Source organism: Rhodopseudomonas sp. G2_2311 (assembly GCF_047501505.1).
GTDB lineage: Bacteria > Pseudomonadota > Alphaproteobacteria > Rhizobiales > Xanthobacteraceae > Rhodopseudomonas > Rhodopseudomonas palustris_H.
The window spans coordinates 395,486-502,989 of record NZ_JAZDRK010000003.1; the positions used below are offsets into that span (position 1 = coordinate 395,486).

A 107,504-nucleotide genomic window follows, 5' to 3' on the forward strand; every position below is an offset into this window, starting at 1 on the left:
AGAACGTTCTGCTGATGCGCTTCCAAGGCGACGCCGAGCTCGTCATAGAGCCTGACGAGCGGGTCCAGCGCGCAATCGAGATAGGCCGAGAACCATTGCCGGGCAGCGCTCGCCACTGGCACGCCTTGCTGCGCGGCATGTTCACGCACCAACAGGTCGAGCCGTGAGCGCGCGCAAGGCGGAGGATCGGCCGTCAGGGCCGCGATCGTGATGCCCTTGCTCTCGTTGCCCGTAGTGAATGGGTTCTCGCGGAAGATGACTTCGAATCCGCTCTCGGTACGGCCGGGGAGGGCGAGCGTCAGGTAGGCTGGATCGCGGATCAGGCGGAAGCAAGGATGGCGCGCCAGGAAGTCGGTGCGCGTGAACAACCGCGACATTGCGACCCCCGCCTTGAGCTCGGGCATCCGATTGATCCGCAAGGAGTTGGTGATCCGCACCGGCAGGGAGAATTTCAGCATCCACGGAATATCCGGGCTGTACAACGTGCGGACCGAAGACGTCGATGAGAACTCCGCCCCGAACGAACCGAGGCAGCGAAGCCGGCCTTGCCTGGCGAGTCCCGCGATGTCGGGATCGAGCATCACGGCTTCTGCCTGCAGCGGATGGAGGGGAAGAAGGGCTTCGCCCGGACGCAACGTCGGGCGGTCGGCCACCGGGAGGAGTGCCTCGAGAATGTCAGGGACGGAAATTTCTTCGGTGCCACGGTGATGTAACAACGCTGCGTCGACGGCGAAGTATGTGAGTGGAAATCGGCCGCGATGCTCCGGTGCATAAGCAGGCTGCTGCCAATCGGTCATGCCTTGCCGACTCTTCGGCGTCGGGTGCAGCCAATGCCCGAATATCAGGCTTTGTTCGCCGTCGAGGAAGGTTCGGCCGGCCTCCTCGGATGACCGCTGCAGGCTTTCGGCAATGCACTGATAGCTCGCGAGTACGCGGCCGAGCAGCTCTACCTCCTCATTGCGCAGCGTTTCCGCCCGCGCGGCGCCGATTCCGGAATAGCATTCCTGCACCATCAGATAGAGCGCGCGCAGCGGTGCGATCTCATGCCAGGCGTTCTCCGGTGCTCGGCAAATGAAGACGCGCCCGAAGCGGAGCGGACCGCACAGCGACTCCCGTTCGATTTCGGCGCGTAATGTCGCAGCCGACATCGGGCAGGACCACTCGACGTAGTTCTGACGATCCCCGCACTCCGGTCGTTTCTGTGAGGGCATTCCAGGGTCGATTTCGCGCCGGTAGCAATTGGCAAAGCTCTGGAACGTTGCGCGTTCTGCGAGCTCGCGCATGGATTCGGGCATCGGTATGTCTTCCGCAAAGCGGCCCGAAATGCGAGGCCGTATGGTATCAACGGTCGACAGCGGCCAGACCCGTAATCGTGGCGGCATCCATAGTTTAGAATTCAACCAATCATCGATTGCAAAGACCGTGCGGCGTTGACAGATCCGCGAGGAATGCGATTAGAAGAATGATCGGAGGTAATGTTCACGAGCATCGCTCTCGCACCGACTTTTTGTTGGCGATAGCGTCGGCGATTACTTCGAACGCTTCCCGTTCAGTCGGGGCTGATGCGCTACGATGGGGATCTCATGTCGTCTGCGACAGAACTGCTCAGTATACTTGGAGCGGAGCAGGGCCAGCTCAAACGGATGGTGCGTCGCATCACCGGCAATGCGCATACCGCCGAAGACGTCGTCCACGAGACGTTCATCAAGCTGATGAACCGCAAACTGACCGAACGCGACGTCGGTCTCGTTGTCACGACCGCGCGCAACCTTGCTTGCGACACGATCCGGGCAGAACGCGTCCGTGCCGCTTATGCCAGCAATGTATCGTCGGAGCAGTTGCAGACCGGTGTGGCAGACCCCGAACACGCGGTGGCTAGCCGGCTGGATCTCGACGCTCTGCTGCGCGCGCTGCAGACGCTGCCCGTGCGCACCCAACGCATCTTTCTGCTGAGCAAGGTCGACGGCATGACCTATCCGCAGATCGCGCGTAGCCTGAACATTTCGGTCTCGACCGTCGAGAAGGAGATGATCTGTGCACTCGAATTCTGCCGGACTTGGCGTCAGCGTCGCGAGACCATCTAATTATCGTCTCGAGCGGGTTCGGCTCGCGAGCGATCGCGAGTTCGCTCGGGAGGCGCGGGTCCTTTGCGATCTTGGACGGAAGTCACCACGACGTAAATCCGCGTCCGAGAACAAGGCGCATGAAGAGCTGAGGTGATACGCTAACGAAGGCGCAGCCACGGCGGGCTCATTTCCGGCAAGCATGGGCCAGCGCATTTTCTGGCCCCGTGAACGGCCCGCCTTTAATTCCATGGCGGTCCCGCTCGACGAGGCCGGTCGCCCCCCCCTGGCCGAGGCGGCCGCCGCTTCCGCGAAGTCCTCAATGGGAGGAAGGCGGCAAGGTCGGGATGGCCGGCGTGCGCCGTTTCTCATCCTTAATTCGCAGCTCTGCGAGTCCATGACGGTGATTTGGTGCGACCTTGGATTTTCATCACTGTCGTTTTTGGAGCCGGCGGCCTGCGATTCCGAAGCTACCAGTCGGTTCCAACGATCTCGGCGTCGAGAGGCCGCCTGCAACAGAAAATTGTTGCTGATTCGAACCCATTTTCGCCGTGGTTGTAAAATCTGTTCGCGCCCGTCAACAGATTTTACAAAATAAAATCAACGGTTATGGCGGAAGGGGTGGGATTCGAACCCACGGTACCCTTGCGGGCACGCCGGTTTTCAAGACCGGTGCCTTAAACCACTCGGCCACCCTTCCGGACCGGGAGCCGTCGTCATGGCAAGGCGGGACAGAGGTCGCCGGCCAGCGGTTGCGACGGCGTCCGCTGCGCTTGTTTAGGGTGGATTGCCTGGCGGGGTCAACGGCTTGCCTGAACGCCTTTTGAAAGCCGACGGCAACGATCAGCCCGGCGCGATGTCCGACTTTGGTTAAAGCGGTGCGCTCTTCGAGCAGTTCCGTACCGGTCCTGAGCGGTGCCGCGGGTAAGGGCGGATTAGGGTTAATCAACTGGTCTCTTGCCGCGGGGCCGAGGTTTCCCCGGGAAGTGAGTTCGTTGGAATGCGTAAGCCCGACTTTGACGTTCGTCCGAACGCCGAGCCGATCGATCATCCGCTCAATCGTGCCCCCGTCGTTCACACCCGCGACCCTGAAGCGATGCGCGAGGCGATGCTGTCGGTCTATGGGGCGCGGGATTTTGTGGCGGAGGCGGAGGGTTTCGAGGGATTCGGCAGCTATGTTGGGCTAGAGGGCGTAGGGCTCGGCTTCTGCGCCTATGCGGCGCCGGCGGTGGCCGAGTTCGACGAGACGGACTTCGCCCGGGTGCAGATCGCGCTACGCGGCAGCAGCCGGACCTCGTCCGGCTCGTCCAGCGTCGATGTCGATCCCGAGCATTGGTGCGTATCGTCGGCCGGTACGCCGTCACGGCTCGAATTCGGCCCCGACTACCAGCAGATGATCCTTCGGATCACCACTTCGACGCTGACAGCCGCGCTGGAGGCGCTGCTCGGCGTCAAGCCACGCGGCAAGCTCACCTTCGCACCGCATCTGTCCTGCGACGAGCGTGGCGCGTCGGCGCTCCGCGATCTCGCTCTGTATGTCGCCCGCCACGTCGATCCGGCTGCTCCGGCCATGCCGCCGTTCATGCTGCGGGAGATGCAGCAGGCGCTGGTGGTGTCGTTTCTGAGCGTGACCCGGCACAATTACAGCAGCCAACTCGACCGCGACGCCCGGGATACTGCTCCCGATTACGTCCGCGTCGCTGAAGATTTCATCGAGGCGTCCTGGAATCGGGCGATCACCATCGTCGATCTGGCGGCGGTGACCAATGTCGGCGTCCGCAGCCTGTTCAAGGCCTTTCAGAAGCACCGCGGCTATTCGCCGATGGCGTTCGCCAAGGCGGTGCGGCTGAACAAGGCGCGCGAGATGCTGCTGTCGGGGGATCCGTCCCGCTCGGTCACCTCGGTGGCATTCGCCTGCGGCTTCACCAATCTCGGCCATTTCGCCAACGACTATCGCCGCCGCCACGGCGAGCTGCCCTCGGAAACGCTGACACGTCGGCGCTGACCGGCGCCCCGGCCGCCGCTTGGGCTGCTCCGTCGAGTTGCGCATAGGCAGGTGGCGTCGTCTTCGCTAACCATGTGGCGTCAGGATGATCGGGGCGCGCCGCGGGCGGGCGCGGGAGCGGCAGAGCCGGCCAAGGTGAGCGAAGACGGCAGCATCGGGCATTCCAGCAACCTCGTCGGGGTGCCGATGCGGTTTCTCACCGGCGTCGGCTTCAACGACGCGCCGGTGCCGCTCCATATCGCCGGCGTGCGCGAGATGAATCCCAGTCTGTTCGAGATGCTGGGGCAAGCGCGCGACCTCGCTGAAGCCGGCGAGGCGTTCGCCTGCTACATGACGGCGCTGTTCGGGATCGACGCCGAACAGCGTGTCCGCGGCCGCGATGGCCGCCGCCGCTTCCGCTCGTCCTACCTCGATCTGATCAAGGGCTGGGGTTTCGACAGCAACGGCGCCGAGGGCGCGGTGCTGAAGGGCTGGGTCGAAAGCCGGTTCGGGCTGTTTCCGACCTTTCACAAGGAGCCGATCCGGCGGATCGCCAGTCCGGTGTGGACCGTCTATGTCGAACAGAAGATGTCGAGCCGGTTCCACAACAACGCGATCTTCGTCCAGCTCGATCTTCTCTATGAATTCTGCCAGTGGGCTTTGACGCATTTCTCCGCCACCGGCAGCACCCATGTGACGCTGTATCGAGGCGTCAATGGCTTCGATGAGCATCAGATCGTCGAGCGGCTCGACAAGCGCCACTGCATCATCCGCCTCAACAACCTGACCTCGTTTACCTCCGACCGGGGTATAGCCGATTGCTTCGGTGATACCATTCTGACGGTGCGGGTGCCGGTGGCAAAAATCCTGTTCTTCAATCGGCTGCTGGCCGCCCATCCGCTGAAGGGCGAGGGCGAGTATCTGGTGATCGGCGGCGACTATCGCGTCACCGCGAGCTACTTCTGAAAGGGCGCGCCATGACCTCGCCGAGCCTGCAAGACCGCGCGCTCGCCGCCTATCTGGGCTTTGCGATCGGCGACGCGCTCGGCGCCACCGTCGAGTTCATGACCAAGTCGGAGATCGCGGCACGCTACGGCGTGCACAAGGACATCATCGGCGGCGGCTGGCTGCGGCTGAAGCCGGGGCAGGTCACCGACGACACCGAGATGGCCCTCGCGCTCGGCCGCTCGCTGATCCGCTGCGGCGGCCTCGAACTTTCTGATCTCTGCGACGAATTCGCCGCCTGGCTGAAGACCGGCCCCGTCGATGTCGGCAGCACCTGCCGCCGTGGCATCCGCCGTTACATCACCACAGGGGAGATGCAGGGGGCGTATTTCGAAGGCGACGCCGGCAACGGCGCCGCGATGCGGATCCTGCCGCTGGCGCTCGCCACCTCCGGTCGTCCGGAGCAGGCCGAAGCGTGGACTATCGCGCAAGCGCATATTACGCATCATCATCCGCTATCGGATGCCGCAGCGCTCGCGCTGGTGAAGATGTTGCAGACACTGCTGGCGGGGCAGGGGCAAACCGCCGCCCGCGTCATCGCCGACGATCTGGTGCACGCTCACCGTATCTTCGGCTTCACGCCGTATCGCGGTCCAGCCACGGCTTACGTGGTCGATACCCTTCGCACCGTGCTGCACTACTATTTCGCGACTGGCAGCTTAGCCGATTGCCTGATCGCCACCGTCAATCAGGGCGACGATGCCGACACCACCGGCGCGCTCGCCGGAATGCTCGCCGGCGCCACCTACGGCCTCGCCGCAATCCCGAAGCGTTGGCTCGATCGGCTCGACCGCGAGACGGTCACGGCGATCCGCGGTCAGGTGCCGAAGCTGTTGGAACTGGCGGCGGCCGCGCCTGGGTAGCGGTTCGCCTGGATGGTGCCGCACATGGGAAAGGCTCCGCGCTCTGCGGAGCCTCTCTCGCGACCGTTCAGATCTGGACGAGTGACGTCCCGAGATCATCCCGTTTGCAGGATCGACCCCAGCTACGATCAGTGCTGTTCGATCTCCAACAGCGCGACGAACTGGTGGATGAAATCGTAGATGCTCCAGTACAGCGCGCCGTGTGTATCGATGTCGTCGGTGCGAAACGCCTGTGCGAATGATGCCATGACTGCCACCCTTGTTTTTGTTGTGCCGCGGACGCCGCTGGCGTCGTCGCGGGAGCAGCCTCGGCCGGCACCACTTAACAACTGGTTGGATGGGCAGGCGCTCGTACTTTGGAGCGTTAGCGGACGTTGAACAAACGCCGCTGAGCGACAGAAATAACTACACCGATACCAAGCGGAACGGTATGTCGGGATTCTGGTCGTCAATAATTACCAGCGATGCGCGTGCTAAATGTCTCGGTTCAAATAAGCTCAATCGTCGACGCGGGTCAAAATGGCCTTCATCGGAAGGCCGGGTGTCTCGTGGGCGTAGCCTTCGATCGTGACGTAGCCATCCTTGGCGACTCCATCGAAGACGATTTCGAACGGCTCGATCCCGAACACCGACAGCCGCGAATGATCTGACGAGTAGCGTACCCCGCGCAGATTCCCGCTCACTGTCAGTCCCTTCTCCGAATAGGCGCCGGAATACAGGAACGTGGAGTCGCCGCCCTGGATCTTGCCGTCGTGAAGAAAGATCACGCCGTGCGACTTCTTTCGCGCCGTCTCGAACTCGGCCTTGTAGAATCCTCGAAGATGATCGGTCATGTCCGCCCTTGCGATCGCTGAGGGTGCTCTACCACTCCAGGTTTAGTAAGAGAAGCGGTGGATGCATCTGGAGTTGAAAAATGCTGCGGGAGCTTAGGCGAGGCGGTGCGGCGAGGGCGTTCTGATCGCACGCGAAGTTGCCGGCGAGCGGTCGATCGCGGTGCATCAAATTGCTGCACAAAGGCGGTAAAAGCGGCAGCTTTCGCATCAACAATGCGCTTGACTTGAACTACGAACTCGACGACCGTAATGGTCAAGCGTTGGGCAACTAAGCCCTGAGACGCAAAGAGTTTTGAACCATTTCCGACACCGCGCTGATCGATGCGCGTTTGGTTGGTGGCGAAAGCGCCCTCGGCTCGACAGCCGGTGGGCGCTTTTTGTTTTTGGACACAGGCATGACGAAGCGGCTGCGCATCGGTGTGATGTTCTCCACGACCGGCTCCTACGGGGCGGTCGGGCGCACCATGCTGAACGGCGCGATGCTCGGTCTCGGCGAAGTGGCGACCAGCGGAAACGGGCTGGAGATTGAGCCGGTCATCGTCAATCCCGGCGGGGACCTGTCGCAGTATCGCGCGTTGGCTCACGAGCTGCTGGCCTCCGGTGTGCGGCAAGTGATCGGCTGTTACACGTCGTCGAGCCGCAAAGAGGTGATTCCGTGCTTCGAGAAGCACGATGGCCTGTTGTGGTACCCGTCGCACTATGAAGGCTTCGAGAGCTCTGACAACGTCATCTATACCGGCGCCTCGCCGAACCAGCACGTGCTGCCGCTGGTCGATTATCTTGCCGCCAAGCATGGCAAGCGCGCCTTCTGCATCGGATCGAATTACATCTGGGCGTGGGAGAACAACCGGATCTTCCGCGAAGCGCTGATCGCGCGAGGCGGCGCGGTGCTGGCGGAGCGCTATCTCCCGGTCGGGGACACCGACGTCGATCGCGCCATCGCGGCGATCCTGGAGCAGCGCCCGGATTTCGTGTTCAACAATCTGATCGGTACCAGCGCCTACGCGTTCTTCCGTGCGTTTCGTGCGGCCTGCCGGGCGCGTGGCGTCGACCAGGCCGCCGAGATCCCGGTGGCGAGCTGCACGCTGGCCGAGCCGGAGCTTTCCGAAATCGGAGCGGAAGCGGTCGACGGGCATCTGTCGTCCAGCGTGTATTTCGCTTCGCTGGCAGGCGCCGCCAACGATGCCTTCACCCAGGCTTACGCGACGAAGTTTCCGGAGGCGCCTCCGACGTCGGCGGATGCGGAAGCTTGCTACATCGCGGTCAAGTTGCTCGCCGCCGCTTTGCAGCAGGCCGGCACCGATGAAGCGAGCGCGGTGCGCGCGGCGGTCGCCGATCAGCGTCTGATCGCTCCCCAGGGGGAGGTGCGGATCGATCCGCAGACCTATCACGCCTGGCTGACACCGCGGATCGGACGGTCGACGGCGGCGGGTCAATTCGAAGTGCTGCTCGAAGCGCCTGAGCCGATCGCGCCCGATCCGTATCTGGTGCAAACCTCGCCGCGGTTCGCCGCCGCTATGCGTTCTCCATTGTTGAGGCTGGTGAAGTCATGACCTTCCGACCGGTTCAGAACTTCAAGGGCGGCCGCGCGCTCGTGGTGATGGAGCGCACGGGCAGGGAAGGCGCGCTGGAGCCGACGCTGGCCAAGCTCGGCGTCAGCTGCGAGATCGCCCCGATCGTCGACGGACGGGCGCAGATTGAGCTCGCTTCGCTGGTGCCTGATCGCGACATGCTGTTCGTCGACGGCGATCTCGACGATGTCCTGGCGATCGAGCTCAATCCGCTGTCGCAGTTGCCGCCGGTGCCGGTGATCGGGCTTGTCGGCGTCGAAGCGCCAAGCCGGCTGAAGGCACTGGTCAATCTCGGTGCCACCGCGTTCCTGCGCAAGCCGGTGCACGGCGGCGCGGTGTACTCGGCGCTGTTCATGGGCATCAACCAATTTCTCCTGCGTGGCGGGATGCAGGAGCGCCTGCAGACGCTCGAGGAGCGCCGTCGCGGCCGTAGGGCCGTGCTGCGCGCCGTGGTCCAGCGGATGCGGGACAGCGGCCTCGACGAGGACGGCGCTTACGACCAAATCCGCCGGGAGAGCATGCGCGTGAGGCAGAGCCTGGAGAGTTACTGCGAGGATCTGCTGAGCCGACGGGCGAGGCCGCCCGATTCGACTGGCCACACCGGCACTCCGCCGCTGCACCGTGGCGACAAACGAGCGATGTAGGAGACAGCAACATGACCGGAACTGTACTACGGGGACTGCATGCCGCAGTCCTCACGGGGACGCTTGTCCTCGCGTCAGGCGCGGCGTTCGCCGCGGAGAAGCCGATCAAGCTCGGTGTGCTCGAGGATCAATCGGGCGATTTCGCGGTGGCGACGATCGGCAAGGTCCACGCCATCCAGCTCGCCGCCGACGAGATCAACAAGGCCGGCGGCATCATGGGCCGGCCGCTCGAACTGGTGGTGTACGACACCCAGTCCGACAACACACGCTATCAGGAGTTCATGCGCCGGGTGCTGCAGCGGGACAAAGCGGACGCGGTGTTCGCTGGCTTCTCTTCGGCCTCACGCGAAGCCTATCGGCCGATCGTCGATCAGCTCAACGGTCTTGCCTTCTACAACAACCAGTATGAAGGCGGCGTCTGCGACGGCCACATGATCGTCACCGGTGCGGTGCCCGAGCAGCAATTCTCGACGCTGATCCCCTGGATGATGGAGAAATACGGCAAGAAGGTCTACACGCTCGCCGCCGATTACAATTTCGGCCAGATCTCGGCCGAGTGGGTGCGCAACATCGTCAAGCAGCACGGCGGCGAAATGGCCGGCGAGGAGTTCATCCCGCTCGGGGTGTCGCAGTTCTCGCAAAGCATCCAGAACATCCAGAAGGCCAAGCCGGACTTCGTGGTGACGCTGCTGGTCGGCACCGCGCAGGCTTCGTATTACGAACAGGCGGCCTCCGCCAACGTCAACCTGCCGATGGCGTCCTCTGTCAACGTCGGGCAGGGCTACGAGCACAAGCGCTTCAAGCCGCCGAGCCTGAAGGACATGTACGTCACCACCAACTACATCGAGGAAATCGACTCTCCCCAGAGCAAGGCGTTCCTGGCCAAGTTCAAGGCCAAGTTCCCGAACGAGCCGTACGTCAATCAGGAGGCCGAGAATTCCTATCTCGCGGTCTATCTCTACAAGCAGATGGTGGAGCGGGCGAAGTCGACCAATCGCGACGAGATCCGCAAGGTGATCGCGCAGGGTGACGTCTGCATGGATGCGCCGGAAGGTAAGGTCTGCATCGACCCGAAGAGCCAGCACATGTCGCACACCATCTATCTGGCGCACGTCAATGCCGATCACTCGATCGACTTCCCGAAAGTCTGGCCGGACATCAAGCCGTATTGGCTCGGCGAGGCCGGCTGTGACCTGACCAAGAAGGATCCGATGGCGCAATACACGCCGTCGAACCCGCCGCCCAAGTAAGTGCGGCGGCCCGCTCCGGCGCACCCTGACGCGCCGGAGCGGCTGCTCTGCCTCCAACGGACTTTCGTCGGGCCGCCGGAGCCGCGGCCTTCCACGCCCACCTTGCTGGACGTCAGATGGACATCGCTACCTTCGCCTTCGCGGCGCTGTATCAATTCGCCGACGCCTTCGCCTTCCTGGTGCTGTCGGCCTGCGGGCTCGCCGTCATCTTCGGCATGATGGGCGTCATCAATCTCGCCCACGGCGAGTTCATCATGTGCGGCGCCTATGTCACCGCCACCGCTGTGCACGCCGGATTGCCGTTGCCGCTCGCCATTCTGGCCGGGGCGCTGGTGTCTGCGGTGGTGGGCATGCTGGTCGAGTTCGTGGTGGTGCGGCATCTGTATGAACGTCCGCTCGACACCATCGTGGCGACCTGGGGCCTCAGCCTGATTGCGACCCAAGGGACGCTGATCGTGATCGGGTCGACGATGGCCGGTGTCGGCACGCCGTTCGGCAGCTTTCAGGTCGGCGCCTATTCGTACTCGATCTACCGGATCGTGTTGTTCCTGGCTGCGCTCGGCGTGCTCGGATCACTGTACGCGCTGTTCAATTGGACCTCGTTCGGCGTGAAGGCGCGCGCCACGATCCAGGTGCCGCATATGGCGGACGCGCTCGGCGTCGACACCCGCTGGATCTACAGCCTGACATTTGCCTGCGGTGCCGGCCTCGCCGGGCTTGCCGGCGGGCTCTACGCGCCGACCATGACGCTGGTGCCGACGATGGGCGCGACCTTCTTGATGGAGGCGTTCGTCACGGTGGTGATTGGTGGCGCCGATGTGTTTCTCGGCACCGCGCCGGCTGCTGCGGTCCTCGCGGTGGTGAAGTCGGCGATGACCTCCTGGCAGGGCCAGTTGTTCGGCCAGATCGGCCTGTTGGTCGCGGTGATCATTGTGGTCCGGGTGCTGCCGAAAGGCATCTCCGGCTTCCTGCTGCGCGAACGGACCTGAGGGAGGCGAGGGTGAACGGTTTGATCTCTCTATTCCGCCGGCTCGAAGGCCCGCAAACCAAAGGTCGCGGCAAGCTGTTCTGGTCGGTGTTCGTGCTGGCGCTGCTCGGCGCGCTCGCCTATCCGATGTTCAGCGACGGCTACACCGTCGGCAACACTGCGTACTTCTTCGTCTGGGTGTTCATTGCGCTCAGTCTGTGCCTGATCTGGGGCTACGGCGGTGCGCTGTCGTTCGGCCAGACCGCATTCTTCGGCATCGCCGGCTACAGCTACGGCATCCTGACGCTGAACTTCGGCGCGGCGTACGGTTTCACGCTGGTCGCGGTGCTGGCAGCGATCGCGATCGCCGCGGTGGTGGCGCTGCTGCTCGGCTACTTCATGTTCTTCGGTCGGATCGAGGGCGTTTTCCTCGGCATCGTCACGCTCGCCGTGACCTTGATGCTGGAGCGCTTCATGGCCCAGACCGCCGGACCGGAATGGCGGATCGGCGCGGCGCGGCTGAACGGCTTCAACGGCATGAGCGGAATGCCGCCGATCACCATTCCCTGGTTCGACGGGCCGATCGTGCTGTTTGCCGATGTCGGGCTGTATTACCTGATCCTGGCGCTGGTGGTCGTGGTCTATCTCGGCCTGCGCATCCTCGTGAACTCGTCGTTCGGCAACGTCATCGTGGCGATCCGGGAGAATCCGGAGCGCGCCGAGATGCTGGGCTACGACATCCGCAAGTATCAGCTCATCAACTTCGTGATCGGCGCCGGGCTCGCCGGACTGTCGGGCGTCCTCTACACCGCCTGGGGCCAATACATCACGCCTTCGAGCATGGGCATGACATCGGCGGCGCTGCCGCTGATCTGGGTCGCGGTCGGGGGGCGCAGTGATCTGACCTCGACGCTGGTCGGCACGCTGGTGGTGCTCGCCGGTTTCCAGGCTCTGACGATCTACGGCAGCCAATATGCACTGGTGGTGATGGGGCTTCTGCTGGTGCTCACCGTGTTGATTGCGCCGAATGGCCTGGTGCTGGGAGCAATGAACGTGATCGGCCGGCTCGTCGCCCGCGCCAAGGGAGGACGGAACTGATGGCGCTGCTGCAACTCCGCGGCCTGAACAAGCATTTCGGCGGCCTGCACGTTACCAATCAGGTGAACCTGTCGTTCGAGACTGGCGAGATCCACTGCCTGATCGGCCCCAACGGCGCCGGCAAGAGCACGCTGTTCCGGCTGATCCTCGGCGAATACGCGCCCGGCTCCGGTGAGATCTTCTTCGCGGGCGAGAACATCACGGCGCTCAAGTCGTTCGCGCGGATCGCGCGCGGGCTCTCGGTGAAGTTTCAGGTGCCCGGCGTGTTCAAGGGCTTGTCGGTGCGGCAGAACCTCGAGATTGCGCTGCAACGGACGCGGCACGGCGCCGAGCTCGATCAGGAGATCGATCGGCTGCTGGCGTTTCTCGGCCTGGAAGCCGAGCAGAAGCAGACCGCGGGCAATCTCAGCCACGGTCAGAAGCAGTGGCTGGAGATCGGCATGGCGACCAGCCTGAAGCCGCGGATGCTGCTGCTCGACGAGCCGACGGCAGGGATGTCTCCTGAAGAGACGTTCCAGACCGGTGAGATGGTCAAGCGGCTCAATGCCGGAGGCATGACGGTGCTGGCGATCGAGCACGACATGGCGTTCGTCCGCCAGGTCGCGCAGCGCGTCACTGTGCTGCATCTCGGTCAGGTGTTCGCACAGGGCTCGATCGACGACATCGTCGCCGACGAGCGGGTCGCGGCGATCTATCTCGGGCAGGCTCATCACCATGCGTAAGGAAGTCATCCTCAACACCGTGGGACTGCGGGCCGGCTATGGTGGCAAGCCGGTGCTGCAAGGCCTCGAGATCGAGGTCCGGGAAGGCGAGATCATCGCGGTGATCGGCCGCAACGGCGTCGGCAAGTCGACGCTGATGAAGAGCCTGATCGGGCTGATCCCGGCGATGGACGGCTCGATCGTGTTCCGCGGCGATGCCATCGAGCATCTGCCGGCGTTCAAGCGGGCGCGGCTCGGCATCGGCTACGTGCCGCAGGGCCGCGACGTATTTCCGCGGCTCAGCGTTGCCGAAAACATCGCGGTCGGAGCCTCGATCAAGGGCCGGCTCACCGAGCAGCAGCGCCGCGAGGTGATCGAGACGTTTCCGATCCTCGGTGAGCGTTGGAGCCAGCGGGCTGGCACGATGTCCGGCGGCCAGCAGCAGCAGCTTGCGATCGGCCGGGTGCTGGTGGCGGATCCCGAGCTGATCCTGCTCGACGAACCGTCCGAGGGTATTCAGCCGAACATCGTCCAGGACATCGCCCGCGACATGGTCGCGCTGAACGCCAAGACCGGCGTCACCATCATCTTAGTCGAGCAGAACCTCGACATGATCCGGGCGATGGCCCAGCGCTGCTACGTCATGGACAAGGGCCGGATCGTTGCCGACCTCGACCGCGCCGCGCTCGACGACGAGGCCGAAATGCGCCGTCACCTCGCGGTGTGAGCTGATTTCAACCAAGGAGACCAACATGGCCTGGCAGACTGAATCGATCATGGCGCGCAAGGGCGTCGCCAAGGGCGTTCGCGGCGCGACCCACACGCTCACCGAAGCGCAGCAGGGCAAGTATCACTACGTCTATGGGCCTTATTTCGACAAGGTCCTGACCGTCGATCCCGGCGCGGTGGTGGCGGCCGAAACGCATGATGCGTTCGAAGGCGCGATCAAGAGCGAGACCGACGTTCCTTCCAAGATCCTGAACTTCCCGTTCCTCAATCCGCAGAACGGCCCGATCTGGGTCAATGGCGCCGAGAAGGGCGACACGCTGGCGGTCTACATCGAGAGCATCGTCCCGCGCGGCCCGCAGCCGCGGGGCACCACGGTGGTGATGCCCGAGTTCGGCGGCCTGGTCGGCACCGGCAACACCGCGCTGCTCAATCCGCCGCTGCCGGAGCGGGTCAAGAAGCTCGAAATCACCGCCGAGCACGGCACCAAGTGGAACGACAAAATCACGCTACCGTATGAGCCGTTCATCGGCACGATCGGGACCTCTCCGGAGATCGAAGCGATCTCGTCGCTGGTTCCGGACTATTACGGCGGCAACATGGATCTGCCCGACGTCGGCGTCGGCGCCATCATCTATCTGCCGATCAACACCGCGGGCGCGCTTTTGTATCTCGGCGACTGCCATGCCGCGCAGGGCGACGGCGAACTGTGCGGCGTTGCGATCGAGCATCCGACTGTCACCACGGTGCAGATCGATCTGATCAAGGGCTGGCCGATCCACTGGCCGCGGCTCGAGACCAAGGATTTCATCATGACGATCGGCTCGGCGCGGCCGATGGAGGATGCCGCCCGCATCGCCTATCGCGAGCTGTGCCGATGGATGGCGGCCGACTACGGCTTCGACGAGATCGACGCTTATATGCTGCTGACGCAGGCCGGCCGCGTCCGGCTCGGCAACATGGTCGATCCGAAGTACACGCTCGGCGCGTCGATCAAGAAGTCGTTCCTGGTGTGAGGGGAGCGACGGCGATGTCGCAGCTGCTGAAGGTCGCTACCGTCCAGTTCGAGCCGATCATGGCCGAGAAGGAGCGCAACATCACGCGCCTGCTCGAGCTGTGCGAGGAGGCGGCGGCGGGAGGCGCCAAATTGATCGTCACCCCGGAGATGGGCACCACCGGCTATTGCTGGTACGACCGCGCCGAGGTGGCGCCGTTCGTCGAGCTTATCCCGGGGGCGACCACGGCGCGGTTCGCCGAACTGGCGCGCAAGCACGATTGCTACATCGTCGTCGGCCTTCCGGAAGTCGATGAGGACGGCATCTACTACAATTCCGCCGTCCTGATCGGCCCGGAGGGATTGATCGGGCGTCACCGCAAGACGCATCCTTACATCTCCGAGCCGAAATGGTCGGCGGCGGGCGATCTGCACAATCAGGTGTTCGATACCCCGATCGGGCGGATCGCGCTCTTGATCTGCATGGACATCCATTTCGTCGAGACCGCGCGGCTGATGGCGCTGGGCGGCGCCGACATCATCTGCCACATCTCCAATTGGCTGGCGGAGCGTACCCCGGCGCCATATTGGATCAGCCGGGCGTTCGAGAATTCGTGCTACGTGATCGAGAGCAACCGCTGGGGGCTGGAACGCACCGTGCAGTTCTCCGGCGGAAGCTGCGTGATCGCGCCGGATGGCGGCATCGCTGCGGTGATTGATGGCGGCGACGGCGTCGCTTTCGCCCACATCGACCTCGAAGCGGCCCGTGCGCGGCGGATCGGCGGTGAGGCGGTGTTCCGGCAGCGGCGACCGGAGCTGTATCCCGAACTGCTGACCGGCACCTTCAGCTGGAATCCGTACGACTTCTTCGGCCTGTACGGACACGAGGCGTGGCCGAAGGGCAAGCGCTCCAAGCTCAGTGCCGCGCAGTTCGCCCCGAGTGGCGACGTGGACGCCAATCTCGATCGGATCGAGGCGCTGGCGCGCCAGGCGGGAGCGGACGGCGCCGAGATGGTGGTGTTTCCCGAGCTGAGCCTGACCGGGTTTGATGATCCGAAGGGGCTTGCGATCTCTGTGCCGAGTGCCGCTACCGACCGGCTTGCGGCGCTCGCGGGCGAGCTGTCGCTGTATCTCGTCTGCGGTCTCGCCGAGCGCGACGGTGAAATTCTGTATAACAGCGCGGTGCTGGTGGCACCGGACGGCAGCCTCACGACCTATCGCAAGACCCATCTGACCGAAGACGAACGGAGCTGGGCGCAGCCCGGCGATAGCTTCGTCGTGACCGATACGCCGCTCGGCCGCGTCGGTCTGCTGATCGGCCACGATGCGATGTTTCCCGAAGCCGGCCGCGTGCTGGCGCTACGCGGCTGCGACATCATCGCGTGCCCGGCCGCGATCGCGACCCGCTTCAGCACGCCGCATGCGGGCACAAGCGTCAAGCAGCCGGAGCCGATCCCGACCGGCGCCGACCCGCACCACTGGCATCATTTCAGGGTTCGCGCTGGCGAAAACAACGTGTTCTTCGCTTTTGCCAATGTGGCGGATGCTGCAAGAGGCTATCCCGGACTGAGCGGCGTGTTCGGGCCGGACACGTTCGAATTTCCGCGCCGCGAGGCGCTGATCGGGAGCGAGGAGGGTGTCGCCACCGCGACCATCGACACCTCCAATCTCGACAGCGTGTATCCGACCAACGTGGTGCGGCGGAAGGATCTGGTGGCGATGCGGATGCCGCACAGCTATCGGCCGCTGGTGCAGGCTGTGGCCGGCAACTACTAACCAAGGGGAGCGAGCATGGATCTGGGATTGAAAGGCGCCAAGGTACTCGTCACCGGTGGCACTAAGGGCATCGGCCGTGCGATCGCCGAGATCTTCGCGGCGGAAGGTGCGCATGTCGGCCTCTGTGCGCGCAATGCCGCCGAGGTCGAGAGCGCGGTCGCTGCGCTGCGGGCGAACGGCGTATCGGCGTTCGGCGGTGCCGTCGACGTATCCGATGGACCGGGCTTGAAGGCGTGGGTGGCCGACATGGCGGCCAAACTCGGTGGCATCGATGTCGTGGTCGCCAATGTCAGCGCGCTGGCGATCGGCTCCGACGAAGAGAGCTGGGCGAAGGGCTTTGCCACCGACATGATGGGCACCGTGCGGCTGATCGACGCCGCGATGCCGTATCTTGAACAGAGCGCGCAGCCAGCGATCGTCACCGTCTCCAGCGTCTCGGGGCGAGAGATCGATTTTGCCGCGGGGCCCTACGGGACCTTCAAGGCGGCGATCATCCACTACACCCAGGGGCTGGCGTATCAGCTCGCCGCCAAGGGCATCCGTGCCAACACCGTTTCGCCCGGCAACACGTATTTCGAGGGCGGGGTATGGGAGCAGATCAAGAACGGCAACCCTGATCTCTACAACACCGCGCTCGCGCTCAACCCGACGGGGCGGATGGGTACGCCGCAGGAGATGGCGAATGCCGTGGTGTTTCTCGCCAGCCGTGCCGCCAGCTTCATCACCGGCACCAATGTGGTGGTCGACGGCGCGCTCACCCGTGGCGTGCAGTTCTGAGGCGCTATACGTTAAGTTGTGTCGCCTTCATTCTGTACGATGGAATGATGATGTTACCAAATACCTCTGGGAGGTGAGCAAGCCGAAATAACTACGTGCCGCGTGCTGATCAGTTGCGACGCGGCGTGTCGATCAGGCTATACAGCCGCGTTCTGGGTGGTGGGGGCCGCGGTGTCGAGTAGCAGCAGTAACTGCGCGGTCTGTCGATCGGCGACGGAATTGCTGCGCGCGCGCCCGCTGGTCGAGGGCTACGCGCTTCGTGACTACGCGTGCCCGCAATGCGGCGGCGTGTTCAAGATCGTCGTCAAGTGCGAGGAGGCTCAGCCTCGGCAGCCGCCGAAGCCGGACAAATCGTGAGCGCTTCATCGGATGTCGGCGCCAGGCGCTGTACGACCGCGTTGTCGATTCGCAGCGTCACCGCGTCGCCAATGTCGAGCCCGCTCGATTCAGATAAACGCAGCCGCAGCTTGCGGCCGTCGACCAGCACCGCGCAGACGCCGCTTGCGTCGCGCTCGCCGAGATAGATGCCGCTGACGACAAACGGATCGCGGCCCGACGAAGCGACCAGTGACTCTGCCGGTGTGCCGTCGAACACCACGCGGCCGTGCTCGATCCGGACGACGCGGTCCGCGAGGCGAAGGATCTCGGATGCGTCGTGGCTGACCAGCAGCGTGGTGGTGGCGAAACGGCGATGCAGCCGGAGCAGATCGTCCTGCAGCTTGCGTCGCATCGCCGGATCGAGTGCCGACAGCGGCTCATCGAGCATCAGCAGCGACGGCCGCCGCGCCAGCGCGCGGATCAGCGCCAGCCTCTGCTTCTGTCCGCCCGACAGCCGGTCCGGCATGGCGTCGGCCAGCCCCTTGAGCTCGACCAGTTGCAGCAGTTCGTCGACCTCATCGCGATGGGCGCGTGATCCGATCGCATAGTCGACATTGCCGCGCACCGTCATGTTCGGAAACAGCGCGTAGTCCTGAAACACCAGTCCGATCGAGCGCCTTCGCGTCGGCAGGTTCACCCGCGCCGCGCTGTCGCTCCACAGCGTTCGGCCGACGCGGATGCGGGCCTCTGCCGGTCGCGTCAGCCCCGCCGCGGCGCGGAGCAGGGTCGTCTTGCCGGCGCCCGAAGGACCGGTGATCGCCACCAGTGATCCCGGCGCGATCCTCAAGTCGACGTCGAGCCAGAATGGTCCCGCCGGCCCGCTCAGCGGTGTGCGGACGCGTAGCGCGATATCGTCCGTCCCATTCTCCATTGCCTGTCTGCCTAGTGAGATCGTTGTATAGTGAAATATGCAACGATCGCTGTCTCTGCTAGCCAGAGGTCGGCGAGCGGATGCAAGGGCGAGGGTTTGGAATGGTGTGGTCGATCAGATCGGCGGTGATGGGTGTGGCTCTGGTGTCGTCCGCGGCGCCGACCTTTGCGGACGAAACGACCCTGGCTGCTGGTGCAGGCTATCGGCGGCCGATCGCCGAACTGGCTGCAGCCTATGAAAAGCAGTCGGGTGACAAGCTTTTGCAGGTGTACGGCCACATGGGGCAGGTGCTGGCGCAGGCGCGTGAAAGCACCCAGATTGCCCTGGTGTGCGGCGACAAGGCTGTTCTGGAAAAGGCCAAGGATGTCGGCTTTGCGCAGATCGCGCCGCTCGGCCTCGGCCGGCTGGTGATCGCCTACCGCAAGGGCCTGACGCTTGCGAAGCCGGAAGAGATCGCGGCGCCCGAGTTCAAGCGGATCGGCATCCCGGATCAGGCCAGCGCCGTCTATGGCAAGGCCGGCCGACAGTTTCTTGAGCGCAGCGGGCTGGCCGCAACGATCGATGCCCGTCTCGTGCCGGTCGCCACCGTGCCGCAGGTAACGAGCTACGTCGCTAGCGGCGAGGTGGATGCCGGCTTCATCAACGCGACCGATGCGATCGGCGCGGCTGGTAACATCGGCGGCTATGTCGCGGTCGACCGCAAGCTGTACGATCCGGCCGAGATCGTCTGCGGCGTGCGGGCCCCGGCGGCGAAGGCGGCCGAGGCTTTCGTGCAATTCCTCGGCACCGAGCAGGCCCGCGCCATCCTGCAGCGCTACGGGCTGTAGGCTGCGATGCTGGCTGCCGCGATCGAGGCGCTGCGCGATCCGGCGCTGATCGCGCCCGCGCTGTTGTCGCTAAAAATCGCCGCGGCGACGCTGGTGCTGCACATCGTGCTCGGCACGCTGCTCGGCTGGGCGCTGGCGCAGCGATCGTGGCCGGGCCGCACCGTCCTCGACGCGGTGGTGACGATCCCGCTGGTGTTCCCGCCGATCGCGCTCGGCTTCTTCCTACTTCTGCTGCTCGGACGCCGCAGCCCGGTCGGGCAATGGCTCGACACCAGCTTCGGCTTCAGCTTCGTGTTCTCGGTGGAGGGCGTCCTGCTGGCCTCGGTGATCGCCGGCCTGCCGCTGGTGGTGAAGCCGATCGAGGCGGCGATCGCCAGCGTCTCCCGCAGCCTCGGCGAGGCATCGCGGACGCTAGGCCGCAACGAACTGGAGACGTTCCTGTTCGTGATCCTGCCGAACATCCGCGGTGCGATCGTCGCCGGCTTGGTGCTCGGGACCGCGCGGTCGCTCGGCGAGGTCGGCATCACTTTGATGCTCGGCGGCAACATCGTCGGCAAGACCAACACGATCTCGCTCGAGGTCTACAACGCGGTGTTCAATGGTGAGTACGGCCGCGCGGCGGTGCTGTCGGCGCTGCTCGGCTTGGTATCGCTGATCGTGTTTGCGGTGCTGCGGCGGGCATCGCGACCTATCCCGCATTGAGCGGCGTTGGGGGAAGGACTAATCCTCGCGCGACAGCTTGGCTTCCAGCTTCTTCAGCGAGTCGGCCGATGGCGGTGCTTTCTTGAACTCGCGGATCGCCTCTGCCAGTTCCTGATCGGTCATCGGCGTCGCAGGCTGACGCAACCGGCCGCCGGCGAGACCGTCGGCGATCAGATCGAGGTGCTCATCCGGGCCGTCGAAGAACTGCCGGATGCGGGCGAGAAAGGCTCGGTAGGGCAATGGACCTCCTGACGGACGGAGCTGCGCCCTGGCGGCTGCGACGTCCCATGTTCTCTACTGTTCCCGACACGGAACGACTCGGGACTGTAGGCGGAACCGACCAGCCGAATACTATCATTTGATCCAACTACGGGCGAGCGGGGCAGCGATGTTCAGCCCGCATGTGCCGGCACGTTACGCTGGCGCGGCGCGGGCTCCTGGCGTGCCGCGGAAAACCGTTGCCGATACTGTCCCGGTGACAGCCCGGCGATCTTGGCGAACACCTTGCGAAACGATTTCGGATCCTTGTAGCCGCATTGCCAGGCGATCTGGTCGATCGGCAGCGTCGTGCTTTCCAGCATCACGCGGGCGCGGCCGATCCGCAGGTTCTGGCAGTAGGCCAGCGGCGCAAACCCGGTGGCGCGCTGAAACCGCCGCTGAAAGGTGCGGGGTTCGAGTCGCGCCTGCTGGGCCATCGCGGCGACCGTCACGTCCGGAAGATCGATCCGCTGCAGCCAGTGCTGCACTTTCAGGATCGCGGCGTCGCCGTGCCTGAGCCGCGGCGAGAACACGCTGTAGGCGCGCTGGTCGCGGCCGGGCGGGTCGATAATGAAGCTACGCGCCGTCTCGATCATCGTCGCCGGACCGAGCAGCCGCTCGATCAAAGTGAGGCCCATATCGGTCCACGCCATCATGCCGCCGGCGGTGATGATGTCGCCGTCGTCGATGATCAGCTTGTCGGTGTCGACGCGAATGTCCGCGAACCGCTCGGCGAGTGCTTCGGCATAGGACCAGTGGGTGGTGGCGACGCGGCCTGCCAGTACGCCGGTCGCGGCGAGCAGGAACGTGCCGGCGCACACCGAGGCGAGCACAGTGCCGTCCTGATGGCGGGATTTCAGATAGTCAACCAGGCCGCCGGCCTGAGGCGTTTCTGCCGGCTTCTCCAGGCTCGGCAACAGCACCAGGATCGTCGGATCACCGTCCTCAGCCGGCAGACTGTCGAACACGCGGACGATGCGATCCTGCGCGTTGTCATAGGCGAGGTGGCTGATGCGGAGGAGCGGCGTCGTCTGGCCAAGACGCTGCCGTGCATTGCGATCGGCGATGGTGAGCAGATCGGTCAGTCCGTCGACGCTGGCGCGCTGCACCCCGGGGTACAGCACCAGGCCGATTTCCGGCGGCGACGATGCGCGGGCCATTGTCGGATTCGCCCCTCGATTTGTCGGGTCCGCCCATCCTGAGCGGCGTGTCTTTCACCTAGCGTGCAGCCATCGGCGCCGCAACGGCGCTCAAGGGAGGTTCTCATGACCAAGCGCGCACTGGTGATCGTCGATCTGCAGAACGACTACTTTCCGAACGGCAAGTTCGAGCTGACCAATATCGTCCCAGCGGCCGAGAATGCGGCCCGGCTGCTGCGGACCGCACGGGCCAAAGAAGAGTTCGTCGTCCACGTCCAGCACGTGTTCGCCTCGGCCGAGGCGCCGTTCTTCGTCAAAGGCACCCCAGGGGTCGAGATCAATCCCGCAGTCCAGAACCTCGAGGGCGAACCCGTGGTGGTGAAGCATCGGCCGAACTCGTTTCTGGAGACCGATCTCAATGCGCAGCTGATCGCCAAAGGCATCACCGACGTGGTGATCTGTGGCGCAATGAGCCACATGTGCATCGACGCCACGGCGCGCGCCGCGGCAGATCTCGGTTACACGGTGACGGTGGTGCATGATGCGATCGCGACCCGCGATCTGGAGTTCGGGGGCGTTCATGTGCCCGCCGCGCAGGTGCAGGCGGCCTTTCTCGCCGCGCTCGATTCCAGCTACGCGGCAATCGTTGCCACCGATGAGCAATTGCAGCTCTGATGCGGATGTGGTCGGCTTGACGGAATGACGACCGAATAAACGCCGTGCTTACGCCGAGGGTGCTTTAGCGTCCCCGGCAGCATCGCGTGATGAGACGACTCGCCGTCCGTCGATGGGCTGTCCGTGTACTGATACCAATTAGTTCGCGACCGAGAATGAAACCGTTGTCTGCTGCACGGTCAGCAGCAACGGACGTTCCCGCTGTCATTTATCTTTGGAATGGGCGGGCGAGGGAGATCGACTAATCTCACAATCAATCGTTGGCGGCGTCATGGGGCATTCATGTGAGCCGCCAGCGGATGATTGGGGGCATCATGTCGAACGTCGAATTGATTTTCAAACCTGTTCGTTTTCTCGCGCGATTGGCGGCCGTCGCGGTGGCAGCAGCGGTCGCACTTCCCGGTGGCGCGTCGGCCGATCCGGTGAGCCCGGCGGGGTGGACCGCCGGTATCGCGCTCGGCGCGCCGCTGCCGGAGGGCGTGTACTTCATCAATACCGCGACTTATTTCGAACGTTCGTCGCGGTTTGCTGCGCCGACGATCGATGCCGGCGTCAACATTCCGGTGGTGGCGTGGTCGACGCCGGTGACGATCCTCGGCGGGCGGCTCGAAATCCTCGGAATCTTTCCGGAGCTGACGGTCAGCGTCAATCCGAACAGCCCGACGAGTGCCGCTTGGCGGGACTTCTATAATCCGGCGGGTCTGGTTGGTCTGGCGTGGGATCTCGGCGGCGGCTGGGGCTTTGCCAACTATGTCGGCGCATTCGCACCGGTCAACACCACCCTCGGCAACACGCTCAATCTCGGCGGCAACTACTGGACCTTCCTGGAGTTGGCGACTGTCGCCTACAACCGCGACACCTGGAGCGCGACCGCCAACTTCACCTATTCGAGCAGCGGCAGCGATCGCGCCACCGGCGTGAGCATCCAGCCGGATACGGCGCAGATTGATTTCTCGGTCTCCAAGCACTTCAACAAGTGGGAGGTCGGCCTGGTCGGCTACGGCTCGACCGATCTCGGTTCGCCGTCGCCGTTCCGCACCGCAGGCGGGCTGTACGGTAACAAGCAGAGCCAGTTCGCGCTGGGCGGCCTGGTGGGCTACAATTTCGGCCCCGTGATCACTCAGTTCTATCTGACCCGCGATGTCGCCGAGCACAACTACTCCGGATACGACACGCGGTTCTGGACGCGCCTGATCATCCCGGTGTGGAGCCCGGAGGCACCGGCGCCACGTCGGCCGCTGATCACCAAGTGATCCGTATTTTGCAAGGTCGATGAACACAACGCCTTGGCTGCCGGGCGGTCTTGATCAACGGATGGCGTAGGCCCTGGCCACGGGGGACTAGGCCGAGGAGCGAGAGCAGGGTGATCCTGGCTCGCTCCTCACGCGTTCAGGGGGACGACTGACTGTGGCGGGCCGAGCGGAAGCCAACCCGCGGGTCGTCTTACAACTCCTGCATCCGCTTCTTGTCGAGCATCCGGCTGGTGTAGGTCTTCACGGTGTGGAACGCCGCAACGGGATTGTGGCTCAGGACCCGATCCTTCACCACCAGCGTCGTCACCGGCGCCTCGGCGTGGCGGATGAACAGCGAGTCGTGGCCGACGCACAGGCCCATGATGACGTTGAGGTGGGTCTCTTCACGGTTGAGTAGCCGCGCCTGCAGCACCGGGTTGCAGCATGCTTCGTGGCCGCATTTGATCTTCATCTCTTCCGGCACGCCGATCTCGGTCTTGTCGATCGAGCCGACTTTGCACAGGGCGGTGCGGGTCTCGAAGCCGGCGAGCCGCAGGATGTCGACCAGCACCTTGGTCTCTTCGATCAGGCCGATGCAGGTGGCGATACCGATCCGCTTGGCGCCGATCCGGCGCGCGAACGCCACCGTCTCTTCAACGCGGTTGAGCTTGCAGTAATACAGACCCTCGACCTCGGCCGCCGCTCGCGCCAGCGTCGCGTCGATCGCATCGCCGGAATACAGCTCGACCAGTTCCTGCCGCTCCTCGGGCGCCAGATCCGTCGTCGCGCAAATGCCGGGGTAGCGCTTGTCGTGACGATAGCAGTTGAATTGCCCGCATTCGGAGCAGGTGACGACGTCGGGCTTCGGTTTGGCCATGAGGGTATTTCCAGGTGTGATGGTTCAGAGGTCCGCGTAGCCGGCCGGCGCCGGCCACGCAATCGCGCTCGGCGTCGGTCGGCCTGCGTATTTGGTTATTTGCGCTTGTTGAGCGCGAATGCGAGGCGGTCGCCGCCAAACTGGATGGTGGTCACCAGGATCACCAGCAGAACGATCACGGTGACCATCACCTGGGTGTCGAAGCGCTGATAGCCGTAGCGATAGGCGAGGTCGCCGAGACCGCCGGCGCCGATCGCGCCGGCCACCGCCGAGGCGTTGATCATGCTGACCAGGGTGATGGTGAAGCCCGCGACGATGCCGGGCCGCGCTTCCGGCAGCAGCACGTGCCAGACGATGTGCCAACGGCCACAGCCCATCGACTCCGCCGCTTCGATCAGGCCGCGGTCGACTTCGCGCAAGCTGACTTCGGCGATGCGGGCGAAGAATGGCACGCTGGCGACGGTCAGCGGCACCACGGCGCCGAGCACGCCGTAGCTGGTGCCGACGATCAGGCGCGTGAACGGGATCAGCGCCACCATCAAGATTAGAAACGGCACCGAGCGCACGACATTGACGACGCTGCCGACGCTCGAATTGACCCAAGACTGCTCGAGGATGCCGCCCTTGCTGGTGGCGACCAGCAGCAGCGCCAAGGGTAGGCCGATGCCGAGCGTGATCAGCGATGACGCCCCGATCATCAGCAGCGTATCGATGATGCCTTCGATCAGGCGATCAATGACCAGCGGAGACAAAACCCAGATCCTTCACTCTGTCCGCCAAGAGGTGCGCGCGCTGCAGAACGGCGTCGCGGTCGTCAGCGGCATCCACCGAGACGATCAAATGGCCCTGGGCGCGGCCCTGAATGCGATCGACGCCGCCATAGACCAATCGTGTCCGTGCGCCGAGCGCTTGCGCGATCGCGCCGATATCGGGATCACGGTCGCCGGTGCCGGTGAAATGCAGATCGAGCAGCAGCGCATCGGAGGGCTCACGCGGCACTGGCACCAGCTGCGCCAGAATTTCCGGCGGAAGCGACCTGTGCACTGTGCCCAGTAAGGTCTGCGTGACGTCGTGCTTGGGATCGCCAAACACCTTCCATACTTCCCCCTGTTCGACGACCCTGCCGCGTTCGAGAACCACCACGCGGTCGCAGATCTCGCGGATCACCGCCATCTCGTGGGTGATCAGCACGATCGTCAGTTCGAAACGGCGATTGATGTCCTGCAGCAGTGCCAGGATCGCCTGGGTGCTCTCGGTATCGAGCGCGGAGGTCGCCTCGTCGCACAGCAGCACCTCGGGCCGGTGCACCAGAGCACGTGCAATGCCGACGCGCTGCTTCTGTCCGCCCGACAGCCGCGCCGGATAGACATCGCGCTTCTCGGACAACCCCACCATGTCGAGCAGCTCGTCGACGCGGCGCTCGATCTCGCGTTTGCCGACCCCTGCGACCTTCAGAGGCAGCGCAACGTTCTGCCAAACCGTCTTCGCCGACAGCAGGTTGAAGTGCTGGAAGATCATGCCGACCCGGCGGCGCAGCCCGATCAACGTCGCGTGGTCGAAGGTGGCGATGTCTTCGTCGTCGACCAGGACGCGGCCGGCGGTCGGACGTTCGAGCCGGTTGAGCGTGCGGATCAACGTCGACTTGCCGGCGCCGCTGCGGCCGATGATGCCGAAGACTTCGCCGCGCTTGACGGCGAGGTCGACCTCGATCAACGCCGGTGTCGTCGAGCCTGGATATTGCTTCGACAGACGCTCGACGATGATGTGCGGGCTATCCGCGCCAGTCTGGACACGGCTCCGAGGGGCGATGCCGACGCCGGGGCCGGCGCCAGCGTCGGTGAGGGCGTCCATCACTCACGTTCCCAAAGCCGGACGTAGAGGTCGCCATACTGCTTGTCGAGCACTGCGCGCACTTCGGGAGCGGTCTGGTAGATTTTGATGAACTGCGCGATCCGCGGATCGTCCTTGTTCTTCGGCTGCGCCACGAAGACGATGCCGTACCGCGGATTGATCGGCTCCCAAAACAGCGCGGCGTGCGGATCGATCACGCCGGACGCCTTCAGGAAGTGGGTATAGCCGTGCGCCAAGTCGACCTCGTTGAGCGACTGCGGCAGCTGGTGGAAGTCGATCTCCAGGAATTTCAGCTTCTTCGGATTGTCGATCACCGCGTCGACATTGACCTGAGGGCCATGGTCCGGCTTCAGCTTGATCAGCCCGGCCGCCTCCAGCAATTCGAGGCCGCGGCCGAAATTGAACGGATCGCCGGCGAGCGCGACACGGGCGCGGACCGGCAGCTCGTCCAGACTCTTGTACTTCTTGGAGAACAGCCCGGTCTTATTGGCGATGCCGATGCCGACCGGCTCGAGGTCGAAGCCGCGTGCGGCCTTGACGACATCCAAGAACGGCTTGTGCTGGAAATAGTTGAGGTCGATTTCGCCGTTCGCCAGAGAGGTGTTCGGCGTCACCGGATCGGTGAACTCGATCAGCTTGACGTCCAGACCTTGCGCCTTGGCGACCGCCACGGCGGCTTCGATCGGTGGGGCGAAGCCGGCATTGGTGCCGACCCGCAGCGGGCCCTTGGCTGCATCGGCGATGGCGATGGAGGTCAGCGCGCCCAACGCCGCGATCAGGCCGAGCGTGCGCGCGGCGGTCTTCAGAACAGTCATGATGTGGTCCCAGGAGAGAGGTGAAGGCAGCGCGTGGCGAGATGTCTCGCGCCCGCAGCATTGCCGCTGACGATCAGCCTAGCGTGGTGGGGTGCGATGCAACAAGGCGAAGCAAGTTCTTATTTATCGGCGCAGCAGAGAACAGCGAGGCTGCGTTGTGCCGCGGATGTGAAACAGGACCATTACGTCGCGTGACGTTGCTTGGACTGAATCACATGGCTGAGGGTGACCTATTACCTCGGTGTTCGCAGAGCCCACGTGCGCGGCCGATGCGAGAGTCGATCGTGACGAGAACGGCAGGCGAGCGGAGGCGGAGTTATCATCTTCATTCGATCGCGATCGCAGTTCAAAGTTGCCGCGATCGTCGCGGCTCGAAAGATGATTTTCTAAAGATCGCCGCGCGTATTGACCCTCGTTGATGGGCGGCGCCAGTGTGGGGCCTGACGCGCTGTTTGCATGACTGTGAGCGGCGCACGCGTATTGAGAGCCTCACCTGTGTCCCATTCTCTTTCTTCACCGCGACCGAACCTCGTTCGTGCCGCGGCCGTCTCGCTGTTGCTCGGTTCGCGCCAATGAGCAACGAGTTCGACTACGTCATCGTCGGCGGCGGCAGCGCGGGCTGCGTGCTCGCCAACCGGCTGAGTGCCGATGGCCGCAATCGCGTCGTGCTTTTGGAAGCCGGCGGGCAGGGACGGCACCCGTCATTTCATCTGCCGGTCGGGTATGTTTGGAATCGCGCGCATCCACGCGGCAACTGGCTGTACCGGATCGAGCCGGAGGCTTCGAGCGGCAACCGGCCGATGCTATGGCCGCGCGGCAAGGTGCTGGGCGGCAGTTCGGCGATCAACGGGCTGCTCTACATCCGCGGGCAGGCGCGCGACTATGACGAGTGGCGCGACCTCGGCAATCCCGGCTGGGGCTGGGATGATGTGTTGCCTTGCTTCCGCAAGGCCGAGGATCAGGTACGCGGCGCCGATGAGTTTCACGGCGTCGGCGGGCCGCTCGGCGTATCCGATCCGACCATTCGGCATCCGCTGTCGGATGCTTATGTCACCGCAGCCGAGCAGGCGGGCCTCGCCGCGCGGGACGATTTCAATCGCGACGTTCAGGCGGGCGCAGGTTATTTCCAGCTCACGGTGCGCAACGGGCTGCGCGCCAGCACCGCCAATGCTTATCTGAAGCCGGCGCGTTCGCGTGGCAATCTTGAGGTCGTCACTGGAGCGCATGCCACCAGCCTAATCTTCAAGGGGCGCCGCGCGACCGGCGTTGCCGTGGTGCGCGGCGGCCGGGTCGAGACCTATACGGCGCGCCGCGAGGTGATCGTCGCGGCCGGTGCTGTCGCCAGCCCGGCGTTGCTGCAGCATTCGGGACTCGGCGATGCCGATCATCTGCGCGGGCTGGGGATCGAGGTCGTCGGCCATCTGCCGGGGGTCGGGCGCAATCTGCAGGACCATTATATGGTCAGCCTGATCTACGACGTCAGGCGGCTCGGCAGTTTCAATGAGACGGCGCGCGGCTGGCGGCTGGTGCGCGAAGTGTTGCGCTACGCGGCTTCGCGTCAGGGACTGCTGACGCTGAGCGCGTCGCAGATCAACGTGTTCCTGCCGACCACAACTGATCCGGACCATCCCGACATCCAATTCCACGTGATGCCGGCAACCTTCAATTTCGAAACCGGAGAGGTGGAGCGAGAGCCGGGCCTGACCTGCGGCGTGTGCCAGCTTCGCCCGCACAGCCGCGGCACCATTCAAATCAGCCAGCGCGATCCGCTGGCGGCGCCGGCCATTCGGCCGCGCTATCTGACCGACGACCACGACAAGCGGGTCCTGCTCGAAGGGCTGCGGTTCGCCCGCAAGATCGCGGCGCAGCCAGCGCTCGCCGATGTCGTCCGCGAGCGTCTGCCAGGCGTCAGTGGCGGTAGCGATGCAGAGCTGCTGGAGTTCGCGCGGCAGACCGGCAAGACGCTGTATCACCCGGTCGGCACCTGCAAGATGGGCACGGACGCTTCAGCCGTGGTGGACAGCGAGCTGCGGGTGCGCGGCGTGTCATGCCTGCGCGTGGTCGATGCCTCGGTGATGCCGACGCTGGTATCCGGCAACACCAATGCGCCGACGATCATGATCGCCGAACGCGCCTCCGATCTCATCCTCGCCGACGCTCGTACTCCGGAACTGCAAGCATGACCGATCCCAACAATCCGCTCGCCATCGACAGCCGCGATCCGGCCGAATACCAGGCCGCGCTTGGCCGTCACCGCTTTGAAAAACTGAAGCAGCAGATCCGGCACGTCTGGAGCAATGTCGATTATTTCCGGCCGAAGCTGATCGCGGCGGGCGTGTCGTCGCCGGATGACATCCGCTCGCTCGACGATTTCCGCCGCCTGCCGGCGATGCTGGACAAGGTCAGCCACCGCCAGTCGCAGGAGGAGTCGCTGGCGCGCTACGGCCATCCGTTCGGCCTGCATCTGACCGTGCCGCTCGACCAGGCGGTGCATCTGGCCGCAACTTCGGGCACGACCGGCCAGCCGACGTTCTATGTGTTCAGCCCGCGCGATCTCGAAATCTCGCATCGCGTGCTCGGCCGGCTGTTCGCGCAAGCCGGCATCCGCCCGGGCGACACCACATTCCACGCATTCGGCTTGTCGCTGTGGCTCGCCGGGGTGACCTATGTGCAGGCGCTGGAGGCCTACGGTGCGCGTCCGGTCGCGCTCGGCGCCGAGGCCGGTGTGCCGAAGATTCTGCGCTACATCGAGTTCACCCGGCCGACCGCGCTGTTTGCAACGCCGTCGATGGTCAATCAGCTGATCGAGCGCGCGCCGAAGGAAATCGGCAAGCCGGTCGCGGCGCTTGGGATCAAGCGGGTGCTGTGCGCCGGCGAGCCAGGGGCGGGGCTTCCGGCGTTCCGCCAGCGGGTGCGCGAGGAGTTCGGTGCCGAGGTGTTCGATTTCATGGGCGGCGCCTGGCACAACGCCGCCCTGTCCTGTGCAAGCCCTGACTATCACGGCATGCACTATCTCAGCGACGACACCTGCTTCCGCTACGATCTGATCGATCCGGCCACCAAGCAGCCGATCCCGCTGACAGATGGCGCGGTCGGCGAGGCGATCCATACCGGGCTCGACTATCAGGCCGCGCCGGCGTTTCGCTACGCCACCGGTGACATCCTCAAGATCCATGTCGGCACCTGCCCCGGTTGCGGGGCGTTCGGCACGCGGATGGAGGTGGTCGGTCGTGTCGACGACATGCTGGCGATCAAGGGCGTCAAAGTGTACCCGGCGGCGATCCAGAACGTCGTGCTGCAGTTCCAGCCGCGGGTCTCGGGTGAGCTGCGCATCAGGCTCGACCGGCCGCCGCCGAAGGTCGAGCCGCCGCTTCGGCTCGCGATCGAAGCCGCGCCCGATCTGCCGGAGGCGGCGTGGGCGGATCTCGCCGGCGACATCGAGCACCGCGTTCGCGAACTGCTGACGTTCCGTCCCGTGGTCGACATCCTGCCGCACGGCAGTCTGCCGCGCTCGGGCCAGAAGACCAAGCTGATCGAGATCGCCAGCCAGGCGGCGAACTGAGCAAGACAAGAGGAAACGCCGATGTCGAGCGTACTGTACGAGTCCCGCAATGGGATCGCCGAGATCACCATCAACCGGGCGGACAAACACAACGTCATCGACCATTCGGTGGTGGAGGGCCTGAATGCCGCGTGGAAGCGGTTCAATGCTGGCAGCGACCACGTCGCGATCCTGACGGCGAGCGGCGACCGAGCCTTCAGCGCCGGAGCCAATCTGAAAGACATCCCGCATGATTTCTGGCGGGCGGTGCCGGGCGTCGGCGTTCCAGTCGACAAGCCGATCGTCGCGGCGATCGGCGGCCTTGTGGTCGGCGGCGGTCTCGTGCTGGTGCAGTTTGCCGATCTGGCGATCGCCGCCGACAACACCGTGCTGTCCTATCCGGAAGCCAAGGTCGGCTATAGCGGCGGCCTGATCAGTTCGCTGGCGGCGCGCATCCCGCACAAGATCGCGATGGAGCTGCTGCTGGTCGGCGGTTCGATCGACGCGCATCGGGCCTACGAGATCGGGCTGGTCAATCGCGTGGTGCCGAATGGCGACCAGCTCACAGTCGCGCGTCAGTTCGCGGCCGAGATTGCCGCCAATGCGCCGTTGGTGGTGAAGCTGCTCAAAGGGTTCGTCGGCGCGACCCTGCCGAAGGGGCCGTCCGAGGCTGCCGCAATCACCCGCGCCACCGTCGAGGCGGTCAACACCGCGGACGACTACCGCGAAGGCATCGCCGCGTTCTTCGAAAAGCGGGCGCCGGCGTTCAAGGGCGTGTAGTTCGCGTCCACTTGATCCGGCATACCGTGACAACACTCCGTGCGACTCTGTTCATCAAAGCGGGTGTTCGGCCAGAGATGATCCTGCTGTGCAGGCGGCGTCATTGAGAACATCATTCTCCGTGAGGGTCGCTTCGCTGTCCCTGCCTGCACGACGCCCGTGATGTTCTCTGTTAGGCGGGTCATTTGAAATCGTGTTTCATTGACCGGATACCGGCGCACCTCGATCATGTGAGCTCTGAATCTCATCAGCGAGAGTGGCCGAAATTGGCCGAACCAGCTTGCTGATAGTTGCCGCAACGGATGCGGCCCGAGCCCTGAAAGCGAAGAGGACATTCATGAGCAACCAAGAAAAAGGCCGGTGGATCAGCCGGCGTTCCGTGCTGCTGGGCGCGGCGTCGGGCGTTATTGCGGCGCCGGCGGGCGCCTTCGGCCTTCAGGCATTTCCCGCCCGTCCGATCGGCTACGATCTGTCGGATACGCCGATCTGCCGGACCTCCGGTGAAGCAACGCCGCTGACCGGCGCGCCGCGCAAGGTGAAGCTGTCGTGGAACGCCACTTCGGTGTGCTCGGTGCAGGTGCCGGTCGCGGTCGACTACGACTTCTTCAAGAAGCAGAATCTCGACGTCGAACTGGTGAACTTCTCTGGTTCAACCGATCAGTTGCTCGAAGCGATCGCCACCGGCAAGAGCGACGCCGGCGTCGGCATGGCGCTGCGCTGGCTGAAGCCGCTGGAGCAGGGGTTCGACGTCAAGATCGTCGCTGGCACCCATGGCGGCTGCCTGCGTGCGATCGCGCCGACCAAATCGGAGATCAGCAAGGTCACCGATCTCAAGGGCAAGGTCGTGGCGATCGACGATCAGGCCGGCCCGGGCAAGAACTTCTTCTCGATCCAGCTCGCCAAGGCCGGCATCGATCCGACCAAGGATCTCGAGTGGAAGCAGTATCCGGCCAACCTGGTTCGGCTCGCAGTGGAGAAGGGCGAGGCACAGGCGGCCCTGGCATCCGACCCGCTGGCGCACGCGTTCCTCAAGGACGGCGAGTTCAAGGAGATCGGCTCCAATCTCGACGGCATCTATCGCAATGTGAGCTGCTGCATCGTCGGCGTTCGCGGCAGCTTGATCCGCGAAGAGCCGCAGGTGGCGCGCGCGCTGACGCAGGCGCTGCTCGACGCGGCCGAGTTCTCGTCGAAGAATCCGGAGAAGGCGGCGAAGTCGTTCCTGCCTTACGCGCCGAAGATCGTCACCGAAGAGGATATCCAGGCGCTGATCAAGTATCACACTCATGATCACCACCCGATCGGCGCTCAGCTCAAGAACGAGCTGAAGCTCTACGCCGACGACCTCAAGGCCGTCTCGGTGATCAAGCCCTCGACCGATACCAGCAAATTTGCGGAAAAGATCTATGCCGACGTATTCCGCGTCTGAGACGCTCGATATCGACGTCGGGACGCGACTTGCGTCCCGCACGCCGTCGCTGCTTCGCGCGTTGCGCGGGCATTTCGTCGGCTTCGCCGCCAGCCTCGGCTGGATCGCGTTCGGTCTGTCCTGCCTGTGGCGGGAAGATATCGGCGATTGGACGCGCACCAAGGAGGTGGCGATCGCCGCCTTCGTGTTCGGCGGCGTGATCGCGATCGCGGCAGTGGCCGGGTTTTGGTCGCAGCGGGTCGGCGAGTCCTTGCAGCGGCGGTCGCCGTGGCTGCTGCTGCTCGGCGTGGTGCTCGCGCTGTGGGAGGTTCTGACCGCCAAGCTCGGCGTGCTGCCGCTGCCGTTCTTCCCGCCGCCGCAGGCGATCGTCGAGGTCTATACCGACGACTTCGTCAAGCTGTTCGACAGCGTGTTCGCATCGATCAAGCTGCAGCTCGGCGGCTATCTGATCGGCGCCGCGGTCGGCTTCGTCACCGGCGTGTCGATCGGTTGGTCGCGTGCGGTCGGCTATTGGGTGCATCCGGTGCTGCGGTTCATCGGCCCGCTGCCGGCGACCGCCTGGCTGCCGATCGCGTTCTTCGCCTTCCCGTCGAGCTGGAGTGCTTCGACCTTCCTGATCGCGCTCGCCACCGGTTTCCCGGTGACGGTGCTGACTTGGTCGGGCGTTGCCAGCGTGTCGAACGCCTACTACGACGTCGCACGCACGCTCGGCGCTAAGCCGGCATTCCTGGTGTTCAAGGTCGCGATCCCGGCTGCGCTGCCGCACGTCTTCGTCGGCCTGTTCATGGGCCTCGGCGCCTCGTTCGCGGTGCTGGTGGTGGCGGAGATGATGGGCGTGAAGTCCGGCCTCGGCTGGTACCTGCAATGGGCGCAGGGCTGGGCGGCGTACGCCAACATGTATGCGGCGCTGCTGGTGATGTCGCTGCTGTGCTCGGGCGCCATCACGGCGTTGTTCAAGGTCCGTGACCGCTTGCTGGTCTGGCAGAAGGGTGTGGTGAAATGGTGAGCGCCGTCGCATTGAAGCAGCCGCCTCAGGCCGCCGGCGCCGCGCTCGACGTCGTCGACGTCAGCCACCACTTCGACATCGACGGCAACGAACTGCCGGTGCTCGATCACGTCACGCTGAGCGCCAAGCCCGGCGAGTTCGTCGCGCTGCTCGGGCCGTCGGGCTGCGGCAAGTCCACGCTGCTGCGGCTGGTGGCGGGGCTCGAGCCGCCGCGCGCCGGAAGGCTGCTCGAAGATGGCCGGGTCATCACTGGGCCGCATCCGTCGCGGGTAGTGGTGTTCCAGGATCCGACGCTATTTCCGTGGCGGACGGTGTGGAAGAACGTGGCGCTCGGGCTGGAGGCGCAGGGCATCCTCAAGAGCGAGCGTCACCGCGTCGATGCGGCGCTGGCGCTGGTCGGGCTCAGCGGCTTTGCCAACGCCTATCCGCACCAGCTTTCCGGCGGCATGGCGCAGCGTGTGTCGCTGGCCCGAGCGCTGGTCAACGATCCGGACATCCTGGTGCTCGACGAGCCGCTCGGCAAACTCGACTCGCTGACCCGGCTCAGCATGCAGACCGAAATCGTGTCGCTGTGGCAGCGGCAGGGCTTCACGACGCTGCTGGTGACCCACGACGTTGAAGAGGCGCTGTTCCTGGCGCAGCGGGTGGTGGTGTTCAGCGAGCGTCCCGCCAAGCTGAAGGCCGACATCGCCGTCGAGGCACCGTATCCGCGCCACCGCGGCGATCCATATCTGGCCGACCTGCGCCGCCAGATCCTCGGTCTGCTCGGCCTCGACGCCACCTGGTGATCAGCGCCGCGCCACAATAGCCAACGGCGCGCCGTAACCAGCGCGCCGCGATCTCTCTCCCTCCTGACGCCGTTCCGGCTCTGCCGGAGCGGCGTCTTTTTTACGGAGCTGCGTCCGGACGACGGCGGCGGTCGTCATCGCGAACGCGTTGCAGGCTCAGAGCACTCGCGACAGCAGCACGTACAGCGTCGCCGACAGCAGGATGGCGGCCGGCAGCGTCAGCACCCAGGCCATCAGCAGGTTGCGGATCGTGGCCATCTGCAGGCCCGAGCCGTTGGCCGCCATCGTGCCGGCGACACCCGACGACAGCACGTGGGTGGTCGAAACCGGCAGGCCGAACATGTCGGCCGCGCCGATGGTCGAGGCAGCCACCAGCTCGGCGGAGGCACCCTGCGCGTAGGTCAGATGTGACTTGCCGATCTTCTCGCCGACGGTGATGACGATGCGCTTCCAGCCGATCATCGTGCCAAGGCCGAGCGCGATCGCAACCGCGACCTTGACCCAGTTCGGAATGAACTTGGTCGCGCTATCGAGCGAGCCTTTGTAGGCGTTGAGCTTGGCAACATCGTCCTTGCTGAGGTCGCTTTCCTTATCCTTCATCAGGAAGCGGATCGCCTCGGACGCCAGATACATGTCGTTGCGGGTATTGCCGACGGACTCGGCCGGCACTTTGCTGAGCGAGCCGTAGCGCTGCACCTGCTCGCCGATATCCCTCACCAGCACCGCCAGCGACGGGTAGGTGCCTTCGCTGATCTTGTGCTGCGACACGTATTGCGTCACCGCGGGGCGGGGATCGCCGATGATGCTGTAGCCGGCGCCTTTCGCCGCGATCACGGCCGAGGCGGCCGCCGAGGTCTGCTCGAAATGCGCGACCTGGGAATCCGGCAGCGCACGGTTGAGCGCGTAGGCGGTCGGCACCGTGCCGATCAGGATCAGCATGATCAGGCCCATGCCTTTCTGCCCGTCGTTGGAGCCGTGGGCGAAGCTGACGCCGGTGCACGTGAGGATCAGCAGGCCGCGGATCCACCACGGCGGCGGCGCGTTGCCTTCCGGCGCGGAGTACAGCTTCGGATTGCGCACCACCAGCTTGAGCAGCAACAGCAGGATCGCGGCGCAGACGAAGCCGACCAGCGGCGACAGCAGCAGCGCGTAGCCGATTTCGGTAGCCTTGCCCCAGTCTACACCCGAAGTGCCGTCGCGGCCGCGCATCAGCGCATTGGCGACGCCGACGCCGATGATCGAGCCGATCAAGGTGTGCGAGCTCGAGGCGGGGAGGCCGAAGTACCAGGTGCCGAGATTCCATAGGATCGCGGCGATCAGCAGCGCGAACACCATCGCGAAGCCGGCGCTTGATCCGACTTGCAAGATCAGTTCGACCGGGAGCAGCGAGACGATGCCGAACGCCACCGCACCGGTGGAGGTCAGCACACCGAGGAAGTTGAACACGCCCGACCACACGACCGCAACTTCGGCGGGCAGCGAGTGGGTGTAGATCACGGTCGCGACCGCGTTGGCAGTGTCGTGGAAGCCGTTGACGAACTCGAAGCCCAGCGCGATCAGCAGCGCCACCAGCAGCAGCAGATATGGCAGATACGTCGTGACGCGGACGCCGGTCGCTTCGACGTCGACATAGATGCTGTAGGCCACGAACAGAATGCCGACACCGAGGACCCCGAAGAACAGGATCATCGTCAGTGGATTGAAGCCTTTGTCCAGGTTCGGCCGACCGGCCGGCTGAAGTGGCCCGTTGTCGTCGATTGCTTGATTGATGGTGAAATCGGTCACGCTACGCCCCATTTTATTTAATGGCGCGATACTCTCCCCGCGATCTGACACTCCGATGACACTTGTTAGTCACCCGGATGTCGGTAGGCACGCGAAGCGACAGCGACGAACGGTGCGCGTGGGTGGGTCAGAAGCGAATTGCAAGTGATGACGACCGCGCTGCTGCATTGAATGGCGGGCAAGCTGAAGCTGCCACCCTTGCCGAAGTGTGGGCGGTCGATCCTCTGATCCTGTGCCGATCCGTCCTTCCCGAAAGTCCCGATTGCGCCTCGGCGAACGTCGATGCGGTGACCGTCTCGGCATTTCGGCGCGCATGGCGGCTTTGGGCGATCTGCTGGTGGGGTGGCACGGACCGGCTGTGATCAAGAGAGCGCGCCATCATCTCAGCGACACTGTGCGCGGCTGGGGCTGCTTCATCATTGGAGCGCAGGATATGAGCCTGCGGGAGCGGCTGGCGGCCATTCGCCCTTCGCCGACGATCCGCATTTCGGCGTTCGCGAATGGGCATGGTTTGCGGTGCGTCCTGCGATCGCTGATCGTCTGGACGATGCTTTCGCGATCTTATCGGACTGGGCGGCCGATCCTTCCGACCGCATCCGCCGCTTCCCCAGTGAGGCGACACGGCGCCGCGTGTCTGGCGCAAACATATCGCGGCATTCAAGGCCAATCCTGAGCCTGGCCGCGTGCTGCTCGATCCGCTTCGAGCTGACCCGTTGGTCTATGTGCAGGATTCAGTCGGCAACAGGCTCAACGATGCCGCCGAGACGAGGCCCGGTTGGGTGCACCACGTTGTCGATGAATGGCTCGCGCATTGCCAGGCGAGCGCAACGCAGAGGATCGCGATCGGGTGCTGCGTTCGGCTGACCAGTCTTGATGTGCGGAAGGAGCAGCGACACCGCACAGTGCGCAGCAACGCTTGTTCGCCGTCTGGTGTGCGCCTGACCGCGAATCCCTCGATGCCCTGATGGCCAGCATCTCAGCGTCCGGATGGCACAGCTATTTCGAGACCGTGAATGCCGTTGTGGCAGTCTTGGAACTCACCGCGCATCTCGGGCAGCTCGACGCCTGAAACGGGTACAATAGGCAGAGGAGTTTGCGGGGCGGTGTGATCGAAAAACGTTGGTGCGATCGCCGCAAAACCCAAACAGGGCCTTTGTCTCGGTGGAGGCGCGACTCGGCAGGCGTCTGAGCGACCTGAGAGATAGGTGACAGTCCGTACCGGAGACATGGGTAACACTTTTCGCGTTTTGGCGGGAGGTGTGGATGCCGTGGAGAAGGTGTTCGGAGATGGAGGAACGGTTACGGTTCGTGGCTCGCCTGCTCGAGGGCGAGGGCATGAGCGAGGTGTGCCGGGAGTTCGGGATTTCCCGCAAGACTGGCTATAAGCTGTTCAATCGCTACAAGGACGAAGGGCTCGACGCGCTGACCGATCGCTCGCGGCGGCCGGTGCGCTACGCCAACCAGCTCCCCGATGCGGTGGAACGGCTGATCGTCGCCTGCAAGAAGGAGAAGCCGTACTGGGGTGCCCGCAAGATCAGGGAGCTGCTGATCAAAAGGCTCGCCGGCGAGGTCCGCGTGCCGGCCAGGAGCACCGTCCACGCGGTGCTCGATCGGCACGGGCTGGTGGCACACGCCCGCAGGCGCCGCAACCGGGCGGAGGGCACGCCGCTGTCCGAAGCCATCCGGCCGAACGATCTGTGGTGCGTCGACTTCAAGGGCGAGTTCAAGCTCGGCAACGGCCACTATTGCTCCCCCCTGACGGTCACCGATCAGGCCGCGCGCTATCTGTTGTGGTGCGAAGCGCTTGAATCGACCCGCGAGGCCGGCGTGGTTCAGGCTTTTCAAAACCTCTTCACCCAGAGCGGCCTACCGGTCGCGATCAGGAGCGACAACGGGCTCCCCTTCGCCAGTCCCAACGGCCTCTACAACCTGTCAAAACTGTCAGTCTGGTGGCTGCGGCTCGGCATCGCCATCGAGCGGATCAGGCCCGGGCACCCGCAGCAGAACGGCCGCCACGAGCGCATGCATCTGACCTTGAAGCAGCAAACGACCCGCCCGCCGGGCGCCAACTTCCTGCAACAACAGCAGCGATTCGACGCCTTCGTCAGCGAGTTCAACACCGAGCGCCCGCACGAAGCGCTCGCCATGCGGACCCCCGCAGACCTCTACGCACCATCACCCCGGCGCTATGCGGGATTGCCGGAGGTCGACTATCCTTTCCACGACAAAGATGTGCTCGTCACCGCCTGCGGCCGGATCTGCATGCATCGCAAGAAGATCAACATCTCAACCGTGATGGCCGGTCAGCGGCTCGGCATCAAGGAAGTCGACGACGGCATTTGGCTGGTCAGCTTCATGCAATACGATCTGGGATACATCGACCTGGAACAGAAAACCTTGCAGACCATCGACAACCCGTTCGGCACGAGGTTGTCACCCATGTCTTAAGAACGTTCTGTCACCGATGTCTCAGGTCTGGACAGTCGCAAAACTGGCGGAGACGGAGGGATTCGAACCCTCGATAGGGCTTTACAACCCTATAACGGTTTAGCAAACCGCCGCCTTCAGCCACTCGGCCACGTCTCCGGTGCGCTCGATATGCCCGACACGGTCGCGGCTCGCAAGCGGGATTGCGAAGATTGCACCGCGACCTTTGGGCCTGTGCACGAGAATGTCGGCGCGACGCGGGGCAGGGCGCTTGCATTTTGCCGGTTTGCAGCTCCGGCGGTGTCTCGGAGACGTTCGGATTCGTCCCAGCAGAGGAATCGATTCTCAGGGCTCCGCCCTTGCAGACCGCGTATTTGCCGCTTGGCGGGCGGCTCATCCACCGCGGCCCGACTGTTGCAGTGCGGCATTGCCCGCCGCACTCGATTTAAAAAATGCAATTAAAACAGATGGTTGTGTCAGCCGTCGGAAACGGGTGAGTGCTATTTGTGCAACACCCCTCCCGAAAACGGGGCCACAGCATGGCTCCCTTGTTGCTTGTGCATCACTGTTAGGTAATTGTCGTGGTGCGACGGAGGGGGGCATCCCGAGGTCGCCCCGTAATAGGTGGTTCGCTTAAGTCCCTCGCGTTCAGCGGGTGTGTCCAAAGGCGCGAAGCGGCTAGGCGGGTTTCTGGGATTAAGGGACCACAGCGGGTGCTTGCACTTTGCGGATCGGAACCTTCCCGACAGAGCAACTTGGAGGTTTACATGAACATCGTTAAGGGCCTGTTCCTCGGCTCAGCAGCGGCGCTTCTCGCCGTCGGCGGCGCGCAGGCGGCCGATCTCCCGTTGAAGGCCAAGGCGGTCGAATACGTGAAGGTCTGCTCGATCTACGGCGCGGGCTTCTACTACATCCCGGGTACCGATACCTGCATCAAGCTCGGCGGCTACCTGCGCGCCGACGTGACCATCGGTGGCGGTTCAGCCTTCAACATGCCGGCCTGGAACGGCAACGCTGGCCAGAAGAACCGCCTGTCGAACGACTACATCTTCCGGTCTCGCCAGGATCTGAACATCGACACCCGCACCGCGACCGAATACGGCGTGGTCCGCACCTACTTCGATGCGGTCTTCAACTGGACCACCGGCACCGACACGGTCGCCAACGGTCATCTCGGCGTGTACTACGCCTTTGTACAGTTCGCCGGCTTCACCTTCGGTAAGGCGGTGTCGCAGTTCGACACTCCCTGGACCGGCTATCCGGGCAACAACACTTCGTTCCTGATCGGCGGCTACGACGACGTCACCGGCATCAACCAGGTGTCGTACACCGCGGAATTCGGCAACGGCGTGTCGGCCTCGATCTCGCTCGAAGATCAGTCGTCCTACCTGCAGTCGGCTCTGTACAATACTTCTAGCCCGGGCCTGAGCGCGACAACGCAGTCCACGTTCAACGCCGGATGGGCTTCTGGTGTGTACGGCACCAACTCCTACGCCGGCACCTCGATTCCCGACATCGTCGGCAAGATCCGTGTCGATCAGGCTTGGGGTCTGTTCCAGGTTTCGGCCGCGGCGCATCAGGTTCGCGCCAGCTACTACAACCCGGCGCTTGAGACCTCCGGTCATCCGAGCGACACCTGGGGCTACGCGGTCCAGGGCGCTCTGTCGCTCAAGAACCTGCCGACCGGCCCCGGCGACAGCATCAACATTACCGCGACCTACGCGAACGGCGCGACCCGTTACGTGCTGGGCGGCGTGAGCCCGAACTCGTTCGCGATCTATGGCAACTCGGGCGTGGGCTATCAGAGCGTTGCCTTCGCGGGTGCGGCTGACGGTGTGTTCGATGGTCTGAACAACATTGTTGGCAGCAGCATTCAGAAGACCAATGCTTGGGGCGTGCGTGGTGCGTTCAACCACAACTGGAACCCCTACTGGTCGACCTCGCTGTTCGGATCGTACACCTCGATCGACTACAATGGGACTGCAACTGCTCTGATCTGTGCGGGTGGTGCGGCCGCCGGTTCGGTCACCTACACTCCCGGCTCGAACTGCAACCCGGACTTCCGGATTGCTCAGGTCGGTACTGTTACTCGCTGGACTCCGGTCAAGAACCTGACCTTCTCGGGCGAAGTGCTTTACACCTATCTGGATCAGGCTAGCTCGGGAACGGTTGTTCTGGCCGGCCCTGGTGGTACTAAGCCCACCAACCAGACTTACGAGCTTAAGGACCAGGGCGTCTGGAGCGGCAACCTCCGCGTTCAGCGCAACTTCTGATCCCCGCTTCTCGAAGCGCGAATCTGACGAACCCCGGCGGGCAACCGCCGGGGTTTTTCGTTATCGCCCAAATTCGGAGTCTCTCGTCGCGGGCAGATTGCGTGAATTCAGTCTCTGCCGCGGCGATTGGCGGGACACCGGGTATGCTTGCACCGGCGTCTCTCTCAAGGGAAGGCGGCGAGGTAATGCCGTCAGTACGACGGAGTTCGCGACAGAGCGATCACCGGGAGCAAACTCGAAACTCTGTGATGCGTTGGGGCCGCTGAGCAGGAAGCGCTGGAAGAAATGCCGACCGGCAACACGCCAGCGCCGCTATTCGGTCCCGACGCCGGCGCCGCGGCGGAGGTCGGCTTCGATCTGCAGACGGTGACCGCCGCCGAAACGGGCACGATAGACCTGCAAGTTTTCGATGATCCGCTGCACGTAGTTGCGCGTCTCCGCGAACGGAATCAGCTCGACCCAATCCACCGCGTCGACCTTCGGATCGCGCGGATCGCCATAGCGCTCGACCCATTTGCGGACGCTGCCGCGGCCGGCGTTGTAGCCCGCAAAGGTCATGATGTAGGAGCCGCGATAGTCTTCGATCAGGCCGCCGAGTTCGGCGGCGCCGAGCGCTGCGTTGTAAACCGAATCGGTTTTGAGGCGCTGTAGATCGAAGGTGCAGCCGTGGCGGCGGCAAACGTACTTGCCGGCGTCGGGCGTCACCTGCATCAGGCCGTACGCATTGGCGGGCGAGACGACGGCCGGATTGAAGGCGCTCTCCTGACGGGCGATCGCATAGACGATGGCGCGTTCGACGTCGGGGCCTACCGAGCGGAACTGCGGAATGCCGTTGACCGGGTAGGCGTAGTGATCGAACGGCAGACCGCGATTGAGTGCGGCTTTGCCGACCAGTAGCATCGCGCGCGCATCGTTGCGCCGTTCTGCGACTTCGCTCAGTCCAATCAGTGCGTCGACATCGCCGTTCTCGCCGACATCGGCGAAGATCGGAATCGCCATCTCGCCTTCATCGATCGCATAGAGCAGGCTCACCGCGCGGACGATCTCAAGCCGGTCGGCGTTGCGGCCACCGGATGGCGGACCGTTGAGATCGAGCTGCGCCAGACCGAGCTTCGCGCGCGACAACTGACCGTAATAGCTGGTGGAATGCGCCGCCGATGCCGAGTAAGCGGCGCGCGCCTCCTGGATGCGCCCGGCTGCTTCCGCGGCGCGGCCCTGCCAATAGCCGGCGCGTGCGAGGGCTGTGGGGTTGGTGGTGTCGCGGCCAAGGCGTGCGAAGTGCTGCGCGGCGGTGGCGGGATCATTCAGGAACCGCAGCGCGATCCAGCCCGCAGTGAACTCATGCTCGGTCTTGTAGATCGCCTTTGTCGGCGTCGCCGCATCGCGCGCCACCAGATAGGCGAGGCGATAATCGCCGATGTCGATCAGCTTGCGCGCGACCAACCGGCGCTCGATCCACCATTCGTCGAGATTGTGCAGCCGGGCCGGATCGCGTGGCACCGTCAGCATCAGCCGTCCGGCCTCCGCGATCATGTCGTCGCGGCGCAGAACTTGGATCTTGCTGAACAGAAAGCCTGGGTCGTGGTGTAGTTCGGACGGGACGGCGGCGAGCAGCGCCTTGCCGTTCGATGCTTTCTTGTCGACCGCGATCCGCGCCCGCGCGAGCGCCAACTGAGCGGCGCCGAGGCGTTTGGCGGCGCGCAGCGCCGGGCCGAGATCGTCGCCGTACAGGAACGAATCCATCCGCGCTTTGTGGTCGCTCGGCGTGATCAGCGGTCCGAACAACTCCATCGCGGTGGTTTCGGTCGCCTCCGACATGGTGTCGTTGCGCCAGGCGTCGCGCACCAGTTGCTCGGCGGTGCGGCGGTCGCCGCGCGCCAGCAGGGCGCGTGCCAGCGCCAGTTTGCCCTTGCCGGTCGAAGGGCGCTCGTCTTCGAAGTAAGCGAGCACGGCGGAATCATCGCGCCGATCGTCCCACAGCGCGGCCTCGGCGCGGCGGCGCAGGAAGCTCTGCGACGGCCAGCTCGGATTGGCGCGCACGAACGCCGCATAGCGTTCGACGCTGGCGCCGTTGTCTTCGCTGCGCAGGATCACCCATTCGGCAAGCTTGCGCGCGACGGGATCGGAGATGGTGTTGGCGACCTCGGTGGCTTCGCCAGCCCTTTTCTTGCGGGCGAGTTCGATGACGTTTTCGAGCGCGCCGGCATCGGCGGAGGAAGTCGATGCGGTCGCAGCGATCGCAGAGCGCGTCGCCGGCTTGTGCAGCGCTGCGGCGGGCGGCCTCTGACGCATCGGCTCGACCGCTGCAGCAGGGCTGGTGACGGGGAGCTTGGTCGAGGGGCGAGGATCGGGAGCCGGCAGCGACTTCGCAACGTTCTTGGGGGCGGCACTCCGCGCCAGCGGTCGCGGCTTCGGCAGCGGCACCTTGCTGGCGGCGTCGGCAGCCTCGATCAATCCCGCAAAGCCCAAGCTGAGCGCCAGGATCGCGGTCGACGCCTTCAGGGCGACCGTGAAGGGCAGGCGGCGTTGTGATGATGAAGATGGATGCAAAACGCTGCGGCCTCCCTGTGGGGGCGATTCGGTGATTCTGGCAGTATCGCCGGGGGAAGTGAAGGCGCCCCATGGGCGAGGGCACTTCGCTTGCAGCGATTTGGGGGCGAAAACACGGCAAAACGATCAACGCTCGGTGAGTCCGATCGCCGCAGGTTTGCAGCGTGCCAAACAAAAGCGGCGCCCGTGAAGGCGCCGCTCGTCGAGACGATAAGGGTTTTACTATGGGCAGGGATGCCGGCGGCCGTCGTAGCCGAGATATGTGCCGGAGGCCGGGTCGTACGATTTGTACCGACGCCGGCAGTAGGCGTCGCCGCCATCGTCGTCCGGCGCGACAGTTACGGTCGGCTCGTCGTAGTAGCCGTAGTCATACGGGTCGCCATAATAACCGTAAGAGTAAGGGGCTCCCCAGGCACCGCCAACGGCGACACCCGGCCAATACCCGCCGCGCCAGCCGCCACCGTGCCAACCGCCGCCGTGCCAATGCCGGCCGCCGCCACCGTGCCATCCGCCGCCGCCTTGCCAGCCACCACCGCCACCTCCGACTCGCGGGCCGACTGGGGCTCCACGGGCGATTGCCGCGCCGGCCAGGCCGCCGCGGCTGATTCCGCCGCCAGCGAACGCGGGACCGCCGCCGCCGCCGCGGCCCATCCCCATCGCAGGACCGCCGCCGCCGCCGCCAGCTACGGCGGGACCACCGCCGCCGCCACCGGCCGGCGCGCCACCACCGCCACCACCCGCCACTGCGGGACCCTGCGCGAAGCTCGGCGTCGCCGTCAGGGGAAGGGCGATGGCCAGCGCGGCCACGGCACTCAAGGTTCTCAAATTCAACATCATCGGCTCCATCGACGGGATTGGCTTGGAACGCCCGCGGTCTCAACCCGGCTGGATCGCCGTCGTTCCCATTCCGCCGCTTATCGGCGAAAGCTGATCCCATTCAGTTGTATAAGGGCTGAATGAATTGCGGTGATTTTGCGGAACCTGGCCGTGGCGCTTGTTCGCAGGCATTCGCAACGGCTGGACAAGCGGGCCCGCCGGTGGCATCAGGGACTCTGTTGTCGCCGCCAAGGATGCGCCGAGATGAAACTGTTTTTGCTGCGGATTTTTACCTGGTGGAACGGCTTCACGTTCGGCACCCAGCTGTGGACCTGGCGGTTCGGCGAGCTGGTCGGCACCGACGATCAGGGCAACCGTTACTTCCGCACCAAGGGCGGCAAGATCGACCCGACGCTGGGCTTCGAGCGGCGCTGGGTGCTGTACAACGGCTATGCCGAGCCGAGCCGCGTCCCGCCGGAATGGCACGGCTGGCTGCACAACGTTGTGGATGTGCCGCCGACCCAGGAGAGCTTCACGCCGCGCGAGTGGATGAAGCCGCATCAGCCGAACCGGACCGGCACGCCGTTGGCGCATCGCCCGACCGGCTCCACGCTGTCGACCGGCCGCCGGCCGAAGGCGACCGGCGACTATCAGCCCTGGACCCCGGGCGCCTGAGGCTTCTCGCTTCCGCGGCGGCCTGACAGGTCGCCGCCTTCAATCGCGTGACAGCCGATCGGCCGCACGCTTGACGGCGTCGATACGGCGCTGACGCGCCCCCTGCATCCGCTGTTTCAGCAGCGCCACCACCTCCTGCGGGGCGGTGTCCGGCGAACCGGCGTTGAACGGCGGCGCCGGATTGTACTCCAGCATCAACTGGATCGCCTGCGCGGTCGGGCGATCGGCCAGCAGCTCCGCCAGCGTCAGCGCAAAATCGATTCCGGCGGTCACTCCGCCACCGCTGACGCGATTGCGGTCGATGCAGACCCGCGACCGCTCCGGAATCGCCCCGAACGCCGCCAGATCCTCCAGCGCCGACCAATGCGTCGTCGCGCGGTAGCCGCGCAGCAGGCCCGCCGCGCCGAGCACCAGCGCGCCGGTGCAGACGGAGGTGAGATAGCGCGCCTGTTCCGCCTGCTGCCGCAGGAAGGCGAGGGTGTCCTCGTCATTGACCAGATCGTCGGTGCCGGCGCCGCCAGGCACGCAGATGACATCGAGCTGCGGGCAGCGGCCGAAGTCGATGGTCGGCGGCAGCATCAGCGCGGTGTCGCTGGTGACCGGGGCCATTGTCTTGGCCACCAGATACACTTTCGCGTTCGGCAACCTCGAGAACACCTGCAGCGGCCCGGTGAGGTCGAGCTGCGTCAGGTTCGGAAACAGCAGCAATCCGATGGTCGTGGTGGTCATGATGGTCTCCGTGAAACGGCCTGGCGCGCATCAGCGCTTGACGGAGCCAATCTGGCATGCTCGGCTGTTGGCCGAAATGGCATATTTCCCTCGTTTTCGGACAACCCCTCAGCGAGGCGCTTCATGATCGGCGTGCTGATCTATCCGGATTTCCAACTGCTCGATGCCGCAGGGCCGATCGCGGCGTTCGAGATCGCCGCACGCTACGCGAAGATGGCGCCTGCCATCAGAGTGATGGCGGCAGAGGCCGGAGCGGTGCGTAGTTCGTCGGGCGCCGAGCTGCTGGCGCGCGGCCTGCGCCATGATCGGGCGATGCGGACGCTGATCGTTGCGGGTGGTGAAGGGGTTCGCGCGGCGGCGCAATGTCCACGGCTGCAAGCGTTTCTGAAGGCCGCGGCGAAACGCGGCCGCCGCATCGCGAGTGTCTGCTCGGGCGCCTATGTGCTGGCCGAAGCCGGACTGCTCGATGGCCGGCGCGCCACCACGCATTGGGGGCGCAGTCGTGACTTCCGCACGCGCTATCCGCAGGTTCGGCTGGAGCCGGATCGGATCTTCGTGCGCGACGGCGAGGTGTGGACCTCGGCCGGCATCAGCGCCGGCATCGATCTGGCGCTGGCGATCATCGCCGAGGATTACTCCGATGCGATCGCCCGCGACGTCGCGCGGCAGTTGGTGGTGGCGCAGCGGCGCGCCGGCGGTCAGTCGCAGTTCTCGTCGTTGATCGAGCTGCAGGCGCCGTCCGGGCGGTTCGCCGGACTGCTGTCGTGGATGCGCGAACATCTGGACACGCCGCTCACCGTCGAGCAATTGGCCGAGCAGGCGGGGATGAGCACGCGGCATTTCGCCCGCGCGTTTCGGGATGAAACCGGCACCACGCCGTCGAAGGCGGTGGAGCGGCTGCGGCTCGAAGTGGCGCGCAGCCGGGTGCAGGCTTCAGGTGAAGCGATCGAGTTGGTCGCACAGGCCACCGGCTTCGGCGATCCGGAGCGGATGCGCCGCGCCTTCATCCGCGCCTTCGGTCACCCGCCGCAGGCGCTGCGCCGCGCCGCGAAGGCGGCGTGACGATCGCTGCGGCTCCAAGGGTCAGGCCAACACCTGCGCGGTCTCGGCGTGAATCCGTTCGGCTGCGGCGTTGAGCGCCGTCATCGCCTGGGTCAGCTCGGGATAGACCTCGTCTTCGATCGTCACGACGCCGTAGTTGGAGTCCTCGCCATCCCAGCGGCCTTGCGCCGGCTGGTCGGCGTGGACGAACCAGTGGTAGCCGATCAGCGCCGGATGGCGCAGCGCCGCGGTGGTGTAGCGCATGAAACCCGCAGCGCGCTCCCGCTGGGTCGGCATTCGCGGTCCGGCGCCGTGCGTATTGGGGAGTCCGGCGTCATCGCCGCGGAACGAGTATTCGCCGATCAGGCACGGCCGCCCGGTTTCGGCGTAGCCGTCGATTACTGCGTCCGGCAGCGGATCGTAGCAATTGACGCTGATTACGTCGCAATATCTGCCGGTCGCTTCGACGACGTCCTGCGGCGGCACGTAGGCGAACCTAGCGCCGAGCACGAGGTGATTGGGATCGGCCGCACGGATCGCAGCGGCGCTGACCGACAGATAGCGCTCGGCCAGCAGCCCGGCGAAGGCATCGCAATCCGCGAAGTAAGCGCGCGCGATCGGATCGTGCTCCTGCGCCCGATCGTTGGTGAAGAAGTTGCGGCTGAACGGCGGCGGCTGCAGCGGCGCGGCGGCGAGATCGTCCCACGATGAGAGAGCGCATTGCCACGCCGCATTGAACTGATCGATGCCGTCGTAGCGGTTTTTCAGCAGCGCCAGCGCGGCGCGCCGCGAGAATGGCGCGTCCATCGCGCGAAGGATAGTCGGCAGCAGTTCGTTTTCGCCGCGCCAGTCCGGTCCCCACGGCAACTCGTTATCGGTGAACCAGCCGAGCACGTGCGGATCGTCGCTCTGCGGCGTGCAGACCTTGCGCGCGTGCGCGCGGGCGAACTGCTCGAACTCCGGATCGAAGATGTCGCACAACGGCCAGCCGCCGCGCTGTTCGCCGAAGGCGGTCGCGACATAGACGACGCCGGCGGCGGAGGCGAGGGGCACGGCGCCGGCGCCTGCGACCTCCGGCTCAGACCAGGCGCCGAGTGTGTTGAAGCCCCAGGAGGCGAGGCGGTCCGCCGCGACGCGGCGCCACGCTTCGCGGCTGCCGTATTTGCGCGTGCAGGCTTCGCGATACGGCCGGCGATCCGTGCCCTGAACGTTGTCATGGTCGAACTGTACCGAGACCACGCCCTTGGACAGAAATCGTCCGCCGTCAGGATCGATGAACCACCACACGCCGTCGATCTGTTCGGTTCGGAAGAAACCGCTGGCCTCGACCTTGTGATCGGCAAGGCCGCCCCAGCGCGTGCGTGCAAGTTCAGTCATTCCGTCGTGACGACCGGCGCCCGCGCGCCGCTGCTCCCTGTTGACCCCGCAAATCCTCGGACGGCTGGAGCGCGGTCACGTTGACGCCGGTCAATGCCGGCCTGCGGCTAAAGCGCCTTCAGCCAGTCGCCGATCTCGCGCACCGCGACGTTGGCTTGCGGCAGCAGCTTGCCCATGGTGAAGAAGCCGTGGAATTGCCCCGGATAGGTCCGATGCACCAGCGGGACGCCGGCGTCGACGAGGCGGCGGGCGTATTCGTCGCCTTCGTCGCGCAGCGGATCGGCGCCGGCGGTGATGACCAAGGCCGGCGGCAGGCCCGCAAGGGTCTCGGCGCGCGCCGGCGAGGCGCGCCAGTCCTCGGCATCCTGCGCGCCGCCGAGATAGTGATCGCGAAACCAGCGGATCACCGAATGCGTCAACAGCACGCTGGTCTCCGGCTCGCTGTGCGACGGATGCCGCATCGAGAAATCGGTGGCGGGATAGATCAGCACCTGACCGGCGAGCAAGGGGCCGCCGTGATCGCGGGCATGCAGCGCGACCACCGCGGAGAGGTTGCCGCCGGCGCTGTCGCCACCGACGCTGAGCTGTTCTGGATCGATGCCGAGCTTTTTGGCGTTGTCCGCGATCCAGCGCGTCGCGGCGATCGCGTCGTCGACGGCCGCGGGGAATTTGTGCTCGGGCGCGAGCCGGTAGTCGACCGAGATCACCAGCAGTTCGCCATCCTGAGCGATGCCACGGCAGACGACGTCGTGGGTCTCGAGATCGCCGATCACCCAGCCGCCGCCATGAAAGAACACCAGCGCCGGCGCCAGACCCTCGTCCTGGCGGAGTTTGTTTGGGGTGTAGAGCCGGGCCGGGATATCGCCGGCCGGGCCGGGGATCGCGATCGAACGGACCGACGCCATTTCGGCCGGATCGGGATTGCTGACCAGCCGCGCCGCCGAGTAGTAGGCGCGGGCTTCGTCGGCGGTGAGTGTCTCGTAAGCCGGGCGTCCGGCGTCTTGGAAGGCCTTGTAAACGGCAGCGGCGTCGGGATCGAGCTTGGCGGGCATGGGGCTTCCTCGTGCTTCCCGGTTCGAGCCGGGGCCTGCTTATTCGCCGGCGGTAGGCCCGCCGGGATTTGAAACCAATATCTCAGGAGTTCCTCGCAATAGCCAGCCGCGTCGACCGGAGCGGCCACGCCCTTTCCCCGCCGTATTCCCCGTGTTAACCGGGAGGCCAATGCGAGCGGCCCGAAGCTGTAGAATGTCGCAAGCCTGATTCGTCGATTGAAGCCGCGCGGAATGTCCCGAAGCCTGAGCCTAGTCGGTCTTGCGGCGTTGATCGTCGCCCCGTTGATCGCGTTTGCGCCTCCCGCGCAGGCGCAGATCGGCAACATCTTCTCGGATCCGCCGCCGCGGCCGCCGGGAACGGTGCCGCGTGGCGCGCCGCCGCCTGCCGACGACGAAGAGGAAGAGGTGCCGGATCTGCCGCCGCAGGGGCGGGTGCTGCCGGCGCCGGGTCGCGCGATGCAGGGCTCGGCGATGCCGGGACCGGTGCAGTCGCAGCCGTTGCCGCCGCCGCCGGGCTCCACCGTGATTCCGCAGAACCCGCCGCCGGCCGCTCAGCAGCCGGCGGATCCGAACGCCGGTGTCGCCAACGCGCCGGCCGCGACCAATCCGCTGCCCGGTCTGCCGCCGGGCCAGCGCCAGCCGCGCGGCACGCCGCAGGCCAATCCGCCGCCGGCCCCGGCGACGCTGCAGCCGGGCGACGAGATCGTCACCGAGCCGCCGGCGCAGAAGATCGTGAACAAGAAGGCGAGCTTCGCCGGCCTCGACAAGATCACCGGCCGTACCATCAATTTCGACGCCGACATCGGCGAGACCGTGCAGTTCGGCGCGCTGCGGGTGAAGACCGACGCCTGCTACACGAGGCCGTCGACCGAAGCTGCCAACACCGACGCCTTCGTCGAGGTCGACGAGATCACGCTGCAGGGCGAAGTGAAGCGGATCTTCTCGGGCTGGATGTTCGCGGCCAGCCCCGGCCTGCACGCGGTCGAGCACCCGATCTACGATATCTGGCTGACCGACTGTAAGGACCCGGAGACCTCGAACGTCGCCAGTGCCCAGCCGGACGCGCCGAAGCCGGCCGCGCCGCCGCCACAACAGCGCCGTCGCCAGCAACAGCAGTCGCAGCAGACGCTGCCGCCGCCGCCATCGCTGCAGCAGCCAGCGCCGCAGCCCCAGCGCCCGCAACGCCCCTTGCCGCCGCCATTCCCGGGCTTCCAGCAGTAAGCGCGCTCGGGCCTCCGAAAGATCGGAGCCGGCGATTTCGCTGATGGCCGAGGGTTCAGCGTTGCCGCCAACGGCCGTGAACGGCGTAGTCCGCTTCAGGCAGGGAAGGCATGAGCGCGATTAGCAAAGTTGGCCGCGCGTGAGCCTGTGCTTGCTTTCGCACTGGCAGCCCTTGCGACGGCCGCCAGGCGATCACCGCTCAGTTGCAGAGCACCTGAACAGTGAAGATCTTCGCGAGGTCGGCGATCGCCTCGGGCGCAAGCTCGCGCGTGCTCACCTTGCCGGTCGGAACTACACCGCTGGAATCGAGGAAGTTGGTCGCGATGCCGGTCTTGATCGCAAAGTTGACGTTCTGTGGAATGTCCTTGGTCGCGGCGGCGATGTTCAAGGCATTGAGCTTCGAGACGATCACGCCGATGACATTGCCATACTTGTCCAGCAGCGGACCGCCGCTATTGCCCGGCTGAACCGGCGCCGAGATCTGAGCGAGCCGGGTGTCGTCTTCCATTCCGGTCGTGGCGGTGATTGCGCCGGCGGTGAAATTGCCGGAGGTCGACAGGATGCCGGTCAGCGGGAAACCGAAGACATAAACGGCTTCGCCGAGCCGCATCTGCGATCGCAGGCCCGGAATCGCAGCCGGTGACGACGCCGTCTTCAGGATCGCAAGATCGTTGGTCTTGTCCTTCGCGACGAGGGTAGCGCTCACGGCAGTTCCGCCTGGAGGCAGCACGTTGATGGTCGAACACTCGGCGATGACGTGGTGATTGGTCACGATATGGCCGCTGTCCGAAACGTAGAAGCCAGTGCCTGAGCTCTTGGTATGGCGTTTCGGCTTGGAGTCTGTTGAAGGCTCGTCGCGGGTATCGCTCTGCGCCGTCATGAACGCCTTCTGGCACGACAACACCGCTTCGAGCGCGCGTCGCGAGCCATCCAACGACAGCGCTGCGACGCGGCGCCGATTGAGGAAAACGCCGACGCCGCCGGATTCGGCCAGCTCCACCATGAACTCGGTCTTGAGATTGCCCGAGAACACACCCTTCTCATTGCTTCGCTCAAAGCCCATGAACTCGCCGTTCCACCGGGTGCGACCCATGACGAGTTGCATATCGTACTGGCCGTCGACCTCGACCGACGCCCAGCGCGGATTGGTGAAGGCGATGTAGGCGCTCGGCTTGTCGCCTGCGAAGCCGAACCAGACCGTCGTTCGATCCTGATAGGTCGCCGCGGCAAGGCAGCCGCCGACGCTCTTGCTGAATCCGACGTCCCAGCCCGAGACCTTTCCGAACGATTTATCGATGTTGAGGTCGCCGCAGCGGGCCTCCGATGCGCAGGCAATCGATCCGACCAGCATCAGTGCAGCAATCGTCCGCGCGAGGATGTCCTTCCGCGGACGAGGTTTGCGGGGCGGGTACACGAGCCGCGCTGCGAATGTTGTGTGCTTCATCGGCCTTCGCGCAGGAGAATGGCTGCGCCTCTGGTGGAGGTGCCTTTGTCCGGCGGCAGACGCTTAGTCCCTGGCCGGACGTGTTTTCGAAGCGGCGACGCCGGCGAACGGGTCCGCCATCGAGGCCTGTGACGGCGTCGGACGCGACCGGTGCGCAACGTGCCGGCGATGACGCGCAGACCGATAGACGCGCGGCTGTTGTTGCTGCGCGATGCCGTTGGCGATGATCGCTGCGGCGGCGACGCCAGCGAGCGCGCCGAACACGGCAACGCCATCGCGCGCGACGGAACGGGTTGGAAAAGAGATCACAGCGATCGCAACAGCTGCAGCCAGCAGAGCCGGCGAGATACGCAATGACGTTTGGTCCAATGTTCTTTTCAGCATGACAGTCCCCAGATGCCCTGCCTTCGATTAGTAGGAAACGGGGTTGCAGCGGTCAAGCAATGACCGTCATGCGAGAGACGTTGGTTCACGTCTTGAACAGTTCGCTGTGGGTACCAGAATGCGCTACGTCCGCGCGATGATCGCCAGCGCTTCGGCACCCGTGACGGGGCGGTCGAGCGGCAACGCCGCGAACGAAGCTTCGCCTTCGAGCGCGTCGTCGAGCAGCGAGCGATAGCGCAGCCGCGGCACTTCGATGGCGCCGAAGCTCTTCAGATGATCCGTGACGAACTGGGTGTCGAGTAGGGTGTAGCCGCCGGCGAGCAGACGCGCGACGAGGTGGACGAGTGCCACCTTCGAGGCATCGCGGGCGCGGTGAAACATGCTCTCGCCGAAGAACGCCCGGCCGAGGCTGACGCCGTAGAGGCCGCCGGCGAGATCGCCGTCCTGCCAGACCTCCACGCTGTGGCAATGGCCGATGTCGTGCAGGCCGATATAAAGCTCACGAATCCTGCGGTTGATCCAGGTGTCGTCGCGCCCCGGCTGCGGCGCGGCGCAGCCGTCGATCACCGCCTTGAAGTCGCGATTGACGGTGACGGTGAACGCGTCGGACCGCACCGTGCGGGCGAGGCGCGAGGACACCCGGAAGCCGCCGAGCGGAATGATGCCGCGCATGTCCGGTTCGACCCAGAACAGCGAAGGATCGTCGACGCTCTCGGCCATCGGGAAGATGCCGCACGCATAGGCGCGCAGCAGCACGTCGGGCGTGATCTCGGAAGCGGCGGAGGAGTCGCGTGAGGCCATGCGTAAAGCATAGCACGACGATGCCGGCGCGCGACCCCGTGGGAACAGCGGGCGATCAGTGGCTCAGTGCGGCAGGTCGGGATGCCAGCCGACCAGCAGCAGCATCGCGAAGAACGCGATGAAATAGGCGACGCCGACGTGCCAGCCGTGGCGCAGCCACATCACCACCGACTTTCCTTCCGGGAACATATTGGTGATCGCGACGCCGGCCGAGGAGCCGAACCACATCATCGAGCCGCCGAAGCCGACCGCATAGGCCAGAAAGCCCCAGTCGTAGCCACCCTGCTTCAGCGCCAGCGCGGTGAGCGGGATGTTGTCGAAGCCGGCCGAGACGAAGCCAAGGCCGAGCGCAGTCTGCCAGCTCGCGGTGGGCAGTTCTTCGACCGGCATCAGCGAGGCCGCGGTCACCAGCGCGAGCAGGAAGATCGTGCCCTTGAAGGTCGCGGGCATCAGCTCCCAATCCGGGCGGCGCAGCGGCGCGGTGATCAGGATCACCGCCCAGACCGTCAGGCCGAGCACCGGCGCGTGGTCGAGCAGGGCGGGGAATTTCATGTTGGCGGTGACGTTGGCCGCCAGCGCCGCGATCAGGATCGCGGCGACGATGCCGACCCGCACCCACTCGATCTGCAGGCCTTTCGGCGCGTTCTTCACGATTGGCGAAAACTTCTGCTGCTGGATCGAGGCCGGCACCGCGAACAGCGCCAGCGCGATCACCGCCGCCACATAGGCTTCCAGCACGCTGAGCGGCGAGACGCCGGCGATCCACATCATCGTCGTGGTGGTGTCGCCGACCACGCTGCCGGAGCCGCCGGCATTCGAGGCGGCGACGATCGCGGCGAGGTAACCGATGTGCACCCGGCCGCGGAACACGTGCCGCGCCACCATGCCGCCGATCAGCGCCGCGGCAATGTTGTCCAGGAAGCTCGACAGCACGAACACCAGGCCGAGCAGTACCACCGGGCCTTTCCAGTCGTCGGGGAGCAGCGCCGGCATCTCGTCGGGAATGCCGCTCTTCTCGAAATGCGCCGACAGCAGCGCAAAGCCCATCAGCAGCAGGAACAGGTTCGCCAGCGTGACCCATTCGTGCTGCATGTGCAGCGCCAGGCCGGACAGGCCGACGCCGGTCTTGAAGCCGGCGAACGCCAGCTTGTAGCCGACCACGGTGACCAGGCCAGCGAGCGCGATTAGCAACGTATGGCGGTGAAAAATCGCGACCCCGACCAGGGTGGCGGCGAACAGGATGAAATCGAGCGGGATGCCGAAGATCAGGATCGGTGTCACGGCTGCCTCGCGCCGGACTGGTCGGGCTGCGCCGCAGCGGCGCGCCAGCGAGATACGAACGGCAACCTATGGCCGCTGAGGGCGTGAGCGTTCAAAGGCGTATCTTCCCGAATTTGCTCGGCCGAGCCGGTTGGGCCGGCGGCGCGGCGGAAGCTGCCCGAGGTGCGACAGAATGGCAAGGCGGCAATGGTCTTAGGGCACCGGCCGGCAAAGCAATATGTTCGCCGGCAACGTTTGGCCGGTCAGGTTTTGACCGCGAGCCAGATCCAATGCCGCGAGCCGGTGCGTTTGCCGACCGCCCGAACCGGGACTTCGTTGACGACGAAATCGCCGCGCCGCAGCCGCTTGGTGAAGCTGTCGTCGGGGCCCGACGACCACACCGCCAGAACGCCGCCGCCGCGCAGCGCCGCGCGGGCGTCGGAGAGGCCGCGGCTGTCGTAGAGCTGGTCGTTGGCGGGCCGCGACAGTCCTTCGGGGCCGTTGTCGACGTCGAGCAGGATGGCGTCATAACGCCCGGCGCCGGCGCGGATCAGCTCGCCAACGTCGCGCTGCAGGATGCTGACGCGGGGATCGGTCAGGCTGTCGCCGTACAGCCCGGCCATCTCGCCGCGGGCCCAGTCGATCACTTCGGGGACCAGTTCGGCGACCTCGATGACGGCATCGGTCCCGAACACCTTCAGCGCGGCGCGCAGCGTGAAGCCCATGCCGAGGCCGCCGATCAGGACGCGCGGACGAGCCCGGCCGGCGAGCTTCTGACAGGCGAGGGTGGCGAGCGCCTCCTCGGAGCCGCCGAGCCGGCTATTCATCAGCTCGTTGGCGTCGAGCCGGATCGAGAACTCCTCGCCGCGCCGCATCAGGCGCAATTCGCCGCCGCCGGGGACTTTCGCGGTGGCCAATTGAATCCAGGGAAGCAAAGTCGTCGCCTTTGGTCGATCAGAGGTCGCCGGCAGACAGGTGAGGTCCGGCGGTTCGTCCGGCCGGAGAACCCGCGGCCTGTGTAGTGCGCAGGCGGGCTGGTGTCACCCTGGCGGGTGCACAAGGTCAGGAAGCTGCGGGCTCGGGGGCGGGGGTGGCAGGGGCGTTGACGCGGCGGAAGCGCAGCACCATCCGGGTGCCGGCGTGCTGCGGGTCGCGCTCGACGTCGGCTTCGAGCTTGGCGGCCATCGCGCTGACGATGCGCTGGCCCATGCCGGTCGATTGCGGGTTGGCTTTGACGTTGAGCCCGACGCCGTCGTCGGAGATCACCAGTTCGAGGTCGTCGCCACTCGCCTTCAGCTCGACATGGATCGGGCCCTTGCCCTCGGGGTAGGCGTATTTGACGGAGTTCATCACCAGCTCGTTGACGATGATGCCGATCGCCACGGCGCGGTCCGGATCGGTCTCTACCGGCTGTGCCGACAGCGTCAGCCGCGACATCCGGTTGCCTTCGGCCGAACGCCGCAAGTCTTCGAGCAGCGCCTCGAGATACTGGTTGAGCATCACGCTCTTGAGGTCGTGGGAGGTGTAGAGCCGGCGGTGCACCTGCGCGACCGCCGCGACCCGGCCCATCGCATTGGTCAGCGCAGCCTTGACCTCTTCCTCTTTGCTGGACGAGGCCTGCAGATGCAGCAGCGAGGCGATGATCTGCAGCGAATTGCCAACACGGTGGTTGACCTCGCGCAGCAGCATTTCGCGTTCGGCAGCGAGCGCAGCGTAGCGGTCGCGGGAGGCGCGCACTTCGGCTTCGGCGTCGTCGCGCGCCTTGCGCACCATCGCCTGCTTCAGTGCCTGATCGGCGGCGACCTGGAGCAGCGGCACGAACTCGCCCTGGGCGTCCTTGACCAGATAATCGTCGGCACCGGCTTTCAGCGCGGTGACGGCGATCTTGGAATCCTGCGAGGCGGTGACGAACACCACGGGCGGCGGATCCGGGATCGCCTGGATCTGCTCCAGCGTCTCCAGCCCGTCGAGGCCGGGCATGTACTGATCGAGCGCGATCACGTCGACGCCGCCCTGGCGCAACCGCTCCAGGCCGGCTTCACCGCTCAGCACGTGTTCGACGCTGAATCCCTGCCGCTGCAGGCCGCGCGACACGAGGCGTCCGAGCGCCTCGTCGTCGTCGATATAGAGCAGGGTCGGCTTGGCGTCTGTCATGGAGCGTCGGGCTGAGGGACCTGGATGACCGAGAAGAACAGGCCGAGTTGGCGGATCGCGTTGGCGAAGCTCTCGTAGTTCACCGGCTTGGTGATGTAGACGTTGCAGCCGAGCTCGTAGCAGCGCTTGATCTCGTGCGCATCGTCGGTCGTCGTCAGCACCACCACCGGGGTGGTCTTGAGATGATCGTTCTCCTTGATCCGCCGCAGGATGTCGATGCCGCTGGCATCGGGCAGATTGAGGTCGAGCAGCACCAACAGCGCGCGGTGCTTGTGTTCGATGCCGGTGCCGTCGCTGCCGAATAGATAATTCAGCGCGGCTGTCCCGGAGGTGAACGGGATGATCTCGTTGTTGACGCCGGAACGGCGGATGTTCCGCTCGATCAGACGGGCATGACCCTCGTCGTCCTCGATCATGATGATGGTGACTGGGTTACTCATGCGCGCTGTTCCTGGTTCTTATTCGCCGCCCATTTGGCCGGCAGGGTGATGGTGAAGGTCGAGCCTTCGCCGAGCGCTGATGACACCGACATGGTGCCGCCCAGGCGTCGGACCAGCGCTCGCACATGGGCGAGGCCGATCCCTTGGCCGGGCCGGTCCTGTGTACCGGCGCGGCGGAAAAGATCAAAGATTCTCTGGTGGTCCTTGGGATCGATCCCCCGGCCATTGTCGGTGATTTCGAAGATCACGAAGCCGAGCTTCTGGCGGCCCCGGATCACGATGTCGCCCGGCACGCCGTTCTTCAGATATTTCAGGGCGTTATCGATGAGATTTGAGAAGATCTGTTCGAGCGCCAGCCGATCGCTGACGATCTCCGGCAGCGGCTCGATGCGGATCTGCGCATCGGCCTCGGCGGCCTGATGCGCCACGGTCGAGGCGATGTTCTCGATCAACTCACGGGTGTCGATCCGCACCGGCTGGAACTGGCGGCGGCCTTCGCGGGTGAGATTGAGGATGGCGCTGATCAGCCGGTCCATCTTGCCGATCGAGGATTTGATGAAGCCGAGCGCTTCGGTGAAATCCTCGGAGAGCTGGCGGTCGGCGGGTTCGAGCTCCGGCTCGCCGTCGCTGTCGGCATTGGCCGCGCTCTGCTTGCCGGCGACTTCGCGGCTCAGCGTCGCGATCCGGCGGAAGATGTCGCTGCGCAGCTCCTCGAGCTCGCTGGTGAAGCCCATGATGTTGACCAGCGGCGAGCGCAGATCGTGGCTGACGATGTAGGCGAAGCGCTGGATCTCCTCGTTGGCCTCGCGCAGGTCGGTGGTGCGTTCCTGTACGGTGGATTCGAGGTTGAGGTTGTTCTCGCGCAGCTGATTTTCGGCCTCGTCGCGCGCCCGCGCCGAGCGGCGGACCAGAAAGATAGACATCCCGGCGAGCACCAGCACCAGCCCCGAGCCGGTGGTGGTGATGATGGTGGCGAGCGCCTGGCTGCGGTCGGCCTCGGTGGTGCGTTCCGAGAACAGCCGGTTTTCCTCCTGCCGCATCGCCGTCAGCGACGAGGTGAGGGTGTCCATGGCGCGGCGGCCATCGATGTCGCGCAGCAATTGCCGGGCTTCGTCGATCCGGTCCTGCTGCGCCAGCGCGATCACCTGGCGAAACCGTTCGATGCGCGCGGTTGCGGAGGCGATCGCCTGATCGATGTAGGGGACCTGAGCGGTATTGTCGGCGACGAAATCGCGCAGCCGCTTCAGCCGCGGGACCACGTCGGATGCAGCTTCCTCGAACTGGGCGATCAGGTCGTCCTGGCGGGTCAGGACATAGCCGCGCTCGGCGCTCTCGGCGCGGCGGAGCTGCAACTGAGCCAGAGCGATCTGGTTCTGGACTTCCAGGGTGTGGGCGACCCAGGCGTTGTCCTCGCGCGCCTTCTGCAGCCAGTACACCGAGGCGAGGCTGATCGCGACCAGCACGGCGAACGACAGCGACAGCAGGGTGATCTGGGCAAACGAGCGTTTGCGCGCGGATTCAGGCGTCACCGCGCGCCTCCAGCACGAACGAAATCAGGCAAGCCATCCCCCAGGCGTCGCAAGGCAGAACTCAGAACGCTTTCTAACGCAGCTGAGGCGGAAAGGTTCCCGAGGGACGCAGGAGAATTTGGGATGTGTTCGTTTCGGCTGGAACGAGCGGGCTCGCGAGGAAAGCGAACCCGCTGCAAGAGGTTAGGCCGCTAACCTGCAGGATCGCCCGAGGCGAGGTACTGCTCCAGCCAGTGGATGTGGTAGTCGCCATCGATGATCGACGGCTCACGCACCAGGGCGCGGAACAGCGGCAGGGTGGTCTCGATGCCGTCCACCACCATCTCGTCGAGCGCGCGGCGCAGCCGCATCAGGCACTCGCCCCGGGTCTTGCCGTGGACGATCAGCTTGCCGACCAGCGAGTCGTAATACGGTGGGATGGTGTAGCCCTGATACACCGCTGAATCGATCCGGATGCCGAGGCCGCCGGGCGGATGGTAGCGCGAGATCTTGCCGGGCGACGGCCGGAAGGTCACCGGGTTTTCGGCGTTGACCCGGCACTCGATCGCATGACCGTTGAGGGTGATCTCGTCCTGGGTCACCGGGAGATCACCGCCAGCGGCGATCCGGATCTGTTCCAGCACTAGATCGATACCGGTGATCATCTCGGTGACCGGATGCTCGACCTGGATGCGGGTGTTCATTTCGATGAAATAGAACTCGCCGTCCTCGTAGAGGAATTCGATGGTGCCGACGCCGAGATACTGCATCTCCTGCATCGCCTTGGCGCAGATGCCGCCGATCCGGGCGCGCGCTTCCGGGCTGATCACAGGCGAGGGGCTTTCCTCCCACACCTTCTGATGCCGGCGCTGCAGCGAGCAGTCGCGCTCACCGAGATGGATCGCGCCGCCACGGCCATCGCCGAGCACCTGGATCTCGATGTGGCGGGGCTTCTGCAGGTACTTTTCCAGATACACCGAGGCGTCGCCGAACGCGGCCTTGGCTTCGTTGCCAGCAGTGGAGATCGCCAGCGCCAGATCGTCGGCGGTGTGCGCGACCTTCATGCCGCGTCCGCCGCCGCCCGCCGCGGCCTTGACCAGCACCGGGAAGCCGATCTCCTTGGCGATCGACATCGCATCGTCGTCGGGGCCGACCGCGCCGTCGGAGCCCGGCACCACCGGGATGCCGAGCCGCTTGGCGGTCTTCTTGGCCTCGATCTTGTCACCCATCAGGCGGATGTGCTCGGCCTTGGGGCCGATGAAGTGCAGATTATGGTCGTCGAGGATTTCGGCGAAACGGGCGTTCTCGGACAGGAAGCCGTAGCCCGGATGCACCGCATCGGCGCCGGTGATCTCGCAGGCGGCGAGCAGCGCCGGAACATTGAGGTAGCTGTCCTTGGACTGCGGCGGGCCGATGCACACGCTTTCGTCGGCGAGGCGGACGTGCATCGCGTCGGCGTCGGCGGTGGAATGGACCGCGACCGTGGCGATGCCGAGCTCCTTGCACGCGCGCAGCACGCGCAGGGCGATCTCGCCGCGATTAGCTATCAGGATTTTATCGAACATCGGCTTAACCGCGCTGTGAGGCCAAAGAGGCGAGTGGCGAGTAGCGAAGGGAGTGTGGAAGAGATGCAGCTAAGCGGCGTGTTTCACTCGCTAATCGCTGCGTCCGATCCGCCTCTTACTCGATCACGACCAGCGGCTCGCCGAACTCGACCGGCTGGCCGTCTTCGACCAGGATCTGGGTGACGACGCCGGCCTTCGGCGAAGGAATCTGGTTCATGGTCTTCATCGCCTCGACGATGAACAGCGTCTCGCCGACCGACACCCGGCTGCCGACATCGATGAACGGCTTGGCGCCCGGCTCAGGTGCCCAGTACACGGTGCCGACCATCGGCGAGGTGACGACGCCCGGATGCTTGGCGAGATCGACCGACGAGGTGTCTTTCGCGGCGGCCGCGCCACCGGCGGCGGGGGCCGGCGCGTAGGCAGCCGGTACCGCTGCGGCGATGCTGACGTTGCGGGCGACGCGCACGCGCAGACCGGCCCGTTCGATCTCGATCTCGGTCAGGTTGGTCTCATCCAGCAGCACCGCGAGTTCGCGGATCAGGCTGCTGTCGTCGGTCGCCGGGGCGGTGGTCGGCTCGGCGGCGGTTTTCTCTGCAGGCTGGCGGGCCATGGTGTGTCGATCCAGATGTCTTGAGTGAACGGGCGGGCTCAGGCCGTGGTGCGGGCGCCGAGTCTGGCGGCGAGGCCGGTGATGGCCAGGCGATAGCCGTCGATGCCGAAGCCGCACAGGCTGGCGAAGGCGGCCTTCGCGATGAAGGAGTGGTGACGGAAGTCCTCACGCGCAAATACGTTGGAAACATGGACTTCCACCGTCGGGACCTGCACGCCGACAAGGGCGTCATGCAGAGCGATCGAGGTGTGGGTGTAGCCACCGGCATTGATCACGAGGCCAGCCACCTTTTCGCTGCGCGCCTGATGAATCCAGTCGATCAGCTGGCCTTCGTGGTTGGACTGACGGCAGACGGCGACCAGACCGAAACCGGCGGCGGTCTCGGCGCACAGCTTCTCGACATCGGCCAAGGTGGCGCGACCGTAGATTTCCGGCTCACGGGTCCCGAGCAGATTCAAGTTCGGGCCGTTCAGCACGTAAATCGTCTGAGCCATCGAAAATTCCGGCAATTTTTGCGAATCTGATCCAGCCGAGCGGGACAACCCGCCGCACAGCCTGTCGGAATCCGGCGAAATTCACCTGATCGCGGGCGTTATAGGTAACCTCGGGGCTGAGGGGAAGCCTGAACAGGCTCGAACAGGGGATGAATTCCCTGATGCTTTGGACGAGTTCGCCTGCGCAACCGACAGGAATTGTTCGCAATCGAGGCCGCGGCGTGGTGCCGGGACACCTAAGGGAATGCACAGGGGGCGGCCATGACCGCCCCCTGTGTTGGAGTGCGTGAATCAGATGTCGAGGACAGCGACGATTTCCAGCGTGCGCGGATTCACCACCACGATCTCGTCGCGCACCATGAAGAACTCGTAGCCTCGCCAATCCGGATAGACCGTCACGATCTCGGTTGGCAGCGGATGGAAGTGGACCTCGCGCGGCACGCGCGTGCCGACCGAGATCGAGAAGTTGACGTTGGTCTGCGGCTCGATGTGCTGGTTCTTGATCACCGTGGTGATCTTCGTGCGCTGCTCGGTCGAGAGCTGCGCCCGGGCGCCGGCTTGGCCGGTGGTGGTCGACGACCGGTCGCGGTCGTTATCCGCGCCGCGTTGCTTGCTGCGGTCATGGTCGCGGTCGTTGTCGGCACCGCGCTGCATTTTACTGTCGTGATCGCGATCATTGTCGGCATTGCGGTTGCCGCTTCGCTCGTTGCGATCTTCGGCCTTCATCTTGGAGCGGTCGCGATCATGATCGCTGACACCCTTGGTGGCATCGTTGGCGCTGCGATCCATCGCCGGGGCTTCGCGCGAAGTGCCGGAGCGGTCGGAGTCGGAGCGCTGCATCTGCGAAGCGCCGGCACCGCTTGGCGCGGGCGTGGACTGTCCGACCGATGGCGCGGAGGTGGCGGCGACGCCACTGCCGCTGGAACTACCGGAGGATGACGACTGCGCGTCGGCGGCGGCTCCGCCAGCGATCAGTGCGGCGGCGGCGACTGACAGCAACAAGCGATGGTTCATTGGGGCTCTCCCATGTGCCTGCCCGTGCCTCAACTTCATCCCTGCAGCACCGTTCCCGCGGTGATGAGGAGTTCCGTACGCTGACGTTCCCGGAGTTTTGTTTTGTCGAACCGTCATGTTCGGACTAGTCTGACGGTCCGTGAGGCTCCGTGCGACCCAATGATCCGGTCGCGATTGCCCGACCCAAACGCTCGCGGCCAGCAGCCTGAACCAGCCGATGCGAATTCAGGCGTGCACCTTCGCCGCGAGACTCCAACCGGAGGTGTCATGGCTCGCTACATCGTGCGATTTATGAAGGGCATCCTCGGCGAGAACGGCCGTCACGAGGAAATCTGCCAGGGCCTGCTGGAGGTCGACGCTGAAACCAGCGATGGCGCGATCGAACTCGCCAAGCAGCGGTTCTGCGAACAGGAGCGGCTGCCGGAATGGTCGCTGCACGCCGACCGTGTCGACGTCGCCGAAACCGAGTTTCCGTCCTAAACCCTTCTGCAATTCGCATCCGTACACGATGGACGCGGGCCGACTGCGGATGCCCGCGCATAAACTTGACGCGCCATCGGGTAGGTGGCGGGTGCCGTCATTCCTGCGTCAGGATGGCGCGGCATCGTACGGTTGCCTCGCTAATCTCTACAGTGTAGAAATTGGCTACCGTCAGCGGCTGACAGCGTTGCGAGAGCTTCTCACGGTGGTGTCGCGACAGGTTTCGCGACCCTCAATCAGGCTCTTGGCGGGACCGCCGGTCTTTCACCCGTCTGCATAGGATGCGGACGCGCGTGTCCGAGAGCTCACTCGCGACGTCAGGCTCGGACTGCGAGCGAACCATGAGCGGACTGCTCTCATTTTTTGATCTGTCAGACGAACGCGGCGTGTTGAGAACCTCGATCGCCGTGACATTCGTGATCTCTTTTCTCGGCATCGGCTTCGGCCTGTTCTCGGGATCGTTCTCGATCGTGTTCGATGGGGTGTATTCCCTGATCGATGCGGGGATGAGCCTGCTGTCGCTGATCGTGGTCAACCTGATCACGTCCTACGCGGTGGCGGATCATCTGTCGCGCAAGCTCAGAGAGCGCTTTTCGTTCGGCCTTTGGCACCTCGAACCGATGGTGCTCGGGCTGAACGCCACCTTGCTGATCAGTGCGGCGCTCTACGCGCTGGTCACGGCGATCGGCAGCCTGCTGAGTGGCGGGCGTGATCTGGAGTTCGGCTCGGCGGTGATTTACGCGGCCGTCACGGTGATCGCCTGCGCGGGCATCGCGGCTGTGGAATGGCGCGCCAATCGCAAGATCGGATCGGAGTTCGTTCGCCTCGACGTGCGCGGCTGGATCATGTCGGCCGGCATCAGCGCCGCACTGCTGATCGCCTTCATGATCGGCCTGACGGTGCAGGGGACATCATGGCAGTGGATTTCGCCCTACATCGATCCGGCGGTTCTGGCTGCGGTGTGCGTGCTCATCATTCCGCTGCCGGTTTCGACGGTGCGGCAGGCACTGGCCGACATCTTTCTGGTGACGCCGGTCGATCTGAAGAAGCACCTGGACACGGTGGCGGCGGCATTCGTCGCCAAGCACGGCTTCGTCTCCTACCGTGCGTACGTGGCGCGGGTCGGACGATCGAAGGAGATCGAATTGTACTTCATCGTTCCTGCCGATGCGCCGGCGCGCACGATCGGCGAATGGGACGTGTTGCGGGACGAGATCGGAGATCTGGTTGGCGACGACGGACCGAACCGTTGGCTGACCGTTGTGTTCACGGGTGATCCTGAATGGGCCGAATGACGTCGACCGTAGACACGAAATCGAACACCAAGACCCGCGCGAGCTCCGGCCCGCGCGGTCTTGCCAAGCAGGCGATCGTCGAGACCGCGGTGGGTCTGATGGAGGAGGTGGGAGAGGCCGCCTTCAGCGTGCGCAAACTCGGCGACAGAGTCGGCTGCGATCCGATGGCGATCCTCTATCACTTCAAGAACAAGGACGGCATGTATCGCGCGATGGCGGACGCACTGGTGGCGAAGCTCTCGCCGGTCGGCCACGACCTGCCTTGGCAGGATCGGCTTCGGATGCACGCGCGCGATCATCGTGCGCTGGCGCTCCGCTATCCGAACACGTTTCCGCTGCTGCAGAGATTTCTCAACACCGGGGTCGCCGACTTCCCGCATATCGAAATGGTTCATCGCGCGCTGGTCGACGCCGGTGTGTCCGACGCGGAGGCACCTGCCGTCTGTCTCGCCTGGTACGCAGGCGTGATCGGGTTGTGCACGGCAGAGATCTGCGGACTGGTCCGGCCGGCTCGCGAGTCCGATGTCGTGGAAATGGAAGAGCTGCCGTCTGCCGAGTTTCCGGTTCTCAGGAAACTGGCTCGCTCGTATCTGGCCGTCGAGACGGAAACCGTCTTCGAAATCGCCAACGAGCTGTTTATCGAGGGGCTCTGCAGCCGCGCGGGCTGCAGGTCGGACTGAAACGTCCGGCATGATCGTTTGGCAAGATCGCCAGCGCCGCAACAGACGGCGACTGGCGATGCTAACTCAGGCGACGATCGCGCTCAGCACTTGTCCTTGCCGCAGCGCGCGGTGTTGATCTTCTGGCGCAGCGTGTCGAGGCCGACCGCGCCGACCACCACCTGCTTGCCGATCACGTAGCTCGGCGTACCGTTCATGCCCATCGACTCCGCGAGCTTGAAGCTCTCTTCGATGGTGGCGCGCACTTCCGGGCTGTTCATGTCCTTCTCGATCTTGGCGGGGTCGAGACCGGCGTCCTTCGCGGCCGCGAGCGCGCGCGCCTTGTCGGCCTGACCGCGGCCGCCGAGCAGCTTCTGGTGGAAGTCGAGATACTTCTTGCCGGTCGGGTCCTGCATCCGCACGGCGATCGCGACCTGAGCGGCTTCGACCGAGGGCGGGCCGAGCACCGGGAATTCCTTCAGAACGACCTTCAGGTTCGGATCGTCCTTCATCAGCTCCATCATGTCGGTCATCGCGCGTTTGCAGTAACCGCAATTGTAGTCGAAGAACTCGACCATGGTGACGTCGCCGTTCTTGTTGCCGACCGTCACGCCGCGCGGCGAATTGTAGATGATGTCGGCATTGTCCTTGATCGCCTGCTGATGCTTTTCGGCCTGCGCCGCAGCCTGGCGCTTGCCGAGCTCTTCCGAGGCTTCTTCGAGCACCTCAGGATGCGACACCAGATATTCCTTGATGATGGATTCGATCTGGCTCCGCTGCTCGTCGGAGAACTTCTGCGCCGAGGCAACGGCCGGCGCGCCAACGATGGCGAGCGCGAGCAGGGCTGTGGCGAGCGGGCGGAACGACAGCATAGGCGGATCCCTTCGGCGGGTCAGGTCGTGGAAAAGACGCGTGGATTCGGACGTTTCATAGCGCTTTTCCCCGGCAAATACGCGGTTTTTGTGAACACGATCCGGTCAGGCAGGGCCTGAGGCCGGTGCGACGCGACGACGCCGGCGCCCGGGAGAACCGAACGCCGGCGTCGTCAGATCGCGTGCCGAGTTACTTGATGGTGGTCAGGCGCAGATAGGGGCGGGGTTCTTCCCAGCCCTGCGGGAACGCCTTGGTGGCGGCTTCGCCCTTGACCGACAGCGGGATGATGACCTTGTCGCCCGGGCGCCAGTCGGCCGGGGCCGCGACGGTGTGCTTATCGGCGAACTGCAACGCGTCGATCACGCGCAGGATCTCGTCGAAGTTCCGCCCGACATTCATCGGGTAGGTCATGGTGAGACGGATCTTCTTGTTCGGATCGATGATGAACACCGAACGCACCGCAGCGGTATCGCTCTGGTTCGGATGGATCATGTCGTAGAGCTTGGCGACCTTCAGCTCCGGATCGGCGATGATCGGGAATTGCAGGTCGGTCTGCTGGGTGTCGTTGACGTCCGCGATCCACTTCAGATGCTCGTCCACGGTGTCGGTCGACAGGCCGATCGGCTTGACGTTCCGCGACGCGAACGGCTGCGCCAGCTTGGCGGTCTTGCCCATCTCGGTGGTGCAGACCGGGGTGAAGTCGGCTGGATGGCTGAAGAAGAAGACCCAGGAGCTGCCGATGAAGTCGTGGAACGAAATCTTGCCCTTGGTGGTGTCGGCGGTGAAGTCGGGGGCAATGTCGCCGATATGAAGGGACATCGGTAGGGTCTCCTGTACGTTTGTAGAGTGCTGGATTACGCGCCGAACGAGGTCGTGCGCGTGGAAGGATGGAGACCTTCTAAATGGAGATTCCGCACCGCAGGATCAAGGAACTCGTCGCAAAAGCATCTGCAAAAAGCATCGGGCGATGCATGATGATCATGCGTCGCCCGATCAATGTCCTATCTCGGTACGGCTACGGGCAGGGCATCTCGCGGCCGCCCTTGGCGATGTAGGTGCCGGTCGCCGGATTGTACGATCGGAAGCGCCGCGCACAGTAGTCCTGCTGCCGTGCCGCTTCGGCCTGGCTGGCTGCAATGGCGCCGCCGACGATCGCCGCGCCGATGCCGATGCCGACCGCGGCGCCCGGGCCACCCCAGCCGCGCCCACGGCCGCGACCCCATCCACGTCCGCGCCCGCGGCCCCAGCCGCGCTGCGCATGCGCCGGCGTCGAGGCCAGCGTCATGGCCGCGCCGGTGGTGGCGATCATCCCCAAACCGTACATCGTCAGCAGCGCAACGCTCGCCAGCGCACGCGTGATGAACTTTCGGGGCTTGTTGCCCGAGGGCCGTGTCGAGTTGGTCATGGATGTTTTCTCCCGATGTTGGAGCAGCGATGCTGTTTGCTGGTGAGCGCCGAGCGCTCAACGCAACCGTCGCGAGTCTTGGACGATCGCGAGACACAAGCGGACAAGATCGCCGCGCCGGGAGTGTGACAGAGCCGTGCACACGGGACAATCCGCCGCGGCGCGACAATGACGCGCGCAACGCTATTTCTGGCCCGGCATCTTCGCCGCGACGATGTCGTCGGCCTTGACCCAGCCCGGCGAGCCGACCGGGAATCGGGTCTTGGCGCGTGCCGCAAGCTCGCGCGCGGTCTTGGCATCGCCTCGCAAGTAAGCCGCCTGCGCCGAGGCGAGATCGGCCTCGGCGTAGTTGCCCTTCTGGCCGTAGGCCATGGCCAGATGGCTGTAACCGAGCGGCACTTCGCCCTCGCGGCCGAGCGCGCCGCGCAGGATCTGGATGGCTTCGTCGGTGTAGGCCTTATTGTTGCTGGCGACCAGCGCCTGGCCGAGCAGGATCTGGATCAGCGGCGCGCCGTTGGTCATCGCCACCGCCTTGCGCAGCGGTGCGATCGCCTCGGCCGGCTTGCCGCCTTCGAGCAGCGCCTGACCGCGTAGCTCGTAGAAATAGGGATTGTTGGGCTGAGCCTGGATCAGGCCGTCGATCTGTGCGAGTGCCGAGCGCGGGTCGCCGTGCAGATAGCTGGCGATCGCGCGTGCGTAGCGCGCCGGCAGGCTGGTGTTCGACGCCGGATAGCGGCGGTACACCGTATCGGCCCGCTCCATGAAGCCCGACACCTTGGCGCGCATCATGTCGTGGCGCATCTGCAGCGCCGGATCGTCCTTCTTGTCCCAATACGCGCTGGTCCGCGCCAGTTCGGCGAGCGCTGAGACGCGCTCGGCCGGCATCGGGTGCGATTGCGCATAGGGATCGGCACCGCGCGCCGCGAACAGGCTCTCGTTGGTGAAGCGCTGGAAGGTCTCGTACATGCCCTTGGCAGATTGCTGCGTGGCGTTGAGAAACTTCACCGCGGCACGGTCGGCGTTCTCTTCCTGCTGGCGCTGATACGACAGCAGATTGCGCCGGATCACTTCCTGCGGCGCGGTGATCGCCGCCGCGCCGATATTGGCGGCGCCGCTGTTCGGGCCGGCGCTGGCGCCCGCCACCATCGCGCCGACGCCGAGCAGCATCGCGACGATCATCTGCGTCTGCGCCTGCGCGAGCTGGGTGCGCAGCTTGGAAAGATGGCCGCCGGCGAGGTGGCCGGTTTCATGCGCCAGCACGCCGATCAATTGATTCGGCGTTTCCGACTGCAGCAGCGCGCCGTAGTTGACGAAGATGCGGTGGCCGTCGGCGACGAAGGCGTTGAAGGTCGGATCGTTGATGATCGCGACCTGGATGTTCTGTTTCTCCAGCCCGGCGACGCGCAGGATCGGCCGGGTGTAGTCGCGCAGCAACTGCTCGGTCTCGGTGTCGCGCAGCAGCGGCGGTCCCTTCGGCGTGGGAGCCTGCGCCAGCGCGGGAACCGGCGTGATCGCCAGCGCGAGCGCGGTGAGCCCCGCGACCAGCCGCGACGCCTGCTTGCGTGCGGACGGGCATAGCCGTCCGGCGAAAACTGCAATGTCCTTCAGCATTGGCCGAGCATCGAATTCCGGGTATCTCCAGGTCGGCCCAGCAAGACGGCAGCGGCGCGGCGCGCAGCGGGTTCACCGAACAGACCGCGCGGGGATAGCAGAATTCGATGCTCGATGCGACCAAGACACAACGTGCGCGCGGATTGTTGACCGCGTCCGCCCGCAGCGACGTACCGCCGTTCATGGTGATGGACGTGATGGCGGCGGCCGACCGGATCGAAGCGGCCGGCGGTCACGTCATTCATATGGAAGTCGGACAGCCGTGGGCGCCGGCGCCGCGCGCCGCGCTCGCTGCCGCACATGCGGCGCTCGACAGCAGCCGGATCGACTACACCTCCGCGCTTGGGATTCCGTCGCTGCGCGCACGGATCGCGAAGCATTATAGCGAAACCTATCGCTGCGATGTCGATCCGGACCGCATCGTGGTCACCACTGGATCGTCGGGCGCGTTCATCCTGTCGTTCCTGGCGCTGTTCGAGCCGGGCGATCGCGTCGCGGTGACGGTGCCGGGCTATCCGCCGTATCGTCACATTCTGAATGCGCTCGGCTGCGTGCCAGTGCCGATCGAGACGCACAGCGAGACGCGCCATGCGCTGACCGGCGAAGCGCTGCTCGCGGCGCACCGCAAGGCGCCGCTGAAGGGCGTGCTGGTCGGCAGCCCCGCCAATCCGACCGGCACGATGATGACGCGCGAGGCGCTGACCGAACTGATCGCGGTCGCCGAAAGCGAAGGCATCCGCTTCATTTCCGACGAGATCTATCACGGTCTCGACTACGCGTTCCCGGCGGTGACCGCTGCGCAGTTGTCGCCGAACGCGGTGGTGATCAACTCGTTCTCGAAGTACTTCTGCATGACCGGCTGGCGAGTCGGCTGGATGGTGCTGCCGGAGAATCTGGTGCGGCCGGTCGAGCGTCTGCAGCAGAATCTGGCGATCTCGGTGCCGACGCTGTCGCAGATCGCCGCCGAGGCGGCGTTCGACGGCCGCGACGAGATGGAAGCGGTCAAGCGCGGCTATGAGGAGAACCGCGCAATTCTGATCGAGGGCCTGCCGAAGGCGGGCTTGACCGAGTTCCTGCCGGCCGACGGCGCGTTCTATCTGTACGCCGACGTGTCGGCCTTCACCGCCGACAGCTACGACTTCACCAAGCGGATGCTGGAAGAGGCGAGGGTGGCCGCGACCCCGGGCATCGACTTCGATCCGGTCCGCGGCAAGAGCTTCGTGCGGTTTTCCTACGCCCGTTCGGCCGACGACATGCGCGAAGCGGTGCGCCGGATCACGGACTGGCTTGCACGATAATTTCGTCTGAATGACTGGATCGGCAATTTCGCTGCTTGATCTGAGCGGCATTTCGTCGCTATAGGCTCCCGCGACTAATTCCTCTCGGGAGAATTCCCTTGCCGCTCGGTTCGTCCGCGCCGCCCAGGATCGGCGGCCACACCGCGCTCGCAGCCGATTTGTGGCCGCGGCGCACGGACGGATTCTCCGCCTGGTTGCGGATCGCGGTTTTGATCGCATTCGGCTCGGTGCTGCTGGCGCTGTCCGCCAAGCTCAACCTTCCGCTGCCGCTGGTTCCGATGACGCTGCAGACGCTGGTGGTGGTGCTGATCGGCGCCGCCTATGGCGCGCGGCTCGGCGCCGCGACCGTGCTCGCCTATCTGGCGGAAGGGGCCGCCGGCCTGCCGGTGTTTGCCGGACCGGTCGGCGGGGTGGTGCCGCTGCTCGGCCCGACCGCCGGCTATCTGGCCGGCTTCGTGGTCGCCGCCGTCCTGGTCGGCTGGTGCGCCGAACGCGGCTTCGACCGCTCGGTGGCCAAGCTGTTCGTCGCAATGCTCGCCGGCCACCTCGCCATTCTGACGCTCGGCTTCGCCTGGCTCGCCTTCGGTCTCGATCTCGGCCTCACCAAGGCGTGGTGGGTTGGGGTGGTTCCGTTCCTCGCCGGCTCGCTGGTCAAGTCCGCCCTCGGTGCGGCCTTGCTGCCCGCGGTGCGCCGCATCGTCGACCGCCAACGCTGACGGTTCGTACTTCAATCGACTAGGTCGACCGGGACTGCCTGCGGTCGGCCAGCAACGTCTTTTCGTTCGACAGGCATCAAGCGAGTGGAGTGATCGCCATGTCGGCAACGACCCATATCGATGCACCAGCACTGCCGCAACGCGGCAAGTCGAAGCCCTTCTACAAGGTGCTTTACGTCCAGGTGCTGTTCGCGATCGTGGTCGGCGTGCTGGTCGGCTGGCTGTCGCCGCACCTTGCCACCAACGAATGGATCAAGGCGCTCGGCGACGGCTTCGTCAAGCTGATCAAGATGGTGATCGCGCCGATCATCTTCTGCACCGTGGTGTCAGGCATCGCCCATATCCAGGACGCCCGCAAGGTCGGCCGCGTCGGCGTCAAGGCGCTGTTGTATTTCGAAGTGGTGTCGTCCTTCGCGCTGCTGCTCGGCCTGATCGTCGGCAATATCTTCCAGGTCGGCCACGGTCTCGCCGCCAAACCGGACGCCGGTGCGGTGGCGAAATACGTCGATCAGGCCAGCCATCTTAAGGCGGTCGACTTCGTGCTGCACATCATCCCGGATAGCGTGGTCGGCGCTTTCGCGCAGGGCGACATCCTGCAGGTGTTGCTGTTTGCGGTGCTGTTCGGCTTCTCGCTAATGGCGCTGGGCGAGCGCGGCCATCGGCTGCGCGACGTGATCGACGATGCCGCGCACGCGGTGTTCGGCGTCATCGCCATCGTGATGAAGGCGGCGCCGATCGGTGCGTTCGGCGCGATGGCCTTCACCATCGGCAAATACGGCCCGGCCGCGCTGAGCAACCTGCTCGGGCTGGTGCTGCTGTTCTATGCCACTGCCGCGCTGTTCGTGGTGCTGGTGCTCGGACTGATTGCGCGGTTCGTCGGATTCAACATCTTCAAGTTCATCGCCTACATCAAGGACGAGCTCTTGATCGTGCTCGGCACCTCGTCGTCGGAAAGCGCGCTGCCGCAGCTGATGGAGAAGCTGGAGCGGCTCGGCTGTTCGAAGTCGGTGGTGGGCCTCGTGGTTCCGACCGGCTATTCGTTCAACCTCGACGGCACCAATATCTACATGACGCTGGCGACGCTGTTCATCGCCCAGGCGCTCGGCATCGAACTGACCTTCAGCCATCAGGTCGCGATCCTGTTGGTGGCGATGCTGACCTCGAAGGGCGCCAGCGGCGTCACCGGCGCCGGCTTCGTGACGCTCGCGGGCACGCTCGCCGCGGTCAATCCGGCGCTGCTGCCGGGGATGGCGATCGTGTTCTCGATCGACAAGTTCATGAGCGAAGTCCGCGCCCTGACCAACATCACGGGCAACGGTGTTGCCGCGGTGTTCGTGTCGTGGTGGGAAGGCGAACTCGACCACGACCGCCTGCACGCCAATCTCAACCGCACCATCGATCCGTCCGACGTCGAGACCGCCGTTACCACCGGCTGACGACTTCGAACCAACGATTGCAACGACTAAGTCGGTGCCCGCGCTTGTCGCGGGCATCTGCGTTTTGAGGGGCTTGTTAGTCCGAGAATGCGGCCCGTGAGTTGCAGAGAATTCGCGGCCTCTTAAGACGATGGCCGATTGGCCACTTACTTCGTCATGGCCGGGCTCGTCCCGGCCATCCACGTCTTTCTCGCAATTTCGGCTTCAAGGCGTGGATACCCGGGACGAGCCCGGGCATCACGAGTGGTGCGTCAGGGCTGATCAAACTGATGCCGCGCAGCGGAACGCTGATCCCACCACTAATGCCTGACCAATGCCTGAAACGAAAATGCCCGCGGCGTGCGCGGGCATTTTGGAAACGGTGGTCTTGATGGCGGCTTAATTGCCGGCGCCGAACCGGCGGGACCACCAGCCGACCCGGCGCGGGGCGGTGGAGGAGGGCTCCTGCGCAGGCTGCTCGGCTGCTTGCGTCGCTGCCTCGGCGGCCGGGGCTTCTGCCGCAGGCGCGGCTGCTACGGGCTGCTCGGCCTCAGCGGTCGGCTCGGGCTGCACGTCGGCTGCAGGTTCCGCCGTCGCTTCGGAGGTGGCCGGAGCGCCGAAGCTCACCTTTTCACGAACCGTAGAGCGGCGACGCGCAGCCTTCTTCGCGGCGCTGTCGTCTTCGGCGGATGCGTCGCCGCTGTCGAGTGCGGCGGCTGCGGCTGCCGTGTGCTGCGGTTCGGACGGCGCAGCGTCCTGCGGCGCGGCGTGATGCGGCTGTTCGGTCTCGGCTGCCGGTTCGAAGCTCGGCTGCACCGACGGGCTGCCGCCGTCGAAGTCGGCGACCGCATCGGCGGATTCGGCTTCGTCGGTTGCGTTCAGTTCGTCGCTGATCGAGCCGACCACGCCGGCCTCGGTCTCCGTGCCATCCGCAGTGCCACGGCGGCGGCGGCCACCACGACGACCGCGGCGGCGCGGACGGCGTTCGCCGTTCTCGCCCTGGTCGGCGCGGGCTTCGGTCTCGCTGTCGTCTTCACCAGCCTCGTCGCCTTCGTCAGCTTCGCCGACCTGCTCGACGCCTTCGGTCACGAACGGCTGCTCGCCGTCTTCGCCCACTGCACCGGCCTCGGCGGCATCACGCGGCTCGCCCGACCGCCGACGACGGCGGCGCCGACGGCGCTTGCGGCCTTCGCCTTCGCTCTCGCCGGCTTCGCTGCCCTGATCCTCGGCGAGGCCGACGGTCTCGTCGGTCTCGATCTCGGCTTCGAAATCGTAGCCGTCGTCATCCTCGGGCTCGTCGAGCGGCGCCGGGGAGGCGGCAATCTGCGCCGCGAGCAGCGCCTTGGCGGTCTCCAGCGTGTGGACCTGTTCGCCGCGGTCGATCACGAACGACTGCTGGCCGCTGACGGTCGGATCAGCCAGCACCGACAAGGACACCCGGAATCCGGTCTCGAGGTCGCGCAGGTGGCCGCGCTTGTGGTTGAGCACATACAGCGCCACGTCGGTGCGGGTGCGCACGATCAGATTGTGCGTGGCGCCCTTCATCAGCACCTCTTCGAGGCCGCGCAGCAGCTGCAGCGCCACCGAGGACACCGAGCGGACGTGGCCCGAGCCGCCGCAATGCGGGCAGGGCTCGGTCGAGCTTTCCAGCACGCTGGCGCGGATGCGCTGGCGCGACATTTCGAGCAGGCCGAAATGCGAAATGCGGCCGACCTGGATGCGGGCGCGGTCCTGCCGCAGGCAGTCGCTGAGCTTGCGCTCGACTGCGCGGTTGTTGCGCTTCTCGTCCATGTCGATGAAGTCGATGACGATCAGGCCGGCGAGGTCGCGCAGCCGGAGCTGCCGGGCGACTTCTTCGGCAGCCTCCATGTTGGTCTTGAGCGCGGTGTCCTCGATGTGGTGCTCGCGGGTCGAGCGACCCGAGTTGACGTCGATCGAGACCAGCGCTTCGGTCTGGTTGATGACGATGTAGCCGCCGGAGCGAAGCTGCACGGTCGGCGAGAACATCGCGTCGAGCTGGCTCTCGACGCCCATCCGCGAGAACAGCGGCTGGCCGTCGCGATACAGCTTCACCGCGCGGACCTGCGACGGCATCAGCATGTGCATGAAGTCGCGGGCTTCGCGATAGCCGGCTTCGCCAGCCACCAGCACTTCATCGATCTCCTTGTTGTAGAGATCGCGCAGCGAGCGCTTGATCAGCGAGCCTTCTTCATAGACCAGCTTCGGCGCCTGCGAGTTCAGCGTGACGTCGCGCACCGTCTCCCACATCCGGATCAGGTATTCGAAGTCGCGCTTGATCTCGGGCTTGGTCCGTGAGGCGCCGGCGGTGCGCAGGATCACGCCCATGCCTTCCGGCACGTCGAGGTCCTGCACCACTTCCTTCAGCCGCGAACGATCCTGGGCCGAGGTGATCTTGCGGCTGATGCCGCCGCCGCGGGCGGTGTTCGGCATCAAGACAGCGTAGCGGCCGGCGAGCGACAGGTAGGTGGTGAGCGCCGCACCCTTGTTGCCACGCTCTTCCTTGACGACCTGCACCAGCATCACCTGGCGGCGCTTGATGACTTCCTGGATCTTGTACTGCCGACGCGGACGGAAGGCGCGTTCCGGCACTTCTTCGAGCACGTCGTCACCGCCGACGGACTCGACGACGTCCTCTTCGGCTTCCTCTTCGTCGTCCTCTTCCTCGTCATCCTCGGCTTCCGCCTCGGAGTCGGTCTCGACCTCGTGCTCGGCTTGCACGTGATCATCGTGCGCCTCGTGGAGGTCGTCGGCCTCGTGGTGATCGTCGATCGGGAACGGCGCGTCCTCGGCGTAGCCGGCGCCTTCCTCGGCGTGGTCGTCGTTGTGCGCGTCGGTCTCGTCGTGCGACGCCGCGGCCTGCGGGGCTTCGACCGGCTCGGGAGCTTCGGCAACCGCCGGCTGCTCGTTCGCGACGGGCGCGGCTGCAGCGCTCACCTCAGGCTCGGACGGAGCGGGGGCTTCGGACGGCGCGGCTTCGACGTGGGGGGGCTCGTGATCGGCGGAGGCGTGCGCGGCGTCGTGCTGCTCGGCGGTCTCTCCCTCCGGCAGCTCATGCATCAGGCGCTCGCCCTCGGCGTGTGCCTCAACCTCGTGCGCCTCGTGATGGTCAGCAGCCTCGTGCGGCTGCTCGGCCGCAACGTCGGCAACGGCTTCGACGATCTCGCTCTGCACCCGCTCGCCGTTGTTGCGGCGGCGATGGCTGCGATGCCGTGACCGGCGGCGGCTGGAGCGCTGCTCACTTTCTTCTTCGGCTTCGCGGTGGGCGCGTTCGTCGGCTTCGATCAGGGCCTGCCGGTCGGCGACCGGGATTTGATAATAGTCGGGATGGATTTCGCTGAAGGCGAGGAAGCCGTGGCGATTGCCGCCATATTCGATGAAGGCGGCTTGCAGCGAGGGTTCGACCCGGGTGACTTTTGCGAGATAGATGTTACCGCGGAGTTGTTTGCGCTGGGCGGTTTCGAAATCAAACTCTTCGACGCGGTTGCCACGGACCACGACCACCCGGGTCTCTTCCGGGTGGGTGGCGTCGATCAGCATCTTGTTGGCCATTTTTCAACTCATGTCGGCGAAGCGCGCGCGAAACGGCTCGCGCAAGCAGCGCGGCCGGCAGACGCGACGGTTCACCTGATTCGGGGGTGAGGGGAAGGCCGAAACGCATCGCGGTGTGCCGTGCCGGTCGGGGACCCGAGGCGACGCGCAAAGCGAAGCGTGAGCTTCGCGGCGGCGCGGCCTTTGCGTGGGTCGGTTTCGGCATCGCAGTCTGGCGCATTAAGCGTCGGCCCGTCTGAACAGGTGGCGGCTCGATCAGCCGCCGTGTCGTTTCGCTGATGGGCCGGCTCCGCGCCGAGGCGCTAAGCCGGAGTAGGGCATCCGGCAGGTGTGCCGAATGTGGCCGGTCATGAAGTGTTGAACCGTCCCTGGTACAAGAGAAGGCCCGGGGACGGACGCCGTTCGGGCTGGGCCGGCACTCCTTGACCTGCCGCGCGCTGCGCTGGCTCGGAGGGGCCGGCAAAACGCAAAATCCGCCGGGTTTGGGATCGGGGACTTAGCGCTGCACCGAGTGGCTGAACGCGACACAACCGGTAGTATAGACCGTCAGCAGTAAATACATACGTGGATTGGGTGGCGGTTGCAAGGTGAGCGTCACGGCCCGGCAACACTCCGCAGGTTTCATCCCGAGCCACTTAAGGTCCGATTAACCGTGCAGTTCTATTGCGGTAGAACGACTTCCGGGAGGGTTGGGATTCGTTTGGCACGCCGCGCAAATCATTTTGTTTTGTACTGTGCAATCGGTGCGTGCGCTGCAGCATTGTCGTGGCTGACGCCCTGTATGCTGATGCCGGCTGCCGCCGAGACCGCTGCGCCTGCCGCCGCTCCCGTTCCGACCTCTTTTCCGATCGCATCTGACGCCCGCATCGCCGGTGATGACCACCAGACCCGCCTGATTGTCGATCTGGACGGAAAGGTGCCGCTTCGCGCATTCGCGCTGGCCGACCCGTATCGCGTGGTCATCGACCTGCCGCAGATCAATTTCCGGCTGCCGAAGGGCACCGGCGAGAGCGGGCGCGGTCTGATCAAGGCGTTTCGCTATGGCCTCGTCATGCCGGGCGGCTCGCGAATCGTGCTCGATCTCACGGGGCCGGCCAAGATCGCCAAGGCCGAGATTCTCGGTCCCGCCAACGGTCAACCCGGCCGGATGGTGATCGATCTGGAGTCGATCGACCGCGCCGCCTTCATGCAGGCGCTGCAGACCGCCGAGAATGTCGCCGAATTGCGCCCGACGGTGGCCGGCACCGAGACCACAGCGACGGTGTCGCGGAGCGTGCCGCTGCCGAAGGTCGAGACCGACGATCCGCGCCCGGTGGTGGTGATCGATCCCGGCCACGGCGGTATCGACAATGGCACCCAATCCGCCGACGGCGTCGCCGAGAAGACCATCGTGCTTGATTTCGCCGTGGCGCTGCGTGACCGGCTGGCGCAGCAGGGGAAATTCCGCGTGGTGCTGACCCGTGCCGACGACACCTTCATCCCGCTCGGCGACCGGGTGAAGATCGCCCGCGAGCAGTCCGCTGCGCTGTTCGTCTCGATCCACGCCGACGCGCTGCCGCGTAAGGAGGGCGACGCCCAGGGCGCCACCATTTACACGCTGTCCGATAAGGCGTCCGACGCCGAAGCGCAGCGGCTGGCGGACGCCGAAAACAAGGCGGATGCGATCGGCGGCGTCAATCTCACCGAAGAGCCGACCGAGGTCGCCGATATCCTGATCGACCTGGCTCAGCGCGAGACCAAGGCGTTTTCCAACCGATTCGCCCAGCAGCTGATGAAGGACATGAAGGCGACCACGCGGATGCATAAGCGGCCGATGAAGTCGGCCGGCTTCCGGGTGCTGAAAGCCCCCGATGTACCTTCGGTGCTGATCGAGCTCGGCTACGTCTCCAACAAGGCCGATCTGCAATACCTGCTGTCCGAACAGTGGCGCAGCAAGACCGTTGGCGCGGTCGCCCAGGCGATCGATTCGTTCCTGAGCAAGCGCCTGGTGACCGCCGGCCCGCCGGGCTGAGGCCGCCTCAAGCGGTGCGGGGACAGGCCTGGCCGGGCCCTAGTTTGGCCACAGCGTAAGCTCTATAAGAAATTCGATAAGACAGGCTGCCCGGTTCGCGAGGCGATTGCAGTTCGGGCCTCGCCCGGTGGCGCAAACCGCCCGGGTTGCGAACGGTGGCATTCTCGGTCAAGGGACATCCGCCGCGAGGCGCGGCCCTGGATGGAAACGGAACTTTTTGATGCGCTTTCTGCTGCGTTTCTTCGGCTTCCTGTTCGCGGCCGGAACGATCGTGTTCCTGGTCGGTGTTGCAGCCGTCGCCGGGCTGATCTGGCACTTCTCCAAGGACCTGCCGGACTACTCGCAGCTGCAGGACTACGAACCTCCGGTGATGACGCGAATCCACGCGTCCGACGGATCGCTGCTCGCCGAATACGCCAAGGAGCGCCGGCTGTACCTGCCGATCCAGGCGGTGCCGAAGCTGGTCATCAACGCGTTCCTCGCCGCCGAAGACAAGAATTTCTACGAGCACGGCGGCATCGACTATCAGGGCATGGCGCGCGCCGCGCTGCTCTACGCGCAGAATATCGGCACCAACCGCCGGCCGCAGGGCGCCTCCACCATCACCCAGCAGGTCGCTAAGAACTTCCTTCTGACCAACGAGGTGTCGTTCACCCGTAAGATCAAGGAAGCCTTGCTGGCGATGCGGATCGAGCGCGCCTATTCCAAGGACAAGATCCTCGAGCTGTATCTCAACGAAATCTATCTCGGCCTCGGCGCCTACGGCATCGCCGCGGCGTCGCTGGTCTACTTCGACAAATCGGTCAACGAACTGACGGTGGCGGAAGCGTCGTATCTGGCGGCGTTGCCGAAGGCGCCCGCCGCGCTGCACCCGATCCGCAACCACGACCGCGCCGTCGAGCGCCGCAATTACGTGATCGACCGCCTGGTCGAGAACGGCTGGATCAGCCAGGCCGATGCCGACAAGGCGCGCAAGTCGCCGCTGACCGTCACCAACCGTGGCAACGCCGCGCACACCTTCGCGGGCGAATACTTCGCCGAGGAAGTCCGCCGCGACATTTTCGAGCGCTACGGCGAGAAGAAGCTTTACGAGGGCGGCCTGTCGGTGCGCACCACGCTCGATCCGAAGCTGCAGATCGAAGCGCGCAAGACAATGGTCGCGGGCCTCGTCCGGTTCGACGAAGCGCGCGGTTGGCGCGGGCCGGTCACCAAGCTCGAGACCGCCGGCGACTGGGGCGTTAAGCTTGCCGACGTGAAAGCGCTGGCCGACATCACGCCGTGGCGGATGGCGGTGGTGCTGGAGACCTCGGACCAGTCGGCGCGGATCGGCTTCCAGCCCGGCCGCGAACTCGGCGGTGCGATCTCCAAGCAGCGCGAGACCGGTCTCGTCACCCTCGAAGGCGTCAAGTGGGCCAAGCCGGCCGCCGGCCCGTCGCGCGGCAAGACTCCGCGCACGGTGTCGGAAGTGCTGTCGCCGGGCGAAGTGATCTATGTCGACCCGCTGCTCGACAAGGACGGCAAGGCGATCGAGGGCCAGTACCGGCTGAGGCAGCTGCCGGAAGTCTCCGGCGCGATGGTGGCGATGGATCCGTCCACCGGCCGTGTGCTGGCGATGGTCGGCGGCTTCTCGTTCGACCAGAGCCAGTTCAACCGCGCTACCCAGGCGTATCGGCAGCCGGGTTCGTCGTTCAAGCCGCTGGTGTATTCGGCTGCGATGGACAACGGCTACACCCCGTCGACGGTGGTGATCGACGCTCCGATCGAAATCGACCAGGGGCAGGGCGTCGGCGTTTGGCGTCCTGAGAACTACTCGACCGGCAAGTATTACGGCCCGACCACGCTGCGCAACGCGCTGCAGCGCTCGCTGAACACCGTGACGGTGCGGCTGGCGCAGGACATCGGCATGCCGCTGATCGGCGAATACGCCAAGCGGTTCGGCGTCTATGACGACCTGCCGAACTATCTGTCGTATGCGCTCGGCGCCGGTGAAACCACGGTGATGCGGATGGTCACCGCCTATTCGATGTTCGCCAATGGCGGACGGCGGGTGAAGGCAACGCTGATCGACCGCATCCAGGACCGCTACGGCCACACCATCTTCAAGCACGACCAGCGTGAATGCCGCGGCTGCGAAGCGCCCAACGGCTGGAAGAACCAGCCGGAGCCGCAACTCGTCGACCGCCGCGAGCAGGTGCTCGATCCGATGACCGCCTATCAGATCACCTCGATGATGGAAGGCGTGGTTCAGGCCGGTACCGCGACCGTGCTGCGCGAGGTCGGCAAACCGATCGCCGGCAAGACCGGCACCACTAACGACGAGAAGGACGCCTGGTTCATCGGCTTCTCGCCCGACCTCGTCTGCGGCGTCTATATCGGCTACGACAAGCCGCGCAATCTCGGCCGCGGCGCGACCGGCGGCCATCTCGCGGCGCCGATCGCCAAGGACTTCTTCAAGCTCGCGCTCGCCGAGAAGCCGGCGGTGCCGTTCCGCGTGCCGGCCGGCATCAAGCTGGTCCGCGTCGACGCCAAGAGCGGCATGCGCGCCGGCCCGGGCGACGGCCGCACCATCCTCGAGGCGTTCAAGCCGGGCACCGCGCCGCCGGACAATTACGCGGTGATCGGCGTCGCCGACGCCGACGCGCGCCAGCAGCAGCAACAGCAGATGGCGCCGCCGGACGATCGCGGCTTCATGCGGCCGGGCACCGGCGGGCTGTACTAGCCCCACGGCCAATCGCCGCGCGGTTGATCGCGGCGATTGCGCTTTGCCGCCGCGACCGCTAAATCGCCTTCATCATCGATGCGGCCACGAGGGCCGCATCTCCGCCATCAGAGTTTCCATGCGCGCAGAAATCGAACGCCTCGTCGAAGAGATCAAGCAGTCAGTCGGGCTGCTGAGGAGGCATCTTTGACGTCGATCAGTCGACCGTCCGCCTCGCGGAGCTGAACAAGCTCGCCGAGGATCCCGACCTCTGGAACGATCCGCAGAAGGCCCAGAAGCTGATGCAGGAGCGCACCTCGCTTGAGGATTCGCTCACCGGCATCGGCAAGGTCGAGCGTGAGCTGACCGACAATATCGAGATGATCGAACTCGGCGAGGCCGAGGGCGACGAAGGTATCGTCAAGGAAGCCGAGGACGCGCTCAAGGCGCTGAAGAAGGAAGTGGCGCGGCGTGAGCTGGAAGCGCTGCTGTCCGGCGAAGCCGACCGCTTCGACACCTATCTCGAAGTCCACGCCGGCGCCGGCGGCACCGAGAGCCAGGACTGGGCCTCGATGCTGCTGCGGATGTACGTCCGCTGGGCCGAGAAGCACGGCTTCAAGATCGAGTATCTCGAAGAGTCCGAGGGCGAAGAGGCGGGGATCAAGTCGGCGACGATTCAGATCTCCGGCCACAACGCCTATGGCTGGCTGAAGACCGAAGCGGGCGTGCATCGCCTGGTGCGGATCTCGCCGTTCGACTCCAACGCCCGCCGGCACACCTCGTTCTCGAGCGTGCAGATCTTCCCGGTGATCGACGACAGCATCAAGATCGACATCAAGGAAAGCGACGTCCGCACCGACACGATGCGGTCGGGCGGCGCTGGCGGTCAGCATGTCAACAAGACCGAATCCGCGGTGCGCCTGACGCACATCCCGACCGGCGTCGCGGTGGTCTGTCAGGCCGGCCGGTCGCAACATAAGAACCGCGCCCAGGCTTGGGACATGCTGCGCGCGCGGCTGTACGAGATCGAGCTGAAGAAGCGCGAAGAGCAGGCCGCCGCCGATCAGGCCGCCAAGACCGATATCGGCTGGGGTCACCAGATCCGCTCTTACGTGCTGCAACCGTATCAGATGGTGAAGGATCTGCGCACCGGCGTGCAGACCTCCGACACCGCTGGCGTGCTCGACGGCGACCTCGACGAGTTCATGGCCGCCACCCTGGCGCAGCGCGCCTTCGGCGGCGGGCCGGGCGCGATTGAGGACGTCGACTAAGCGTGGGCGAGGGCGCCCGCGCGAGAGTTGGCTTCATCGGCCTCGGCAAGATGGGCCACGGCATGGCTAGCCGGTTGCTCGACGCCGGCTTCGACGTCGCGGTGTGGAATCGCAGAAAGGCCAAGGCGGACGACCTGATCCGCCGCGGCGCGCGATGGGCCGATAGCCCCGCCGAAGCTGCGCGGGATGCGCGCGCCATCCTGACAATGGTCGCCGACGATGCCGCCTCGCAGACGGTGTGGCTTGGCCCCGAGGGCGCGGCAACGACCGCCCCGGCCGGTGCGCTGGCGATCGAATGTTCGACGGTGTCGCACCAGCACGCCCTCGACATGGCCGCTGCGCTCCGCGCGCGAGGGCTGGTCTATATCGATTGTCCGGTGACCGGGCTTCCCGATGCCGCTGCGCGCGGCGAATTGACATTGCTGATCGGTGCTGAGCCGGCCGACCTCGATCAAGCCCGGCCGTTTCTCGCGCCGCTGAGCCAGACGATCCGCCATTTCGGCGCGGTCGGCGCCGGCACGGTCTACAAGCTGATCAACAATCTGATGGGCGCGATCCAGATCGCCGGGATCGCCGAGGGCATCGCCATCGCCGAACAGGCCGGTCTCGACATGGCGCTGGTGCGCGAGGCCCTTCTCGGCAGCGTGGTGGCAAGTCCGCAGGTGCTGCGTCACGCGCCCCGCATGATCGCCCGCGACTTCAGCAACGCCACCTTCACGGCCGCGCTGCGGCACAAGGATGCGGCGTATGCAGTGCGGCTCGCAGAGGCGCTGCGATTGGAGCTGCCGCTGTCGCGTGCCGCAGTGGCAAGTTATGCGCGCGCGACCGATGTAGCGCCGGACGACGACGAAGGACGCATCGTCGAAGTGATTTCGAAGCCGCATCCGCGCGATTAGTCTGCCACACGGCGGCTTGATCCGTGAACCCTTCGCGACGGGTGGAGCGAGAGATACTAACCCGCGCCCGCCAGCCGCACGCCGGCGCGCAGAAATTTCTGCGGGTCGACGGCTTCGCCATCGATGCGAGTTTCGTAGTGCAGATGCGGGCCGGTGGAGCGGCCGGTGGAGCCGACTTCGCCGATCACCTGGCCAATCTGAACGCTCTGGCCGACCTTGGCGATGATCTTCGACAGGTGGCCGTAGCGGGTCGACAGGCCGTTGCCGTGATCGATCTCGACCATCTGGCCGTAGCCGCCCTGCCATCCGGCATTCACCACCTTGCCGACCGCGGTGGCGCGGACCGGATCGCCGCTGGAGGCGCGGAAGTCGAGCCCGGTGTGCATCGCCGGACGGCCGAGGAACGGATCGGAGCGGACGCCGAAGCCCGAGGAGAATTCGACTTCGCCGAGCACCGGCTTGCGATACGGCACCAGGGCGAGAGCGCGGTTGAGGCGTTCGAACTGCGAGCGGCTGATGTAGATCCGATACAGCTGACGGTCGAACGCGCTGGCGTTGGCGCCCGGCTGCTTCACCGGCACGAACGGACCGCCGACGGCAGCGCGCGGTGCGGAAGCTTCGATGCCGCGGGCGTCGAGGCCGAGATCAGTCAGCACGCCGCGCATCCTGCGCGCACGCGACTCGAAGCTCTCTTCGACCGCACCGAGCGAGGCGACCTGTCGCCGCTCGACCTGATCGAGCGAGGTCTGCAGCCGCATCAAAACGCTCTCGACCCCCTGGCTCTTGGCGTACTGCGTCGGCGCCTGTTCGAGCGCGGACGGCGAGGTGCGCGACTCCAGCCGCGCCTCGCGGTCGGGCGGCGCGACGAAGATCACCGTGTCGTTGATCGGCGACGGCTTCGGCCGGCTGCTCGTCTCGGCGTCGAACGACGGCGTGCGGGTCGGCTTGATGCTGCCGGTGACGCCGACGTCGGGCAGGGCGCTGAGCGCGCCGGCCCGCGACTCCAGCAGCGACTGCCGACGCATGATCTGTTCGAGCTTCTGATCGAATTGCTCCTGGTCGAGCAGCTGCCGGCTGGTGGTGCGATCGACCTTGGCGCGCAGCTCGGCGATGCGATCCTCATAGGCATATTGCATCTCGGCCTGACGGGCGATCAGCCGCGTCAGCACGTCGTCGCGGAAGGTGAAGTAGGTCGCGGTCGCCGCGCTCCAGCAGCCAAGCAGCACGACGCTGCCGACAGCGATCCAGAACAACACCGGCCCGATCCGCACCTGACGGCCGGCATGCGCAATCGTGTAGCTGTTACCAGCCGGCGCCGGCCGCTGAGGCGGACGCGCCTGGCGCGGTGCCGCCGTGCGAGGGGCTTGTTGGTGGGCGTGGGGGTGAATCGCTGCGGATGGGTGGCCGGAACGGTACGACATCGGAACTCCCGCGCCGAACGGAAACTCGTAACGGTTCCGCTCAAGGCGCGGTGCGATTTGACCCCTGCATGGTTAATTTTCAGAAAATGAAAACTATAGAGATTGCGCTGCAGCGAGCACCTGATCGGCGTGGCCGTCGACCTTCACGTTGCGCCACACCCGCGCGACGCGGCCCTCAGTATCGATCAGAACCGTGCTGCGAATAATCCCTTCGAACTTCCGGCCGTACAACGATTTCTCGCCCCAGGCGCCATACGCTTCGAGCGTCGCGTGGGTGGGATCGGACAGCAGCGGCGTCGCCAGCTGAAGTTTGTCGCGGAACGAGTCCTGCGCTTTCACCGAGTCGGCCGAGACCCCCAGCACGGCCGTGCCGCAGGCTTTGAAATCGGCGGCGAGGCGGGTGAAGTCGATCGCCTCGCGGGTGCAGCCGGGGGTGTTGGCTTTCGGATAGAAGAACAGCACCAGCTTCTGGCCGGCGAAGTCGGCGCGGGAGATCTCGCCGCCGCCATCGCGCGGCAGGCTGAAGTCCGGCGCGACGCTGCCCTCGGCGAGGCCGGCTGGCTTGGTCGCGGCGGATTTGGCCGCGGACTTCGCTACAGCCTTCGGCGCCGCCGTCTTGGCAGCAGGGGTCTTGGCAGCGGGCAACTTGGCGGCCGCCTTCTTCGCCACGGCCGTGGTCTTCGCGGCGGACGGTTTGGCTGCCGCCTTCGTCGTCACCTTGGAGGTTTTCTTGGTGGCAGGCTTGGTGGCCGTCTTGGATGGTTTCTTGGGCGTCGGCTTGGGCATGCGCCTTCCTTTCGTCGCTTTCGAAGGGTCAAACATCGATTATCGCCTGGAAACGATGCGAGTTTGCCCCTGCTGGGCAAATCCGTCGACCTCGGGGTATGGTTGCAGGGATTCGGCGTACCGACCATCCCCGTTTGTTCAATGGGCCCGTTGGGCCGGTGGCGAGTTGAGGTTTCAAGCGAGGATTGGCAGCAATGCCGCCACAGGAGCGCATCCTGCGCGACGGCGCACACCCCTCCCGCGAAGAACCGGCTCCCGACGCGCGCGTGCAACGAGAGGCAATGGCCAAACATCCGACGCCGGACCAGTCCGACCCGCACGCTGGCCAAGACTCCAACGATCCCCATTGGCACGACGGCCATTGGGATCATGAGCACGAGGAAGATGCGCGGCACCGCGCCCGCAAATTGCTGAAGCGCCGCAACCTCGGTCTGAATCGTATCGACGACTGGCCGAGCCGCCGCGCGTCCGGCACGCCGTGGCTGAAGCGGACGCTGCTGACGATCGCGGTGGTCGGCTCCGTGCTGATCGCGAGCTTCGCCGGCCTGTGGCTGCGGCTCGGCGTCGGCCCGATCAATCTCGACATGGTGACGCCGTGGCTGGCAGACGCGATCGAAGAGAACATCGGTCAGGGCAACACAGTCGAGATCGGCGGCACTCAGATCGAGCGGGCCGGCCGGATTCGGATCGCGGTGCGGATTCGCGACATCGTGGTGCGCGACCGCGATCACGTCGTCGTCGCCTCGGCACCCAAAGCCGAGGTGCGGCTATCCGGCTGGGCGCTGATGACAGGCAAGCTGCGCGCCGAGAGCCTGCGGCTGGTCGGCGCCGAACTGGCGATCCGGATTGATCCAGACGGGCAGGTGACGGTTTCGGCCGGCTCGACGGATCGGCCGCTGGCCACCGGCGTCGCGCCGAGCGGCCGTCCGGCTGAATTCAGGCTCCCGACCCAGCCGACCACTCCGGATGCAGGGGCGACGGCGCCCGGTGCCACGCCGCCGGCGGCCTCGACCACCACGCCGCCGCCGGCGACGGCAACCGACACGTCGGACACCATGAAGGGCGTGCTGGCCGGGCTCGAATGGCTCGACAGCCTGAGCCTGAGCGGACTCGACGGTCAGAATCTCAATGAGATCGGCCTGAAGAACGGCAACCTCGTCGTCGACGACCAACAGCGCGGCAACCGTTGGACCTTCGAGAACATTTCGCTGAGCCTGCGCCGCCCGAGCACCGGCGGCGTCGCGCTCAGCGTCGGCGAGGAGGGCGGGCTCAAGGCGTGGTCGCTCCGCGTCCAGGTCGGCCCGGCGCATGACGGAGTCCGCTCAGTCGAACTCCACGCCAACCAGGTGCCGACCCGGACCTTGCTGCTGGCGCTGCGGCTGAAGAACCTGACCTATAGTGCCGACTTCCCGCTCACTGGCGATTTGAAGGGCGAGGTCGGCCGCGACGGTGTGCCGACCTATTTCCGCGGCAAGCTGACCGCCGGCGCCGGCACCGTGATCGATTCCGACACGCCCGACTATCCAATGGCGATCGACCAGATCGAAACCTCGTTCGAATGGGACGCCAATCGCCGTGTGCTGATCGCGCCGTTTAAGGTGCTGGCCGGCCCAAACCGGGTGACGCTGCTGGCATCCCTTGAGCCGCCGAACGGCAGCGTCAACGACTGGCGGCTCGGCCTGTCCGGCGGCACCATCGTTCTGCCGGGGGCGCAGAACGAAAGCCCGCTGATCTTCAATCGGATTGCGGTCCGGGTCCGTTTCGATAGTGCCAATCGCCGCGTGCTGCTGACCCAGGCCGACGTCAGCAATGGCGAGATCGGCGTCGCCGGCTCCGGCAGCATCGATTACTCGGGCGAGCCGCGGCTGACGCTCGGCCTTGCCGGCACCCCGATGTCGGTGTCGGCGCTGAAGCGGATGTGGCCGGTGCTGATCGTGCCGGAACTGCGCGAGTGGGTGAACGACAGGATCCTCGCCGGCTCGATCCAGACCATCGACATCGCGATCAATTCGCCGATGAAGAACCTGTCCCGCCGCGGTCCGCCGATCCCGGACGAAGGGCTGCTGGTCAACATTCTCGGCAATGGCGCGGCGATCCATCCGGTCGACGGCATGCCGGTCGTGAAGGATGCCGACATGCGGGTGCGGGTCACAGGCCGCACCGCAACGGTCGCGATCAATCAGGCCAATGCCGACACCGACGGCGGCCGCAAGGTGGCGCTGTCGGACATTCTGTTCGAGGTGCCGGATCTGGCGCCGAAGCCGGCGCCGGCGCGGATCAAGTTCAAGCTCGAGGGCCCGGTGCCCGCGGTCGCCGAAGTGCTGGCCTCCGGCCGGCTCAGTGACGCTGCGGCGCTGCCGATCGATCCCAACACCAGCAAGGGCAACGTCTCGGCGCAGGTCGCGCTCGGCATGCCGATCCAGCGCGAGCTGACCAAGCAGGACACCAGCTACTCGATCACCGCCGACCTCAACGGCTTCTCCGCCGACAAGGTGGCGATGGGCCAGAAGCTCGAGGCGAATGCGCTGAAGGTGATCGCCAACAACCAGGGCTACCAGGTCAAGGGCGACGTCAAGATCAATGGTCAGGCGGCGTCGCTGGACTATCGCAAGCCGGTCGATGGCGACGCCGACGTCAAGCTGCAGGCGACGCTCGACGATGCCAGCCGCGCCCGGCTCGGTGTCGATCTCGGCAGCGGTCTCAGCGGTCCGCTTGGCGTCAAGTTGACCGGCAAGATGGGTGACAACGAACAGGATTCCAAGTTCGGCATCGAAGCCGATCTAACCCCGGTGAAGGTCGACAATCTGCTGCCGGGATGGAGCAAGCAGCCCGGCAAACCCGGCAAGGCGACCTTCAACGTCACGCGCAAGCCGCAATCGACCCGGCTCGATGATGTCACCATCGAAGGCGGCGGCACGCTGATCAAGGGCTCGCTCGAAGTCGACCCAGAAGGCGACCTGATCAACATCAACTTCCCGGTGTACTCGCCGTCCGAAGGCGACAAGGCGATGCTGAAGGCCGACCGCGGTCCCGACGGCGTCCTCAAGGCGGTGATGCGCGGTGACGTGTTCGACGGCCGCGGCTTCATTCGCTCCGCGCTGTCGGGCGGCTCCAGCGATGCCAAGGGCAAGAGCATCGATTTCGATCTCGACCTGAAGTTCGGCGCGGTCGCCGGCTTCTCCGGCGAGGCGCTGCGCAGCCTCGACGTCAAAACCACGCGCCGCAACGGCGCGATCCGCAGCTTCTCGATGAACGGCAAGCTCGGCCGCGACACCCCGATCACCGCCGATCTGCGTGGCCGCAATCAGGGCCGCGAAGTGATCTATCTCGAGACCAATGACGCCGGCGCGTTCTTCCGCTTCACCGACAGCTACTCGAAGATGTATGGCGGCCAGCTCTCGCTGGCGGTCGAGCCGCCGGGCGGCGAGCCGCGCGAGAAGGAAGGCCTGATCAACGTCCGCGACTTCACCGTCAAGGGCGAAGCTGCGCTCGACCGCGTCGCCGCCGGCGCGCCGGGCGGACCGCCGCAGGGGCTGGCGTTCTCGCGCCTGCGCGCGGAGTTCAGCCGGCAGAACGGCACGCTGACTATTCGCGACGGCGTGGTGAAGGGGCCGACGATCGGCGCCACCATCGAAGGCTCGATTGATTACAGCGCCAACCAGGTGCGGATGAGCGGCACCTTCGTGCCGATGTACGGGCTGAACAACATGTTCGGGCAGATCCCGATCGTCGGCCTGTTCCTGGGCGGCGGCAGCAACGAAGGGCTGATCGGCGTCACCTATGAGGTGGTCGGCACGCCGGGCAAACCGGTGCTGCGGGTCAACCCGATCTCGGCGATGGCACCGGGTGTGCTGCGCAAGATCTTCGAATTCAACACCGGCCGACAAAATAACGGCGCCGATTTCCCGGCGCCGCCAAACTAATCAGATAACGACCTATCTCCGTCATTGAGAGTCAACGGGGCTCGCCTCTGGCCCGCCCGACGACAATTCCGCGAAGCAATCCAGCTCGGTGCACGGAGCTGGATTGCTTCGTCGCGTCGCCAATGACGAGGTTTGCCGTTACTTGCCGCGCAGCCACGGCACCATGCGGCCGAGCGTTGCGTCGTGGCGGAAGTACTGGTGCCACAGCGCGCCGATCACGTGGATCAGCACGACGATCGCGGTCAAAAGGAACAGCGGTTCGTGCGCGGCATGCAGCGCGCCGGCGATCGCGTCGTTCTTGGCGAGCGGCGGGATGCCGAGCAGGTCGACGCCGCGGCCGGAGAACAGCGTCATGCCGAGGCCGGTGATCGGGACCGCGAGCAGCAGCAGGTAGAGCAGGCCGTGGCTGATCCGGGCGATCACCTCGGTGATGCGCGGCGAGGGCACCAGGTCGGGCGCGCCGTGGATCTTGATCCACAGGATGCGAACCACGCCGAGGCCCAGCACGAGGGTGCCGATCGCCTTGTGCCAGCTGTACAGCGTGCCGCGCAGCGGGTCGGTCTTCTCCAGCCCGTGTGCGTATTGCATCGAGGCGAACAGCGCGATTACGGCAAAGAAGATCAGCCAGTGAATGAGGACAGCGAGCGCGCCATATTGGGCGGGCCGTTTGTCGGCGGTATCAAGAGTCGTGGTGGTCATGATGTCTCCGAAGCGAAATCGCGGCATGTCAAAGCCCGCCGCGCGAGCAGCCCATCGGACAATGATGCCCAGCAGGGCGGCGGCAGCGTGTGATCGAGCGCAATTTGGCCGAACACATTTTGCTGATCGCAGAGGCGAGGGGCCGCTAATGGCCCGGTCTATGCCACGCACGGATTGCGAAGTCATGACTGATAGCTGCGACTGAAACGCAACAGCGCGCGCTTATTGTCGCTCCCGCAGCGCCGGGACTACCAGGAATGGGATCATGCCGAGCACCACGCTCACCAGCGCGAAGCCGAGCACCGGATTGTAGCTCTGGGTGAGGTCATGCAGCAGGCCGCCGCACCACGAGCCGAACGCCGAGCCGAGGCCGCTGCCGATCGAGATCGTGCCGTAGATCGTGCCGACGCGCTTGCCGCGGAAGATGCTCATCGCGGTGGCGGTGATCAGCGGGCCGCGCGAGCCGATCATCGAGCCGAAGCAGATCACGAAGCCGCCGAGCAGCAACAGGTTCGGATACCACTGCAGCAGCCAGAGCAGCCCGAGGCCGGTGATCGAGATCGCGTAGGAAAACAGGATCGACGGCCGCCGTCCGATCACGCCGTCGAGCCAGCTCACGCCGAGCATGCCGACCACCAGCACGACGCCGGAGAAGCCCCAGGCGGTCGCCGCCTGCAGCGGGGTGAAGCCGGCGTCGACCAGATAGGCGACCACCTGCGCCGAGATCGAATACATCCCGATCGCGGTAAAGAAGAAAGTCGCGAACAGCGCCCAGAACGCGTGGTGGCGCATCGCGCTTCCCAGCGTCCAGCCGTCATCATCGGCATCGTGGGCGGGCCGCTGCGCGTGGGCGTCCGCCCCGGCAGCGAACCGCCGCCACGGCAGCAGCGACAGCGGCAGCAGCAGGATCAGCATCGCGCCGCCGAGGATCAGATACGCCTCACGCCAGCCGACCCGCTCGATCAGCACCTGTGCGATCGGCAGCATCACCAGCACGCCGGCGCCGATCGCCGAATACACCACCGCCATTGCGGTCGGCAGCCGCGCGCCGAACCAGCGGCCGAGCAGGATCGAATTCGGAACGTTGCCGGTGAAGGCGATGCCGAGGCCAACGCACAGCCCGACGGTGATCTGCAGCTGCCAGAGCCGCTCGGCGTAGGCGGCGATCAGCAGCGCGCCGCCGAGGAGAGCCATGCCGAGAGTGTAGACCGCGCGCGGGCCGGAGCGATCGAACAGCCGGCCGACCAGAGGTGAGGCGAGGCCGGTGCACAGCGCCGTCAGCGAATAGATCGACACCACCTCAGCGCGGTCCCAGCCGAACGAGGCCGAGATCGGCAGCAGGAACACGGTGAAGCTCTCGCCGAGCCCGCGGCCGAGCAGCGACAGCACGAAGCACAGGCCGAGAATGAACAGGCCGGTGCGCGAGGCACGGTGATCCAAGGACGATCCTTCCCGAACGAAACCACTTTTTTGGTATCGAACGCGGTTTTGCCGGAAAGGAGCAGAGCCAGCTAGCGAATGGGGCTATGCAAGCCGAAGCAGCACGTGCTTCTTCTTGCCCATCGACAGCTTGATCACGCCGTCCGACGACAGGTCGGTGGCTGTCAGGGTCATCTTCTCGTCGGTCACCGGCGCGTCGTTGACCTTGAGGCCGCCGGCCTTGATCTGGCGGCGGGCTTCTCCGTTGGAGGCGACCAGGCCGGTCTTCTCGGCAAACGCCACCAGCACGCCGATCCCCGCATCGAGCTCGCCGCGGCTGATCTCGACGCTCGGCAGATCCTGCGCGGTGCCGCCCTGTTCGAAGGTGGTGCGCGCGGTGGCTTCCGCCTTGTCGGCGGCGTCGCGGCCGTGCATCAGCGCGGTCGCCTCGGTGGCCAGGATCTTCTTGGCGTCGTTGATTTCGGCACCCTGCAGCTTCGACAGCCGCTCGATCTCGTCCATCGGCAGCAGCGTGAACAGCTTCAGGAAGCGGCGGACGTCGGCGTCCTCGGTGTTGCGCCAGTACTGCCAGTAGTCATACGGCGCCAGCATGTCGCCGTTGAGCCAGACGGCTCCGGCGGCGGTCTTGCCCATCTTGGCGCCCGAGGCGGTGGTGAGCAGCGGGCAGGTCAACGCGTGAAGCTGATGCGTGCCCATGCGGCGGCCGAGGTCGACACCGTTGACGATGTTGCCCCACTGATCCGAGCCGCCCATCTGCAGATTGCACTTGTAGCGGCGCGCCAGCTCGACGAAGTCGTAGGACTGCAGGATCATGTAGTTGAATTCGATGAACGACAGTTCCTGCTCGCGGTCGAGCCGCAGCTTCACCGAGTCCATCGTCAGCATGCGGTTGATCGAGAAGTGGCGGCCGACGTCGCGCAGCATCTCGATGTAGTTCAGCTTGGTCAGCCACTCGGCGTTGTCGGCCATCACCGCGTCGCTATGCCCGTCGCCGAAGGTGATGAACTTCGAGAACGTGCCCTTGATCGACTCCTTGTTGGCGTCGATCTGCTCGTAGGTGAGGATCTTGCGGGTCTCGTCGCGGCCGGACGGATCGCCGACGCGCGTGGTACCGCCGCCCATCAGTGCGATCGGCTTGTTGCCGGTCGCCTGCAGCCAATGCAGCATCATGATCGAGAGCAGATGGCCGACATGCAGCGACGCCGCGGTGCAGTCGTAACCGACATACGCGACCACTTCGCCCTTCGCCGCGAGCGCGTCCAGCGAGTCGGGGTCGGAAATCTGATGAATGAATCCCCGGCTTTGGAGAACATTCATAAAATCAGACTTAAAAGCGGTCATCTGTATCGGTCTCTGATCACGGTTATTTCACGCATCGCGCAGATCGCGCGCGAAGACGCCCAGGAATGTCTTTCGGGCGCGTTACCCTGTGGCATTATAAGAACTAGGTGTTTGACACAAGTTGGACATTCCGCAGCGGCCAGAGAAGGCGCGTGCCATGATGATGACGGCGATCGGACTGATGAGCGGGACGTCGCTCGACGGCGTCGATGTCGCTCTGATCAAGACCGACGGACGGCGCGTCGCTGCGCTCGGACCGTCGGGCTACCGGCCCTACACCGAGACCGAACGCAGCCTGCTGCGCCAGGCGCTTGCTGAAGCGGTGCAACTGACCGCGCGGGATGCCCGGCCGGGCGTGCTCGCCGAGGCCGAACGCGCCGTGACGATCGCCCATGCCGAGGCCGTTGCCGCCTTCGTGGCGCAGAACCGGCTGTCACCCGAGAGCGTCGATATCGTCGGCTTCCACGGTCAGACCGTGCTGCACCGGCCGGCCGAAAAGCTCACGGTGCAGATCGGCGATGCCAAGGCGCTGGCCAAGGCGATCCGCATCCCGGTGGTGTGCGACTTCCGCGCCGCGGATGTCGCGGCCGGCGGGCAGGGCGCACCGCTGGTGCCGGTGTATCACCGCGCGCTGGCGCAATCGCTCGGCCGTGACGGCCCGATCGGCGTGATCAATGTCGGCGGCGTGTCCAACGTCACCTATATCGACGGCACCGACACGCTGATTGCCTGTGACACCGGCCCCGGCAATGCGCTGCTCGATGACTTCATGTTCCGCAAGCTCGGCAAGCCGTTCGATTGCGAAGGCCGGCTGGCGGCGCAGGGCGCGATCGATCAGGCGTGGCTCGCGGAAGCGCTGCAGCATCCGTTCTTCGCCAAGCCGGCGCCGAAATCGCTCGATCGCAACGACTTCGCCGGGCTGGCCCAGCGCGACTGGTCGCCGGCCGACGGAGCCGCGACGCTGACGGCGTTCACCGCGCGCGCGATTGCGGCGGTGCTGCCACTGCTGCCGAAGCCGCCGCAGAGCTGGATCGTGACCGGCGGCGGTGCGCGTAACCTAACGCTGATGCGGATGCTGCGCGAGGCGCTGGCCCCGGCCAGCGTCGAGAGCGCCGATGCGCTCGGCTGGTCGGCCGACGCGATGGAGGCGCAGGCGTTCGGCTTCCTCGCCACGCGCGGGCTGAAGGGCCTGCCGCTGAGCTATCCGGCCACCACCGGCGTCGCCTTTCCGATGACCGGCGGGCTGTTGGCGCGGCCGTAGCCGCGCGCGTCAGCGAACGTTAGCGAGCCGCATGTCCAGGTAGGACGTGATCGTCTCCATCAGCGGCTCCATCCGGTCTTCGAAAAAGTGGTTGGCGCCCGGGATGGTCTGCTGGTCGATCACGATGCCCTTCTGGGTCTTGAGCTTCTCGACCAGGGTGTTGACGTCCTTGGCCGGGGCGACGATGTCCTTCTCGCCATGGACGATCAGGCCGGACGACGGGCAGGGCGCCAGGAACGAGAAATCGTAGCGGTTCGGTTCCGGCGCGATCGAGATGAAGCCTTCGACCTCGGGGCGGCGCATCAGCAGCTGCATGCCGATCCAGGCGCCGAACGAAAAGCCGGCGACCCAGCAGGCGCGGGCTTCGGGATTGATGGTCTGGGCCCAATCGAGCGCGGAGGCGGCATCGGCCAGCTCGCCGGTGCCGTGGTCGAACGAACCCTGGCTGCGGCCGACGCCGCGGAAATTGAACCGCAGCACCGAGAAGCCGCGGGCCACGAAGGCGTAATACACCTGATAGACGATCGGGTGGTTCATGTTGCCACGGAACTGCGGATGCGGGTGCAGCACCATCGCGATCGGCGCGTTCTTCTGCTTCGCCGGGTGGTAGCGGCCTTCAAGTCGGCCCGCCGGACCGGTGAAAATAACTTCGGGCATAAGCGATCCTTGCGCGACATCGTGGGATTCGGCCTGGCGCGCCGGGCGCGCGCGGGTCCTGCCAGCAACGGCCGCCGGCTGCCGCAATGCGGATGGGGCAGGTGGCCGGCGGAAACGGGGAGCTGCGTTCTAGCATGGAGCGCAGGGCCAAATGCAAGCATATTGAGCAGGGTGGCCGCCTGCGGCGGTGCCAGGGGACGGACCAGCAGCAGTCCCGAGACAAGGAATGAAGCGCGGTGACGGCCAATCGAGTGTATCTGGACTGGAATGCGACCACGCCGTTGCGGCCGGAGGCCAAGGCGGCGATGACGGCGGCGCTCGAGGTTGTCGGCAATCCGTCGTCGGTCCATGCCGAAGGCCGGGCCGCGCGCGGGCTGCTCGAAAACGCCCGGGCGCAGGTGGCAGAGGCGGTCGGTGCGGCGCCTCGCGACGTGGTGTTCACCTCCGGCGGCACCGAAGCCAATGCGCTGGCGCTTACACCGGGACTCCGGATCGGGGTGGAACCCACTGAAAGATTGCTGCTTTCGGCCGTGGAACATGCCTCGGTTCTGAGCGGCGGCCGGTTCCCGGCAGAGCGGGTGACCCAGATCCGGGTCACGGCGGACGGCGTGATCGACCTCGACCATTTGCGCGCGTTGCTGGCCGATGGCGGTCCGGCGCTGGTGTCGGTGATGCTCGCCAACAACGAGACCGGCGCGGTTCAGCCGATCCGTGAAGTTGCTGAGATGGTGCATGAAGCGGGCGGTGTGCTGCACGTCGATGCGATCCAGGCGCTGGGCAAGATTCCATTCGGAATCAAGGAACTCGGCGCCAATCTTATGTCGCTGTCTGCACACAAGATCGGAGGACCGAAAGGCGTCGGCGCGCTGGTGCTGAGCCCGAGGCTGACCGGGCCGGAGCCGCTGCTGCGCGGCGGAGGCCAGGAGCTGGGGCGGCGCGCCGGCACCGAGAACCTGATCGGCATCGCCGGGTTCGGTGCGGCGGCCGCGGCGGCGATCCCGGCGATGGCGGACGACATGGGCCGGATCGAAGGATTGCGGACACGGCTCGAGGCGGGCTTGCGACATATCGCCGGGGACTACGGGGTGATCATGTCGGCCGGCGTGCCGCGGCTGCCCAACACCACGCTGTTCGCAATCCCAGGATTACGGGCCGAAACCGCGGTGATCGGCTTCGATCTGGCCGGAATCGCGGTGTCGTCGGGCTCAGCGTGTTCGTCGGGCAAGGTGCAGCCGTCGCACGTGCTTGAAGCGATGGGGTTCGGTCCGGAACTTGCACGGTCGGCGATACGGATCAGCCTCGGCTGGTCGAGTAGCGAATCCGACATCGATCGATGCCTGCAGGCTTGGAGAAAGCTCGCCGGCAACCTAACTAAAAGGGATCATGAAACAGTGCTTGAACGGTTCTAAGAGGGTTTCATCCCGCGCCGGATCGTGTAAGCATGTCTCAGCAGATCCACCGCGGTCCTTGAAACCGCGAGCGGAGGTTTGAATGGCTGCCGTACAAGAGACCGTCGATCGGGTCCGCCAGATCGACGTCGATCAATATCGATATGGATTCGAGACCCTGATCGAATCCGAGAAGGCTCCGAAGGGGCTTTCCGAAGATATCGTCCGCTTCATTTCGGCGAAGAAGAGCGAGCCCGACTGGATGTTGCAGTGGCGGCTCGATGCCTATCGCCGCTGGCTGACGATGACCGAGCCGAGCTGGGCGCGGGTGTCGTATCCGAAGATCGACTTCCAGGACCTCTACTACTACGCCGCGCCGAAGCCGAAGAAGACCGTTGGCTCGCTCGACGAGATCGATCCGGAGATTCTCAAGACCTACGAGAAGCTCGGCATTCCGCTGCGCGAAGTCGCGCTGCTGGAAGGCGTTGAGCCGCAACCGGGTGCGCCGGACTCGCCGGCCCGCAAGATCGCGGTCGACGCGGTGTTCGACTCGGTGTCGGTGGCGACCACCTTCCAGGCCGAGTTGAAGAAGGCCGGCGTGATCTTCATGCCGATCTCGGAGGCGATCAAGCATCACCCCGAGCTGGTGCAGAAGTATCTCGGCAGCGTGGTGCCGACCTCCGACAACTTCTATGCGACGCTGAACTCGGCGGTGTTCTCCGACGGCTCGTTCGTCTACGTGCCGCCGGGCGTGCGCTGCCCGATGGAGCTGTCGACCTATTTCCGCATCAACGAGCGCAACACCGGCCAGTTCGAGCGCACGCTGATCATCGCCGACAAGGGCTCCTACGTCTCCTATCTCGAAGGCTGCACCGCTCCGCAGCGCGACGAGAACCAGCTTCACGCCGCCGTGGTCGAATTGGTGGCGATGGACGACGCCGAGATCAAATACTCGACGGTGCAGAACTGGTACCCGGGCAACTCGGAAGGCAAGGGCGGCATCTACAACTTCGTCACCAAGCGTGGCGACTGCCGCGGCGCCAATTCCAAGATCTCCTGGACCCAGGTCGAGACCGGGTCGGCGATCACCTGGAAGTATCCGAGCTGCATCCTGCGCGGCGACAATTCGCGCGGCGAGTTCTACTCGATCGCGATCTCGAACGGCTATCAGCAGGTCGATAGCGGCACCAAGATGATCCATCTCGGCAAGAACACCACGAGCCGGATCATCTCCAAGGGCATCGCCGCCGGCAAGTCGCAGAACACCTATCGCGGCCTCGTCACCGCGCATCGCAAGGCCACCGGCGCGCGCAACTTCACCGCCTGCGACTCGCTGCTGATCGGCGACCAGTGTGGCGCGCACACCGTGCCCTACATCGAAGCCAAGAACGCCTCGGCGCTGTTCGAGCACGAAGCGACCACGTCGAAGATCTCCGAGGACGTACTGTTCTATTGCATCCAGCGCGGCCTGTCGCAGGAGGAGGCGGTCGGCCTCGTGGTCAACGGCTTTGTCAAGGACGTGCTGCAGCAACTGCCGATGGAATTCGCGGTGGAAGCGCAGAAGCTGATCTCGATCAGCCTCGAAGGTTCGGTCGGCTAACGCCGGTAGCTTCACGAGGTGGCCGCGCCGCGGCCGCCTCGCAGGATCCGCAACGAGAACGTCATATCAACTCATCCTTCGAGACGCGCGCTGCGCTCGATCCTCAGGATGAGAGCCAAACAGGAAGGTCGTTATGCCCGCATTGCTCGAAGTGAAGGACCTCAAGGTCAGCGTCGCGGATCGCGAGATCCTGCACGGGCTGACGCTCACGGTGAACGAAGGCGAAGTGCACGCGATCATGGGGCCGAACGGCTCCGGCAAGTCGACGCTCAGCCATGTCATCGCCGGCAAGCCGGGTTATGAAGTGACCGGCGGCGAGGTCCTGTTCAAGGGCGAAGACCTGCTCGCGAAGGAGCCGAACGAGCGCGCCGCCAAGGGCGTGTTCCTCGCGTTCCAGTATCCGGTCGAAATCCCCGGCGTCGCCACCATGAACTTCCTGCGCACCGCGCTGAATGCGCAGCGCAAGGCGCGCGGCGAGGACGAATTGTCGACGCCGGATTTCCTCAAGCGGGTCCGCGAAGTCTCCGGCTCGCTCGGCATCCCGCAGGAGATGCTGAAGCGCGGCGTCAATGTCGGGTTCTCGGGCGGCGAGAAGAAGCGCAACGAGGTGCTGCAGATGGCGCTGTTCCAGCCCAGCCTGTGCATCCTCGACGAGATGGATTCCGGCCTCGACATCGACGCGCTGCGGATCGCCTCCGAAGGCGTCAACGCGCTGCGTACGCCGAACCGCTCGATGATCGTCATCACCCACTATCAGCGGCTGCTCGACTACATCGTGCCGGACGTCGTCCACGTGATGTCCAAGGGCAAGGTCGTCCGTAGCGGCGGCAAGGAGCTCGCGCTCGAGCTCGAAGCCAACGGCTACGCGCAATATCAGGAAGCCGCGGCCTGAGCGCCGCCGATCGGGACACGGTCATGAACATCGCAGTGGCGAAACCCGACAAGCCCGACACCGCCAGCGACAATTTCGCTGCAGTCAGCGCCCGCGTGCCGGGTGCGGGCAAGGTCGCCGACACCCGCCGTCAGGCGCTCGACACATTCCAGCGGATCGGCTTGCCGCACCGCCGGATCGAAGACTGGAAGTACACCGACCTGCGCGCGCTGATGCGCGAGGTTCTGCCGCTTGCTGCTGCCCCAGAGGCGACCGCGCTGGCGCGCGCCGAGGCTGCCGCCAAGCTGCATGCGATCGACGGCGTCCGCCGCCTGGTGCTGGTCGACGGCGCGCTGGTGCCCGGTCTGTCGGACCTTGCGGAGCTGGAAGCCGGCCTGTTGGTCCGCAGCTTGCGCGAGGCGCTGCAAAGCGGCGACGACCGCGTGCTGTCGCTCGACACTGCCGATCCGATGGTGGCGCTCAACACCGCGCTGATGACCGACGGCATCGTTATCGAGGTCGCAGACGGCACCACGCTGGCCCGGCCGCTGCACATCCTGCACATCGCTTCCGGCGGTGCGCCGGCAGCGATGTTCACCCGGTCGCGGATCGCGCTCGGCAACGCCGCGGTGGCGACCGTGGTCGAAAGCTACGTGGCGGGCGAGGGCGTCGGTGCCTATCAGGTTCACGACTCCGCGGTGATCGCGATCGGTGATCACGCTCGGCTCGACTACGTGCGGATCGTCGAAGACTCCCGCGACGCGTTCAACATCACCTCGGCGGCGGTCTCGGTCGGCGCGCATGCGCATTTCAACGCGTTCGGCATCACCACCGGCGGGCTCGTCAGCCGTTATCAGGCGGTGGTGACGGTGGCTGGCTCGCACTCCGAAGTGCAGACCAACGGCGTCAATCTCCTCAACGGCAAGCAGCACGCCGACACCACGCTGGTGATGAACCACGATGTGCCGCATTGCGCCAGCCGCGAAGGTTTCCGCGCGGTGGTGGATGACCGCGGCCACTCGGTCTTCCAGGGCCGGATCAACGTCCGTCAGCCGGCGCAGCAGACCGACGCCAAGATGATGACGCGGGCGCTGTTGCTGTCCGACGAGGCCGAGGTCGACAATAAGCCGGAGCTCGAAATCTTCGCCGACGACGTCACCTGCGGCCATGGCGCCGCGGTCGGCGCGCTCGACGATTCCTTGCTGTTCTATTTGCGCGCCCGCGGCCTGCCGCAGAAGGAAGCCGAGGCGATGCTGATCCAGGCGTTCGTCGGCGAGGCGATCGAAGCGATTGCGGACGATAATTTGCGTGAGCTGGTGACCGCGGCTGCGGTGCGCTGGCTGGAGGCGAGGCGATGAGTACGCATCCGGCGGTCAGCAACGGCAGCTACGACGTCGACCTTGTCCGCGAGGACTTTCCGGCACTGGCACTGCAGGTTTACGGCAAGAAGCTGGTGTATCTCGACAACGCCGCCTCGGCGCAGAAGCCGCGGCAGGTGCTGACACGGATGACGCAGGCGTATGAGAGCGAATACGCCAACGTGCATCGCGGCCTGCATTATCTCGCCAACGCCGCGACCGAGGCTTACGAGGGCGGTCGCACCCGCGTGCAGCATCTGCTCAACGCCAAGCGGCCCGAAGAGATCATCTTCACCCGCAACGCCACCGAGGCGATCAACCTGGTGGCGTCGTCGTGGGGCGCGACCAATATCGGCGAGGGCGACGAGATTGTGCTCTCGATCATGGAGCACCACTCCAACATCGTGCCGTGGCACTTCCTGCGCGAGCGCCAGGGCGCGGTGATCAAGTGGGCGCCGGTCGACGATGAAGGCAACTTCTTGCTCGACGAGTTCGAGAAGCTGCTGACCACCAAGACCAAGCTGGTCGCGATCACCCAGATGTCGAACGCGCTCGGCACCGTCGTTCCGGTCAAGGACGTGGTGAAGATCGCCCATGCCCGCGGCATTCCGGTGCTGGTCGACGGCAGCCAGGCGGCGGTTCATCTTGCCATCGATGTCCAGGACATCGACTGCGACTTCTATGTGATGACCGGCCACAAGATCTATGGCCCGACCGGGATCGGCGCGCTGTACGGCAAGTACGACGTGCTCGCCAAGATGCGACCCTATAACGGCGGCGGCGAGATGATCCGCGAGGTCGCGCAGGATTGGGTGACCTACGGCGATCCGCCGCATCGATTCGAGGCCGGCACGCCGGCGATCGTCGAGGCCGTCGGCCTCGGCGCCGCGATCGACTACGTCAATTCGATCGGCAAGGAGCGGATCGCCGCCCACGAACACGATCTTTTGACCTATGCCGAGGAGCGGCTCCGCGAGATCAACGCGCTGCGGATCATCGGCAACGCCCAGGGCAAAGGCCCGGTAATTTCCTTCGAAATGAAGGGCGCACACCCGCACGACGTCGCCACGGTGATCGACCGGCAGGGGATCGCGGTCCGCGCCGGCACCCATTGCGTGATGCCGCTGCTGGAGCGGTTCCAAGTCACTGCGACGTGCCGTGCGTCGTTCGGCATGTATAATACCCGTGAGGAAGTGGACCAACTCGTCAGTGCGCTGATCAAGGCGCGGGATCTGTTCGCATGACCGATACGATCGAAGCCAAAGCCAACATGCAGACCGTCTCGGCGCTGCCGCCGGAGGAGACCGAGCGGCTCGGCACCGAGATCGTGGCCGCGCTGAAGACGGTGTTCGACCCGGAAATTCCCGCCGACATTTATGAGCTCGGGCTGATCTACAAAGTCGAGATCAAGGACGACCGCACCGTCGACCTCGACATGACGCTGACGACGCCGAACTGTCCGGCTGCGGCCGAGCTGCCGACCATGGTCGAGAACGCGGTGGCCAGCGTGCCCGGCGTCGGCGTGGTCAACGTTAACATTGTCTGGGAGCCGCCGTGGACTCCGGAGCGGATGAGCGACGAAGCCCGGCTCGTGCTGAATATGTGGTGAGGACGGATTGGGTCTGCGTCTGAACGGAGTGATCGAGACGGCGCTGTATGTCGACGACCTCGATCGCGCCCGAAGCTTCTACCAGGACGTCCTGCTGCTGAGTCCGATGACGAGCGATCAGCGGTTTTGTGCTTTCGACGTGGGCGGCCGCAACGTGCTGCTGCTGTTCAAGCGGGGCAGCACGCTGGAGACGGTCCATCTGCCGGGCGGCACGATCCCGCCGCATGATGGCAGCGGACCTGTCCACATCGGACTGTCGGTCGATCGCGACCGGCTCGCTGAATGGGAAGCTCGCCTGACGGAGCATGGCGTGGAGATCGAAGGCCGCACGCAGTGGCCGCGCGGCAAGTATCTACTTCCGTGATCCCGATCGCCATCTGTTGGAACTTGTGACGCCGGGTGTCTGGCCGATCCATTAGGTAGCAAACGGCGAGGAACTGGTAACACCTTTCGAAGTGGCGGTTGCGTAACTATCTGAAGGTCCGGCTGGTCGCCGGTGCAGCGGTGAACGTCTCCGGGTAGGTCCGGCAACAGGAGTGGAAAACACCATGGCTACGGCACGTCCTCGGCCTCAAGTGATGCGGCTCACCGATGCCGCGGCCATTCGCGTGAAAGAACTCATGGGCCGCGCCGACAGCGAGATTCTCGGCTTGCGCGTCGGGATCAAGAATGGCGGCTGCGCCGGACAATCCTACACGGTCGAGTACGCGCACGATATCAAGCCGAACGACGAAGTCATCGAAGACAAGGGCGTGAAGATCCTGGTCGATCCGAAGGCGGTGTTGTTCCTGCTCGGTACCGAGATGGACTACAAGGCCGACAGGATGCAGGCGCAGTTCGTGTTCAACAACCCGAACCAGATCTCAGCGTGCGGCTGCGGCGAGTCCGTGGAGCTGAAGCCGGCCTCGATCGATGGCTGAGTTCAGTCGAATCCGATTCAAACTTTACATACCATCAGAAGTGTAGAGCGCGCGGTACGACACCGTGCGCTATTTGCGTGTGCGAATTAAGTGCACCTTAAGGTGCAGCAAGCGAATACCTCTCCAAGGGTGGAACCACAGGGGAGGATCATCAGATGAAGCGCCGCGATTTTCTGCTCGGAGCTGCAGCCGTCGGCCTCGGAGGGCCGCTGCTGGCGAAGGCGGCGATCTCGTCGTTGCACGCGCAACCTGCAGCACCAAAAGGCGCAAAGATCGCCAAGGTCGCAATCTTCCCGGCGATCGGCTTCTCCCGGGTCGGTAATGCCGAGGACTGGTTTCTGGCGCCGGAGGTGCCGGGCTTGCTCGACGAGCCCGAAGGCGGCTTCAAGGATAAGCAGGGACGGATCAAGAAACAGGTGCAGCGCTTCCGCCTGTTCGGCTACGACGACCAGGGGCGCGTGGTCCGCGAGCTCGATGGCGCCGATGGCGTGACCTGGAGCGTGCACGTCGCCAACACCAAGGCGGCCTGGTACGGCTTCGTCAACGCGATGGATCGCGGCGACACTGCGCCCGGCGTTCCCGGCGCGCAGCGCAACGCCTTCGTCGCGGCCGATAAGCGCGAAGCGATGCTGTGCATCGACGCCGGCAAGCTGGAGATTTCCGGCGCCTCGACCAACCCCAAGGGCGGCGACGACAAGTACCGGATGAAGGGCCGGTTCTGGCAGACGCTCGACGTCTCGCTTGGCCATCTGCGCACCGACGACAAGGGGCGCCTGTTGGTGTTCGCTGCCGATGGCGTTTCGCGCACCGCGCTGCCGCAGAATCCGGTGCGCGACTTCACCAACAATGACGGCTGGCACGACGACTGGGCCGACGGCTGGGTCAAGGCGACCGTCACGGTCGACGGCCAGAAGCTCGATTGCGATCCGGCCTGGGTAGTGTGTTGCGGACCGAAATTCGCGCCGCAGCTCGAGCCGATCGTGACGTTGTACGACGCTGCGCGCGAAGCGATGGTGGCGCTCGGCCAGATGCAGAGCCCGACCGACAAGGTGTCGTTCCGCCGCGACGTGCTGCCGATCCTACGCCGCGCTGGCGCGATGCAGTGGGTGGCGACGGCGTCGTTCCTCGGCGCCGCATGGAACGATATCGGTGATCTGTCCAGTCCGGCGACGATCGAGACGCTGGCCAAGCCCGGTGCCGATGCCAAGGCCGAGCGCAAGAAGGTGTTCGATGCGTTCCGCAAGCCGGACGGCAGCGATCAGCGCGGCTACGCGATTCCGATTATGCTCGGCGACGGCGTCAACTATCAGGACAGCCCGCACGCCTGGCTGGCGCTGACGCCGACGCAGTATCGCGTGCTCGAACTCTGGGCCGACGGCAAGTTCGAGGCGGACTACGCTGACAAGAGCGCGGACGGGGTTCGCACACTCGACGATCTGCCGATCGAACTACGCCCCGAGGCGATGACGCGCGCTGCGCTCGACGCCTGCTCGGGCGGAGCGTTCCATCCCGGCGTCGAGATCACCTGGCCGATCCGCCACAAGGCGCTGTATCGCGGCCCGAACGAGACCAAGCTGCCGTTCCGCCTGGCGCTGTCGAACCGCAAGAACCTGGCGCAGGATGTCGGGCTGCAGCTCAATCCGGTCAACGTGTTCGCGGGCAATCCCGACAAGCCGGATCAGGGCAAGCCGATCGGCCCGCAGGCGCCGGGCGATCTGACGCGGTGGATGGGCGTGCCGTGGCAGGGCGATGCGTTCAGTTGCCAGGCGGTGCTCACCGCCAGCGGCTTCCCGACGCCGGTGTGGTGGCCGGCGCTGCTGCCGGTCGATGTGCTGCCCGAGGCGTTCTATCAGCAGATGATGCGCACCGACCTCACCGAGGAGGAGCGGCTGCGGTTCTATCACACGCGGGTGCCGTGGGCGCGCGGCGCCGCAGGCATCGGCCTGCACGTCGAAGCGGGCTACACCGACGGTCTGCGCCGGATGATCGAGCTGTGGACGCAGATGGGCGTCGTGGTGCGCCGTCCCGGTCCGAAGGGGCTGCCGGGTGTGCCCGACCAACTCTATGTCGAAGTCCAGCGCGGCTCGATGGACATCGCGGCGCCGACGCTGGCGCGCTGATCTCGATGGGCCGGATCGCCGTGATCGGCGCAGGGGTGGCGGCGCTTGCCGCCGCCCGCAGCCTGGTGCTGGCCGGGCGACGCCCGCTGCTGATCGCGCCGGATCGCGAGGTGATCAGCCGCGGCGAGACGTTGTCGCCGGCCGCTGCCGCATTGCTCGCGCGGCTGCAATGGGCCGACCTGCTCGACGCTGAAAGCGCGCTGCCGAGCGAAGGCAGGTTTTCGGTGTGGGGCGATGGGACCTTGCGGCGGGCCGCGCAAGGCGAGGGCGCCTGGCACCTCGATCGCGCCAGCTTCGAGCGGCAGATGCGGGCCAAGCTTAATAACGACGTGATCGAGTGCCATCCGATCATCGTCACCATGCTGGTCCATCACTGCGATGGAGTCGTGCTCGAACTCGGCGATGGCCCCGTCGTGTTAGCCCACCCGGCCAAACACTGCAGCGGCCGCGCCGCTTTGTCGTCGGGAACGGCGGCGGGGCGCCGCCGCACCGACCGGCTGGTCGCCGTGTGGCGCGTGCTCGACCTGCCGGACGATACCGAACCCGCCGCGGCGACGTTGATCGAAGCGGTCGCGCTTGGCTGGTGGTACATGGCCCCACTGCCGGGCAACCGCATGATGCTCGGCCTGTTCACCGACACCGATTTGTTGCCGCCCGGCGCCGCGCAGAATGGCGCCACATGGACCAGCCTGGCTGCGTCGACGGTCGCGATCGCCCCGCGGCTGCGGAGTCTCGGCCTCGATGCCAGGGCGGCAGGTGCGCCGCCCCAGGTTGCGCCCGCCGCCACCGTCACCGCCAGCCGCTTGATTGAGGGGCGCATCCTGCGCGCCGGTGATGCTGCGGCCGCGCTCGATCCGCTCGGCGCCAACGGTCTCGCCACCGCGCTGTGGAGCGGCATGGCGGCCGCCGAGGCTGCGCTGACGCTGACCGATGGCGATCCCGAGCGGGCCGACGCCTATGAGCGCGATTACTTGCAAGGCATCGCGCAGCACCTCGTTACCCAGCAGGCGATGTACGCCGCCGAGCCGCGCTTCGCCGATGCGCCGTTCTGGCAGCGCCGCCGCACTGTCGCATCGTCCCACCCTAACCAGGAGATCTCGCCATGAACGCCTCTCTGCGCACGCTCTTTGCTGCTGCCGCCCTTGCTATCACCTTGCCGGCCGCGGCTTCCGCCGAAACCAGCGCGGTGAAGATTATCGCGCCGACTGACAAGACGATCACACCGAGCGGCACCTGGAGCATCGGCGCTCGCGCCGGCGACTTCGTGTTCATCGGCGGGATGCGCGGCACCGACCGTGTCACCGGCAAGATGGTCGACGGCGACGAGGCGCGGATCCGGCGGATGTTCGACAACATGCTGGCCGCGGCCGAAGCGGCCGGCGCCACCAAGGCCGATGCGGTGCGGCTCACCGTGTTCGTGACCGACGTCGCTAAGTACCGTCCGGTGGTCAACAAGGTGCAGAAGGACATCTGGGGCGACGGCCCGTATCCGCCGCGCACCGTGCTGCAGGTGCCGGCGCTCGACCAGGGCGACATCGCCGAAATCGACGGCACGTTCTACGCACCGGCGAAGTAAGACCGCCGGCCTCCGGGCTCACATTTGAACCGGTGCGGGCCATCGCGCGACTGGAAGGAAGCACGATTTCCTTTCGGAGGCGGCGATCGCCCGGCCGTATTTTGTCCTCACGTCTGTTTTGTTGGCGAGCTGTGTCTCGCTGTCTGTTTTTGCGTTCAGTTTGCCGGCCCACGCTCAGAGTGAGGACGCGGCGCAGACATGCCAGCAGCCGATCACGTCAGTCGAGACAAGCCTCGCAGCATGCAGGGCGGCGATCGACTCCGGCGACAGAAAAGACGCGGTCGCTGACTTTCAGCAGACCGTGAAGCTCAGCCCGCAGTTCAAGGAAGCGGCCGAGCGGCTGCAGGAACTCGGCGTCCAGATGTAGCCGCGCGGAGTGCTGCGAGCGCATGCCTTCGCGTTCGCGGTGTTTATTGTTATCCTGGGAAATTGCACCGGCGGCGCAGCTCGCCGCGACTTAGCCTGATGAGCCAGCCATGGACCGTGAGTTCCTCGCCGATCTGTTCGCGCCATTCGGTCCGGTAACGATCCGGCGGATGTTCTCGGGCTTTGGGATCTCGGCTGACGGCGTGACGTTTGCGCTGGTGATCCGCGATGCGATCTATCTGCGCACCGATGCGGACGGCGCGGCGCGGTTCGAGGCCGAGGGCAGCCGGCCGTTTCGCTACGACACCCGCACCAAGACGGTGACGGTCGGCTCGTACTGGCTGCTGCCGGAGCGGTTGCTCGACGATCCGGACGAGCTCGCGCAATGGGCCCGCACCGCCCATGCCGCCGCCGAGCGCGCCGCGCTCAGCAAGGCGTCGAAGACGCGGCGTGGGACAAAGAAGAAGGCCACGTCTGATAGCAGCCAGGCGCCGAAGCTAACCAAGCCGGCCAGCGCTCAACGGAAGGTCAAGACAGTTGCGAAGGCAGCAGGTCGGGCCAAGACCGCGAAGACCACAAAAGCTCCTGCGGCGAAGCGCGGCCGGGCGGCGCGCTGACGGCGGCGTCAGGCGACGGCGGCCTGGGTGACGCCGGAGAATTCCGGATCGGTCTCGCAGATCACGCGGTTGCGGCCGTTGCGCTTGGCGGCATAGAGGCAGGCGTCGGCGCGTTCGATCAGCGCTTCGGCATCGTCGTTCGGCTTCAGTGTCGACACGCCGGCCGACAGCGTCACCCGGCCGAGAATTTCGCCGGTCGACTTCTTCTTCAGCTCCTTCGACATCACCAGCCGGCGGATGTTGTCGGCGACGATGATCGCTTGGCGCATCGGCGTGTTCGGCAGCACCACGGCGAATTCCTCGCCGCCATAGCGCGCGGTGAAGTCCTGGCCCTTGATGCTCTGCTTCAGCGTCAGGCCGACGAGCCGCAGCACCTGGTCGCCGGTGAGGTGGCCGTAGGTGTCGTTGAACGACTTGAAGTGATCGATGTCCATCATCAGTAGCGACAGCGGCTGCTGGCTGGTGCCGGCGTTGCGGATCGCTTCCTGGACGGTGCGGTCGAACAGCTTGCGGTTGCCAAGGCCGGTGAGGGGATCTGTGAGGCTCTCGGCGCGGATCGCATCGAGGCTGACCTGGAGATTGGCGATCTCCTGCTTGGAGGTCGATAACCGCTCTTCCAGCGCGCTGTTGGCCTGCTGCATCTCGCGGGTGGTGACGACCAGACGCTCGACGATCGCCTTGATCTGGTCGTGGTCGGTCGCCAGCGACAGCTTCTGGCTTTCGCCGCGCAGGTCGTCGCCGAAGCTGGCGGTGCTGCCGAGCGTCTCGGCGAGCAGCGCCATGATGTCGTCGATCTCGTTGGCGACGCGGGCGCCGATCCGGTCGATCCGGTCGGTGGTGCGGCCGTGCGACAGATAAGTATCGTGCAACTGGTCGAGGTCGGCGTCGGTGAGGCTGCCGCGCTCCGCCAGCGTGTCGTTGATCGCCTTGTTCAGCTCGGGATTGTAGCCGGTGGCGTAGACGTACCAGATCTCGTAATTGCGCGGGACGGCGCCTTGGCGGAGGGTCTTGATCTGGGAGAGGGCGACCTCGGCGTAGGCCATGGTGCGGTCATGGTCGTCCTGCTTAGCGGCCACCAGCCACCTCCGATCCGGCGTTTCGCAACGCATCTCCCTGAAACGGCGTGAACCTAAGGTCGTTGGGTGAAGGCGTGGTTAAACGCCTTCAGGTTCCCGCGCAGGTCAGCCACGCGCGCGCACGGGGCGCAACAAGAATGCCGGCAGGTGCGAGTGATCGCCAGCTTCAGACGACGTGTCGCGGGCCGGCGGCGCCGAGCCGAAGGAGGCGTGGGGGGTGGGGGCAGGTGCGGTGC

Annotated in this window: 93 protein-coding genes, 2 tRNA genes and 2 pseudogenes (1 of these 97 cut by a window edge); 56 read left to right on the forward strand and 41 right to left on the reverse strand. The window is 65.4% G+C overall.

The features are described 5' to 3' along the window. On the reverse strand, window positions 1–1,295 hold the 5' portion of the coding sequence (locus VRZ08_RS07255) for an IucA/IucC family protein (RefSeq protein WP_414532122.1). Its footprint begins 487 nt before the window's first position; the window shows 1,295 of its 1,782 coding nt (coding positions 1–1,295); its start codon is at window positions 1,293–1,295; its stop codon lies beyond the left edge, outside the window. 267 nt (window positions 1,296–1,562) lie between these two features. Here VRZ08_RS07255 and VRZ08_RS07260 point away from each other — a divergent pair, with 267 nt between their 5' ends. Next, on the forward strand, window positions 1,563–2,084 hold the full coding sequence (locus tag VRZ08_RS07260; protein ID WP_414532123.1) for an RNA polymerase sigma factor: 522 nt from the start codon (window positions 1,563–1,565) through the stop codon (window positions 2,082–2,084). A gap of 589 nt (window positions 2,085–2,673) precedes the next feature. Here the strand turns inward: VRZ08_RS07260 and VRZ08_RS07265 are convergent. Continuing rightward, window positions 2,674–2,763: transfer RNA gene (locus tag VRZ08_RS07265), tRNA-Ser, on the reverse strand. A gap of 300 nt (window positions 2,764–3,063) precedes the next feature. On the opposite strand from VRZ08_RS07265, the gene VRZ08_RS07270 reads away from it, so the two are divergent. From VRZ08_RS07270 to draG, 3 genes are all read left to right on the forward strand, one after another. Then, window positions 3,064–4,068, forward strand: a complete 1,005-nt coding sequence (locus VRZ08_RS07270; RefSeq protein WP_414532124.1) for an AraC family transcriptional regulator — start codon at window positions 3,064–3,066, stop codon at window positions 4,066–4,068. 72 nt (window positions 4,069–4,140) lie between these two features. Further along, complete coding sequence (locus VRZ08_RS07275) at window positions 4,141–5,013, forward strand: NAD(+)--dinitrogen-reductase ADP-D-ribosyltransferase (protein ID WP_263991727.1); 873 nt, start codon at window positions 4,141–4,143, stop codon at window positions 5,011–5,013. A gap of 11 nt (window positions 5,014–5,024) precedes the next feature. Beyond that, the gene (gene draG, locus VRZ08_RS07280; protein WP_414532125.1) at window positions 5,025–5,915 is read left to right on the forward strand and encodes an ADP-ribosyl-[dinitrogen reductase] hydrolase; all 891 of its coding nucleotides are present in this window, start codon (window positions 5,025–5,027) and stop codon (window positions 5,913–5,915) included. Window positions 5,916–6,412: 497 nt separating this feature from the next. Here draG and VRZ08_RS07285 read toward each other — a convergent pair whose 3' ends face one another. After that, window positions 6,413–6,748: a GrlR family regulatory protein gene (locus VRZ08_RS07285; RefSeq protein ID WP_414532126.1), complete on the reverse strand. Its 336-nt coding sequence runs from the start codon at window positions 6,746–6,748 to the stop codon at window positions 6,413–6,415. A gap of 395 nt (window positions 6,749–7,143) precedes the next feature. Between VRZ08_RS07285 and VRZ08_RS07290 the strand changes: the two genes are divergently transcribed. The 10 genes from VRZ08_RS07290 to VRZ08_RS07335 all read left to right on the forward strand — a co-directional run bounded on the left by VRZ08_RS07290 (window position 7,144) and on the right by VRZ08_RS07335 (window position 17,252). Continuing rightward, complete coding sequence (locus tag VRZ08_RS07290) at window positions 7,144–8,301, forward strand: transporter substrate-binding domain-containing protein (protein ID WP_414532127.1); 1,158 nt, start codon at window positions 7,144–7,146, stop codon at window positions 8,299–8,301. Continuing rightward, complete coding sequence (locus tag VRZ08_RS07295; RefSeq protein ID WP_414532128.1) at window positions 8,298–8,963, forward strand: ANTAR domain-containing response regulator; 666 nt, start codon at window positions 8,298–8,300, stop codon at window positions 8,961–8,963. The genes VRZ08_RS07290 and VRZ08_RS07295 overlap by 4 nt, the downstream gene beginning before the upstream one ends. An 11-nt stretch (window positions 8,964–8,974) precedes the next feature. Then, window positions 8,975–10,213, forward strand: a complete 1,239-nt coding sequence (locus VRZ08_RS07300; protein WP_164571498.1) for an urea ABC transporter substrate-binding protein — start codon at window positions 8,975–8,977, stop codon at window positions 10,211–10,213. 116 nt (window positions 10,214–10,329) lie between these two features. Further along, complete coding sequence (locus tag VRZ08_RS07305) at window positions 10,330–11,202, forward strand: ABC transporter permease subunit (protein WP_107344338.1); 873 nt, start codon at window positions 10,330–10,332, stop codon at window positions 11,200–11,202. 11 nt (window positions 11,203–11,213) lie between these two features. Beyond that, window positions 11,214–12,278, forward strand: coding sequence for a branched-chain amino acid ABC transporter permease (locus VRZ08_RS07310; RefSeq protein ID WP_107344339.1), 1,065 nt, complete (start codon window positions 11,214–11,216; stop codon window positions 12,276–12,278). Continuing rightward, complete coding sequence (locus VRZ08_RS07315) at window positions 12,278–13,000, forward strand: ABC transporter ATP-binding protein (RefSeq protein WP_011157964.1); 723 nt, start codon at window positions 12,278–12,280, stop codon at window positions 12,998–13,000. The genes VRZ08_RS07310 and VRZ08_RS07315 overlap by 1 nt, the downstream gene beginning before the upstream one ends. After that, window positions 12,993–13,706: an ABC transporter ATP-binding protein gene (locus VRZ08_RS07320; protein WP_164637866.1), complete on the forward strand. Its 714-nt coding sequence runs from the start codon at window positions 12,993–12,995 to the stop codon at window positions 13,704–13,706. Before VRZ08_RS07315 ends, VRZ08_RS07320 begins: the two co-directional genes overlap by 8 nt. A 25-nt stretch (window positions 13,707–13,731) precedes the next feature. Next, complete coding sequence (locus VRZ08_RS07325; protein WP_414532129.1) at window positions 13,732–14,721, forward strand: acetamidase/formamidase family protein; 990 nt, start codon at window positions 13,732–13,734, stop codon at window positions 14,719–14,721. A 14-nt stretch (window positions 14,722–14,735) separates the two neighbouring features. Then, complete coding sequence (locus VRZ08_RS07330; RefSeq protein ID WP_414532130.1) at window positions 14,736–16,475, forward strand: nitrilase-related carbon-nitrogen hydrolase; 1,740 nt, start codon at window positions 14,736–14,738, stop codon at window positions 16,473–16,475. Window positions 16,476–16,490: 15 nt separating this feature from the next. After that, window positions 16,491–17,252 (forward strand): SDR family NAD(P)-dependent oxidoreductase, encoded by a 762-nt coding sequence (locus VRZ08_RS07335; protein WP_414532131.1) that lies wholly within the window; start codon window positions 16,491–16,493, stop codon window positions 17,250–17,252. Window positions 17,253–17,556: 304 nt separating this feature from the next. Here VRZ08_RS07335 and VRZ08_RS07340 read toward each other — a convergent pair whose 3' ends face one another. Then, window positions 17,557–18,501, reverse strand: coding sequence for an ABC transporter ATP-binding protein (locus VRZ08_RS07340; RefSeq protein ID WP_414532132.1), 945 nt, complete (start codon window positions 18,499–18,501; stop codon window positions 17,557–17,559). A 101-nt stretch (window positions 18,502–18,602) separates the two neighbouring features. Between VRZ08_RS07340 and modA the strand changes: the two genes are divergently transcribed. Next, window positions 18,603–19,328, forward strand: a complete 726-nt coding sequence (gene modA, locus VRZ08_RS07345) for a molybdate ABC transporter substrate-binding protein (RefSeq protein ID WP_414532133.1) — start codon at window positions 18,603–18,605, stop codon at window positions 19,326–19,328. 6 nt (window positions 19,329–19,334) lie between these two features. Further along, a complete protein-coding gene (modB, locus tag VRZ08_RS07350) occupies window positions 19,335–20,030 on the forward strand; it encodes a molybdate ABC transporter permease subunit (RefSeq protein WP_414532134.1) in 696 nt (231 codons plus the stop codon). Window positions 20,031–20,048: 18 nt separating this feature from the next. Here modB and VRZ08_RS07355 read toward each other — a convergent pair whose 3' ends face one another. Both VRZ08_RS07355 and VRZ08_RS07360 read right to left on the reverse strand, forming a co-directional pair. Further along, the gene (locus tag VRZ08_RS07355; RefSeq protein ID WP_107344345.1) at window positions 20,049–20,270 is read right to left on the reverse strand and encodes a hypothetical protein; all 222 of its coding nucleotides are present in this window, start codon (window positions 20,268–20,270) and stop codon (window positions 20,049–20,051) included. A 152-nt stretch (window positions 20,271–20,422) separates the two neighbouring features. Then, complete coding sequence (locus tag VRZ08_RS07360; RefSeq protein WP_414532135.1) at window positions 20,423–21,448, reverse strand: GlxA family transcriptional regulator; 1,026 nt, start codon at window positions 21,446–21,448, stop codon at window positions 20,423–20,425. A gap of 105 nt (window positions 21,449–21,553) precedes the next feature. Between VRZ08_RS07360 and VRZ08_RS07365 the strand changes: the two genes are divergently transcribed. Continuing rightward, the gene (locus tag VRZ08_RS07365) at window positions 21,554–22,102 is read left to right on the forward strand and encodes a cysteine hydrolase family protein (protein WP_164571487.1); all 549 of its coding nucleotides are present in this window, start codon (window positions 21,554–21,556) and stop codon (window positions 22,100–22,102) included. A gap of 314 nt (window positions 22,103–22,416) precedes the next feature. Further along, window positions 22,417–23,355 carry a transporter gene (locus tag VRZ08_RS07370; RefSeq protein WP_414532136.1) on the forward strand — a complete coding sequence of 313 codons (939 nt, stop codon included), beginning with the start codon at window positions 22,417–22,419 and terminating at the stop codon, window positions 23,353–23,355. Between the two features lie 190 nt (window positions 23,356–23,545). On the opposite strand, the gene VRZ08_RS07375 is transcribed toward VRZ08_RS07370, so the two are convergent. The 4 genes from VRZ08_RS07375 to VRZ08_RS07390 all read right to left on the reverse strand — a co-directional run bounded on the left by VRZ08_RS07375 (window position 23,546) and on the right by VRZ08_RS07390 (window position 26,877). Next, a complete protein-coding gene (locus tag VRZ08_RS07375) occupies window positions 23,546–24,211 on the reverse strand; it encodes a DUF1847 domain-containing protein (RefSeq protein WP_414532137.1) in 666 nt (221 codons plus the stop codon). Between the two features lie 95 nt (window positions 24,212–24,306). Further along, a complete protein-coding gene (locus VRZ08_RS07380; RefSeq protein ID WP_199851812.1) occupies window positions 24,307–24,963 on the reverse strand; it encodes a methionine ABC transporter permease in 657 nt (218 codons plus the stop codon). Then, the gene (locus VRZ08_RS07385; protein ID WP_414532138.1) at window positions 24,944–26,062 is read right to left on the reverse strand and encodes a methionine ABC transporter ATP-binding protein; all 1,119 of its coding nucleotides are present in this window, start codon (window positions 26,060–26,062) and stop codon (window positions 24,944–24,946) included. Before VRZ08_RS07385 ends, VRZ08_RS07380 begins: the two co-directional genes overlap by 20 nt. Then, a complete protein-coding gene (locus tag VRZ08_RS07390; protein WP_414532139.1) occupies window positions 26,062–26,877 on the reverse strand; it encodes a MetQ/NlpA family ABC transporter substrate-binding protein in 816 nt (271 codons plus the stop codon). The genes VRZ08_RS07385 and VRZ08_RS07390 overlap by 1 nt, the downstream gene beginning before the upstream one ends. A 572-nt stretch (window positions 26,878–27,449) precedes the next feature. Between VRZ08_RS07390 and VRZ08_RS07395 the strand changes: the two genes are divergently transcribed. The 6 genes from VRZ08_RS07395 to VRZ08_RS07420 all read left to right on the forward strand — a co-directional run bounded on the left by VRZ08_RS07395 (window position 27,450) and on the right by VRZ08_RS07420 (window position 34,418). Next, the gene (locus VRZ08_RS07395) at window positions 27,450–29,060 is read left to right on the forward strand and encodes a GMC family oxidoreductase (protein ID WP_414532140.1); all 1,611 of its coding nucleotides are present in this window, start codon (window positions 27,450–27,452) and stop codon (window positions 29,058–29,060) included. Further along, window positions 29,057–30,439 (forward strand): phenylacetate--CoA ligase family protein, encoded by a 1,383-nt coding sequence (locus tag VRZ08_RS07400; protein ID WP_164639672.1) that lies wholly within the window; start codon window positions 29,057–29,059, stop codon window positions 30,437–30,439. Before VRZ08_RS07395 ends, VRZ08_RS07400 begins: the two co-directional genes overlap by 4 nt. Before the next feature lie 21 nt (window positions 30,440–30,460). Further along, window positions 30,461–31,198 (forward strand): enoyl-CoA hydratase/isomerase family protein, encoded by a 738-nt coding sequence (locus tag VRZ08_RS07405; protein WP_414532141.1) that lies wholly within the window; start codon window positions 30,461–30,463, stop codon window positions 31,196–31,198. A 337-nt stretch (window positions 31,199–31,535) separates the two neighbouring features. Further along, window positions 31,536–32,624 (forward strand): ABC transporter substrate-binding protein, encoded by a 1,089-nt coding sequence (locus tag VRZ08_RS07410; RefSeq protein WP_263988321.1) that lies wholly within the window; start codon window positions 31,536–31,538, stop codon window positions 32,622–32,624. Then, window positions 32,602–33,630: an ABC transporter permease gene (locus tag VRZ08_RS07415; RefSeq protein WP_414532142.1), complete on the forward strand. Its 1,029-nt coding sequence runs from the start codon at window positions 32,602–32,604 to the stop codon at window positions 33,628–33,630. Before VRZ08_RS07410 ends, VRZ08_RS07415 begins: the two co-directional genes overlap by 23 nt. Then, window positions 33,624–34,418: an ABC transporter ATP-binding protein gene (locus VRZ08_RS07420; protein WP_107355531.1), complete on the forward strand. Its 795-nt coding sequence runs from the start codon at window positions 33,624–33,626 to the stop codon at window positions 34,416–34,418. The genes VRZ08_RS07415 and VRZ08_RS07420 overlap by 7 nt, the downstream gene beginning before the upstream one ends. A gap of 156 nt (window positions 34,419–34,574) precedes the next feature. Here the strand turns inward: VRZ08_RS07420 and VRZ08_RS07425 are convergent, their stop codons facing one another. Then, on the reverse strand, window positions 34,575–36,215 hold the full coding sequence (locus VRZ08_RS07425) for an inorganic phosphate transporter (protein ID WP_414532143.1): 1,641 nt from the start codon (window positions 36,213–36,215) through the stop codon (window positions 34,575–34,577). Window positions 36,216–36,325: 110 nt separating this feature from the next. On the opposite strand from VRZ08_RS07425, the gene VRZ08_RS07430 reads away from it, so the two are divergent. The 3 genes and pseudogenes from VRZ08_RS07430 to VRZ08_RS07440 all read left to right on the forward strand — a co-directional run bounded on the left by VRZ08_RS07430 (window position 36,326) and on the right by VRZ08_RS07440 (window position 38,651). Next, window positions 36,326–36,565, forward strand: a complete 240-nt coding sequence (locus VRZ08_RS07430; protein WP_414532144.1) for a hypothetical protein — start codon at window positions 36,326–36,328, stop codon at window positions 36,563–36,565. A 536-nt stretch (window positions 36,566–37,101) separates the two neighbouring features. Further along, window positions 37,102–37,272: pseudogene (locus VRZ08_RS07435) on the forward strand (DUF6616 family protein); the annotation flags it as partial. A 194-nt stretch (window positions 37,273–37,466) separates the two neighbouring features. Further along, a complete protein-coding gene (locus tag VRZ08_RS07440) occupies window positions 37,467–38,651 on the forward strand; it encodes an integrase core domain-containing protein (protein ID WP_414532186.1) in 1,185 nt (394 codons plus the stop codon). Between the two features lie 44 nt (window positions 38,652–38,695). On the opposite strand, the gene VRZ08_RS07445 is transcribed toward VRZ08_RS07440, so the two are convergent. After that, window positions 38,696–38,789, reverse strand: a tRNA-Ser gene (locus tag VRZ08_RS07445). A gap of 608 nt (window positions 38,790–39,397) precedes the next feature. Between VRZ08_RS07445 and VRZ08_RS07450 the strand changes: the two genes are divergently transcribed. Beyond that, entirely contained in the window at window positions 39,398–40,903 is a 1,506-nt protein-coding gene (locus VRZ08_RS07450) for a porin (RefSeq protein ID WP_414532145.1), read from the forward strand. 312 nt (window positions 40,904–41,215) lie between these two features. On the opposite strand, the gene VRZ08_RS07455 is transcribed toward VRZ08_RS07450, so the two are convergent. Then, the gene (locus VRZ08_RS07455) at window positions 41,216–43,453 is read right to left on the reverse strand and encodes a transglycosylase SLT domain-containing protein (RefSeq protein WP_414532146.1); all 2,238 of its coding nucleotides are present in this window, start codon (window positions 43,451–43,453) and stop codon (window positions 41,216–41,218) included. Between the two features lie 222 nt (window positions 43,454–43,675). After that, window positions 43,676–44,287 (reverse strand): BA14K family protein, encoded by a 612-nt coding sequence (locus tag VRZ08_RS07460; RefSeq protein ID WP_414532147.1) that lies wholly within the window; start codon window positions 44,285–44,287, stop codon window positions 43,676–43,678. Between the two features lie 246 nt (window positions 44,288–44,533). On the opposite strand from VRZ08_RS07460, the gene VRZ08_RS07465 reads away from it, so the two are divergent. Further along, the gene (locus tag VRZ08_RS07465; protein ID WP_011157971.1) at window positions 44,534–44,944 is read left to right on the forward strand and encodes an NADH:ubiquinone oxidoreductase subunit NDUFA12; all 411 of its coding nucleotides are present in this window, start codon (window positions 44,534–44,536) and stop codon (window positions 44,942–44,944) included. A 39-nt stretch (window positions 44,945–44,983) separates the two neighbouring features. Here the strand turns inward: VRZ08_RS07465 and VRZ08_RS07470 are convergent, their stop codons facing one another. Beyond that, window positions 44,984–45,673, reverse strand: a complete 690-nt coding sequence (locus VRZ08_RS07470; protein WP_263988331.1) for a DJ-1/PfpI family protein — start codon at window positions 45,671–45,673, stop codon at window positions 44,984–44,986. A gap of 123 nt (window positions 45,674–45,796) precedes the next feature. On the opposite strand from VRZ08_RS07470, the gene VRZ08_RS07475 reads away from it, so the two are divergent. Next, the gene (locus VRZ08_RS07475) at window positions 45,797–46,735 is read left to right on the forward strand and encodes a GlxA family transcriptional regulator (protein WP_414532148.1); all 939 of its coding nucleotides are present in this window, start codon (window positions 45,797–45,799) and stop codon (window positions 46,733–46,735) included. 21 nt (window positions 46,736–46,756) lie between these two features. On the opposite strand, the gene VRZ08_RS07480 is transcribed toward VRZ08_RS07475, so the two are convergent. Together VRZ08_RS07480 and VRZ08_RS07485 are read right to left on the reverse strand one after the other, a co-directional pair. Then, window positions 46,757–48,091 (reverse strand): agarase, encoded by a 1,335-nt coding sequence (locus VRZ08_RS07480; RefSeq protein ID WP_414532149.1) that lies wholly within the window; start codon window positions 48,089–48,091, stop codon window positions 46,757–46,759. Window positions 48,092–48,198: 107 nt separating this feature from the next. Beyond that, window positions 48,199–49,143, reverse strand: a complete 945-nt coding sequence (locus VRZ08_RS07485) for an alpha/beta hydrolase (RefSeq protein ID WP_414532150.1) — start codon at window positions 49,141–49,143, stop codon at window positions 48,199–48,201. A 231-nt stretch (window positions 49,144–49,374) separates the two neighbouring features. On the opposite strand from VRZ08_RS07485, the gene VRZ08_RS07490 reads away from it, so the two are divergent. After that, the gene (locus VRZ08_RS07490) at window positions 49,375–50,364 is read left to right on the forward strand and encodes a DUF2155 domain-containing protein (protein ID WP_414532151.1); all 990 of its coding nucleotides are present in this window, start codon (window positions 49,375–49,377) and stop codon (window positions 50,362–50,364) included. Between the two features lie 199 nt (window positions 50,365–50,563). Here VRZ08_RS07490 and VRZ08_RS07495 read toward each other — a convergent pair whose 3' ends face one another. From VRZ08_RS07495 to VRZ08_RS07550, 12 genes are all read right to left on the reverse strand, one after another. After that, a complete protein-coding gene (locus VRZ08_RS07495) occupies window positions 50,564–51,808 on the reverse strand; it encodes a S1C family serine protease (RefSeq protein WP_414532152.1) in 1,245 nt (414 codons plus the stop codon). A gap of 63 nt (window positions 51,809–51,871) precedes the next feature. Then, window positions 51,872–52,192: a hypothetical protein gene (locus tag VRZ08_RS07500; protein ID WP_414532153.1), complete on the reverse strand. Its 321-nt coding sequence runs from the start codon at window positions 52,190–52,192 to the stop codon at window positions 51,872–51,874. A gap of 123 nt (window positions 52,193–52,315) precedes the next feature. Beyond that, window positions 52,316–52,993, reverse strand: coding sequence for a leucyl/phenylalanyl-tRNA--protein transferase (gene aat, locus VRZ08_RS07505; protein WP_263988338.1), 678 nt, complete (start codon window positions 52,991–52,993; stop codon window positions 52,316–52,318). Between the two features lie 63 nt (window positions 52,994–53,056). Continuing rightward, on the reverse strand, window positions 53,057–54,274 hold the full coding sequence (locus VRZ08_RS07510) for a citrate transporter (RefSeq protein ID WP_264052162.1): 1,218 nt from the start codon (window positions 54,272–54,274) through the stop codon (window positions 53,057–53,059). 242 nt (window positions 54,275–54,516) lie between these two features. Continuing rightward, the gene (locus VRZ08_RS07515) at window positions 54,517–55,188 is read right to left on the reverse strand and encodes a spermidine synthase (RefSeq protein WP_408016361.1); all 672 of its coding nucleotides are present in this window, start codon (window positions 55,186–55,188) and stop codon (window positions 54,517–54,519) included. Window positions 55,189–55,315: 127 nt separating this feature from the next. Continuing rightward, a complete protein-coding gene (locus tag VRZ08_RS07520; RefSeq protein ID WP_414532154.1) occupies window positions 55,316–56,407 on the reverse strand; it encodes a sensor histidine kinase in 1,092 nt (363 codons plus the stop codon). Beyond that, window positions 56,404–56,847 carry a response regulator gene (locus tag VRZ08_RS07525; protein ID WP_013502774.1) on the reverse strand — a complete coding sequence of 148 codons (444 nt, stop codon included), beginning with the start codon at window positions 56,845–56,847 and terminating at the stop codon, window positions 56,404–56,406. The genes VRZ08_RS07520 and VRZ08_RS07525 overlap by 4 nt, the downstream gene beginning before the upstream one ends. Continuing rightward, window positions 56,844–58,376 carry a sensor histidine kinase gene (locus tag VRZ08_RS07530; RefSeq protein ID WP_107355545.1) on the reverse strand — a complete coding sequence of 511 codons (1,533 nt, stop codon included), beginning with the start codon at window positions 58,374–58,376 and terminating at the stop codon, window positions 56,844–56,846. Before VRZ08_RS07530 ends, VRZ08_RS07525 begins: the two co-directional genes overlap by 4 nt. A gap of 191 nt (window positions 58,377–58,567) precedes the next feature. Further along, window positions 58,568–59,920 carry an acetyl-CoA carboxylase biotin carboxylase subunit gene (gene accC, locus VRZ08_RS07535; RefSeq protein WP_107344372.1) on the reverse strand — a complete coding sequence of 451 codons (1,353 nt, stop codon included), beginning with the start codon at window positions 59,918–59,920 and terminating at the stop codon, window positions 58,568–58,570. A 115-nt stretch (window positions 59,921–60,035) separates the two neighbouring features. Next, window positions 60,036–60,533 (reverse strand): acetyl-CoA carboxylase biotin carboxyl carrier protein, encoded by a 498-nt coding sequence (gene accB / locus VRZ08_RS07540; protein ID WP_107355547.1) that lies wholly within the window; start codon window positions 60,531–60,533, stop codon window positions 60,036–60,038. Between the two features lie 38 nt (window positions 60,534–60,571). After that, window positions 60,572–61,027 carry a type II 3-dehydroquinate dehydratase gene (gene aroQ, locus VRZ08_RS07545; RefSeq protein WP_414532155.1) on the reverse strand — a complete coding sequence of 152 codons (456 nt, stop codon included), beginning with the start codon at window positions 61,025–61,027 and terminating at the stop codon, window positions 60,572–60,574. A gap of 291 nt (window positions 61,028–61,318) precedes the next feature. Beyond that, window positions 61,319–62,041, reverse strand: coding sequence for a DUF1236 domain-containing protein (locus tag VRZ08_RS07550; RefSeq protein WP_414532156.1), 723 nt, complete (start codon window positions 62,039–62,041; stop codon window positions 61,319–61,321). Window positions 62,042–62,308: 267 nt separating this feature from the next. Here VRZ08_RS07550 and VRZ08_RS07555 point away from each other — a divergent pair, with 267 nt between their 5' ends. The 3 genes from VRZ08_RS07555 to VRZ08_RS07565 all read left to right on the forward strand — a co-directional run bounded on the left by VRZ08_RS07555 (window position 62,309) and on the right by VRZ08_RS07565 (window position 64,496). Beyond that, on the forward strand, window positions 62,309–62,521 hold the full coding sequence (locus tag VRZ08_RS07555) for a hypothetical protein (RefSeq protein ID WP_107344376.1): 213 nt from the start codon (window positions 62,309–62,311) through the stop codon (window positions 62,519–62,521). Window positions 62,522–62,862: 341 nt separating this feature from the next. Continuing rightward, complete coding sequence (locus tag VRZ08_RS07560; RefSeq protein WP_414532157.1) at window positions 62,863–63,816, forward strand: cation diffusion facilitator family transporter; 954 nt, start codon at window positions 62,863–62,865, stop codon at window positions 63,814–63,816. Continuing rightward, on the forward strand, window positions 63,813–64,496 hold the full coding sequence (locus tag VRZ08_RS07565; protein ID WP_414532158.1) for a TetR/AcrR family transcriptional regulator: 684 nt from the start codon (window positions 63,813–63,815) through the stop codon (window positions 64,494–64,496). Before VRZ08_RS07560 ends, VRZ08_RS07565 begins: the two co-directional genes overlap by 4 nt. An 83-nt stretch (window positions 64,497–64,579) precedes the next feature. Here the strand turns inward: VRZ08_RS07565 and VRZ08_RS07570 are convergent, their stop codons facing one another. The 4 genes from VRZ08_RS07570 to VRZ08_RS07585 all read right to left on the reverse strand — a co-directional run bounded on the left by VRZ08_RS07570 (window position 64,580) and on the right by VRZ08_RS07585 (window position 68,364). Then, window positions 64,580–65,347: a DsbA family protein gene (locus VRZ08_RS07570; protein ID WP_107355552.1), complete on the reverse strand. Its 768-nt coding sequence runs from the start codon at window positions 65,345–65,347 to the stop codon at window positions 64,580–64,582. 190 nt (window positions 65,348–65,537) lie between these two features. Beyond that, window positions 65,538–66,167 carry a peroxiredoxin gene (locus VRZ08_RS07575; RefSeq protein WP_107355553.1) on the reverse strand — a complete coding sequence of 210 codons (630 nt, stop codon included), beginning with the start codon at window positions 66,165–66,167 and terminating at the stop codon, window positions 65,538–65,540. Window positions 66,168–66,363: 196 nt separating this feature from the next. After that, complete coding sequence (locus VRZ08_RS07580) at window positions 66,364–66,753, reverse strand: BA14K family protein (RefSeq protein WP_264073315.1); 390 nt, start codon at window positions 66,751–66,753, stop codon at window positions 66,364–66,366. A gap of 183 nt (window positions 66,754–66,936) precedes the next feature. Further along, the gene (locus VRZ08_RS07585) at window positions 66,937–68,364 is read right to left on the reverse strand and encodes a M48 family metalloprotease (RefSeq protein ID WP_264052168.1); all 1,428 of its coding nucleotides are present in this window, start codon (window positions 68,362–68,364) and stop codon (window positions 66,937–66,939) included. 107 nt (window positions 68,365–68,471) lie between these two features. On the opposite strand from VRZ08_RS07585, the gene VRZ08_RS07590 reads away from it, so the two are divergent. The 3 genes from VRZ08_RS07590 to VRZ08_RS07600 all read left to right on the forward strand — a co-directional run bounded on the left by VRZ08_RS07590 (window position 68,472) and on the right by VRZ08_RS07600 (window position 71,814). Beyond that, entirely contained in the window at window positions 68,472–69,662 is a 1,191-nt protein-coding gene (locus tag VRZ08_RS07590) for a pyridoxal phosphate-dependent aminotransferase (protein ID WP_414532159.1), read from the forward strand. 158 nt (window positions 69,663–69,820) lie between these two features. Continuing rightward, window positions 69,821–70,378 carry a biotin transporter BioY gene (locus VRZ08_RS07595; protein ID WP_414532187.1) on the forward strand — a complete coding sequence of 186 codons (558 nt, stop codon included), beginning with the start codon at window positions 69,821–69,823 and terminating at the stop codon, window positions 70,376–70,378. Window positions 70,379–70,476: 98 nt separating this feature from the next. Next, window positions 70,477–71,814: a dicarboxylate/amino acid:cation symporter gene (locus tag VRZ08_RS07600; protein WP_107346578.1), complete on the forward strand. Its 1,338-nt coding sequence runs from the start codon at window positions 70,477–70,479 to the stop codon at window positions 71,812–71,814. Window positions 71,815–72,192: 378 nt separating this feature from the next. Here the strand turns inward: VRZ08_RS07600 and VRZ08_RS07605 are convergent, their stop codons facing one another. Then, a complete protein-coding gene (locus tag VRZ08_RS07605; RefSeq protein WP_414532160.1) occupies window positions 72,193–75,363 on the reverse strand; it encodes an Rne/Rng family ribonuclease in 3,171 nt (1,056 codons plus the stop codon). A gap of 700 nt (window positions 75,364–76,063) precedes the next feature. Here VRZ08_RS07605 and VRZ08_RS07610 point away from each other — a divergent pair. From VRZ08_RS07610 to VRZ08_RS07625, 4 genes are all read left to right on the forward strand, one after another. Then, window positions 76,064–77,374, forward strand: a complete 1,311-nt coding sequence (locus VRZ08_RS07610; protein WP_414532161.1) for an N-acetylmuramoyl-L-alanine amidase — start codon at window positions 76,064–76,066, stop codon at window positions 77,372–77,374. Window positions 77,375–77,594: 220 nt separating this feature from the next. Then, a complete protein-coding gene (locus tag VRZ08_RS07615) occupies window positions 77,595–80,093 on the forward strand; it encodes a penicillin-binding protein 1A (protein ID WP_107344387.1) in 2,499 nt (832 codons plus the stop codon). A 118-nt stretch (window positions 80,094–80,211) separates the two neighbouring features. After that, window positions 80,212–81,343, forward strand: a protein-coding gene (gene prfB / locus VRZ08_RS07620; RefSeq protein ID WP_107344388.1) for a peptide chain release factor 2 whose coding sequence is annotated in 2 segments (ribosomal slippage) — window positions 80,212–80,280 and window positions 80,282–81,343 — 1,131 coding nt in all. Because the reading frame shifts where the segments join, the coding sequence is not laid out codon by codon here. Between the two features lie 2 nt (window positions 81,344–81,345). Continuing rightward, window positions 81,346–82,239: an NAD(P)-dependent oxidoreductase gene (locus tag VRZ08_RS07625; protein ID WP_414532162.1), complete on the forward strand. Its 894-nt coding sequence runs from the start codon at window positions 81,346–81,348 to the stop codon at window positions 82,237–82,239. 56 nt (window positions 82,240–82,295) lie between these two features. On the opposite strand, the gene VRZ08_RS07630 is transcribed toward VRZ08_RS07625, so the two are convergent. Together VRZ08_RS07630 and VRZ08_RS07635 are read right to left on the reverse strand one after the other, a co-directional pair. Next, entirely contained in the window at window positions 82,296–83,660 is a 1,365-nt protein-coding gene (locus tag VRZ08_RS07630; RefSeq protein ID WP_414532163.1) for a M23 family metallopeptidase, read from the reverse strand. A gap of 93 nt (window positions 83,661–83,753) precedes the next feature. Continuing rightward, window positions 83,754–84,446, reverse strand: a complete 693-nt coding sequence (locus VRZ08_RS07635) for a peroxiredoxin (protein ID WP_414532164.1) — start codon at window positions 84,444–84,446, stop codon at window positions 83,754–83,756. A gap of 194 nt (window positions 84,447–84,640) precedes the next feature. Here VRZ08_RS07635 and VRZ08_RS07640 point away from each other — a divergent pair, with 194 nt between their 5' ends. After that, the gene (locus VRZ08_RS07640) at window positions 84,641–88,369 is read left to right on the forward strand and encodes a DUF3971 domain-containing protein (RefSeq protein WP_414532165.1); all 3,729 of its coding nucleotides are present in this window, start codon (window positions 84,641–84,643) and stop codon (window positions 88,367–88,369) included. A 138-nt stretch (window positions 88,370–88,507) separates the two neighbouring features. Here VRZ08_RS07640 and VRZ08_RS07645 read toward each other — a convergent pair whose 3' ends face one another. From VRZ08_RS07645 to tyrS, 3 genes are all read right to left on the reverse strand, one after another. Further along, window positions 88,508–89,068, reverse strand: coding sequence for a cytochrome b (locus VRZ08_RS07645; protein ID WP_107346581.1), 561 nt, complete (start codon window positions 89,066–89,068; stop codon window positions 88,508–88,510). A 222-nt stretch (window positions 89,069–89,290) separates the two neighbouring features. Beyond that, window positions 89,291–90,508: an MFS transporter gene (locus VRZ08_RS07650; RefSeq protein WP_414532166.1), complete on the reverse strand. Its 1,218-nt coding sequence runs from the start codon at window positions 90,506–90,508 to the stop codon at window positions 89,291–89,293. 84 nt (window positions 90,509–90,592) lie between these two features. After that, a complete protein-coding gene (gene tyrS / locus VRZ08_RS07655) occupies window positions 90,593–91,849 on the reverse strand; it encodes a tyrosine--tRNA ligase (RefSeq protein WP_414532167.1) in 1,257 nt (418 codons plus the stop codon). A 157-nt stretch (window positions 91,850–92,006) separates the two neighbouring features. On the opposite strand from tyrS, the gene VRZ08_RS07660 reads away from it, so the two are divergent. Continuing rightward, entirely contained in the window at window positions 92,007–93,110 is a 1,104-nt protein-coding gene (locus VRZ08_RS07660) for an anhydro-N-acetylmuramic acid kinase (protein WP_414532168.1), read from the forward strand. 9 nt (window positions 93,111–93,119) lie between these two features. Here VRZ08_RS07660 and VRZ08_RS07665 read toward each other — a convergent pair whose 3' ends face one another. Next, window positions 93,120–93,767, reverse strand: coding sequence for an alpha/beta hydrolase (locus VRZ08_RS07665; RefSeq protein ID WP_011158012.1), 648 nt, complete (start codon window positions 93,765–93,767; stop codon window positions 93,120–93,122). 236 nt (window positions 93,768–94,003) lie between these two features. Here VRZ08_RS07665 and VRZ08_RS07670 point away from each other — a divergent pair, with 236 nt between their 5' ends. The 13 genes and pseudogenes from VRZ08_RS07670 (at window position 94,004) to VRZ08_RS07730 (ending at window position 106,192) form a co-directional block, all read left to right on the forward strand. Continuing rightward, the gene (locus VRZ08_RS07670; protein ID WP_414532169.1) at window positions 94,004–95,176 is read left to right on the forward strand and encodes a cysteine desulfurase family protein; all 1,173 of its coding nucleotides are present in this window, start codon (window positions 94,004–94,006) and stop codon (window positions 95,174–95,176) included. Window positions 95,177–95,258: 82 nt separating this feature from the next. Next, complete coding sequence (sufB, locus tag VRZ08_RS07675) at window positions 95,259–96,755, forward strand: Fe-S cluster assembly protein SufB (protein ID WP_414532170.1); 1,497 nt, start codon at window positions 95,259–95,261, stop codon at window positions 96,753–96,755. 133 nt (window positions 96,756–96,888) lie between these two features. Then, window positions 96,889–97,647 (forward strand): Fe-S cluster assembly ATPase SufC, encoded by a 759-nt coding sequence (sufC, locus tag VRZ08_RS07680; RefSeq protein ID WP_414532171.1) that lies wholly within the window; start codon window positions 96,889–96,891, stop codon window positions 97,645–97,647. Between the two features lie 23 nt (window positions 97,648–97,670). After that, window positions 97,671–98,984 carry a Fe-S cluster assembly protein SufD gene (sufD, locus tag VRZ08_RS07685; RefSeq protein WP_414532172.1) on the forward strand — a complete coding sequence of 438 codons (1,314 nt, stop codon included), beginning with the start codon at window positions 97,671–97,673 and terminating at the stop codon, window positions 98,982–98,984. Continuing rightward, window positions 98,981–100,228, forward strand: a complete 1,248-nt coding sequence (locus VRZ08_RS07690; protein ID WP_414532173.1) for a cysteine desulfurase — start codon at window positions 98,981–98,983, stop codon at window positions 100,226–100,228. The genes sufD and VRZ08_RS07690 overlap by 4 nt, the downstream gene beginning before the upstream one ends. After that, window positions 100,225–100,593, forward strand: a complete 369-nt coding sequence (locus tag VRZ08_RS07695; protein WP_013502742.1) for an SUF system Fe-S cluster assembly protein — start codon at window positions 100,225–100,227, stop codon at window positions 100,591–100,593. Before VRZ08_RS07690 ends, VRZ08_RS07695 begins: the two co-directional genes overlap by 4 nt. 7 nt (window positions 100,594–100,600) lie before the next feature. After that, window positions 100,601–101,012 (forward strand): annotated as a pseudogene (locus VRZ08_RS07700) (VOC family protein). Window positions 101,013–101,141: 129 nt separating this feature from the next. Further along, window positions 101,142–101,513: a Fe-S cluster assembly scaffold SufA gene (gene sufA / locus VRZ08_RS07705; RefSeq protein WP_107344400.1), complete on the forward strand. Its 372-nt coding sequence runs from the start codon at window positions 101,142–101,144 to the stop codon at window positions 101,511–101,513. Window positions 101,514–101,668: 155 nt separating this feature from the next. Then, window positions 101,669–103,633 carry a CTQ-dependent glycine oxidase GoxA gene (gene goxA, locus VRZ08_RS07710; protein WP_414532174.1) on the forward strand — a complete coding sequence of 655 codons (1,965 nt, stop codon included), beginning with the start codon at window positions 101,669–101,671 and terminating at the stop codon, window positions 103,631–103,633. Between the two features lie 5 nt (window positions 103,634–103,638). Further along, window positions 103,639–104,739, forward strand: a complete 1,101-nt coding sequence (locus VRZ08_RS07715; protein ID WP_414532175.1) for an NAD(P)/FAD-dependent oxidoreductase — start codon at window positions 103,639–103,641, stop codon at window positions 104,737–104,739. After that, a complete protein-coding gene (locus tag VRZ08_RS07720; protein ID WP_414532176.1) occupies window positions 104,736–105,209 on the forward strand; it encodes a RidA family protein in 474 nt (157 codons plus the stop codon). Before VRZ08_RS07715 ends, VRZ08_RS07720 begins: the two co-directional genes overlap by 4 nt. A 121-nt stretch (window positions 105,210–105,330) precedes the next feature. Next, complete coding sequence (locus tag VRZ08_RS07725) at window positions 105,331–105,576, forward strand: hypothetical protein (protein ID WP_414532177.1); 246 nt, start codon at window positions 105,331–105,333, stop codon at window positions 105,574–105,576. Window positions 105,577–105,685: 109 nt separating this feature from the next. Next, complete coding sequence (locus tag VRZ08_RS07730) at window positions 105,686–106,192, forward strand: TfoX/Sxy family protein (protein WP_414532178.1); 507 nt, start codon at window positions 105,686–105,688, stop codon at window positions 106,190–106,192. Window positions 106,193–106,200: 8 nt separating this feature from the next. Here VRZ08_RS07730 and VRZ08_RS07735 read toward each other — a convergent pair whose 3' ends face one another. Further along, window positions 106,201–107,235 carry a GGDEF domain-containing protein gene (locus tag VRZ08_RS07735; RefSeq protein ID WP_205502741.1) on the reverse strand — a complete coding sequence of 345 codons (1,035 nt, stop codon included), beginning with the start codon at window positions 107,233–107,235 and terminating at the stop codon, window positions 106,201–106,203. Between the last annotated feature and the right edge of the window lie 269 nt (window positions 107,236–107,504).

Coding starts and splice junctions, on each gene's coding strand:
- VRZ08_RS07565 (WP_414532158.1), top strand. CDS start 63,813: ATGACGTCGACCGTAGACACGAAATCGAACACCAAGACCCGCGCGAGC.
- VRZ08_RS07395 (WP_414532140.1), top strand. CDS start 27,450: ATGAGCAACGAGTTCGACTACGTCATCGTCGGCGGCGGCAGCGCGGGC.
- sufD (WP_414532172.1), top strand. CDS start 97,671: ATGAACATCGCAGTGGCGAAACCCGACAAGCCCGACACCGCCAGCGAC.
- sufA (WP_107344400.1), top strand. CDS start 101,142: ATGGCTACGGCACGTCCTCGGCCTCAAGTGATGCGGCTCACCGATGCC.
- VRZ08_RS07580 (WP_264073315.1), bottom strand. CDS start 66,753: ATGACCAACTCGACACGGCCCTCGGGCAACAAGCCCCGAAAGTTCATC.
- VRZ08_RS07385 (WP_414532138.1), bottom strand. CDS start 26,062: ATGGACGCCCTCACCGACGCTGGCGCCGGCCCCGGCGTCGGCATCGCC.
- VRZ08_RS07420 (WP_107355531.1), top strand. CDS start 33,624: ATGGTGAGCGCCGTCGCATTGAAGCAGCCGCCTCAGGCCGCCGGCGCC.
- VRZ08_RS07300 (WP_164571498.1), top strand. CDS start 8,975: ATGACCGGAACTGTACTACGGGGACTGCATGCCGCAGTCCTCACGGGG.
- VRZ08_RS07735 (WP_205502741.1), bottom strand. CDS start 107,235: ATGGCCTACGCCGAGGTCGCCCTCTCCCAGATCAAGACCCTCCGCCAA.
- VRZ08_RS07405 (WP_414532141.1), top strand. CDS start 30,461: ATGTCGAGCGTACTGTACGAGTCCCGCAATGGGATCGCCGAGATCACC.
- VRZ08_RS07590 (WP_414532159.1), top strand. CDS start 68,472: ATGCTCGATGCGACCAAGACACAACGTGCGCGCGGATTGTTGACCGCG.
- VRZ08_RS07410 (WP_263988321.1), top strand. CDS start 31,536: ATGAGCAACCAAGAAAAAGGCCGGTGGATCAGCCGGCGTTCCGTGCTG.
- VRZ08_RS07475 (WP_414532148.1), top strand. CDS start 45,797: ATGATCGGCGTGCTGATCTATCCGGATTTCCAACTGCTCGATGCCGCA.
- VRZ08_RS07550 (WP_414532156.1), bottom strand. CDS start 62,041: ATGAACCATCGCTTGTTGCTGTCAGTCGCCGCCGCCGCACTGATCGCT.
- VRZ08_RS07690 (WP_414532173.1), top strand. CDS start 98,981: ATGAGTACGCATCCGGCGGTCAGCAACGGCAGCTACGACGTCGACCTT.
- sufC (WP_414532171.1), top strand. CDS start 96,889: ATGCCCGCATTGCTCGAAGTGAAGGACCTCAAGGTCAGCGTCGCGGAT.
- VRZ08_RS07520 (WP_414532154.1), bottom strand. CDS start 56,407: ATGACAGACGCCAAGCCGACCCTGCTCTATATCGACGACGACGAGGCG.
- VRZ08_RS07375 (WP_414532137.1), bottom strand. CDS start 24,211: ATGGCCAAACCGAAGCCCGACGTCGTCACCTGCTCCGAATGCGGGCAA.
- VRZ08_RS07660 (WP_414532168.1), top strand. CDS start 92,007: ATGATGATGACGGCGATCGGACTGATGAGCGGGACGTCGCTCGACGGC.
- VRZ08_RS07480 (WP_414532149.1), bottom strand. CDS start 48,091: ATGACTGAACTTGCACGCACGCGCTGGGGCGGCCTTGCCGATCACAAG.
- VRZ08_RS07605 (WP_414532160.1), bottom strand. CDS start 75,363: ATGGCCAACAAGATGCTGATCGACGCCACCCACCCGGAAGAGACCCGG.
- VRZ08_RS07500 (WP_414532153.1), bottom strand. CDS start 52,192: ATGCTGAAAAGAACATTGGACCAAACGTCATTGCGTATCTCGCCGGCT.
- VRZ08_RS07570 (WP_107355552.1), bottom strand. CDS start 65,347: ATGCTGTCGTTCCGCCCGCTCGCCACAGCCCTGCTCGCGCTCGCCATC.
- VRZ08_RS07315 (WP_011157964.1), top strand. CDS start 12,278: ATGGCGCTGCTGCAACTCCGCGGCCTGAACAAGCATTTCGGCGGCCTG.
- VRZ08_RS07485 (WP_414532150.1), bottom strand. CDS start 49,143: ATGCCCGCCAAGCTCGATCCCGACGCCGCTGCCGTTTACAAGGCCTTC.
- VRZ08_RS07600 (WP_107346578.1), top strand. CDS start 70,477: ATGTCGGCAACGACCCATATCGATGCACCAGCACTGCCGCAACGCGGC.
- VRZ08_RS07370 (WP_414532136.1), top strand. CDS start 22,417: ATGTCGAACGTCGAATTGATTTTCAAACCTGTTCGTTTTCTCGCGCGA.
- VRZ08_RS07490 (WP_414532151.1), top strand. CDS start 49,375: ATGTCCCGAAGCCTGAGCCTAGTCGGTCTTGCGGCGTTGATCGTCGCC.
- VRZ08_RS07450 (WP_414532145.1), top strand. CDS start 39,398: ATGAACATCGTTAAGGGCCTGTTCCTCGGCTCAGCAGCGGCGCTTCTC.
- aat (WP_263988338.1), bottom strand. CDS start 52,993: ATGGCCTCACGCGACTCCTCCGCCGCTTCCGAGATCACGCCCGACGTG.
- VRZ08_RS07335 (WP_414532131.1), top strand. CDS start 16,491: ATGGATCTGGGATTGAAAGGCGCCAAGGTACTCGTCACCGGTGGCACT.
- VRZ08_RS07715 (WP_414532175.1), top strand. CDS start 103,639: ATGGGCCGGATCGCCGTGATCGGCGCAGGGGTGGCGGCGCTTGCCGCC.
- sufB (WP_414532170.1), top strand. CDS start 95,259: ATGGCTGCCGTACAAGAGACCGTCGATCGGGTCCGCCAGATCGACGTC.
- VRZ08_RS07295 (WP_414532128.1), top strand. CDS start 8,298: ATGACCTTCCGACCGGTTCAGAACTTCAAGGGCGGCCGCGCGCTCGTG.
- VRZ08_RS07640 (WP_414532165.1), top strand. CDS start 84,641: ATGCCGCCACAGGAGCGCATCCTGCGCGACGGCGCACACCCCTCCCGC.
- VRZ08_RS07320 (WP_164637866.1), top strand. CDS start 12,993: ATGCGTAAGGAAGTCATCCTCAACACCGTGGGACTGCGGGCCGGCTAT.
- accB (WP_107355547.1), bottom strand. CDS start 60,533: ATGGCCCGCCAGCCTGCAGAGAAAACCGCCGCCGAGCCGACCACCGCC.
- VRZ08_RS07495 (WP_414532152.1), bottom strand. CDS start 51,808: ATGAAGCACACAACATTCGCAGCGCGGCTCGTGTACCCGCCCCGCAAA.
- VRZ08_RS07695 (WP_013502742.1), top strand. CDS start 100,225: ATGACCGATACGATCGAAGCCAAAGCCAACATGCAGACCGTCTCGGCG.
- VRZ08_RS07440 (WP_414532186.1), top strand. CDS start 37,467: ATGCCGTGGAGAAGGTGTTCGGAGATGGAGGAACGGTTACGGTTCGTG.
- aroQ (WP_414532155.1), bottom strand. CDS start 61,027: ATGGCTCAGACGATTTACGTGCTGAACGGCCCGAACTTGAATCTGCTC.
- VRZ08_RS07575 (WP_107355553.1), bottom strand. CDS start 66,167: ATGTCCCTTCATATCGGCGACATTGCCCCCGACTTCACCGCCGACACC.
- goxA (WP_414532174.1), top strand. CDS start 101,669: ATGAAGCGCCGCGATTTTCTGCTCGGAGCTGCAGCCGTCGGCCTCGGA.
- VRZ08_RS07560 (WP_414532157.1), top strand. CDS start 62,863: ATGAGCGGACTGCTCTCATTTTTTGATCTGTCAGACGAACGCGGCGTG.
- VRZ08_RS07525 (WP_013502774.1), bottom strand. CDS start 56,847: ATGAGTAACCCAGTCACCATCATCATGATCGAGGACGACGAGGGTCAT.
- VRZ08_RS07645 (WP_107346581.1), bottom strand. CDS start 89,068: ATGACCACCACGACTCTTGATACCGCCGACAAACGGCCCGCCCAATAT.
- VRZ08_RS07325 (WP_414532129.1), top strand. CDS start 13,732: ATGGCCTGGCAGACTGAATCGATCATGGCGCGCAAGGGCGTCGCCAAG.
- VRZ08_RS07330 (WP_414532130.1), top strand. CDS start 14,736: ATGTCGCAGCTGCTGAAGGTCGCTACCGTCCAGTTCGAGCCGATCATG.
- VRZ08_RS07615 (WP_107344387.1), top strand. CDS start 77,595: ATGCGCTTTCTGCTGCGTTTCTTCGGCTTCCTGTTCGCGGCCGGAACG.
- draG (WP_414532125.1), top strand. CDS start 5,025: ATGACCTCGCCGAGCCTGCAAGACCGCGCGCTCGCCGCCTATCTGGGC.
- VRZ08_RS07340 (WP_414532132.1), bottom strand. CDS start 18,501: ATGGAGAATGGGACGGACGATATCGCGCTACGCGTCCGCACACCGCTG.
- VRZ08_RS07415 (WP_414532142.1), top strand. CDS start 32,602: ATGCCGACGTATTCCGCGTCTGAGACGCTCGATATCGACGTCGGGACG.
- VRZ08_RS07470 (WP_263988331.1), bottom strand. CDS start 45,673: ATGACCACCACGACCATCGGATTGCTGCTGTTTCCGAACCTGACGCAG.
- VRZ08_RS07425 (WP_414532143.1), bottom strand. CDS start 36,215: ATGGGGCGTAGCGTGACCGATTTCACCATCAATCAAGCAATCGACGAC.
- tyrS (WP_414532167.1), bottom strand. CDS start 91,849: ATGACCGCTTTTAAGTCTGATTTTATGAATGTTCTCCAAAGCCGGGGA.
- VRZ08_RS07730 (WP_414532178.1), top strand. CDS start 105,686: ATGGACCGTGAGTTCCTCGCCGATCTGTTCGCGCCATTCGGTCCGGTA.
- VRZ08_RS07290 (WP_414532127.1), top strand. CDS start 7,144: ATGACGAAGCGGCTGCGCATCGGTGTGATGTTCTCCACGACCGGCTCC.
- VRZ08_RS07665 (WP_011158012.1), bottom strand. CDS start 93,767: ATGCCCGAAGTTATTTTCACCGGTCCGGCGGGCCGACTTGAAGGCCGC.
- VRZ08_RS07275 (WP_263991727.1), top strand. CDS start 4,141: ATGTGGCGTCAGGATGATCGGGGCGCGCCGCGGGCGGGCGCGGGAGCG.
- VRZ08_RS07390 (WP_414532139.1), bottom strand. CDS start 26,877: ATGACTGTTCTGAAGACCGCCGCGCGCACGCTCGGCCTGATCGCGGCG.
- VRZ08_RS07720 (WP_414532176.1), top strand. CDS start 104,736: ATGAACGCCTCTCTGCGCACGCTCTTTGCTGCTGCCGCCCTTGCTATC.
- VRZ08_RS07365 (WP_164571487.1), top strand. CDS start 21,554: ATGACCAAGCGCGCACTGGTGATCGTCGATCTGCAGAACGACTACTTT.
- VRZ08_RS07460 (WP_414532147.1), bottom strand. CDS start 44,287: ATGTTGAATTTGAGAACCTTGAGTGCCGTGGCCGCGCTGGCCATCGCC.
- accC (WP_107344372.1), bottom strand. CDS start 59,920: ATGTTCGATAAAATCCTGATAGCTAATCGCGGCGAGATCGCCCTGCGC.
- modB (WP_414532134.1), top strand. CDS start 19,335: ATGCTGGCTGCCGCGATCGAGGCGCTGCGCGATCCGGCGCTGATCGCG.
- VRZ08_RS07585 (WP_264052168.1), bottom strand. CDS start 68,364: ATGCTGAAGGACATTGCAGTTTTCGCCGGACGGCTATGCCCGTCCGCA.
- VRZ08_RS07465 (WP_011157971.1), top strand. CDS start 44,534: ATGAAACTGTTTTTGCTGCGGATTTTTACCTGGTGGAACGGCTTCACG.
- VRZ08_RS07360 (WP_414532135.1), bottom strand. CDS start 21,448: ATGGCCCGCGCATCGTCGCCGCCGGAAATCGGCCTGGTGCTGTACCCC.
- VRZ08_RS07635 (WP_414532164.1), bottom strand. CDS start 84,446: ATGCCCAAGCCGACGCCCAAGAAACCATCCAAGACGGCCACCAAGCCT.
- modA (WP_414532133.1), top strand. CDS start 18,603: ATGGTGTGGTCGATCAGATCGGCGGTGATGGGTGTGGCTCTGGTGTCG.
- VRZ08_RS07305 (WP_107344338.1), top strand. CDS start 10,330: ATGGACATCGCTACCTTCGCCTTCGCGGCGCTGTATCAATTCGCCGAC.
- VRZ08_RS07270 (WP_414532124.1), top strand. CDS start 3,064: ATGCGTAAGCCCGACTTTGACGTTCGTCCGAACGCCGAGCCGATCGAT.
- VRZ08_RS07260 (WP_414532123.1), top strand. CDS start 1,563: ATGCGCTACGATGGGGATCTCATGTCGTCTGCGACAGAACTGCTCAGT.
- VRZ08_RS07400 (WP_164639672.1), top strand. CDS start 29,057: ATGACCGATCCCAACAATCCGCTCGCCATCGACAGCCGCGATCCGGCC.
- VRZ08_RS07285 (WP_414532126.1), bottom strand. CDS start 6,748: ATGACCGATCATCTTCGAGGATTCTACAAGGCCGAGTTCGAGACGGCG.
- VRZ08_RS07630 (WP_414532163.1), bottom strand. CDS start 83,660: ATGTCGTACCGTTCCGGCCACCCATCCGCAGCGATTCACCCCCACGCC.
- VRZ08_RS07555 (WP_107344376.1), top strand. CDS start 62,309: ATGGCTCGCTACATCGTGCGATTTATGAAGGGCATCCTCGGCGAGAAC.